The organism is Halobellus inordinatus (assembly GCF_024498335.1).
GTDB lineage: Archaea > Halobacteriota > Halobacteria > Halobacteriales > Haloferacaceae > Haloquadratum > Haloquadratum inordinatus.
In genome coordinates this window covers 337711-448276 of sequence record NZ_CP101825.1, presented here as the reverse complement: position 1 = coordinate 448276, position 110566 = coordinate 337711, and the positions used below count along the sequence as shown (strand labels likewise).

Annotated in this window: 121 protein-coding genes and 2 tRNA genes (1 of these 123 cut by a window edge); 54 read left to right on the top strand and 69 right to left on the bottom strand. The window is 64.4% G+C overall.

Going from position 1 to position 110566, the window contains the following annotated elements; genetic code table 11:
• Positions 1-111: 111 nt before the first annotated feature.
• A complete protein-coding gene (locus NO362_RS02295) occupies positions 112-465 on the bottom strand; it encodes a cell division protein SepF (RefSeq protein WP_121568572.1) in 354 nt (117 codons plus the stop codon).
• Between the two features lie 244 nt (positions 466-709).
• Positions 710-1189 carry an RNA-binding protein gene (locus NO362_RS02290; protein WP_256545975.1) on the bottom strand — a complete coding sequence of 160 codons (480 nt, stop codon included), beginning with the start codon at positions 1187-1189 and terminating at the stop codon, positions 710-712.
• A 177-nt stretch (positions 1190-1366) separates the two neighbouring features.
• On the opposite strand from NO362_RS02290, the gene NO362_RS02285 reads away from it, so the two are divergent.
• Positions 1367-1711: a DUF7562 family protein gene (locus NO362_RS02285; RefSeq protein ID WP_256545974.1), complete on the top strand. Its 345-nt coding sequence runs from the start codon at positions 1367-1369 to the stop codon at positions 1709-1711.
• Between the two features lie 93 nt (positions 1712-1804).
• On the opposite strand, the gene NO362_RS02280 is transcribed toward NO362_RS02285, so the two are convergent.
• The 4 genes from NO362_RS02280 to NO362_RS02265 all read right to left on the bottom strand — a co-directional run bounded on the left by NO362_RS02280 (position 1805) and on the right by NO362_RS02265 (position 3257).
• Positions 1805-2197, bottom strand: a complete 393-nt coding sequence (locus NO362_RS02280; RefSeq protein WP_256545973.1) for a DUF8048 family protein — start codon at positions 2195-2197, stop codon at positions 1805-1807.
• 1 nt (position 2198) lies between these two features.
• Positions 2199-2468, bottom strand: a complete 270-nt coding sequence (locus NO362_RS02275) for a MoaD-like domain-containing protein (protein WP_256545972.1) — start codon at positions 2466-2468, stop codon at positions 2199-2201.
• Positions 2465-2758, bottom strand: a complete 294-nt coding sequence (locus NO362_RS02270; protein WP_256545971.1) for a ubiquitin-like small modifier protein 1 — start codon at positions 2756-2758, stop codon at positions 2465-2467. The genes NO362_RS02275 and NO362_RS02270 overlap by 4 nt, the downstream gene beginning before the upstream one ends.
• 88 nt (positions 2759-2846) lie before the next feature.
• A complete protein-coding gene (locus tag NO362_RS02265; protein ID WP_256545970.1) occupies positions 2847-3257 on the bottom strand; it encodes a DUF7971 family protein in 411 nt (136 codons plus the stop codon).
• Positions 3258-3431: 174 nt separating this feature from the next.
• On the opposite strand from NO362_RS02265, the gene NO362_RS02260 reads away from it, so the two are divergent.
• Positions 3432-3695, top strand: a complete 264-nt coding sequence (locus tag NO362_RS02260) for a hypothetical protein (protein ID WP_256545969.1) — start codon at positions 3432-3434, stop codon at positions 3693-3695.
• A 43-nt stretch (positions 3696-3738) separates the two neighbouring features.
• Here NO362_RS02260 and NO362_RS02255 read toward each other — a convergent pair whose 3' ends face one another.
• The 4 genes from NO362_RS02255 to arcS form a co-directional block, all read right to left on the bottom strand.
• A complete protein-coding gene (locus NO362_RS02255; RefSeq protein ID WP_369335095.1) occupies positions 3739-4089 on the bottom strand; it encodes an ArsR family transcriptional regulator in 351 nt (116 codons plus the stop codon).
• A 189-nt stretch (positions 4090-4278) separates the two neighbouring features.
• Positions 4279-4617: a helix-turn-helix domain-containing protein gene (locus NO362_RS02250; RefSeq protein WP_256545968.1), complete on the bottom strand. Its 339-nt coding sequence runs from the start codon at positions 4615-4617 to the stop codon at positions 4279-4281.
• A gap of 110 nt (positions 4618-4727) precedes the next feature.
• Positions 4728-4997, bottom strand: coding sequence for a DUF8103 family protein (locus tag NO362_RS02245; protein WP_256545967.1), 270 nt, complete (start codon positions 4995-4997; stop codon positions 4728-4730).
• 193 nt (positions 4998-5190) lie between these two features.
• Complete coding sequence (arcS, locus tag NO362_RS02240) at positions 5191-7005, bottom strand: archaeosine synthase subunit alpha (RefSeq protein ID WP_256545966.1); 1815 nt, start codon at positions 7003-7005, stop codon at positions 5191-5193.
• Positions 7006-7130: 125 nt separating this feature from the next.
• Here arcS and NO362_RS02235 point away from each other — a divergent pair, with 125 nt between their 5' ends.
• The gene (locus tag NO362_RS02235) at positions 7131-7727 is read left to right on the top strand and encodes a pyridoxamine 5'-phosphate oxidase family protein (protein ID WP_256545965.1); all 597 of its coding nucleotides are present in this window, start codon (positions 7131-7133) and stop codon (positions 7725-7727) included.
• A gap of 24 nt (positions 7728-7751) precedes the next feature.
• Here NO362_RS02235 and tgtA read toward each other — a convergent pair whose 3' ends face one another.
• Positions 7752-9242: a tRNA guanosine(15) transglycosylase TgtA gene (gene tgtA / locus NO362_RS02230; protein ID WP_256545964.1), complete on the bottom strand. Its 1491-nt coding sequence runs from the start codon at positions 9240-9242 to the stop codon at positions 7752-7754.
• A gap of 201 nt (positions 9243-9443) precedes the next feature.
• Here tgtA and NO362_RS02225 point away from each other — a divergent pair, with 201 nt between their 5' ends.
• Together NO362_RS02225 and NO362_RS02220 are read left to right on the top strand one after the other, a co-directional pair.
• Positions 9444-10268 (top strand): M48 family metallopeptidase, encoded by an 825-nt coding sequence (locus NO362_RS02225; protein ID WP_369335094.1) that lies wholly within the window; start codon positions 9444-9446, stop codon positions 10266-10268.
• Positions 10268-10546 (top strand): hypothetical protein, encoded by a 279-nt coding sequence (locus NO362_RS02220; RefSeq protein ID WP_256545963.1) that lies wholly within the window; start codon positions 10268-10270, stop codon positions 10544-10546. Before NO362_RS02225 ends, NO362_RS02220 begins: the two co-directional genes overlap by 1 nt.
• Before the next feature lie 24 nt (positions 10547-10570).
• On the opposite strand, the gene NO362_RS02215 is transcribed toward NO362_RS02220, so the two are convergent.
• The 4 genes from NO362_RS02215 to NO362_RS02200 all read right to left on the bottom strand — a co-directional run bounded on the left by NO362_RS02215 (position 10571) and on the right by NO362_RS02200 (position 13924).
• On the bottom strand, positions 10571-11395 hold the full coding sequence (locus NO362_RS02215) for a CPBP family intramembrane glutamic endopeptidase (RefSeq protein WP_256545962.1): 825 nt from the start codon (positions 11393-11395) through the stop codon (positions 10571-10573).
• Between the two features lie 89 nt (positions 11396-11484).
• The gene (locus NO362_RS02210; protein ID WP_256545961.1) at positions 11485-12075 is read right to left on the bottom strand and encodes an NUDIX hydrolase; all 591 of its coding nucleotides are present in this window, start codon (positions 12073-12075) and stop codon (positions 11485-11487) included.
• 74 nt (positions 12076-12149) lie between these two features.
• Positions 12150-13445 carry an arylsulfotransferase family protein gene (locus NO362_RS02205; protein WP_256545960.1) on the bottom strand — a complete coding sequence of 432 codons (1296 nt, stop codon included), beginning with the start codon at positions 13443-13445 and terminating at the stop codon, positions 12150-12152.
• Between the two features lie 83 nt (positions 13446-13528).
• Positions 13529-13924: a VOC family protein gene (locus tag NO362_RS02200; RefSeq protein ID WP_256545959.1), complete on the bottom strand. Its 396-nt coding sequence runs from the start codon at positions 13922-13924 to the stop codon at positions 13529-13531.
• Between the two features lie 139 nt (positions 13925-14063).
• Here NO362_RS02200 and NO362_RS02195 point away from each other — a divergent pair, with 139 nt between their 5' ends.
• The 3 genes from NO362_RS02195 to NO362_RS02185 all read left to right on the top strand — a co-directional run bounded on the left by NO362_RS02195 (position 14064) and on the right by NO362_RS02185 (position 16504).
• Positions 14064-15206 carry a metal-dependent hydrolase gene (locus tag NO362_RS02195; RefSeq protein ID WP_256545958.1) on the top strand — a complete coding sequence of 381 codons (1143 nt, stop codon included), beginning with the start codon at positions 14064-14066 and terminating at the stop codon, positions 15204-15206.
• A gap of 295 nt (positions 15207-15501) precedes the next feature.
• Positions 15502-15843: a DUF5658 family protein gene (locus tag NO362_RS02190; RefSeq protein WP_256545957.1), complete on the top strand. Its 342-nt coding sequence runs from the start codon at positions 15502-15504 to the stop codon at positions 15841-15843.
• Positions 15844-15997: 154 nt separating this feature from the next.
• Positions 15998-16504 (top strand): phosphate-starvation-inducible PsiE family protein, encoded by a 507-nt coding sequence (locus NO362_RS02185; RefSeq protein ID WP_256545956.1) that lies wholly within the window; start codon positions 15998-16000, stop codon positions 16502-16504.
• 42 nt (positions 16505-16546) lie between these two features.
• Here NO362_RS02185 and NO362_RS02180 read toward each other — a convergent pair whose 3' ends face one another.
• The 9 genes from NO362_RS02180 to NO362_RS02140 form a co-directional block, all read right to left on the bottom strand.
• On the bottom strand, positions 16547-17254 hold the full coding sequence (locus tag NO362_RS02180) for a DICT sensory domain-containing protein (RefSeq protein WP_256545955.1): 708 nt from the start codon (positions 17252-17254) through the stop codon (positions 16547-16549).
• A gap of 2 nt (positions 17255-17256) precedes the next feature.
• Complete coding sequence (locus tag NO362_RS02175) at positions 17257-17649, bottom strand: DUF7344 domain-containing protein (protein WP_256545954.1); 393 nt, start codon at positions 17647-17649, stop codon at positions 17257-17259.
• A gap of 279 nt (positions 17650-17928) precedes the next feature.
• Positions 17929-18001, bottom strand: a tRNA-Pro gene (locus tag NO362_RS02170).
• Between the two features lie 89 nt (positions 18002-18090).
• Positions 18091-18513: a CHY zinc finger protein gene (locus NO362_RS02165; RefSeq protein ID WP_256545953.1), complete on the bottom strand. Its 423-nt coding sequence runs from the start codon at positions 18511-18513 to the stop codon at positions 18091-18093.
• A gap of 4 nt (positions 18514-18517) precedes the next feature.
• Positions 18518-19114, bottom strand: a complete 597-nt coding sequence (gene trmY / locus NO362_RS02160; RefSeq protein ID WP_256545952.1) for a tRNA (pseudouridine(54)-N(1))-methyltransferase TrmY — start codon at positions 19112-19114, stop codon at positions 18518-18520.
• 65 nt (positions 19115-19179) lie between these two features.
• Positions 19180-20172: a motility-associated ABC transporter substrate-binding family protein gene (locus tag NO362_RS02155; protein ID WP_256545951.1), complete on the bottom strand. Its 993-nt coding sequence runs from the start codon at positions 20170-20172 to the stop codon at positions 19180-19182.
• The gene (locus NO362_RS02150) at positions 20159-21064 is read right to left on the bottom strand and encodes a S49 family peptidase (protein ID WP_256545950.1); all 906 of its coding nucleotides are present in this window, start codon (positions 21062-21064) and stop codon (positions 20159-20161) included. Before NO362_RS02150 ends, NO362_RS02155 begins: the two co-directional genes overlap by 14 nt.
• A gap of 298 nt (positions 21065-21362) precedes the next feature.
• Positions 21363-22130 carry an ABC transporter permease gene (locus NO362_RS02145; RefSeq protein ID WP_121568545.1) on the bottom strand — a complete coding sequence of 256 codons (768 nt, stop codon included), beginning with the start codon at positions 22128-22130 and terminating at the stop codon, positions 21363-21365.
• Positions 22127-23080: an ABC transporter ATP-binding protein gene (locus NO362_RS02140; RefSeq protein WP_256545949.1), complete on the bottom strand. Its 954-nt coding sequence runs from the start codon at positions 23078-23080 to the stop codon at positions 22127-22129. The genes NO362_RS02145 and NO362_RS02140 overlap by 4 nt, the downstream gene beginning before the upstream one ends.
• Before the next feature lie 113 nt (positions 23081-23193).
• Here NO362_RS02140 and NO362_RS02135 point away from each other — a divergent pair, with 113 nt between their 5' ends.
• The 3 genes from NO362_RS02135 to rnhB all read left to right on the top strand — a co-directional run bounded on the left by NO362_RS02135 (position 23194) and on the right by rnhB (position 25920).
• Complete coding sequence (locus tag NO362_RS02135; RefSeq protein WP_256545948.1) at positions 23194-23745, top strand: DUF4112 domain-containing protein; 552 nt, start codon at positions 23194-23196, stop codon at positions 23743-23745.
• A gap of 108 nt (positions 23746-23853) precedes the next feature.
• Positions 23854-25218 carry a tRNA pseudouridine(54/55) synthase Pus10 gene (locus NO362_RS02130; RefSeq protein WP_256545947.1) on the top strand — a complete coding sequence of 455 codons (1365 nt, stop codon included), beginning with the start codon at positions 23854-23856 and terminating at the stop codon, positions 25216-25218.
• A 3-nt stretch (positions 25219-25221) separates the two neighbouring features.
• Complete coding sequence (gene rnhB / locus NO362_RS02125; protein WP_256545946.1) at positions 25222-25920, top strand: ribonuclease HII; 699 nt, start codon at positions 25222-25224, stop codon at positions 25918-25920.
• Positions 25921-25947: 27 nt separating this feature from the next.
• On the opposite strand, the gene NO362_RS02120 is transcribed toward rnhB, so the two are convergent.
• The 5 genes from NO362_RS02120 to NO362_RS02100 form a co-directional block, all read right to left on the bottom strand.
• The gene (locus NO362_RS02120; protein WP_256288764.1) at positions 25948-26184 is read right to left on the bottom strand and encodes a DUF7511 domain-containing protein; all 237 of its coding nucleotides are present in this window, start codon (positions 26182-26184) and stop codon (positions 25948-25950) included.
• 249 nt (positions 26185-26433) lie between these two features.
• Complete coding sequence (locus tag NO362_RS02115) at positions 26434-28044, bottom strand: preprotein translocase subunit SecD (protein ID WP_256545945.1); 1611 nt, start codon at positions 28042-28044, stop codon at positions 26434-26436.
• On the bottom strand, positions 28044-28925 hold the full coding sequence (gene secF, locus NO362_RS02110; protein ID WP_256288766.1) for a protein translocase subunit SecF: 882 nt from the start codon (positions 28923-28925) through the stop codon (positions 28044-28046). Before secF ends, NO362_RS02115 begins: the two co-directional genes overlap by 1 nt.
• An 85-nt stretch (positions 28926-29010) precedes the next feature.
• Positions 29011-29505, bottom strand: coding sequence for a DUF5812 family protein (locus tag NO362_RS02105; RefSeq protein ID WP_256545944.1), 495 nt, complete (start codon positions 29503-29505; stop codon positions 29011-29013).
• Positions 29506-29543: 38 nt separating this feature from the next.
• Positions 29544-30077, bottom strand: a complete 534-nt coding sequence (locus NO362_RS02100; protein ID WP_256545943.1) for a DUF8056 family protein — start codon at positions 30075-30077, stop codon at positions 29544-29546.
• A gap of 128 nt (positions 30078-30205) precedes the next feature.
• Between NO362_RS02100 and NO362_RS02095 the strand changes: the two genes are divergently transcribed.
• The 10 genes from NO362_RS02095 (at position 30206) to NO362_RS02050 (ending at position 42474) form a co-directional block, all read left to right on the top strand.
• Positions 30206-31498, top strand: coding sequence for a phosphoglucose isomerase-related protein (locus NO362_RS02095; RefSeq protein ID WP_256545942.1), 1293 nt, complete (start codon positions 30206-30208; stop codon positions 31496-31498).
• Between the two features lie 450 nt (positions 31499-31948).
• Positions 31949-32176, top strand: coding sequence for a DNA-directed RNA polymerase subunit H (locus tag NO362_RS02090; RefSeq protein WP_121568534.1), 228 nt, complete (start codon positions 31949-31951; stop codon positions 32174-32176).
• On the top strand, positions 32173-33741 hold the full coding sequence (locus NO362_RS02085; protein ID WP_121568533.1) for a DNA-directed RNA polymerase subunit B'': 1569 nt from the start codon (positions 32173-32175) through the stop codon (positions 33739-33741). Before NO362_RS02090 ends, NO362_RS02085 begins: the two co-directional genes overlap by 4 nt.
• A gap of 4 nt (positions 33742-33745) precedes the next feature.
• Complete coding sequence (gene rpoB, locus NO362_RS02080; RefSeq protein ID WP_121568532.1) at positions 33746-35575, top strand: DNA-directed RNA polymerase subunit B; 1830 nt, start codon at positions 33746-33748, stop codon at positions 35573-35575.
• A 12-nt stretch (positions 35576-35587) separates the two neighbouring features.
• Positions 35588-38515 (top strand): DNA-directed RNA polymerase subunit A', encoded by a 2928-nt coding sequence (locus NO362_RS02075; RefSeq protein ID WP_256546657.1) that lies wholly within the window; start codon positions 35588-35590, stop codon positions 38513-38515.
• Positions 38508-39743, top strand: coding sequence for a DNA-directed RNA polymerase subunit A'' (rpoA2, locus tag NO362_RS02070; protein WP_121568530.1), 1236 nt, complete (start codon positions 38508-38510; stop codon positions 39741-39743). Before NO362_RS02075 ends, rpoA2 begins: the two co-directional genes overlap by 8 nt.
• 5 nt (positions 39744-39748) lie before the next feature.
• Positions 39749-40171, top strand: a complete 423-nt coding sequence (locus NO362_RS02065; protein ID WP_256288771.1) for a NusA-like transcription termination signal-binding factor — start codon at positions 39749-39751, stop codon at positions 40169-40171.
• A 72-nt stretch (positions 40172-40243) separates the two neighbouring features.
• Entirely contained in the window at positions 40244-41203 is a 960-nt protein-coding gene (locus NO362_RS02060; protein ID WP_439331158.1) for a mechanosensitive ion channel family protein, read from the top strand.
• Between the two features lie 226 nt (positions 41204-41429).
• Positions 41430-41858 (top strand): 30S ribosomal protein S12, encoded by a 429-nt coding sequence (locus NO362_RS02055; protein WP_089768796.1) that lies wholly within the window; start codon positions 41430-41432, stop codon positions 41856-41858.
• 1 nt (position 41859) lies between these two features.
• Complete coding sequence (locus tag NO362_RS02050) at positions 41860-42474, top strand: 30S ribosomal protein S7 (protein WP_256288772.1); 615 nt, start codon at positions 41860-41862, stop codon at positions 42472-42474.
• 93 nt (positions 42475-42567) lie between these two features.
• Here NO362_RS02050 and NO362_RS02045 read toward each other — a convergent pair whose 3' ends face one another.
• Positions 42568-43341 carry a DUF5781 family protein gene (locus NO362_RS02045; protein ID WP_256545941.1) on the bottom strand — a complete coding sequence of 258 codons (774 nt, stop codon included), beginning with the start codon at positions 43339-43341 and terminating at the stop codon, positions 42568-42570.
• A 330-nt stretch (positions 43342-43671) separates the two neighbouring features.
• Between NO362_RS02045 and NO362_RS02040 the strand changes: the two genes are divergently transcribed.
• The 11 genes from NO362_RS02040 to NO362_RS01990 all read left to right on the top strand — a co-directional run bounded on the left by NO362_RS02040 (position 43672) and on the right by NO362_RS01990 (position 54132).
• Positions 43672-45861, top strand: a complete 2190-nt coding sequence (locus NO362_RS02040) for an elongation factor EF-2 (protein ID WP_121568526.1) — start codon at positions 43672-43674, stop codon at positions 45859-45861.
• A 156-nt stretch (positions 45862-46017) separates the two neighbouring features.
• Positions 46018-47145, top strand: coding sequence for a sensor histidine kinase (locus tag NO362_RS02035; RefSeq protein WP_256545940.1), 1128 nt, complete (start codon positions 46018-46020; stop codon positions 47143-47145).
• A 234-nt stretch (positions 47146-47379) separates the two neighbouring features.
• Positions 47380-48006, top strand: coding sequence for an amino acid-binding protein (locus NO362_RS02030; RefSeq protein WP_256288775.1), 627 nt, complete (start codon positions 47380-47382; stop codon positions 48004-48006).
• A complete protein-coding gene (locus NO362_RS02025) occupies positions 48003-48968 on the top strand; it encodes a homoserine dehydrogenase (protein WP_256288779.1) in 966 nt (321 codons plus the stop codon). Before NO362_RS02030 ends, NO362_RS02025 begins: the two co-directional genes overlap by 4 nt.
• 157 nt (positions 48969-49125) lie before the next feature.
• Entirely contained in the window at positions 49126-50391 is a 1266-nt protein-coding gene (tuf, locus tag NO362_RS02020) for a translation elongation factor EF-1 subunit alpha (protein ID WP_121568523.1), read from the top strand.
• Positions 50392-50700 (top strand): 30S ribosomal protein S10, encoded by a 309-nt coding sequence (gene rpsJ, locus NO362_RS02015; RefSeq protein ID WP_121568522.1) that lies wholly within the window; start codon positions 50392-50394, stop codon positions 50698-50700.
• 189 nt (positions 50701-50889) lie between these two features.
• A tRNA-Ala gene (locus NO362_RS02010) sits at positions 50890-50961 on the top strand.
• A gap of 265 nt (positions 50962-51226) precedes the next feature.
• Entirely contained in the window at positions 51227-51460 is a 234-nt protein-coding gene (locus NO362_RS02005; protein WP_256545939.1) for a DUF7563 family protein, read from the top strand.
• On the top strand, positions 51457-52020 hold the full coding sequence (locus NO362_RS02000) for a DUF488 domain-containing protein (protein WP_256545938.1): 564 nt from the start codon (positions 51457-51459) through the stop codon (positions 52018-52020). Before NO362_RS02005 ends, NO362_RS02000 begins: the two co-directional genes overlap by 4 nt.
• Positions 52017-52322, top strand: coding sequence for a hypothetical protein (locus NO362_RS01995; protein WP_256545937.1), 306 nt, complete (start codon positions 52017-52019; stop codon positions 52320-52322). The genes NO362_RS02000 and NO362_RS01995 overlap by 4 nt, the downstream gene beginning before the upstream one ends.
• Positions 52323-52374: 52 nt before the next feature.
• Entirely contained in the window at positions 52375-54132 is a 1758-nt protein-coding gene (locus NO362_RS01990) for a DUF7845 domain-containing protein (protein ID WP_256545936.1), read from the top strand.
• Positions 54133-54396: 264 nt separating this feature from the next.
• Here the strand turns inward: NO362_RS01990 and NO362_RS01985 are convergent, their stop codons facing one another.
• Positions 54397-54858 (bottom strand): Pycsar system effector family protein, encoded by a 462-nt coding sequence (locus tag NO362_RS01985; protein ID WP_256545935.1) that lies wholly within the window; start codon positions 54856-54858, stop codon positions 54397-54399.
• 64 nt (positions 54859-54922) lie between these two features.
• Between NO362_RS01985 and NO362_RS01980 the strand changes: the two genes are divergently transcribed.
• On the top strand, positions 54923-55906 hold the full coding sequence (locus tag NO362_RS01980) for an adenylate/guanylate cyclase domain-containing protein (RefSeq protein WP_256545934.1): 984 nt from the start codon (positions 54923-54925) through the stop codon (positions 55904-55906).
• A 21-nt stretch (positions 55907-55927) separates the two neighbouring features.
• On the opposite strand, the gene NO362_RS14685 is transcribed toward NO362_RS01980, so the two are convergent.
• The 8 genes from NO362_RS14685 to NO362_RS01945 all read right to left on the bottom strand — a co-directional run bounded on the left by NO362_RS14685 (position 55928) and on the right by NO362_RS01945 (position 61599).
• Positions 55928-56296, bottom strand: a complete 369-nt coding sequence (locus NO362_RS14685; RefSeq protein WP_500683718.1) for a PD-(D/E)XK family putative nuclease — start codon at positions 56294-56296, stop codon at positions 55928-55930.
• Positions 56297-56479: 183 nt separating this feature from the next.
• Positions 56480-57625: an ATP-binding protein gene (locus NO362_RS01975; protein ID WP_256545933.1), complete on the bottom strand. Its 1146-nt coding sequence runs from the start codon at positions 57623-57625 to the stop codon at positions 56480-56482.
• Positions 57622-58419: a DUF8125 domain-containing protein gene (locus NO362_RS01970; RefSeq protein WP_256545932.1), complete on the bottom strand. Its 798-nt coding sequence runs from the start codon at positions 58417-58419 to the stop codon at positions 57622-57624. Before NO362_RS01970 ends, NO362_RS01975 begins: the two co-directional genes overlap by 4 nt.
• Positions 58412-58948, bottom strand: coding sequence for a DUF8063 family protein (locus NO362_RS01965; protein WP_256545931.1), 537 nt, complete (start codon positions 58946-58948; stop codon positions 58412-58414). The genes NO362_RS01970 and NO362_RS01965 overlap by 8 nt, the downstream gene beginning before the upstream one ends.
• A 46-nt stretch (positions 58949-58994) precedes the next feature.
• Positions 58995-60257, bottom strand: coding sequence for an Env/VP5 family phage fusion protein (locus tag NO362_RS01960; protein WP_256545929.1), 1263 nt, complete (start codon positions 60255-60257; stop codon positions 58995-58997).
• Between the two features lie 191 nt (positions 60258-60448).
• Positions 60449-60985 (bottom strand): hypothetical protein, encoded by a 537-nt coding sequence (locus tag NO362_RS01955; RefSeq protein WP_256545928.1) that lies wholly within the window; start codon positions 60983-60985, stop codon positions 60449-60451.
• On the bottom strand, positions 60969-61178 hold the full coding sequence (locus NO362_RS01950; protein ID WP_256545926.1) for a hypothetical protein: 210 nt from the start codon (positions 61176-61178) through the stop codon (positions 60969-60971). The genes NO362_RS01955 and NO362_RS01950 overlap by 17 nt, the downstream gene beginning before the upstream one ends.
• A gap of 13 nt (positions 61179-61191) precedes the next feature.
• Positions 61192-61599: a DUF8023 family protein gene (locus tag NO362_RS01945; RefSeq protein WP_256545925.1), complete on the bottom strand. Its 408-nt coding sequence runs from the start codon at positions 61597-61599 to the stop codon at positions 61192-61194.
• A gap of 131 nt (positions 61600-61730) precedes the next feature.
• Between NO362_RS01945 and NO362_RS01940 the strand changes: the two genes are divergently transcribed.
• Both NO362_RS01940 and NO362_RS01935 read left to right on the top strand, forming a co-directional pair.
• Positions 61731-61934, top strand: a complete 204-nt coding sequence (locus NO362_RS01940; RefSeq protein ID WP_256545924.1) for a DUF8053 family protein — start codon at positions 61731-61733, stop codon at positions 61932-61934.
• A gap of 177 nt (positions 61935-62111) precedes the next feature.
• On the top strand, positions 62112-62729 hold the full coding sequence (locus NO362_RS01935; RefSeq protein WP_256545923.1) for a tyrosine-type recombinase/integrase: 618 nt from the start codon (positions 62112-62114) through the stop codon (positions 62727-62729).
• 74 nt (positions 62730-62803) lie between these two features.
• Here NO362_RS01935 and NO362_RS01930 read toward each other — a convergent pair whose 3' ends face one another.
• Complete coding sequence (locus tag NO362_RS01930) at positions 62804-63715, bottom strand: hypothetical protein (RefSeq protein ID WP_256545922.1); 912 nt, start codon at positions 63713-63715, stop codon at positions 62804-62806.
• Between the two features lie 297 nt (positions 63716-64012).
• Between NO362_RS01930 and NO362_RS01925 the strand changes: the two genes are divergently transcribed.
• Entirely contained in the window at positions 64013-64570 is a 558-nt protein-coding gene (locus NO362_RS01925) for a hypothetical protein (protein WP_256545921.1), read from the top strand.
• Positions 64571-64588: 18 nt separating this feature from the next.
• Here NO362_RS01925 and NO362_RS01920 read toward each other — a convergent pair whose 3' ends face one another.
• On the bottom strand, positions 64589-65413 hold the full coding sequence (locus tag NO362_RS01920; RefSeq protein ID WP_256545920.1) for an IS5 family transposase: 825 nt from the start codon (positions 65411-65413) through the stop codon (positions 64589-64591).
• A 213-nt stretch (positions 65414-65626) separates the two neighbouring features.
• Here NO362_RS01920 and NO362_RS01915 point away from each other — a divergent pair, with 213 nt between their 5' ends.
• Positions 65627-66631 carry a Cdc6/Cdc18 family protein gene (locus tag NO362_RS01915; RefSeq protein ID WP_256545919.1) on the top strand — a complete coding sequence of 335 codons (1005 nt, stop codon included), beginning with the start codon at positions 65627-65629 and terminating at the stop codon, positions 66629-66631.
• Between the two features lie 24 nt (positions 66632-66655).
• Here the strand turns inward: NO362_RS01915 and NO362_RS01910 are convergent, their stop codons facing one another.
• Positions 66656-67567, bottom strand: a complete 912-nt coding sequence (locus NO362_RS01910; protein ID WP_256545918.1) for a hypothetical protein — start codon at positions 67565-67567, stop codon at positions 66656-66658.
• A gap of 281 nt (positions 67568-67848) precedes the next feature.
• Between NO362_RS01910 and NO362_RS01905 the strand changes: the two genes are divergently transcribed.
• Positions 67849-68124 carry a hypothetical protein gene (locus NO362_RS01905; RefSeq protein ID WP_256545917.1) on the top strand — a complete coding sequence of 92 codons (276 nt, stop codon included), beginning with the start codon at positions 67849-67851 and terminating at the stop codon, positions 68122-68124.
• A gap of 5 nt (positions 68125-68129) precedes the next feature.
• Here NO362_RS01905 and NO362_RS01900 read toward each other — a convergent pair whose 3' ends face one another.
• Positions 68130-68534, bottom strand: a complete 405-nt coding sequence (locus NO362_RS01900; RefSeq protein WP_256545916.1) for a winged helix-turn-helix domain-containing protein — start codon at positions 68532-68534, stop codon at positions 68130-68132.
• 246 nt (positions 68535-68780) lie between these two features.
• Between NO362_RS01900 and NO362_RS01895 the strand changes: the two genes are divergently transcribed.
• The 4 genes from NO362_RS01895 to NO362_RS01880 are packed head-to-tail and all read left to right on the top strand — an operon-like array spanning position 68781 to position 70733.
• A complete protein-coding gene (locus NO362_RS01895) occupies positions 68781-68975 on the top strand; it encodes a hypothetical protein (protein WP_256545915.1) in 195 nt (64 codons plus the stop codon).
• Entirely contained in the window at positions 68972-69532 is a 561-nt protein-coding gene (locus tag NO362_RS01890; RefSeq protein ID WP_256545914.1) for a hypothetical protein, read from the top strand. Before NO362_RS01895 ends, NO362_RS01890 begins: the two co-directional genes overlap by 4 nt.
• The gene (locus NO362_RS01885) at positions 69529-69699 is read left to right on the top strand and encodes a hypothetical protein (protein ID WP_256545913.1); all 171 of its coding nucleotides are present in this window, start codon (positions 69529-69531) and stop codon (positions 69697-69699) included. The genes NO362_RS01890 and NO362_RS01885 overlap by 4 nt, the downstream gene beginning before the upstream one ends.
• The gene (locus NO362_RS01880) at positions 69696-70733 is read left to right on the top strand and encodes a tyrosine-type recombinase/integrase (protein WP_256545912.1); all 1038 of its coding nucleotides are present in this window, start codon (positions 69696-69698) and stop codon (positions 70731-70733) included. Before NO362_RS01885 ends, NO362_RS01880 begins: the two co-directional genes overlap by 4 nt.
• 381 nt (positions 70734-71114) lie before the next feature.
• On the opposite strand, the gene ddfA is transcribed toward NO362_RS01880, so the two are convergent.
• Entirely contained in the window at positions 71115-71378 is a 264-nt protein-coding gene (ddfA, locus tag NO362_RS01875) for a DdfA family disk-determining factor (protein WP_256288809.1), read from the bottom strand.
• Between the two features lie 176 nt (positions 71379-71554).
• Positions 71555-72370 (bottom strand): hypothetical protein, encoded by an 816-nt coding sequence (locus NO362_RS01870; RefSeq protein ID WP_343218092.1) that lies wholly within the window; start codon positions 72368-72370, stop codon positions 71555-71557.
• A gap of 152 nt (positions 72371-72522) precedes the next feature.
• Between NO362_RS01870 and NO362_RS01865 the strand changes: the two genes are divergently transcribed.
• Positions 72523-73386, top strand: a complete 864-nt coding sequence (locus NO362_RS01865) for a DUF2250 domain-containing protein (protein WP_256545911.1) — start codon at positions 72523-72525, stop codon at positions 73384-73386.
• Between the two features lie 149 nt (positions 73387-73535).
• On the opposite strand, the gene NO362_RS01860 is transcribed toward NO362_RS01865, so the two are convergent.
• The 14 genes from NO362_RS01860 to arcC form a co-directional block, all read right to left on the bottom strand.
• A complete protein-coding gene (locus NO362_RS01860; protein ID WP_256545910.1) occupies positions 73536-73949 on the bottom strand; it encodes a universal stress protein in 414 nt (137 codons plus the stop codon).
• Position 73950: 1 nt separating this feature from the next.
• The gene (locus NO362_RS01855; RefSeq protein WP_256545909.1) at positions 73951-74700 is read right to left on the bottom strand and encodes an ABC transporter ATP-binding protein; all 750 of its coding nucleotides are present in this window, start codon (positions 74698-74700) and stop codon (positions 73951-73953) included.
• A 2-nt stretch (positions 74701-74702) separates the two neighbouring features.
• Positions 74703-75500 (bottom strand): ABC transporter ATP-binding protein, encoded by a 798-nt coding sequence (locus NO362_RS01850; protein ID WP_256545908.1) that lies wholly within the window; start codon positions 75498-75500, stop codon positions 74703-74705.
• Positions 75493-76560, bottom strand: coding sequence for a branched-chain amino acid ABC transporter permease (locus NO362_RS01845; protein ID WP_256545907.1), 1068 nt, complete (start codon positions 76558-76560; stop codon positions 75493-75495). The genes NO362_RS01850 and NO362_RS01845 overlap by 8 nt, the downstream gene beginning before the upstream one ends.
• Entirely contained in the window at positions 76557-77444 is an 888-nt protein-coding gene (locus NO362_RS01840; protein WP_256545906.1) for a branched-chain amino acid ABC transporter permease, read from the bottom strand. Before NO362_RS01840 ends, NO362_RS01845 begins: the two co-directional genes overlap by 4 nt.
• Before the next feature lie 5 nt (positions 77445-77449).
• Entirely contained in the window at positions 77450-78778 is a 1329-nt protein-coding gene (locus NO362_RS01835; RefSeq protein WP_256545905.1) for an amino acid ABC transporter substrate-binding protein, read from the bottom strand.
• 225 nt (positions 78779-79003) lie between these two features.
• Complete coding sequence (locus NO362_RS01830; RefSeq protein ID WP_256545904.1) at positions 79004-80548, bottom strand: SLC13 family permease; 1545 nt, start codon at positions 80546-80548, stop codon at positions 79004-79006.
• A complete protein-coding gene (locus NO362_RS01825; protein ID WP_115821740.1) occupies positions 80548-80796 on the bottom strand; it encodes a helix-turn-helix domain-containing protein in 249 nt (82 codons plus the stop codon). Before NO362_RS01825 ends, NO362_RS01830 begins: the two co-directional genes overlap by 1 nt.
• 118 nt (positions 80797-80914) lie before the next feature.
• Positions 80915-81763 carry a hypothetical protein gene (locus NO362_RS01820; protein WP_256545903.1) on the bottom strand — a complete coding sequence of 283 codons (849 nt, stop codon included), beginning with the start codon at positions 81761-81763 and terminating at the stop codon, positions 80915-80917.
• 254 nt (positions 81764-82017) lie between these two features.
• A complete protein-coding gene (gene yciH, locus NO362_RS01815) occupies positions 82018-82311 on the bottom strand; it encodes a stress response translation initiation inhibitor YciH (protein WP_049985144.1) in 294 nt (97 codons plus the stop codon).
• A gap of 124 nt (positions 82312-82435) precedes the next feature.
• On the bottom strand, positions 82436-84706 hold the full coding sequence (locus NO362_RS01810; protein ID WP_256545902.1) for a transglutaminase TgpA family protein: 2271 nt from the start codon (positions 84704-84706) through the stop codon (positions 82436-82438).
• Entirely contained in the window at positions 84703-85836 is a 1134-nt protein-coding gene (locus NO362_RS01805) for a DUF58 domain-containing protein (RefSeq protein ID WP_256545901.1), read from the bottom strand. Before NO362_RS01805 ends, NO362_RS01810 begins: the two co-directional genes overlap by 4 nt.
• A 1-nt stretch (position 85837) precedes the next feature.
• The gene (locus tag NO362_RS01800) at positions 85838-86812 is read right to left on the bottom strand and encodes an AAA family ATPase (protein ID WP_256545900.1); all 975 of its coding nucleotides are present in this window, start codon (positions 86810-86812) and stop codon (positions 85838-85840) included.
• 126 nt (positions 86813-86938) lie between these two features.
• Positions 86939-87904 (bottom strand): carbamate kinase, encoded by a 966-nt coding sequence (arcC, locus tag NO362_RS01795; protein ID WP_256545899.1) that lies wholly within the window; start codon positions 87902-87904, stop codon positions 86939-86941.
• 89 nt (positions 87905-87993) lie between these two features.
• On the opposite strand from arcC, the gene NO362_RS01790 reads away from it, so the two are divergent.
• From NO362_RS01790 to NO362_RS01770, 5 genes are all read left to right on the top strand, one after another.
• Positions 87994-89334, top strand: coding sequence for a cyclic 2,3-diphosphoglycerate synthase (locus tag NO362_RS01790; protein WP_256545898.1), 1341 nt, complete (start codon positions 87994-87996; stop codon positions 89332-89334).
• 54 nt (positions 89335-89388) lie between these two features.
• Positions 89389-90096 (top strand): TVP38/TMEM64 family protein, encoded by a 708-nt coding sequence (locus NO362_RS01785; protein ID WP_256545897.1) that lies wholly within the window; start codon positions 89389-89391, stop codon positions 90094-90096.
• A gap of 211 nt (positions 90097-90307) precedes the next feature.
• Positions 90308-93160: a DNA mismatch repair protein MutS gene (gene mutS / locus NO362_RS01780; RefSeq protein ID WP_256546654.1), complete on the top strand. Its 2853-nt coding sequence runs from the start codon at positions 90308-90310 to the stop codon at positions 93158-93160.
• On the top strand, positions 93153-94859 hold the full coding sequence (mutL, locus tag NO362_RS01775) for a DNA mismatch repair endonuclease MutL (protein WP_256545896.1): 1707 nt from the start codon (positions 93153-93155) through the stop codon (positions 94857-94859). Before mutS ends, mutL begins: the two co-directional genes overlap by 8 nt.
• A gap of 334 nt (positions 94860-95193) precedes the next feature.
• Positions 95194-96396, top strand: coding sequence for an MFS transporter (locus NO362_RS01770; protein WP_256545895.1), 1203 nt, complete (start codon positions 95194-95196; stop codon positions 96394-96396).
• Between the two features lie 47 nt (positions 96397-96443).
• Here NO362_RS01770 and NO362_RS01765 read toward each other — a convergent pair whose 3' ends face one another.
• Positions 96444-96755 (bottom strand): DUF7573 domain-containing protein, encoded by a 312-nt coding sequence (locus NO362_RS01765; RefSeq protein ID WP_256545894.1) that lies wholly within the window; start codon positions 96753-96755, stop codon positions 96444-96446.
• 91 nt (positions 96756-96846) lie between these two features.
• Here NO362_RS01765 and NO362_RS01760 point away from each other — a divergent pair, with 91 nt between their 5' ends.
• A complete protein-coding gene (locus NO362_RS01760) occupies positions 96847-97092 on the top strand; it encodes a DUF8024 family protein (protein ID WP_256288831.1) in 246 nt (81 codons plus the stop codon).
• A 44-nt stretch (positions 97093-97136) separates the two neighbouring features.
• Here the strand turns inward: NO362_RS01760 and NO362_RS01755 are convergent, their stop codons facing one another.
• A complete protein-coding gene (locus tag NO362_RS01755) occupies positions 97137-98183 on the bottom strand; it encodes a 5,10-methylenetetrahydromethanopterin reductase (RefSeq protein ID WP_256545893.1) in 1047 nt (348 codons plus the stop codon).
• Positions 98173-98928, bottom strand: coding sequence for a coenzyme F420-0:L-glutamate ligase (locus NO362_RS01750; protein ID WP_256545892.1), 756 nt, complete (start codon positions 98926-98928; stop codon positions 98173-98175). The genes NO362_RS01755 and NO362_RS01750 overlap by 11 nt, the downstream gene beginning before the upstream one ends.
• 162 nt (positions 98929-99090) lie before the next feature.
• On the opposite strand from NO362_RS01750, the gene NO362_RS01745 reads away from it, so the two are divergent.
• Positions 99091-100416, top strand: a complete 1326-nt coding sequence (locus NO362_RS01745) for an eIF2B alpha/beta/delta subunit family protein (RefSeq protein ID WP_256545891.1) — start codon at positions 99091-99093, stop codon at positions 100414-100416.
• Positions 100417-100607: 191 nt separating this feature from the next.
• Here the strand turns inward: NO362_RS01745 and engB are convergent, their stop codons facing one another.
• From engB to NO362_RS01715, 6 genes are all read right to left on the bottom strand, one after another.
• Positions 100608-101228, bottom strand: coding sequence for a GTP-binding protein EngB (gene engB / locus NO362_RS01740; protein ID WP_256545890.1), 621 nt, complete (start codon positions 101226-101228; stop codon positions 100608-100610).
• A gap of 158 nt (positions 101229-101386) precedes the next feature.
• Positions 101387-101950: an NUDIX hydrolase gene (locus NO362_RS01735; protein WP_256288836.1), complete on the bottom strand. Its 564-nt coding sequence runs from the start codon at positions 101948-101950 to the stop codon at positions 101387-101389.
• A 36-nt stretch (positions 101951-101986) separates the two neighbouring features.
• Complete coding sequence (locus NO362_RS01730) at positions 101987-102520, bottom strand: DUF5809 family protein (RefSeq protein WP_256545889.1); 534 nt, start codon at positions 102518-102520, stop codon at positions 101987-101989.
• A gap of 137 nt (positions 102521-102657) precedes the next feature.
• Positions 102658-103170: a DUF5810 domain-containing protein gene (locus NO362_RS01725; protein ID WP_256545888.1), complete on the bottom strand. Its 513-nt coding sequence runs from the start codon at positions 103168-103170 to the stop codon at positions 102658-102660.
• Positions 103171-103238: 68 nt separating this feature from the next.
• Entirely contained in the window at positions 103239-103745 is a 507-nt protein-coding gene (gene rimI, locus NO362_RS01720) for a ribosomal protein S18-alanine N-acetyltransferase (protein ID WP_256546653.1), read from the bottom strand.
• A 238-nt stretch (positions 103746-103983) separates the two neighbouring features.
• Entirely contained in the window at positions 103984-105960 is a 1977-nt protein-coding gene (locus NO362_RS01715; RefSeq protein WP_256545887.1) for an aconitate hydratase, read from the bottom strand.
• 222 nt (positions 105961-106182) lie between these two features.
• On the opposite strand from NO362_RS01715, the gene NO362_RS01710 reads away from it, so the two are divergent.
• From NO362_RS01710 to NO362_RS01695, 4 genes are all read left to right on the top strand, one after another.
• Positions 106183-106653, top strand: a complete 471-nt coding sequence (locus NO362_RS01710) for a deoxyuridine 5'-triphosphate nucleotidohydrolase (protein WP_256545886.1) — start codon at positions 106183-106185, stop codon at positions 106651-106653.
• A gap of 99 nt (positions 106654-106752) precedes the next feature.
• Positions 106753-107982 (top strand): proteasome-activating nucleotidase Pan2, encoded by a 1230-nt coding sequence (pan2, locus tag NO362_RS01705; protein WP_256545885.1) that lies wholly within the window; start codon positions 106753-106755, stop codon positions 107980-107982.
• Between the two features lie 96 nt (positions 107983-108078).
• The gene (locus NO362_RS01700) at positions 108079-108552 is read left to right on the top strand and encodes a pyruvoyl-dependent arginine decarboxylase (protein WP_256545884.1); all 474 of its coding nucleotides are present in this window, start codon (positions 108079-108081) and stop codon (positions 108550-108552) included.
• 102 nt (positions 108553-108654) lie between these two features.
• Positions 108655-109035, top strand: a complete 381-nt coding sequence (locus NO362_RS01695) for a DUF5811 family protein (RefSeq protein WP_121568493.1) — start codon at positions 108655-108657, stop codon at positions 109033-109035.
• A gap of 58 nt (positions 109036-109093) precedes the next feature.
• On the opposite strand, the gene infB is transcribed toward NO362_RS01695, so the two are convergent.
• On the bottom strand, positions 109094-110566 hold the 3' portion of the coding sequence (gene infB, locus NO362_RS01690; RefSeq protein ID WP_256288844.1) for a translation initiation factor IF-2. Its footprint extends 342 nt past the window's final position; only the last 1473 of its 1815 coding nucleotides appear in the window; its start codon lies beyond the right edge, outside the window — the gene reads right to left on this strand; its stop codon occupies positions 109094-109096.

Genomic DNA, 110566 nt, shown 5'->3' with positions numbered 1-110566 from the left:
TCAGAACAGTGTCCGCCGAAGCGGATGTAACAGCGACCGACGGCCAGTCAAAAGGCAGCAGTCAGCGTACAGCAGCGGTGATACGACCCGACGGTTGCCCCGTAGTTGTCGTCAGTTCAGCTTTTCGCGCGCGACGGCGACGCCCGTGGGTGCGATGATGATCTGGTCGTCGCCCTTCTGTGCGATGTCGCCGTCGACCTCGTCTGCGACCTGTCGGAGGTCGTCGATGATGTGCTCCATCGTGCTGTCGGTGGTCGTGTGTCGCGTGATGTCTGCGATGACGAGATCACCGTCGTAGACAGCGTCTTTGATGGCGACGACGTCCTGCTGGCTGCTGATCGTCGCGATCCGGACGTTCATCTCCGCGGCCCCACGCGAAGATTCTACGCCCTCGATGTCGAGGTCGAGGTACTCGTCGGTCGTGTGCTGTCCGCCCCCGCTGATGATCTTGCTCATAATGCCCATACCACCTACAAACGAAAGAACGACGTTAGTTCTTACGTCAGACGAACGTCAGACGAGTGACGATTGCGGGAGGTGACGCGGTGTCGCGCCCCGGATGAGAAATTACACGGGGACGATCGTGAGGACGACAGTCGAGCGGTCATAGGGGTTATCGCACCTGTTCGGAGAGTCTCGCCGTCCCGTCCGGCGAGACATCTATGACGACTTACGATAATCCCTATATGGAGACGTACGATACTCCTTATCAGACGACGAACTCGAAGAGGTCGTCGCCGACGTGGTGGATCGACTCGACGACCTTCCCCGAGTCGCCGGTCATCTCCTCGCCGTCGACGAGCGCGCGACCGATCGCGAGGACCTTTCCGTGAGTCTCCTCGGCGATGGTGACGAGATCGCCCTCCGTCACGTCGTCGTCGGCTTCGACGATGCCGGGGCGCATCACGTCCGCGCCGTCGCTGACGAACGAGATGGCGCCCGCATCGACGGTAACGACGCCCTTCGTCGGCCCGTGTCGGTTCGCTCCCTGCACGGTCAGAAATGCCTCGTCCTCGAACTGGACGATGTCGGTTTTGCCGTCGACGAGGACGATGTCGAACGGTTCGTCCGCGAGCTCGACCATCTCGTAGGTGTCGCCGTCGAGAGCAACGCCCGTCTTCGCCTCGATGCCAGCTTCCAGCTCCTCGATCTCGTCCGCGCGGAGGTGGTGGCGGGATTTGATCTGCATATCCGAGGACACGGCGCGCCAGCCGATAAATCACGCGACACGGGCCCCGCCGGGCCGGCGAGACCCTGCGCACTGGTGCAACACCGTAGCGGCGTCGGTGCGGTGTCGTGGCGGCGTCGATGCCCCGTCTCCCGCCCGCGGAAAAACGCTAAGTGCGGGTGGTGCGTGGTGAGTTTTATGTGGCGCTCCCGGACCAACCGGGATGGATCGACGGTCGTCTGTATCGCATGCGGGACCTCACTCCCGCGCTCGGAGGCGCGCGAGTACGACAAGCACGGAAACCGCTGGGAGAGACACGGAAAGACGTTCGAACACCTCTGTAAGGAGTGCTATCGAGACCTCTGTCACCAACCGCGGGACGAACTCGAAGCGTTGTTGCTCGAACTCGAACGGACGGACGCGGAGCGGGACGGCGAGACCGACGGCGAAGCAGGACAGCCCAACGCGACGTTCCTCTCGCGGTACTTCCGGGCCGTCGAAGAGCGGTACGGCCCCGCTGAAGAGCCTGGACACGAGTCCTGATGCTGTCGGACAGATTATGTGAAAATCATCGGCACCCCGTGGGTGCCAACATAATTCACGAACTGCTGTCCGACAGTATGAGAACAGCCCTTTTCACGCCCGACTGACGACGACCGCATCTCTGATTTCTAGCGCCGTCTCGAACTCCTCGCGCCGGTCGGTCTTCGTTCCGAGACGGCGGAGTTGCTGGCAGTGCGCTCTGCTGACCGCGTCGATCTCTGACTCCGAGAGGCCGATGTCTGCCCCGAGGTCGGTCCAGTAGCCGCTCGGGACGAGGTAGACGTCGCGTTCCTCGTCGGTGACGGGACATTCGTAGGCGCGTCGATAGTCGTCGCGCTTCGATTCGAGGTGGGCCTGCACCTCCCGGAGGAGCGAGCCGAGCCGCTCCGGGGCGATGCTCGCGGTCGCGCCGGTGTACTGGAGCACGTCGCCGTCGAGCGGGACCGGCACACGGTCGGCGTCGTCGGGCCGGTTGTCTGCAGCCATCTCACCCACCGGCCCGCATCGCTTTCTGTGCGAACCGTTCGATGAGCGAATCGAGCACGTCCGGGTCGCCCTCGAAGACCACCGTCACCTCTGTGAGTTCGAGCGTCGGGCCGACGGCGACTTTCTCTGCGGAGAGTGAGACCGTCCACTCCTCGCCCTCGACGTGCTCGTCGTCGACGACCGTCCCGCCGAGCTTTTCGAGGTAGTGACGGGCCAGTCGGACCGAGATACCCCGAAACGACTTCTCGCGGGTCACTCGATCTGTGCTCACGACGACCCCCCGAACGCGCCGCCGGCGACCGGCGGGAAGATGCTCAGCGTGTCGTCCGGTTCGATCGGCGTGTCGGTCCCCGCTTCGTGTTCGACGTCGCGACCGTTCAGGAGGACGTTCACCTGCGGTCGGACCCGTCCGTCTTCGATGATCTGGCCGGCCAACCCCTCGAATTCGGATTCGAGCGCGACGAGGACGTCTCCGACCGTCTCAGCGTCGTATTCGCGGGTGATCGTCTTCGTCCCGACCGCTTCGCGGAAGTTGGCGAAGAACCGCAGTTGAAACGTCATACCCGTGTCTGGGGCGCAGCAGGCAAAAAAGGTGCGCGCCTGTGCGACCGATTGCCGCACCCGGTGACGGACACGACCGTGCCTCGACTTATCGGTCGCCGAATCGGATCCCGTCTTCGACGAGCCGATAGTTGCGCTCGCGGTCAATTTGGGCCGCGAGCCACTCGTGTTCGTAGAGCTGTGCGATCAGTTCCGCATAGAGGTTCCGCCACGCGATCGCGTAGATCGGGGACTGCCCCCACGCGCGGAGTTCGGGGATGAACTCGTCGTAGGTCTCCATTCGGTCTTCGAGGTGCTCGATCGCGTCGACGGCGTAACTCGCGGCTTCCGACTCCGAGTCGGCGGACTCGATGGCCTCGTCGAGACTTCGCTGTAGTCCGCCCACCGCCTCTTTCATATCGGCGGCGGCGTTCGCGCCATCCTCCGGGAGCGATTCGAGGATCTGCTGTGGGACGCCGAGCGAGAGTTCGCGGTCGGTCTCCGACGCGTCGTCTGTCATATCCGCATCGAGGGCTGCCGGGGTGAAAAAGTCGCCGTCGCGGGATCGGTTGTTCGGGGTCGATCTTTCGGGGGCGTTATGCAGGGTCTCTCGACCCCCTATGCGGGTCTTACCGCGGATACTGGATCCTAACGAAGTATGCAGCCCTCATTGTGAGGATACGGCCGCTCGACAATGCTCTCTCGACCTTTCGAATTCGCGACACACGACCGTTTCCGGCGGTTCATCGCGTGGTATACGGCCATCCTCGGTGGCTTCTCTACGCTGCTTGTAGGTACGGTCGTCCTCATCGCATACGTGTTTGAGGGCAACCTCACCATCTACATCGACAAATTTGGCGAAGCGGGACTCGAAGTCGCGCTCTTTGCGGTCGTCTGTGGAACCGTCCCGTTCGGTCTCTACGTGCTCGACGACATTCTCCGCCCCGACGACGAGTGAGCGACGCGACGCTTCGCTATCCGCACGACTCGCCGGTCGTCTCTTACTCTGCAGCGTCGTCCGCATCTGTCTCAGCGTCGCCTGGGTCCGTCCCAGCACCGTCGCCGGCCACGCTCGCCTCGACGAGCGCCTCGAAGTCGGTGTCGGGGTCGTGCCGTGCGTCGCGGTGCTCCAGCGCGGCCTCGCCCATCCCGGTGATCTCGTAGAGCCCGCTGTTCTCGGCCGGTCCGACGCGCCGCACGCAACCGTAGTCCGCGAGCGTGCCCAGACGTGTGTTCATATACCCGCGGTCACGATCCAGCGCGACCGCGACGTTGACGGCGTTGTTCCGGCCCTTCTCGGCCAGATACCCCAGAATCTCGAAATCCGTCGGTTCCACCAGTTCCAGTCCCATCTGTGTACCCCCCGCCGGCACCGTCCACCGGCATCGATACAGTCCGTATCTACTGCCAGTATATAGTATTTCTCCCTTCGTGAGTCGGTGCTCGGGTGGCCGTCAGACGAACGCCGTGCGACGATTCGAGACGCGGGAACGCTACTATAAAAGACAGTGGAGATGCGCTCGGCTCTCGGCCGGCAGGCGCTACGCGCCGGCTGTGTCGTCGGCGCCACCAACATCGCCCGATCCCTCGGTCCGGGCTTTCAGTTCCTCGGCGACGAGTTCGTCGAAGTCGACGCCCTCCGTGCGATACTGGTCACGCTGTTCGACGACGACACGTCCCTTCTCGGTGATCTCGTAGAGTCCGCTGTTCGGTGCCGGCCCGACGCGCTCGACGAGGTCGTAGTCCGCGAGCACGGGGAGTCGCGTGTTGATGTACGATCGATTCTTGTCCAGAATGTGCGAGAGGTTCACAGCCGTGTTCCGACGCCCGTCGGAGAGCGCCTCCAGGATGTCGAAGTCGGTGGGGACTGCGAGTTTCATACCCCGGACTTCACGCCCAAGAACAAATAATCAACTATGTGGCAGCGGTACAACGGCGGTATTTGCGGAGAAAAACGCAGTAACCGGATACTACTGCGAGTATCAGCCTCCTATCGCTCGTCGAGGAGGTCGCGCGCGAACCGCAGATCTTCGATGATCCGTTCGTGTCTGGCGATCGCTCGTTCGACGTACTGTTCCGTTGATTCCGTCTTGGCCCCCTTCGATTCGTCGTAGTACGCTTGCAGCAGATGCGATTCGAGCGCCCGCGACGTCGCTTCGTTCGCTGTGAGAAGCGACCGGACGATCGTCCAATCGACAGCTCGCTCGTCCGGGAGCTCCTCGAGGGGGTGACCAACTCCCTCTTGTTGCTTTGACATCACATTATACTGATGCTAATTGCTACTTAAACTTTGTACTTCACTGATAGTTCATCCGCAACTTCGCTATCGTCGCGTTTGCCAGTCGTTACTCGCTCGGTCACGTTTCGTTGCGGGGATCGGTTGTTCGGGGTCGATCCCTCCGATAGAATACGGTCAGTCGTGGTACACAGCACCTACGGCGCTGCTGCGTGCGTCACACTTCTTCGACATGCCGCACCTGCACCGCCTCGCCGCGCGTCGACTCTACCATCTCGCTGCCGAACATCTGCGCGCGGCCGACGGCGAACGCCTTCGGTCCCTCGACGACGACCTCGTCGCCGACACGGATGTCCTCGTCGGCGTCGACGACGCCCGGCGCGAGGACGCTGCCGTGCGGGACGAAGCCGTCGATCTCGACGCGCTTCGTCGGGGCGTCGGACTCGTCCCAGACGCGCGCGCCGGCGAGCGTGAACGACAGGACGCCGTACTGCGGCACCATCGTCGCGAGCTGTTGGTCGCCCCCGCCGTCGCCGTCGGTGTCGCCGTCGCGAACCTGTAGTTTGGGATACCGACTCGTCGTCTGCATCTCCACGTCCGCGAAGAGTTCGTCGCCCGCTCCGGGCCCGAACTGGTAGTCCGCGAGCGCCTTGATCGTGTTGTGCTGGCGCTCGCGCTTGCTGTACTTCAGTTCGCCGTCCAGCGTCGACATCAGATTCCCGATCGACTCCGTCGTCGTCGGGTGTTCGTCGACGGTGTACTCGAATGGGACGTCCACGTCGGCCGCGACACGCTCGCAGATGTCGCGGTAGCCCTCGTCGGGCACGTGCGCGATCACGCGCGGGTACTCGTTCCGTTCGAGGTAGCGCCGGAGCACGTCCGCGACGAAGGACTTCTCGTCTTCGGACCACCGCCCCGTCACGACCGAATCGTAGTGTTGGGCGGGGTAGGTGAGCTCTAACTCCATCGGGACGACGCCGATCGGCGACGTCATCGAGACCATATGGCCGCGATATTGGACTGCGTCGTGGAACTGCGCGTGGCTCTGTGACTCGCTGTAGGGCTTCGTCGCCGAACACGGAACGAGAACGAGCGGGTTCGAAAAGCGGTTTCGGTACCGGCTCGTCACTCGGTCGGCGAAGCGCTGGATCTCGACGCGGCGGAGCGTATCCTCGGTGGCGGCGGCGAGTTCGCTGTCGCGGACGACCGGCGTCCGCTCCTCGACGTAGCCGTACTGCTGGTCGAACTCGCGGAACGCGGCCGTGAGCCACTGGTCGTGACGCGCCTGTCCTTCGATGTAGTCGCGAAGCCGACCGTCGCGGATCCGCCGGCGGACCGTCGCGAGCTGGGATTCGAGCGCGTACTCGTTGTGGTCGGCGCAGTCCTCGCGGTCGAACACCGCGGGGTTGTCCGGCTCGGATTCGGGGTCGATATCGACGCGCTTGCCCCGACAGGCCGGACACGAGCACGGCAGTTCGTCGAGGTCTTCGAGGAAGTACTCGCCCTCGGCGGTGAGATAGAAGCCCTGGAGGCCGCGGACTCGCGCCCGCTTCGCATCCAGTAGGTCGACGCCGGCGTAGACGAGCGTGGCCGCGTTGCGGGGCGTCGCGACGCCGGAGAGATACAGCGCCGTGTCGGCCGGCAACGCCTCGCGCGCGGCGATGATCTCCTCGCGGAACGCCGAGGCGTGGCCGACGAAACCCTGCGCGTCCGAGAGGATGTACGCGTCGGCGCCGTAGTCGCCGGTCGTCTCCGCGGTCACGACTGCCGCGCTCGGGTAGTCGACGTCGGGGTAGTCGACTGCGAACGTCTCCTGTACGCGCTCGTCGGTGCCGGCCGGGAACGCCCGGTGCGGGAGGACCGTCAGGATCTCCCGGTAGCCTTTGGGCACCTCGCGCTCGCTCGTCCAGAGGCTCCCGGCGTCGTCGACGCTGCCGTCGACGAGCGCGGGCGTCCGAAGCGGGTCCGAGAGGCGGAGTTCGCCCAGGCGAGCGGCCCCGTCTCGCCTGTGAACCTCGAAATAATCGGTCATACACCCGAATGTGCCGCCAGGGGTGAATTATCTGTCTGTTCGCGAGCGGTGTCGGCGGGTCTTCGGCCGACCGCTCCCCCGACTCGGCCCGCGTGCTTTTGCGCTATGCCTTCATAGAAGCGCGTATGCACGTCACCGGCGCGTGGTCGGCGGCCGAGGCGGGCGAGTTCCTCGAAACGACGCGGGTGCCCGTCCGCCTCGCGTGTCACACGCCCAAGGGCCACCTCTGGATGCTCTCGCTGTGGTACCTCTGGACCGGCAGCGACGCGTCCGACGAAGTAGCGGAAGTCAGTGACGCGCCCGACGAAGCAGCCGGCGGTAACGACGCGTCCGACGAGGTGGCGGAGGTCGGCGCCGCGCCAACCGACCTCGCCGGCTGTCGATCTGAGGGACCCGAACTCTGCTGTGCGACGAGCGCGAACGCGGACGTCGTCGAGTATCTCCGTAGCGACGACGCCGTCGCCTTCGAGATTTCGACGAACCACCCGCCGTACCGGGGTGTCCGCGGTCGCGGGACGGCTACGGTCGAACCCGACGAGGAAAAGGCCCTCCTCACGCACCTGCTCGACCGCTATCTCGGCGGGACCGACAACGATCTCGCCGGGCGACTCCTCGCCCCCGAGCGCGAGGAGGTCCGGATCCGAATCACGCCGGAACGACTCCACTCCTGGGATTTCTCGGAACGGATGCGCGACGTGTCGACGGCGACTCGCGAGGAGTGACGCGGCGTCGCCGACACTGCGGGTTCAGTTTTCGGCCCGTGACTCGCCGGTCAGCGACTCCAGTTCGACGCCTTCCGGCACGCGTGCGAGTGCTGACGCCGGCCAGTCGTCGTGCGCCAGCACGAAGGTCGTCTCCGGGTTCGCGGCGACGAGCCGTGAGACGCCCTCCGCTGCCGCTTCGTACGCGCTCCGGTCCGTCCGCTCGGGGACTTCGGCGGTGAACGGGTACGTCTCCGAGAGCGCGCGCGGGAACGGGCCGAACGGCGGCACCACGCGCCAGGCGGCGTCGTAGGTGTCGCCCGAGGGCTTGCCGCCCTGCGTGAGCAGGACCGTCTCGCCGGCGTCGAGTCGTCCGATACGCTCGTGGTGCCGACGTACCTCGGGCCGCCGCGCCGACTCCGCTGAGAGATAGAAGAACGACCCCTTCGAGATGGGGTCTTCGCGTTCGAGTTGCTCGGCGTGATCCAAGAGCGCGCGGTAGCCGTCGAGCATCGCCGGATGTCCGCGTGCGCGCGATTCGACCAGTTCGAGGAGGTTGCCCGAGCGGATGGCCTGCTTGACGCGCCGGATCTCCGAGAAGGACACGTGGAGGTTGTGCTCCGCCAACAGGCGCTCGCGCTCCTCGTCGCCGTACGCGCGGAGTTCGTCGGGGTCGTGCGCCGAACAGACCGCACACGAGCAGGGGAAGTACTCGAGGTCGTCGAGTTGTTCGGTCCCGCGGACCGTCAGATAGCGGTCGTCGCGGGCGTAGATGGCGTAGGCGGCGGAGTCGAAGAGGTCACAGCCCGCGGCGACCGCCAGCGCGAACATCATCGGATGACCTGCGCCGAACAGGTGGACGGGGGCGTCGCGGCCGAGTCCGCGCTTGGCGGCGGCGACGGCGTCGATCATATCGGCGTAGCGGTAGTTGTTCATCAGCGGGACCACCGCGCCGACGGGGAAGACGTCGAGGTCGGTCGCGTAGGCGTGGCGCCCCGCCTCCTCGCGGAGGTCCGGGTACGTGGACCCCTGCACGGGGGCGTTCACGAGCATCTCGCCGGTGTCGACGCCCTCGGCGTCCGCCAGCGCCTCCTCGGTGAGGCGCAGTTCGCGCTCGGCCTGCTCGCGGGAGACGTCCGGTGGCGTCGGGATGTCGACCGGCGTTCCGATGTCAGAGCCGATCTCGCGCTGGAATTCGAGGATCTCGCGGGTCGTCACCTCGATGTCGCCGTACTCTGCGAGCTGGAACGACCCCGAGTCGGTGACGATCGCGCCGTCGAAGCCAAGCAGTTCGTGGAGCCCCACGTCGAGGGCCGTCTCGTGGAGGTCCTCGTTCTTGTGGATGATGTAGGAGTTCGTGATCAGGATCTCCGCACCGAAGTCCGATTCGAGCCGCGCGGGGGAGATAGTTCGAATGTTAGGGTTGACGACCGCCATCAACGCCGGCGTCTCGACTGTCACCCCCGCCCGGGGGACCGATAGCTCGCCGATCCGGCCGGCGGCGTCCCCGTCGCGGAGCTCGAAGTGATCGCGCATAGCGGAACGTCGGCGGCCGGCTGGTAAGTATCGTCGGATTTGCCCTATAGTAGCGTTTGCAACTGATCACACAGATAATCGCACGACTGCGTGCGGTTAGGTGAGTGAAGACATACAAACGCTACTATAGTCTGGGTATCCCTTGCCCAGGACGCGGGCGACCACCGAGTATTTGTGTCCGTGTAGACAACGCATCCCCGTATGCGTCACCTCGGACTGAAAGCGCGAATGGCGATCGTCGGCTCGATCCTGTTCGCATTCTACGCTGTCGCGGCGGTCGTCGTGATGGGCGTGTTCGGATTTCCCCTCTGGCTCGTCCTGCTCGGCAGCGTCGCCTTCGTCGGCGTCCAGTACAAAGTCGGCAAATGGATGGCGCTGCGGACGGTCGGCGCGGAGGATCTCCCCGAAGACCGCTACCCCGAGATCCACCGCCGCGTCGAGTCGCTCTCGCGCTCGATGGGGATCGAGAAGCCCCGGCTGATGATCGCGCGGATGGGCGTCCCGAACGCCTTCGCCGTCGGCCGGAAAGGCGCGGGGACGGTCGTCGTCTCCCAGGAACTCCTCTCCCAACTCGGTCCCGACGAGGTCGAGGGCGTGCTCGCACACGAACTCGCGCACATCCGCAATCGCGACGTCGTGATGATGGTGCTCGGCCAGGGCGTCGCCTCTATCGTCGCCATCGTCGCCCAGTGGGCCGTCCTCCTCACCGGCGACAACGACATCGCGGACTTCTTCCTCGCCATCGTCGTCGGCCAGATTACCCAGATGCTGGTGATGCTCTTCGTCTTCGCCATCTCGCGGTACCGCGAGTACGTCGCCGACAGCGACGCTGCCGAGGCGATCGGCGGCGGCGAACCGCTCGCGCGCGCCTTGGAGAAGATCGACCGTGGAAACCAGCGGCGCAACGAGTCCGCAGTCGACGAGCAGGTGAACGCGCTCTGCATCTTCGGCGAGGAACGCGGGCTCGCTCGCCTGTTCGCGACCCACCCGCCGATCGAGAAGCGCGTCGAGCGACTCCGTAACTGATGGTCGACGTCCGGACGCTCGCCGCGGCCGTCCTCGGCGTCGCGCTCGGTCTCCTGTTCGTCCTCGCGCCCGAGACGATCGTGCGGGTGCAGACCGCCGGACGGCTCCCGCAGGACCGACACGGACGGTACGGCGAAGACGGCCCACGAGACGGCTCTGGCGGCGCTGCGGAATCCGACGCCGACGGCGGCGTTCCGACGCGATGGCGACAGCTCGTTCGCGTCGTCGGCGCCGCGCTGATTCTCGGTGGAGCGTACTTCGGCTGGACGCTCGTGTAGTAGTGTCCGGCCGCGGCCGGCAGCTCACACCAGCGCCAGAACCGGCGCGAGGAGCGTCTGCGGGAGCTGTCCCGGATCTGCGTACTGCAGCGTGAGATAGAGCAACGAGAACAGCGTCGCGTTGTACGCGCCGTGAATCAGTGCCGGCACGACGAGGTTCTTCGTGAGTTCGTACATCGTCCCGAACACGAGCGTCGGCAAGACCAGTACAGAAATGCTGACGAGCCGTGCCTGCGGTGCGCCCGACAGCGAGAAGAAGTGGATCGACGCGAAGATCAGGCTCGCGAGGACGATCGCGGCGGGCGCTGGCAGCGCTTCGCTCAGTCGATTCTGGACGACGCCCCGGTAGAGCAGTTCCTCGCCCGGGCCGATCAGGAGAAACGACGCGGGGACGAGAAGCAGGAGGATCTCGGGATTCTCCATTCCGACTTCGGCGGCGGTGTTCGGCGCTGCTTCGGCCCCGATCGCCGAGATGATCACCGACGCGACGACCAACAGCGCGAGCGAGCCGACGTAGCCGCCGACGACGAGCGCAACGTCGCGCAGCGACGGGACGGTGAGGCCGACGTATTCGAGTCCGCGACCGCGATACCGGAGGTAGCCGAGCGCGACGCCGCCGAAGCCCACGCCGGTCGCGAGCGCTAGCGAGAGAACGATGCTCAAGAGCGGCGTCACGGCGACGCCGGCGAGGCCGAGGACGACCGCCGCGGCGATGACGAGGAGCGCACCGGCGGCGATGCCGACGACCGCGAGGAGGATCGCGACGGCGAGCGCGCGGAGCGCGTCGCGGGCGGCGTCGGTCGACGTCGGATCGTCCGCACCGTCGACGGTGTTCAGTTCGGAGGACACACGTCTACTACGTGCTGCGGCGTCAAAATCCTTCGTCTCACGGATGCGGGTCGCCCGCGGCGTCGATCACTGCCAGCGGTCCGTGACGCTCACTGCCAGCGGTCTGCGAGTTCGTAGCGCGTGATCCCGGTGACGGTGCGACCGTCGCGTATCTCCCCATCGAGCACGTCCGACAGGAGGTCGTCGTACTCCGCGAGCGAAACGCGGATGCTCTCGTTGAAATCGAGGTCCTGCTCGGCCGTCGGCTCGCAATCACGGGCGAGATAGAAGTGGTGAACGCTGTTCAACAGCCCGTTCGCGGGCTCGATCGTGAACAACTGCCGGAGCGATCCTGCCTCGTAGCCGGTCTCTTCTGCGAGTTCGCGCCGCGCGACCGCGTCGAGGTCGTCGTCGTCGGGTTCGGCGCTCCCAGCCGGGAGCCCGCGGTTGACCCGCCCGACGGCCTGCCGCCACTCCTCGATCAGGACGACCTCGCCGTCGGGCGTGAACGGGAGGATCACGACCGCCTGCGGTTCCTCGACGTAGTGGAAGTCGGTCTCGGTGCCGTTCGGCAAGACGACGTCGTCGCGGCGGACGTCGAACCCCGGACAGGTGTAGTCGATCTCGGTCCCGGTCGTCTCCCAGGCCAGCTCTTCGGCGTCATCTCCAGGGTCGTCGGAGTCGGCGTCGCGCTCGCTCATACCCAATCCTCCAGTCCGCACCGCCAAGAATTGGCCGGGTCGGCGTGACCGGATCGTCTCCGTACGCTCGCTCGTCAGCCGCGGAGCCGGTCTCGAAGCACGAGTCCGCCACCGCCGAGGACGCAGCCGAGCGAGACGAGCGTGATCGCGACGTGAATCTCGGTGAACCAGAAGGGCGTCTGAAGCCCGGTCTGGAAGATCATCAGGAGGAACGACAGCACCGGGACGTTGCGGCCGTCTCCGATCGTCGTCGGCTCGTCCCCGTCTGCATCGGAGTAGGACGTCGCCCCGACCGTCTCGCCCGCTGGCAGCCGTTCGGCCTCGTAGGGCACCTGCGGCGTCTCGTAACTCCAGACGGTCGCGCCCGTCCGGTTCACTTCGACGACGCGCTGATTCAGTGAGTCCGTGATCAGCGTGTTGCCGTTGGGGAGCCGATCGGCGTCCCGCGGCCAGTTGAAGTTGACGCCCTCCGCGGCGTAGATGGCCCACGCGGCCGTCCACTCGCCGTCCTCACCGCGCGTGAGTTCGACGATGCGGTCGTTGTGGCTGTCGGCGACGAGGACGCTCCCGTTGCCGAGCCACTGCGGATTGTGCTGCTGGCGGAGGAGCGTCGGATCGCCCTGCGTGGGGTCGCCGTCGCCCTCGTTGATCACTTCGACGACGCCCTCGCCGCGTTCGACGATCACCAGTTGGTGGGCGTTGCGGACGGAGACGAGATACCGGTCTTCGGAGATGACATCGACGTCGTTGATGTGGAGCCAGTCGGTCTTCGTGGGATCGGCGGGCGCGTCGTACCGCGAACTCGCGTTCCACTGCCAGGTGATCTCGCCGTCTTTCACCGTGAAGATCCGCTCGTACTCCATATCGGTGACGAGGAACTCGCCCGAGTCGAGGCGCTCGACGTCGTGGACCTCGCTGTTCGCCCGGCTCCGGACCGGGAAGGAGTACTCGTACTGGATTTCGGGGTCGGCCCCGCTGTCGGCGTTCGGCTCGATGATCCGGAAGCCGGTGTGGGTGCACGGCGACTCGTAGGGGCCGCAGTCGTCGTAGCCGCTGTCCATAAACCCGGCCATCACGCTGCCGTTCGCCAGCATCGTGACGTCGAAGTAGCTGTCAGTCTCGCCGGCCCGCCAGACGGTCTGGCGGCCGTCGAGCAGGTAGACCGAACCCTTCTCGTGGAGTCCCGGGCCGCCGCCCTGCGAGCCGACGAGCGTCTGCCGCGCCTCGCCGTCACCGGCGGCACCGACGTTAGGCGCGAGCGCGGCACCGACGACGAGCGAGGAGACGAAGAGGACGACGCCGACGACCGCGAGCGCGGCACCGGCGCGCTGTCCCGTGAGAGAGCTATCGGAGGGGGCCTTGGGAGGCATCGACTGCGTGTGGCAAGCACGAGCGGCGAGAAAAACCGTTCGGTGTGAAACCGCTCGGTGTGGAGACTACGCTCCCGCGTCGGCTACTCCCGCTCGGCTTTCAACTCGATCCGATACCCGAACGGGTCCGTGACGTAGACGGCCGGGGCGACGCCGGTCGCGCCCAGGGGGTCCAGCCGTCGGTCGATCTCGATTCCGGCGTCGTCGAGCGTCGCTTCGATCCCGTCGATCGTCTCGTCGACGCGGATCGCGACGTGATCGTACGCGGCCTTCGTCGGTTCCTCGAACCCGTCGCTGGGCTGGAGGTGGATCACCGCGCCGGGTGCGAGCCGTACCGAGAAGAACGGCTTTGCCCCCGATTCGTACAGGTCCATCCCGTCGATACCGAAGCCGAGCGCGTCCCGGTAGAACCCGAGCGCGGTCTCGATTCCGTCTTCGGGAATGTGGAGTTTGACGTGGTCGATCGCAGTCGCGTTCACACTCTGTGTTCGGTCCTCGACGACAAAAGTCCGTGTGGCCGTGGGGACCCCTCGTTCCCCCACTTATGGTCGATGTACCTGGCCGATATCGATACATCCGAAGACCTATTCCGTCCCGCGGGTAGGGCGAACCTACACGATGTTCGTCGGCCACGAGTTCCTGGCGTTCGCACTCGCTGGCTTGGGTGCCCACCGTCTCGGCGGCGACGAGCGCGCGTCGTTATGGCTCGGAGCCGTCGCCGCACTCGCGGCGCTGCTGCCGGACCTCGACGTCGTCTACGCGGTCGCGACCTACGCGGCCGCCGTCGCAGGCGGTACGCCGCTCGGCTGGGAGGCGTTCTGGGGCGTCGCCAACGGCGTCCACCGCGTCGTCACCCACCCGCTCCCTGTCGGCGTCGTCGGGACGCTGGTCTTCGGCGCGACTGTCGTTGCTGTTCGACGCGGACGCGGGACGAACTCGAATCTCGCACAGCCGACCGATTCGACCGGACCCAACGATGTCGAGCCCCCGTCTCCGATCGCTCGCCGACATAGCTCCATTCCCGCTGTCGCGGGCGTCGCCGTCGCTGTCGTCGCCGCTATCACGCTTCTCGCGACGTTTTACACCACTGACGGGGGGGCTGCGACACTCGTCGCTGCCGCCTTCCTCCTCGTCGTCGGCGTCGTCGGCGCCCTCGCGGGCCGTCGAACCACCGCTGCGTTCGCTGGCGACCGGACGTCGCTATCGCCGACGGCACTGACAGCCGCTGCCGGCGTCGGCTTCCTCACGCATCCGTTCGGCGACGTCTTCCTGGCCGCGCCGCCGCCGCTGCTCTCCCCGTTCGGACCGCCGCTTCTCACCGAGCGGATCGTCCTCGCGACCGATCCGACGCTGAATCTCCTCGGCATTCTGTTCGCGGAGGTCGCGACCGTCTGGGCGGGCGTCGCGGTGTTTTCGCGCGTGACCGCCGATCGGCTCGGGGGCGTCCGGCTTCGGGGCGCGGTCGACGCCCGTGCCGCACTCGGCGTCGGATACGCCCCGGCTGCGTTCCTCCTCCCGCGTCCGACGATCGCGGACGCACACGTCCTCGGATTCACGATCGTCCCGCTGGCTATCGTCGTCGCGCTCTGGGCCGGCCGGTCGGCCCGCGCTCGACTGCAACGCGCCGACGCCGAGGCGACTGGGACGGCGGACCGATCAGCGCCCGCTCGCGTCGATGCGGCGTACGTCAGCGTCGTCGTCGGCCTGACGACGCTCACGCTGGCGGGTGTCGCGTACGGTGCTGTGTATCTGCTCCTCTGAGTGACGCTCCGAGCCCCGCTCCAGCGCCCACTCGGGCGGCAGTCAGGCCTAATTATGTTAGTGGTACAAACATTTAGCAGTACTCAGCATAACCTTACGAACGTCTGTCACATCTCGTCGCCCTCGACTCACCGCTCGCCACCCGCCCCGCGATTCCGCCGCTACCTCCGCTTTCCCCATCTCTCCTCCGCCGCGACCAGTCAGACGGGCGCCGTCGACGCCCGGATACGAATCTGCCGAGTGCGCGGGCGCTAGGTATTGCACCGAACGATCACGATAGCCCACGGGAGCAACGATGGGAACTGACGCCGACACCCCGATCGAACTGCTGGAGTCGCTCACGCCGCTGTGGTGGCAGGGAGCGATCGTGTTCTTCCTCCTCGGTGACTCGCTGACGACGTTCGTCGGGTACCAGATGCACACGGTCGTCGAAGCGAGCCCCGTGGCCGCCTGGTTCATCAGTTCCCACGGAATGTTGCTCCTGGTCCCGGTCAAGGTGGCGGTCGTCTGTGGATTCTACGGGCTGTATCGCGCCACTCCGCGGCCACACAACATCGGCGTACCGCTGGGCCTGTGCGCGCTGGGATTCGTCGTCACGGTGTGGAACAGTGCGGTGATCGTCGCGGCCCTGCTGTAACGTGCGGGACACAGCGACTCCTCCTGCAGCGTGCTCTCCCACCGAAATAACAGTTACTTGACCGCTATCATATCCTGAAAATTATAGGGCAGTAAGGGACACTCCCGGACGTGAAGCGAGTTGCGCCTATGATTAACGGGGGCCGCCAGCGACGATGAGCAGCGACGATGACTCCGAGACCACCCGGACCGACACCGAGGGCTCTCGGTTCTCGGCTGAGCGCTACTCCGTCGCACTCAACCGCTTCGTCCACGGCGTCGAGATGGTTGCCGCGACGGTGTTCGCCATCCTCTTTGCGACCGGCGTGGTCGATCTGATGCTCCAGATCGCCGACGCGGTCCGGAACGGCAATATCACGGACCCGCTCGTCGTTATCGGCTTCATCGACACGGGGCTCCTGCTCTTGATCATCGTCGAGGTGTATCAGACGGTCCTGGCGTACGTCGAAGAGAACCAGACGCGTCGGATCGTGCAACTGGTCATCTACACCGGCGTCATCGCGATGGTCCGGAAGGCCATCATCTTCCGGACCGGCGAGTACGCGACGGTGCAGGACGCCTTGATCGCCGCGGGTGCGTACGCCCTCCTCATCTTCGCGCTGGTCAGCCTGCTCTTTGCGGAGCGCGTCTACGGCGACGACACGCCGTTGATGGCAGGCTGAACCTCTGTCTCGGGGGCTTCTCATCACTGCACGCTGCCGTGTTCACGTGCCGCGCGCTCTGAGCGCCGAAAGGATCTCCTGAACCCGTTCTGGATCGTTCGTCCAACAGCCTCGGTATCCGTCTGACTCCTCCCGTGCGAGGAGCGCGCAGGCTTGTGTGTCGTCACCACCGCCGTCGAACGCGAGCGTCCAGTACTGGTCGAGTTCGGAATCGCCGTCGCCGTGATAGGTCACGCCGTCGATCGCCGGCGGCGTCCAGTCTTCGACCCCGTGGACGTGAATGTCGAGGGCCGTCTCCCGCGCGAGGTACCGATAGGTCGCCGCCTGTGGTTCGAACGCGGACCACTGCTGAAAGCTCACGCGGAGCGTCCCGCGCCCGACGCGGAGGGCGCGATCCTCGATCTCTCGTGAGACGGCCAGGAGTTCGCTGCGCTCCATCGTCGCGAACGTCGTCTCGTCGAGTACCTCGAACAGCGCGCGATACCCCGCCGAGACGTCGCTTCGATCCCCCGGCCGGACGATCGGCGGCTCGAGCAGTCCCTCCACGCTCTCGACCGGGAGAACGCCGGTAAATTTGCCGTCCTCTCTGATGGCGAGAAAGGGGGCTGGCCCACCGGGCGGGAGCACTCGATGCGTCACGTCGACGCTGTGGCGCGCGAACCAGGATTCGAGGTCCGTCTCGTCGGCGCCCCGGTAGACGACGAACTGCTTTCGTGGGTGTGCTGTCGCTTCGAGGATCGCATCGAGCATCGCTAGGACTGCGACGTCTCGGCCTCGATGCTCCTCGTGATCAGGTCCTCGACGGCGGCATCGACGTCCTCGGCGCGCACGACTCCGGTATCGGCGTCGTATTCTACGAGACCCAGATCTTCGAGCAGCGGGAGGTGACTGTGCACCAGTTCGAGGGCGACTCGATCGTGGTCCTCGACGGTCGCCATCGCGCCTGTCTCCGTCGTCTCCCACCCGGCGAGCACGGTCGCGAGTTCGTCGACGGTACTGTCTGAGTGCTCGATCACGAACGACAACAGGCGGCGCCGCCGCGTGGAGGCGAGCGCGCGGTAGAACTGATCGTCCGCGAGCCACGGAGTCTCGTCTGCGTCCGCTGTCTCTCCGCTTTTCGATTGCCCCTCCTGGTCGTCGGCCATAAGATTACTTTATTGTGTATTGGTGCCAATAAACATTCTCACTAGCCACTTGGTAGGTGTCCTCTGCAGCGCTCGACAGCGTGCTATCGAATCGTGATCGCTACGCGTCGCTCGCCGGGAAAGATGCGGGAGAAGGTGGGCCGGCGCAGATATCGAACACGGGAAGACGGTCGCTCACTGTGTTCGCGCTGCGACTTCCCTGCTCGAATCTGCTTGACGACTTCCGCCCGCGTTTCAGACTGCTCGCTTCGCTCGCAGTAGTGTGAAATGCGGGAGAAGTGGGCCGGCGCAGATTCGAACTGCGGTTACGGCCACCCGAAGGCCGAAGGATACCAAGCTACCCCACCGGCCCGCACACGAATAGTTGCCGTTCGTTCTTTTAACGCTTCCGAACCGAACGCGAATTCCCCTGTGACACCCCACCTGCACCCACCCGGGCGGTCACTGTTCGAAGTACTGGTCGTGGTGACGACGACACCCGGGATTGAACGCCGCTCCGCAGCGTGGGCACGCATCGTCGCCGTCGAGGTACGTCCGCGCCGACAGCGTCGCCCCGCAGACGCCACACAGGACGGCCGGTTCGTCGAAGCGCCCCCGAGGCCACGGCTCGGGGTCGTGATCGGCAGTTTCGGCGTGACACGTGTAACACGGTGAGAACGTCTCGCAGCACCCGAACCGGAGGGCGACGACGTCGACGGCGCTGTCCCAGTGAGCACACCGCGTCTCGGCGTCGACAGCGACGCCACGGAGCGGCACGCGAAAACGCTCGTCGACTGCGGGTGCTGTAGTCGTCCGTCGACCCTGCTTCTCGTCGCCTTGGCCGCGTTCCGGCCGATTTCCGTTCTCCCCGTACTCTCCGTCCATCCCGTCAGTACGTGGTGTAGCCGTCGGTGTCGAGATAGTTGTGCGCGACGGTGATCGCGTGGTCGGCGTGGAGCACCTCGGGACCGAGGCGGACGCGCTCGTCGGCCGCATCGGCCAGTAGCGACGCCTCGCGCTCGGTGAAATCGTGGTGATCCGAGAGTACGAACAGCGGATTGGTCGGCGGTTCGACGTCGGCGACGGGGTCGCCGTCCTCGTGGAGCTCGACGACCGTTGCGTCGCCGGCGACGTCTTCGAGCGTCGCCTCGAAGCCCATCCGCCGGATCGAGACGCCCGGCGTGCTCTCGGCGGGTATATGCCCGATCGCGTCCTCGCGGTGCTCCAGTGCCGTGCGAATCAGCGCCGCGGTGCTCCGCTCGTCGGGATTGAGGCGGTGCAGGTCGCTCCCCTCGAACCGCACGGTGAACTCGTCGCCGAGTACCAGGTGCACTCGCACGTCGTCGCGGATCGAGTGTGAGAGGAAGAACGCGCTGTTGACGCAGCGACAGAGGACGTCGAGCCGTCCCGCGCCGCCGGCGAGGTCGTCGAGCGAGAACTCGGGCGTCGTCGGCGCGTCGTGTCCGACGATCAGAAACTGTCGCATAGGCGTTCTCCCCGCTCGAACACCAAGAGTCGTCCGTTCTGAAAAACCGGGTCCGCGGGCCCGCCTCAGAGTGTCGGCATCGGCAGCGTCGGTCCTGTGCCGTTCTCCGACCCCGTCGACGGCGGTGCCGGCGCGTTGCCCGTCTTCTGTCCGCTCACGAGGAAGTCGGCCAGGTTGCCGATGAACGCTTCGTTGTCGGCGGTGTACGCGTCGGTCGGTGCGAGAAAGTCGGTGTCCCCGACCATTGCCACGTCACCGGACTGCACCGCGACGGCGTACGTGTCGGCGCGGCGGGTCGTCGAGAGCTTCGTCTGCTCGATCGCCGTCAGCGCGCGCTCTCCGCCGTCAGTCGAGACGGCGACCGACCCGCGGAACACGACGCGATCGACGTCCTGCGAGAGCGATCCGCTTCCGGCGGTCGCGTAGATGCTCTTGAAGTTGTGCTGGTACTCGTGCATATTGAACAGGTACCCCGAGTGTCCGGCGACGCCGAACGTCGAACTCAGGCCGGGACCGCCGCTCGATGGTTGCTGGGGCCCGACTCCGAGTCCGAGGATGCTGAGTATGGACCCGGACGAAGACGCGGGGTCCGAGAGCAACAGGACGCGGCCGCCCGCGTCGTTGAACGCGCGGACGCCGGCGAGCTGTTCGGGTGTGTACGCCTGCGTCGGGTTCGCGACCAGCAGTGCGTCCGCGCTCCGGAGCGATTCGTTCCACGCGGAGCCGCGGGCCTGCTCTTGAGTCACGAACCGGACTTCGTGGCCGTTCTCGACGAGCGTGTTCACGAGCGTCGAGAGCTTTTCGTCGGAGAACTCGTTTCCGTGTGCCTTGTCGACGAGAACCGTCTTTCCGGTGGCGTCGCTGTCCATCGTGATCTCACCGGTCTCGTCGGCGGCGGCCACGCGGACCGCGTCGAGGTCGGCCTGCTGTTGCGCGAGGTTCGACACTTCCGGGGTGTCGCCGCCCGAGAAGATCGGAAGCACCGCTGCGCCACCGACAATGAGCGCGACGACGACGACGAACGCGACTGCGGGTCCGGTGAGGTCACGCGCTTCCATTGGCGTTCACCTCCGGATTGTAGGGGGCGATTTCGTCCACCATCAACGGCCGCGTGACGGGGACGAGTCCGTTCGTCTGCGCACTCCGTTTGTAGATCATCGTTCCGTTGTCCGTTTGTGAGGTCAGCAGGACCAGCCCCAGCGACTGCGGAGGCTCCTGTCTCGTCACGTCGTAGTTCTCTAGCCCGGCCATCTCGGCCGCGTGGTCGATCGCCGTCGGCAACGCGCCGATCTGGTCGGCGTAGCCGTTCTCTACGGCTCTCGGTCCGAGGTAGGTCTTCGCGTAGGCGACCTCCTCGCGGGAGAGCGTGATGTTGTCGCCGCGGTGTTGCATCACGCGCCCGACAAACTGTCGTTTGAGCGATTCGACGGTCTGTCGACGCTCGTCGGCCGTCGGCTGCGCCTTGTCGGGGCCGGTCCGGATGACCGACTCGGGGAGGGGGACGCTGCCGCCGGAACTGACCACACCGACACTACCGACCTCTGTCGAGGAGAGGACGAAGATCTCGTCGGCCGGGAGCATCCCGTAGTACGCGCCGGATGCGCCGACGCCCTGCACCGAGGCGACCACGGGCATCTGTTCTGCTGTTCGTAACACTTCGAGGTACAGTCGCTCGCTGGGAGCGACATAGCCGCCACCGCTATCCACCTTGAGAACGACCGCTTCGATGGAATCGTTCGTCCGTGCATTTCGGAGGTCTTCAGAAATGCCGTCCACCGTCGAGGCGGAGATGGTGCCGGAGACCGTAATCACCGACACCGTTCCCTCAGACTGCGTGGACGTCGTATAATCGTAGGCAACGGGGGCGAGTACCGAACTCACCAGGACGGCCGCGACGACGGCGACGACGAATAACGCCTTCGCCGACGCCGCGGATGAATCTCTATTCATACTGCGTGGGAACCATATCCGAGGCTCCGTAAAGCGATTCTTGAAACGAAAAGTCAGATTTCACCCACGTGAAACGGGCGACTACCGGTAATCGACTGTCGTCGCTAGCATACCCATACTGTGGGCTGCCCTCGACGACAAAGGGGCTCTGATCCGTGGCGAACAGCGAGACCCGAGCCGAGGCCACAACGACCGTCGCATTTGCACGTCTTCACGCACGTGATCGCGACTGCGTTCGGTCGGGTGCGCAATCAGTTGCAAATGCTGCGATATCTCACACCAGTCACAGCTGGCAGTATCAGTCGGTCAGGCCGTAGCCGCGCCGGAAGAGCGCGATGTCGGCCACGATGACGCCGAGGGTGAGCGTGCCGAGCACGGCGAGCGACGCGTTCGGGTCGACTTCGCTGACGCCGAGGAAGCCGAACCGCACGCCGTTGACCATATAGATCATCGGATTCAGAAGCGACACCTGCTGGACCGTCGCCGGCAACTCGTTCAGCGAGTAGAAGACACCGCCGAAGAAGACGAGCGGCCGCAGAATGAACTGATTCAGCATCGTCAGGTCGTCGAAGTCGTCGGCCCAGAGGCCGCCGGCGACGCCGAACCCGGCGAAAAGCAGTGTAATGACGACCGCGAACGCGACGAGATACAGCGGACGTGCCACCCCGACGGAGGTGAAGAACGCACCGATGAGGGCGATGAGCACGCCGACGATCGCACCCCGGATCGCCGCGGCCAGCACGTACGCGCTGACCATCGTCCGATACGAGAGCGGCGAGGTCAACACCTCCTCGATGTAGCGGTTCCAGCGGCCGTGGAAGATCGTGAACGAGGCGTTCTCGAAGGCGTTCGAGATCGCACCGAGGACGACCAGGCCGGGGAGAATAAAGAGAATGTACGGGACACCGGCGATCTGATCGATGCGTTCGCCGAGGATGACGCCGAACACCGAGAAGTACAGCACGTTGGTGATGAACGGGGGGACGAAGGTGTTCCGCGGGCGGCGGACGAACCGGAGGACTTCGCGGCGCAGCAGCGAGACGAACCCCGTCGTGTCGATGCTCATTGCGACACCTCCGCGGTCGCGCGGCCCTCGCCTTGTCTGGTCATCTCGACGAAGACCTCTTCGAGCGACGTCCGCTGGATCTCTAAGTCGACGATCTCGTGGCCCTGCTCGTCGAGACACCGGACGACCTCCGGTGCGACGAGCCCGCCTTGGTGTGCGGTGACGACGAGTCGCGTGCCGTCGAGGTCGACGCTCTCGACCCGCTCGTCGACTGCCGTGAAGTCGGGAACGGCAGTCGGTGCGTGCCGCAGTTCCACGGCGATGTCGTCGGTCCCGTGGTCCATCAGTTCCTCGGGGCTGGCGACGTCGACGACGCGTCCGGAATCGAGGATGGCGACCTCGTCACAGAGCCGTTCGGCCTCCTCGATGTAGTGCGTCGTGAGCAGGATCGTCGTCCCCTGCTGGTTCAGGTCGACGATCGTCTCCCAGAGCTCGTGGCGGAGCTGGACGTCGACGCCGGCGGTCGGCTCGTCGAGGATGAGCAGATCGGGATCGGTGATGAGCGCTCGCGCGAGCATAAACCGACGCTTCATCCCGCCCGAGAGCCAATCGAAGCGCGTGTCGCGTTTGTCGTAGATGCCGACGCGCTTCAGGACTTCGTCGGCGCGGTCGCCGGCTTCCCCGGCCGGCACGCCGTGATAGCCGGCTTTGTGTTCGAGCACTTCCCGGATCGGGAAGAAGCGATCGACGTTGAACTCCTGAGGCGCGAGCCCGATGTGATCGCGCGCCTCGCGGTAGTCGTCTTCGACGCCGTGGCCGAACACGCGCGCCTCGCCGCCCGTCTTGCGGACGAGGCCGACGAGGATGTTGATGAACGTCGTCTTGCCCGCGCCGTTCGGTCCGAGCAGCCCGAAGAACGACCCCTCTGGGACGGTGAGGTCGACGCCGTCGAGCGCCTGTACGTCGCCGTAGGATTTTCGCAGGTCGCGTATCTCGATCGCGGCTTCCATTCACTTTCCCTCTCTTCTGAGCGGTCCTAAGGACAGCGGATTCGGCCTACGTTTCCCGTTCTGTAACCCTCGACGCCGAAACAACGATGCCCGTCGCCGGTCATCGTCTCGTTGTGGAATCGTCGAACCGCTCATCCGCCGCTGACGCCGAGATCGTCAGTCCCGCGGCCGGCATCGAGAGCGATGTCGACCCTGCAACCGCCGACCGACTCGCGCGGCTGCGCCGACTCAGCCGTCTGCTCGACAGCGCGATCGAAATCCCCGGCACGAACCTCAAGGTCGGTCTCGACCCGCTCTTGGGGCTGCTTCCGGTCGTCGGCGACGCACCGGCGACGGCCGCTTCGGCGTACGTGGTTGCGGAGGCGGCGGCGCTCGGTGCTCCCCGAGCGACGCTCGCGCGGATGTGTCTGTACCTCCTCGTCGACGCCGTTTTCGGCTCGGTTCCGCTCGTCGGCGACGCCTTCGACGTGCTCTGGCGGGCGAACGACCGGAACGTCCGCCTGCTCGAAGCGCGACTGGTCGATCCCCGCGGCGAGACGCGCGACCGACGAGTCGTGGTCGCGCTCGGGACCGCCGTCTTCGTCGCTGTGCTCGCGGTGGGGGCGGGCGCGGCTGTCACCGTCTGGTGGCTGTTACGCGTCGCGGGCGTTGCAGGCGTCGTCTGAGGAGTCCGAATGCTGTCTGACGAGCCCGAAACTGTCGGGGCGTCATCGGGAACACCGTCCCAGCGCCGAAAGGACAAGACAGAAGCGATAGCCGCCTTTTCTACGTCTATGAGCATTCTCGCCGACGCCCGCGCGCTCGATGCGCAGGAACCGGTCTGTGACGCCTGCCTGGGCCGGGTCTTCGCCGATCGGAGCCACGGGCTGACGAACGACGAACGGGGGTCGAGCCTCCGTATCGCCGCCGCGCTCGACGACGACGAACCCTACGAATCGGTCGACACCGCCGACTGCTGGGTGTGTGAAGGCCTGTGTGACGAGTTCGACGAGTGGGCCGAGCGCTGTGCGGCCGCCGTCGAGGACGTCGAGTTCGACACCTATCAGGTCGGCACGCGCACGCCGCCGCTCGTCGAGGAGAACGAACTGCTCTTCCGCGAGGGCGCCGGCCTCGACGAGGATGCTGGGGAACTGTTCAAATCGGAGTTCAACCGCGAAGTGGGCAAGCGCGTGGGCCGACTCACCGACACGGCGGTCGACTTCGGGCGGCCGGACGTGCAGTTCACGCTGGATCTGGAAGCCGACCGCGTCGAGGTCGACGTCCACTCGGCGTTCGTCTACGGCCGCTACCGAAAACTCGAACGCGACATCCCCCAGACCGAGTGGCCGTGTAACGCCTGCGACGGTTCCGGCTACGTCGGCAAACAGCCCTGCGAGAAGTGCGACGGCACGGGCTACCTCTATCAGGACAGCGTCGAGGGCCTCACGGCGCCAGTCGTCCGCGACGTGATGGACGGCACCGACGCGAAGTTCCACGGCGCTGGCCGCGAGGACGTCGACGCGCGGATGCTCGGCACCGGCCGGCCGTTCGTCATCGAGGTGATGGAACCCCGTCGTCGCCACGTCGACACCGACCGACTGGAGGGCGACATCAACGCCTTCGCAGAGGGTCGCGTCGAGGTCGAGGGCCTCCGACTGGCCGACTACGAGATGGTCGAGCGGGTCAAGGGCCTGGACGCGTCCAAGCGCTACCGCGCCGAGGTCGAATTCGGCGATGCGGTCGACGCCGACGACCTGGCGGCCGCACTCGAGGAACTCGAAGGTGCGACGATCGAGCAGTACACGCCCCACCGCGTGGACCACCGCCGGGCGAGCCTGACCCGGACGCGCGAGGTCTACGAGACGAGTGGCGAACTCGACGACGACACCCACGCGACGGTCGAGATCCACGGCGCGGGCGGCCTCTACATCAAGGAACTCGTCTCCGGCGACGAGGGCCGGACGAATCCCAGCCTCGCGGGTCTGCTCGGCGTCGACGCCGAGGTGACCGCGCTCGACGTCGTCGGCGTCTACGGCGAGGATGAGGAGTTCGAGGACGAGGCGTACTTCCGCGAGGAGACCGCGGGCGACGAGGAGGTCGACACCGACGAACCGGAGGCCGAGGCGTCCGGCGACGGTGACGACGCCGCGGACGACTGAGCGATGCCGCCCGCAGGTCAGACTCCCGGCGGCGACGCGGTCGCGATCGGCAGCGACGAGGCCGGCAAAGGCCCCGTGCTCGGTCCGATGGTCGCCGCGGCGGTTCGCGCGCTGCCCGACGCGATCCCCGACGATGTCGACGACTCGAAACGACTCTCGCCGGCGACGAGAGAGGAGATCGCCGAGACGCTTCGCGCCCGCAAGGACGTCGCTGTCGGCGTCGCCACCGTCTCGACCGACCGCATCGACGACCCCGAGACTGATATGAACTCGCTGACGGTCGACGCACACGCCGAAGCGATCGCTGCCGTCGCTCGCGACGGCGACGCCGTCACCACCGACGCCGGCGACGTCAGCGAGTCGCGGTTCGCGCGTCGGGTCCGTCAGGGCGTCGCGGCCGAACCGGCTGGACCGACTGTCGACGTACAGGCAGAACACGGTGCCGACGCCGAGTACCCGATCGTCGCGGCCGCTTCCGTCGTCGCGAAAGTCCGTCGCGACGCGGCGATCGAGGCCCTCGACGCAGCGTACGCCGACTACGGGCCGATCGGAAGCGGCTATCCGAGCGACCAGACGACGCGGGCTTTCTTGCGCGACTTCGTCGCGGAAACGGGCGAACTGCCCGACTGCGCACGGGCGTCGTGGTCGACGTCCGCCGACGTGCTTGCCGCTGCGGAGCAGTCGGGACTCTCGGAGTTCTGACCGGCGGCGGGCGTATTTGATCCAGAGCTACCGCATCGCTTCGAGTGAGACGTACGACCCCGATTCGGCGGAGACCCAGGTCGTCGGCAGTTCGTCGGCGTCGGCGTCCTCAGGATAGATCGTACACTCGTCAGGCGCGTCGTCGTAGGCCTCGACGCGAGCGACGTACGCTCGGATTCGCCAGGCCGTCTCGGCGTCGTCAGCGGGGTCGTCGTGCTCAGCGTCCGCGGCGTCGACGTCAGGGAGGTGTGAGTCGGTTGCCATCGTGGAGGTTTCGTCGTGGTCGTTGATCCGATGTACGCGGCGTCGGTCGTCGCCTGCTGCAGTCTTCGGTTGTCCCGGTTTCGTATTTAAACAGTCGCCTATTCTTGTAGGGTGAGACTCCGCTGCCTCACGAACGAGGGTGCGACAGGGTGAAGCGGTTTCGAAACGCGGACGGCGCGTGCGACTGACGACGCGTGAAACAGTGGATCGAAACTGCGAGAAGGTGGCTTCGTCGCCGGCCGATAGCGTTCAGCGATCGATCGTCGTCAGCGACCGCAGGATGTCGCCGTACGCCGGGCGGGTGATGAGAACCCCGACGAGGACGCCGAGGATGGTGAAGATGGCGAAGCCCTGGAGGTCGCCGAGCGAGAGGATCGCCAGCGGCGACATCGCGATGATCGTCGTCGCCGCCGCCGCGCCGATCACCCAGAACGCCTTGCGGAAGCGCGACTGGAAGACGCGGCGGGAGTTGATCTCGCCTTCGGCCATCACCTCGTCGGCGATGATGATGAGGTCGTCGACCCCGGTCCCGATGACGGCGATGAACCCGGCGATGACCGAGAGATCGAGCGGGTAGCCGATCCCTGCGGCGAACCCGAGCAGGATCACGACCTCCGAGAGCGCGGTCACGACCATCGGCGCGGCGACGCGCACGTCGCTGTAGCGGACGAAGACCACGCCGCTGACGGCGAGCACCGCGATGATTCCGGTAATGAGCGAGTTGATGCGGAAGTCAGCCCCCTGGCTCGGTGAGATGTACGAGACCGTCCCACCGCTGTCCTGGGAGAAGTCCAGCTGTGCCGGGAGCGCACCGGCGCGGAGGTTGATCGCGACGTCCTGCGCCTCCGAGACGTTCGTCGTCTGCAGTTGGAAGACAGGGTCCTGTTCCCACGCGCCACTACGGAGGCTGTCTGCGAGCCCCGGACTCATCCCGAAGGCGTTCGTCACCTCACCGTTGACGACGAGGAGGAGACACGGTTCGGTGTTGTTCCGGTCCTGCTGGTAGACACACCGCGTCCCGCCCTGCTGGGCGAGGCCGGTGTCGACCATCGACTGCTGGAACTCTGGGGCGACCGACTCGGAGACCGTCACGGGGACGTACGCGCCGCCGGTCCGACCCTCCTGTGCGGTACCGATGCTCTGGAAGTCCTCTTGCTGCAGCACGACGTCGCGGGCGTAGCTCCCGTTTCCGGTGGGGTAGTACGCTTCGATCACGACTGTCCCGCGCTCGCTGACGAGTTCGCGGACCGACGAGGCGTCCTGGTTCGGAACCTCGACGAGCACGTAGTTCTCGCCCTGGGCGGTCGTGACCTGCTGGACGGTCCCGCCCGAGAGCCCCGCCTCGTTGATCTTGTTCTGGAGGATGCGGACGACTTCCTGCCGGGTCGCGTCGGTGACACCGCCGCGAACCTCCATCTCTTCGGTCGCGTAGCCGGTCGCATCGAGTGCAGCTGTCAGTTCGTCGGTAGTGACGTTCTCGGCAGTCACCTCGACGGTCGTCGTCGTCTCCGACTGCGCCTGCGCACTCGACTGCTGTCCGGCCGGCACGCCCGTGCGGGCGATGACGTCGGCGGGCCCGGCGTTTTCGAGTTCGTCGGCCACGGCCTGCTCGACCGCCCGTGTGCTGTCTGCGCCGAACGAGACGTCCTCGGCGGTGACGCCGACGAGCGGCGCCCGCACACGCGTCCCGCCGGAGAGCTCGAGGCCGTACTGAAGATTCGTCACGCTACTCGTGGCCGCGACGTCGGAGCCGGCTGTCCCGTCGTCCGCTGCGAGCGTCGGCGAGAGGAGCGCGAATCCGGCGATCAGGATGAACACGACGAGGAGGGCGACGCGCCAGTTCTCGCGTACGTCGACCATCAGCGGGCCACCCCCCTGAACTTGTACCAGCGAAGGAGACTCAGATTCAGCAGGTACGTGTTCATCAGGTCCGCGGCGAGTCCGAAGACGAGCACCGTCCCGATGGCTGCTAGCAGCTGAATGCCGAACAGCGTCGCCGTGATCGTCATCACGATCATCGCCGTGATCGACGTCAGCGTCATCGTTACACCGGTCCGCATCGCCCGGTAGGTCGACTCGTAGAAGTCACCCGAACGGCGGAGGATGTGGTTGTTCAGCAGGATGTCGGAGTCGACGGAGTACCCGATGAGCATCAGGAGCGCCGCGACGGTTCCGAGCGAGAGTTCGATCCCGAGGACGTTCATCAGCGCCAGTGGAATGACGATGTCCGAGAACGCGGAGATGACGACTGCGATAGAGGGCACGAACACGCGGAACATCGCGAAGACGAGCACGCTCATTCCGAGGAAAGCGACGCCGAGTCCGCCGAGCGCGAGGACCTGCGTATTAGAGCCGAAGCTCGCAGACACCGACGAGACGGACCGGACGTCCAGCCCCGCATCTTGCGCCTGGCGTTCTAACTCGGCTGCGCCTACCGAGCCCGCCTCCGATTGGAAGGTGATGACGTAGACGTTCTGCGCCGGGACCGAACGGATGGTCTCGGGCTCGGCCGAGAACGCCTGTCTGATCTGTTCTTCGGCCGCCGACTGCGGCCCGTCGATAGCGACTTGGACTTCGGTACCCCCTGTGAACGCGATACCCTGGTTCACCGGCGAACCAGTCATCACGTACCAGCCCGCGATGATGAGGAGTGCGACCACCAGGACGGCGAGCGGGATCGCCGCCAACTGGCGGTTCGTGTACCGGGTGTAGTCGACCTCCGGTACCGTAAACTCGACCATAGATGCCGGTGGAGAGCCCCGCCGAATAAGCCTTCTTATGATCGCCTACGGGGGACGACGCACGCACAGGCCCGCAACACCGTCGCTACGGCATATACCGCACCGAGAGCACGCCGGGCGACGACCGAACTTCCACCCGATTGACGTCGAGGCGCGCCGCCCGCGAGAGCAACTGCTCTTCGTCTTCGAGGACGTCGTCGGCGGCTGTTCCGGTGTCATCCTCGGGAACAGTTATCACGTGGATCTCGCCCTTGCCGGCCCGCGGCTCCCGCGTGAGCTCGCCGACGTCCTGCGACGCAGCGAGCTCTTTCGAGTGTGTGGTCGGCGGTTCGTCGCTCCGCTCGACCGATAGCGACCGCCTCGACGTCGTTTCGATGAGCTGATAGGAGACGTTCATCGGCGGATCGGGGGCGACGACGCCCTCGACGACGTCGTCGCACTCGACGCCCGGATTCGACGAGAGCGTGTGTACCTGCCCGGTTTCGACGTTCTTGAGCACGGCCGAAGCGTCTTCGGCCGCAGTCACGAGGAACGTTCCCTCGGTTCGGTCCGGCTCCCCGGCCTGATCGGCGTCTGTCATTGCCACTGGGTAGACGCCCGGCGCACTTGCGGGTTTCGTCACCCGAAGAGCCGGTGCGCGGCGGCGACGAGCCCTGCACCCGCGAGCGGCACGACCCACGAGAGCGCGGCCGGAATCGCGTACAGGCCCACGATCACCGGCGCGAAAAGACCGCTCGGCGCTGGCCGCGTCACCGTCTCGCCGTCGATGACGAACGTCTCCGGCATCGACGCGACGAGGCCGAGATACAGCGAGAGCAGGAAGCAGAAGCCGGCCACCGCAAGCGCAGCCTCGTGGCGACTGGACGAATCGACGTTCTTGCGCCGTCGTCGGGCGACGAGCAGGACCGGCGCGACAGCCGGGAGGATGACCAGCAGGCCGATGACGGCGTAGAACGACCGCGAGAGCGTGAGCGATCCACCCTGAACAGCGGCGGTTTCACCGATCAGCACGACGAGAGCGATGCCCACGAGCAACGCGATGAGGCCGACGGCGAGTGCGCTCGCGACGACGTAGAGTTTGAACAGACGCGACTCGCTCGAACGGAACGCGTAGGGGAACGCCCCGAAGACGCCGTCGTAACCGGATGCCATCGGCTCTCGATTGGACTCGGAGCGGTTTGAACGAACCGGTCCCGCCGAGCCGCCTCGCCGACTGCACCGAGTGACCGCCGCTTCGAGGGATCGACCGCTTTTTCGTCGGGGGCGGTCGTTGGAGACGTATGCACGTCGACCTCGGCAGTACTCTCGACGCGACGCCCGGCGTCTCCCGGGCGTCGCTGGAGCGACTCGACGAACAGGTGGCGACGGCTCACGAGCGGATCGAAGCCGGTCGCGACGACCACGAGCACGGCTACGAAGCGTTGAATCTTCCATCGACGGTCGATCTCGACGCCATCAGAACAGCGGTCGATCCCTTCGACGACACCGAGGCGGTGCTCACGGTCGGGATCGGCGGGAGTGCACTCGGCGCAGCGACGTTCGCGGACGCCCTCGCCCGTCCCGAGGATCCCGACGCGTACTTCTTGGACAACGTCGACCCCGAGCACGTCTCGCGGCTGCTCGACTCGCTTTCCCTCGATCGGACGGTCGTGAACGTCGTTTCGCGCTCGGGGACGACGGCCGAGACGCTCGCGAACTTCCTCGTCGTCCGCGAGGCGATGACCGACGCCGGTGTCGACTGGACCGAGCGCACGTTCGTTACGACGGGCGAGTCGGGGAACCTCCGCTCGCTCGCGGACCAACACGATCTCCCGTCGCTCGCGGTTCCGGACGGTGTCCCCGGCCGCTTCTCGGCGCTCTCGACGGTCGGGCTCGCCGTCGCGGCGATCCAGGGCCACGATCTCGACGCGATCCGCGCTGGTGCGGCCGACGCCGCGGACGGGCTCTCGGGATCGCTTTTCGACACGCCCGCGTACGCCTACGGCGCGACGACGTACGCGCTCGCACAGCGCGGCGCGGTGACGAACGCGATGATGCCGTACGCCGAGCGCTTAGAGACGTTCGCCGAGTGGTTCGCACAGCTCTGGGCCGAGAGTCTCGGCAAGGACGGGCTGGGTCAGACTCCGGCCCGCGCGCTCGGCGCGACCGACCAGCACTCACAGCTCCAACTGTACCGCGCCGGCCCGCGAGACAAACTCGTGACGCTCGTTCGCCCGCGCGAGCGGCCCGACCGCGACATCCCGAAGACGGATCTCGACGGGCTCTCGTACCTCGGCGGATCCTCGCTCGGCGACCTCCTCGACGCCGAGTTCGAAGCGACCGAGGCGAGCCTCGCGGCGTCGGGCGTCCCGGCAGTCCGTGTCGAGATCGACGCCGTCGACGAGCGATCGCTCGGTGCGCTGCTCTACGAGATGGAAGCGGCGTGCGTGCTCTACGGTGAACTCGCGGCGGTCTCGACGTTCACCCAGCCCGCCGTCGAGTGGGGAAAACGCGCCGCTCGCGGCCTCCTCGGTGGCGGCGACTTCGAAGAGGCTGACGCCGTCGACGAACGGACGAGTCTCGTCGTCGAATAGCGGCGCGCTCGCGGCCACAGATATACTGTCGGACAGAAGTTCGTGAATCATGTTGGCACCCACGGGGTGCCGATGGTTTTCACATCGTTCTATCCGACAGTATACCACTCCTGCACTGGTACGTGAGGGCGAACAGTCGGCACTGCTGCGGTCCCGCGTCGACGTGCCGAACGACCGCTGCCCGACGCGGGGCTGACGCTACGTCATACGGGCGCTGGCCGCGGCATCCGGTATAAACTCGCGGCCGGATCCGACGGGCGGTACCGATCGCCGGAACACATTTATTTGACACCCTCGTGTGTCAATGCAACACGGGTGCTGAGGGTACTCGTGGCGGTGAGCCGTGCTTCTCTGATCCGGAGTTGGCAAGGGTTAAATGGTTCCCAGACGAACCGGGCTGTAGTATCCCGTGAGAACTTCTTCCCCAACCACCACCCATCACACCCAGACATGGTAGACGTAAGCCAACACGAACTCGTCCCAGAGCACACGCTCATCGATGAGGAGGAGATCGAGTCGATGTTGACGCAGTACGACGTCGAACGCGCCGATCTTCCGAAGATCAAACGGAAGGACCCGGCGCTCCCGGATGACGCCGAGATCGGCGACGTCGTCAAGATCGTCCGCGACTCTCGAACTACAGACAAAGCGGTCTCCTACCGACTGGTGATCGAATGAATCGACAGGACCGACGCGTCGTCTCGCGTGAGTACTTCTCGGAGGAACGGCTCGCAGAACACCACTTCCGCTCGTTCAACAACTTCCTCGAGCGGGGGATGCAGGACGTCGTCACGGAGAAGGAACGAATCGAAACCGACATCGGCGACAAGGAGGGCGAAGAGCCCGTCTTCGTCGAACTCGGTGACGTCCGCGTCGAGACCCCGCGTGTCCGCGAGGCCGACGGCTCCGAGGAACTGCTCTTCCCGCAGGAGGCCCGCCTCCGGAACATCACCTACGCCGCGCCGGTGTTTATGGAGATGTCCATCGTCCGCGGCGGCGAAGAAGAAGAGGAAGTCGTCGTCGACACCACCGAGACCAAGGTGGGCCGGATGCCCATCATGGTCGGCTCGACGAAGTGTAACATCGCCGGCCTCTCTGAGGAAGAACTGATCGAGATCGGCGAGGACCCCGTCGATCCCGGCGGCTACTTCATCGTCAACGGCTCCGAGCGCGTTCTGATGACCTCCGAGGACCTCGCGCCGAACAAGATCCTCGCGGAGTACGACAGCAAGTACGGCGACGAGATCCAGGTCGCAAAGACGTTCTCCCAGCGCCGTGGCTACCGCGCGCTCGTCCTCTGTGAGCGCAACCGCGAAGGGCTGCTCGAAGTCTCCTTCCCGTCTGTCTCCGGCAGCGTGAACTTCGTGACGCTCGTCCGCGCGCTCGGGCTCGAATCCGACGAGGAGATCGTCCACCGCGTCTCCGACGACCCCGAGATCGTGAAGTTCATGCTCGAAAATCTGGAGGAAGCGGAAGTCCAGACCGAGCAGGAAGCGATCGAGAAACTCGGCAAGCGCGTCGCCGGCGGCCAGGGCAAGAACTACCAGCTGAAGCGGGCCAACTACGTCATCGACCGCTACCTCCTGCCGCACCTGCACGAGGACGGCGTCGACGACGAAGACGTCCGCATCAACAAGGCGTACTACCTCTGTCGGATGGCCGAGGCGTGCTTCGAGCTCGCGCTCAACCGCCGCGAATCCGACGACAAGGACCACTACGCCAACAAGCGCCTGAAAGTCTCCGGCGACCTGATGAAGGACCTCTTCCGGACGGCGCTGAACAAGCTCGCACGCGACGTGAAGTACCAGCTCGAACGGGCCAATATGCGGAACCGCGAACTCACGGTCAACACCGTGGTTCGCTCGGACGTGCTCACAGAGCGGCTCGAACACCCGATCGCGACGGGGAACTGGGTCGGCGGCCGCTCGGGCGTCTCCCAGCTCGTCGACCGGACGGACTATATGGGCGTCCTGTCGCACCTGCGTCGCCTCCGGAGCCCGCTCTCGCGGAGTCAGCCGCACTTCGAGGCGCGTGACCTGCACGCGACCCAGTGGGGTCGCATCTGTCCCTCCGAGACCCCCGAGGGACCGAACTGCGGTCTGGTGAAGAACTTCGCGCAGGCGATGGAGCTCTCACAGAACATCGAGGACGAACAGTCGCTCAAGCGCGAACTGGCGTCGATGGGCGTCGAAGGAATCCCCGGCATCGAGGGTCCGGGCGCCGGCACACCCGCGGACGATTAAAACGATGGCTCAGTCACAACGAGAGGCGAAAGTCTACGTCAACGGTAGTCTGGTCGGGACGCATCCCGATCCCGAACAGCTCGCAGAACAGATTCGAGAGGCGCGCCGCCGCGGCGACGTCAGCGAGATGGTGAACGTCTCGGTCAAAGACCGGACGCGCGAAGTCATCGTCAACGCCGACGCCGGTCGCGCACGCCGACCGCTGATCGTCGTCGAAGACGGCGAACCGCTCCTCGGTGACGAGGAGATCGAAGCGGTCGAGTCCGGCGCACTGGAGTTCGAGGACCTCGTCGAGCGCGGCTACGTCGAGTTCATCGACGCCGAGGAGGAAGAAGACATCTACGTCGCAGTCGACGAAGACGAGATCAACGAGGACCACACCCACCTCGAGATCGACCCGCAGCTCATCTTCGGGATCGGTGCGGGGATGATCCCCTACCCCGAGCACAACGCCTCGCCGCGTATTACGATGGGTGCCGGGATGATGAAGCAGTCGCTGGGGCTGCCCGCGGCGAACTACCGCATCCGCCCCGACACGCGACAGCACCTGCTGCACTACCCACAGCTCTCGATGGTCAAAACGCAGACCACAGAGCAGATCGGGTTCGACGAGCGGCCGGCGGCGCAGAACTTCGTCGTCGCCGTGATGAGCTACGAGGGGTTCAACATCGAGGACGCACTCGTGATGAACCAGGGCTCGGTCGACCGCGCGATGGCCCGCTCGCACTTCTTCCGGACCTACGAGGGCGAGGAACGCCGCTACCCCGGCGGTCAGGAAGACCGATTCGAGGTGCCGAGCCAGGACGTACGCGGCGCACGCGGTGAAGACGCCTACACGCACCTCGACGAGGACGGCCTCGTCAACCCCGAGACGCGGGTCGACGAGAACTCCGTGCTCCTCGGGAAAACGTCGCCGCCGCGGTTCCTCGAAGAGCCCGACGATATGGGCGGGCTCTCGCCGCAGAAGCGACGCGAGACCTCGGTGACGATGCGCTCGGGCGAATCCGGCGTCGTCGACACCGTCACGCTGATGGAAGGCGAAGACGGCTCCAAACTGGCGAAGGTCTCCGTCCGCGACCAGCGGATCCCGGAACTCGGCGACAAGTTCGCGTCCCGGCACGGTCAGAAGGGCGTCGTGGGCCACCTCGCGCCCCAGGAAGACATGCCGTTCACGGAACAGGGCGTCGTGCCCGACCTCGTGTTGAATCCGCACGCGCTGCCGTCGCGGATGACGGTCGGCCACGTGCTGGAGATGCTCGGCGGCAAGGTCGGCGCGCTCGAAGGCCGCCGCGTCGACGGGACCGCCTTCCAGGGCGAGTCCGAGGACGAACTCCGCGGAGCCTTAGAGGACCACGGCTTCAAGTCCTCCGGCAAGGAGGTAATGTACTCCGGCGTCACCGGCGAGAAGATCGAGGCCGAGATCTTCGTCGGGACGATTTTCTACCACAAACTCTACCACATGGTGAGCAACAAGCTGCACGCCCGTTCGCGCGGGCCGGTGCAGGTGCTCACCCGCCAGCCCACTGAGGGGCGCGCCCGCGAGGGTGGTCTCCGGCTGGGCGAGATGGAGCGTGACACCGTCATCGGCCACGGGGCCGCGATGGTGCTCCAAGAGCGCCTGCTCGACTCCTCGGACAAAGAGACGGTGTACATCTCCGCCGACACCGGGATGGTCGCCGTCGAGGACCGCGGCCAGCGCCGCATCTACGACCCCGTCACCGGCGACGAGGACGACATCCACGAGATCGAGATCAGTTACGCGTTCAAGCTCCTCCTCGACGAGATGATCGCACTGGGAATCCGACCGCGACTCGACCTCGAAGACGCAGTCTAACCAACAATGTCAATGCAGACACCCAAAGAGATCGGTGCCATCCAGTTCGGGCTGATGGACCCGGAGACGTACCGAGATATGTCCGCGACGAAGATCATCACCGCGGACACGTACGACGACGACGGTTACCCAATCGATATGGGGCTGATGGACCCCCGTCTCGGGGTCATCGACCCGGGGCTCGAGTGCCGCACCTGCGGTTCGCACTCGGGATCGTGTAACGGCCACTTCGGCCACATCGAACTGGCCGCGCCCGTCATCCACGTCGGCTTCACGAAGCTCATCCGCCGCCTGCTCCGCTCGACCTGCCGCGAGTGCGGTCGCCTCTCGCTGACGGCCGACGAGCAAGAGGAGTTCACCGACGCGCTGCAGCGCAACGAGGAACTCGGCGAGGACTGGACGGACGTCCTCAAATCGGGCGTCCGACAGGCGCGGAAGGCCAGCCGCTGTCCGCACTGCGGCGCGCCCCAGCACGACATCAAACACGAGAAGCCGACCACCTACTACGAGGTGCAGGACGTACTCGCCGGCGACTACTCTGAGCGCATCGCCTCGGCGATGCAGCCCGACCCCGACGAGGACGACAGCGGGATGTCACCCGCCGAACTGGCTGAGAAGTCCGGCCTCGACGTCAGCCGCGTCAACGACATCCTCTCGGGCGAGTTCCGCCCCGTCGGTGACGACCGCAAGAAGATCGAGAAGGCGCTCGACGTCGACCTCACCGAGGAGGACATGAACAAGCTGATGCCCTCGGACATCCGCGACTGGTTCGAGGACATCCCCGACGAGGACATCGAGACGCTCGGGATCGACCCCAGTCGGTCGCGGCCCGAGTGGATGATCCTCACCGTGCTTCCGGTCCCGCCGGTCACCGCTCGCCCGTCGATCACGCTGGATAACGGGCAGCGCTCCGAGGACGACCTGACGCACAAGCTCGTCGACATCATCCGCATCAATCAGCGGTTCATGGAGAACCGCGAGGCGGGTGCGCCACAGCTGATTATCGAGGACCTCTGGGAACTGCTGCAGTACCACGTCACGACCTTCATCGACAACGAGATCAGCGGGACGCCGCCGGCGCGACACCGCTCCGGCCGCCCGCTGAAGACGCTGAGTCAGCGCCTGAAGGGCAAGGAAGGTCGCTTCCGTGGCTCCCTGTCCGGGAAGCGCGTCAACTTCTCTGCGCGGACCGTGATCTCGCCGGACCCGACGCTCTCGCTGAACGAGGTCGGCGTCCCCGAGCGCGTCGCTCGCGAGATGACGCAGACGATGAACGTCTCCGAGCGGAACCTCGATCGGGCCAAGCAGTACGTCCGCAACGGCCCCGAGGGCCACCCGGGCGCCAACTACGTCAAACGGCCCGACGGCCGCCGCCTGAAGGTCACAGAGAAGAACTGCGAGGAGCTCGCAGAGAAGATCGACGCCGGCTGGGAGGTCAACCGACACCTCATCGACGGCGACATCGTGATCTTCAACCGCCAGCCGTCGCTGCACCGGATGTCGATTATGGCACACGAGGTCGTCGTGATGCCGTACAAGACGTTCCGGCTCAACACCGTCGTCTGTCCGCCGTACAACGCCGACTTCGACGGCGACGAGATGAATATGCACGCGCTCCAGACCGAGGAGTCGCGTGCGGAGGCGCGCGTCCTGATGCGCGTGCAGGAACAACTCCTCAGCCCGCGCTTCGGTGAGAACATCATCGGCGCGATCCAGGACCACATCTCCGGGACCTACCTCCTGACGAACGGCAATCCGGAGTTCACCGAGACGCAGGCGCTCGACCTGCTCCGGGCGACGAGCATCGACACGCTTCCCGAGCCCGCCGGCGAGGACGAGACCGGCCAGCCCTACTGGACCGGCCGCCAGCTCTTCAGCGAACTCCTGCCCGACGATCTGAACCTCGAGTTCACGTCGTCTGCGGGCGACGAGGTCGTGATCGAGGACGGCCAGCTCCTCTCCGGGACGATCGACGAGGACGCCGTCGGCGCGTTCGGCGGCGAGGTCGTCGACACGCTGGCGAAGCTCCACTCGAAGACGCGCGCTCGCGTGTTCGTCAACGAGGTCGCGTCGCTGGCGATGCGCGCGATTATGCACTTCGGCTTCTCGATCGGGATCGACGACGAGTCCATCCCCGGCGAGGCCAACGCGCAGGTCGACGAGGCCATCCAGAACGCCTACGACCGCGTCCAGGAACTCATCGAGATCTACGAGGCCGGCGAGCTCGAATCGCTGCCGGGTCGGACGGTCGACGAGACCCTCGAGATGAAGATTATGCAGCAGCTCGGGAAGGCCCGTGACTCCGCCGGTGAGATCGCGGAAGACCACTTCCGCGACGACAACCCGGCGGTCGTGATGGCCCGCTCTGGGGCGCGTGGCTCGATGCTGAACCTCACGCAGATGGCCGGCTGTGTCGGACAGCAGGCCGTTCGGGGCGAGCGCATCAACCGCGGGTACGAGGGCCGGACCCTCAGCCACTACCAGAAGGACGACCTCTCGGCGGAGGCACACGGCTTCGTCGAGAACAGCTACCGTGGCGGGCTGACGCCGCGGGAGTTCTTCTTCCACGCGATGGGTGGCCGCGAGGGCCTGGTCGACACCGCAGTCCGGACGTCGAAGTCCGGGTACCTGCAGCGCCGCCTGATCAACGCCCTCTCCGAACTGGAAGCGCAGTACGACGGTACCGTCCGCGACACCTCCGGCACGGTCGTCCAGTTCGAGTTCGGCGAGGACGGCACCTCGCCCGTGAAGGTCTCCTCCTCCGAGGAGAACCCGATCGACGTCGAGAACGTCGCCGACCGCATCCTCGACGCGGAGTTCAGCTCCGATGAGGAGAAAGAACGCTTCCTCGGCCGCGAGGAGCGGCCGACCAACATCTCCGAGTACGCCGGGCCGGGACTCGACAAGGCCCAGGGTATGGGGGTCGAATCCGATGACTGAGGAGTACGAACACGTCACCGACGACATCGAGGCCATCGTGCAGGACTACAACCTGCCCGAGAGCCTCCAGCACCGCATTTACGAAACGATCGAGGACCGCGAGGGCGTCACGCTCGAACAGGCCGACGACATCGCACAGGCCATCTCCTCGCGCTACGAGGACTCCCGCGTCGACGCGCACGACCCCGTCGGGACCGTCTCCGCGCAGTCCATCGGTGAGCCCGGAACGCAGATGACGATGAACACGTTCCACTACGCGGGCGTCGCCGAGATCGACGTCACACAGGGCCTGCCGCGCCTCATCGAGTTGGTGGACGCGCGGAAGACGCCCGACACGCCGATGATGACGGTCCACCTCGAAGACGAGTACGCCGAGAACCGCGAGCGCGCCCACGAGGTCGTCTGGCAGATGGAGGCGACGAAGATCCTCGCGCTCGGCGACATCTCGACGAACGTCGCCGATATGATCGTCCAGGTCGACCTCAACGAGGACACGCTGGCCGAGCGGTGGCCGACCGTCGACAGCGTCGACACCGTCGCCCAGGAGATCGCCGAGACGATCGAGGACGCCCTCGGCGTCAACACGCGCCGCTCGGAGACGCTCATCGAGTTCGGCCCCGACGAGCCGAGCTACCGACGGCTCCTCCAGCTCGTCGAGGAGCTCCGCGACATCGTCTTCAAGGGCCTCGAAGACATCTCCCGCGTCGTCATCCGCAAGGAAGACAACGAACGCACGGAGGGCGAGGAGTTCGTCCTCTACACCGAGGGGTCGGCCTTCGGCGACGTCCTCTCGATCGAGGGCGTCGACGCCTCGCGGACGACGAGTAACAACATCCACGAGGTCTACCGCAATCTCGGCGTCGAGGCCGCCCGCGAAGCCATCATCAACGAGACGATGGAGACGCTGCGCGAGCAGGGTCTCGACGACGTGAACGTCCGGCACCTGATGCTCGTCGCAGACATCATGACGAACCGCGGCGAGATCGAGTCGATCGGTCGGCACGGCATCTCCGGGTCGAAGGACTCCGTCCTCGCCCGCGCCGCATTCGAGGTCACGGTCAATCACCTGCTCGACGCGGCGGTCCACGGCGAGGAGGACGACCTCGACGGCGTCATCGAGAACGTCATCGTCGGCAAGCCCGTCGCGATCGGCACGGGCGACGTCGACCTCCGGATGGGCTCGATCGAGGCCGACGGCGGCACCGAAGCCGAACTCTCGGACGACTGACCCCGATGCGAGTCACGCTGTCGGACGACGCGCGCCAATTCATCGCCCGCTTCGAGGACGAGACGGGCGCTGCGGCCCGCGACTGCCTGCTGTTCGAGGACCGGGTTGTCATCCTCGTCGCCGCCGGCGATATGGGGGCCGCGATCGGTCCCGGCGGCGCGCACGTCCAGGCGGTCGAGGAGGCGATCGGTCGTGACGTCGAACTCGTCGAAAACGCCGACACGCCGGCCGCGTTCGTCGAGAACGCGCTCGCGCCCGCGGCGGTCCGACACGTGACGCTGTCCGAGCAGGGCGGCGAGCGGGTCGCATACGTCGAAGTCCCCGAGGGCGACCGCGGCGTCGCCATCGGAAGCGAGGGCAAACACATCCAGACCGCACGCAAACTCGCGCGCCGACACTACGACATCGACGACATTCAGCTGACGTGACGCTGTCGCGGGCCGCGACAGACGTGCAAACCGTCCTATAACTTTTTGTGTCGCTGTCGCGCTCTCGGAGACGTGCACGACGGACTGCTCCAGTTCGGCGCGCTCGCTCCGGGGCAACTCGTCCCGCCCGGTACGTTCGACGCTATCGCGGGCGAATCGTACAGTGATACCGTCCGTATCGGCGTGGGGTTCACGCTCGGGACGCTCGTGACCTACGCGTTCGGACGGCTCTTCGTCCTCCCCGCCATCGCCCGCGTCGTCGCCGCGCGGAACCGAAACAACCCGACGATCGAAACAGCCGCGCAAACGTATCTGCACGCGCTGATCGTCCTTGTCGCGATCGTCGCGGGCATCGTCGGCGCGGGCTTCGGAGGGATATTGACCGACATCTCGATCATCGCCGCCGCGCTGACGCTCGTCGTCGGCGCGTCCAGCCAGAAACTCGTCGGATCCCTCGTCAGCGGGATCTTTCTGGTCGCGGATCCGGACTTCAACGTCGGCGACTGGATCGGCTGGCCGGGCGGCGAGGGCGTCGTCGAGGCGGTCGACTTCCGGGTGACGCGAATTCGGACCCCGAACGACGAGACGATCATCGTCCCGAACACGGAGTTGACCGCGAACGCGCTCACGCGGCCGTACGGGCGCGAGCAGTACCGCGTCACCGAGCCGGTAGAGGTGGCCTACGGCGACGACATCGAACTGGCGCTCCGAGAACTCGTGGAAGTCGCTCGGGCGGACGACCGCGTGCTCGAAGACCCCGATCCGACGTCGAAACTCGTCTCCTTCGAGGGGAGTTCGGTGCGGATCCGGGCGGACTTCTGGGTCGGAGACCCGATGGACGCCGACCTCGTGACGCTCAAATCCGACTTCCGCCGGCGCGTGAAAGCACGGTTCGACGAGGTCGGCCTGACGCTCGGACCGCCGTCGGGACAGGAACTCAGCGGTTCGGTGTCGGTCGACGTCGAGGATGGGCTGGCACCGGGTGCCGGACGCGACGGCGGCAGCGACGGCCGGTACGGCGACGGGAGTTGACGCGCGGCCTCGATCCGCACTGCACGCGGGTTCGCCTCCGGTGCCCTCACACCGAAACGACACGTTCTCCGCGCCGTTCAGCCCCTCTCCCCTCGCGAGCGACTGTATCCCGAATCGAAACGACGGCCTCAGAATCCTTCTTAGGGGTCGCTAACCCGACCTGCGCCCGTTTCGTCGGATCGGAAAAGGGAGGCTTAAGTAGCTCCGACGGGAAATCCGGGTCACTATGGCGAACGGCAAGTACGCCGCGCGGAAACTCAAGCAGGACCGGCAGAAGCGACGCTGGTCCGACTCCGAGTACGCGCGACGCGAGCGCGGTCTTGGCGCGAAGTCCGATCCCCTCGAGGGAGCCCCGCAGGGTCGCGGGATCGTCCTCGAAAAGGTCGGGATCGAAGCGAAGCAGCCCAACTCGGCGATCCGAAAGTGCGTCCGAGTACAGCTGATCAAGAACGGCAAGCAGGTCACCGCCTTCTGTCCCGGTGACGGTGCGATCTCGTTCATCGACGAGCACGACGAAGTCACGATCGCCGGGATCGGCGGCGCGAAGGGTCGCGCGATGGGTGACCTTTCCGGCGTGAACTACAAGGTCGAGAAGGTCAACGGCGTCTCGATGATCGAACTGGTCCGCGGTAACGCAGAGAAACCGGTGCGCTAAGATGTCTGAGAGCGAAGCCCCCGAACCCGACGCCCCCGCAGACAGCGAGGAAGCCGAGACGAACGCACAGCTGTTCGGCGTCTGGGACGTCACCGAGATCGAGTACGCGGACCCCTCGACGGAGCGCTACATCAACGTGACGCCGATCGCCCACACGATGGGCCGTCACGCCTCGAAACAGTTCAAGAAGTCCGAGATCAGCATCGTCGAGCGCCTCGTCAACCGCCTGATGCAGACCGAGGAGAACACGGGCCACAAGCAGAAGACGATGAAAATCGTCAAGAACGCCTTCGAGATCGTCAACGACCGGACCGAGGAGAACCCGATCCAGGTCCTCGTCCGCGCGGTCGAGAACGCCGCACCCCGTGAGGAGACCGTCCGACTCAAGTACGGTGGCATCTCCGTTCCGCAGGCCGTCGACGTCGCGCCCCAGCGCCGCGTCGACCAGGCGCTGAAGTTCATCGCCGAAGGGACCCAGCGCGGCTCCTACAAGACGCCGCAGGGCGCCGACGAAGCGCTCGCACAGGTGCTCATCGGCGCGGCCGACTACGACGTTCAGTCCTACGCCATCAGCCAGAAAGAAGAGTCCGAGCGCGTCGCCGAAGCGGCCCGGTAGACCGTTCGCAGTCGCGACTCCTCGAACACGTCGTTTTCTCTCTGCTCTCTCTGTCCTCTCCGGTCTGTCTCCTCGTACTTCTGTCCGACAGTATCAGTCGGCAGCGACGTCGCCGCGAGCGTCACCCGGTTCACCGACCACGTACGCGCGGGTGGCGTCGACCAGCGTCTTCCGATAGTCGCTGTCGGAGGGGTCCTCGCCGAGTGAGCGGAAGCGCCGCTTGAACGCGTCGAGATCGACGGTCGGGGCGTCGTCGGCGGCAGCGTGCGCTAAGTCGTAGAGCCGGTGTTCGGGGTCGATCACGTCGTGGCGCTCGACGAGGCCGAGCGCGAACGCCGCGTTGACAGCCGTGATCTCGGGGTCCGAGCCGGCGGTGACGCGGCGGGAGTCGGGCCACGGTGCGGGGTCCGAGCGGGTCGCGACCGCGCGCGCGAGTTCGGATTCGAGAAAGGAGATCAGTTTCTCCGGCGGCATCACCGAGAGTGTGATGTCGTCGGCGTAGATGTCCTTCATATGATTCGCGATCTGATAGCAGTGTGCGACCTTCCGCCGCTCGACTGACTCGCCCGACAGCGCGAGAAAGAGCGCTTCTTCCGTTTTGAGGTGATGAGAGGCGTGGCCCTCCTCGTTGCGGGCCATATGCGCGAGTTCGTGGACGACCAACTCGCGGGCCATCGCGCTCGTCGCCGCCTGTCGGGAGATGTTCAGGACGTGGTGGTCGTCGTAGTGCGCCGCCCAGGTTCGCTCGTCGGGGTCCGTCCGAACGTCGACGTACACCGGCAGTTCGAGGTCGTACTCGGTCTCGAAGAGTTCGCCAGCGCCGAGAAACGGGTCGGCTGGGACGTCCCCGCGTACTCGCAGGTCCATGCGTATCTCTCTCACGGGGTGGCCGAACAAGACTCTTACTCTGCTGTGGATCCGCTGTCGGGTGTCTGCGGACGTAGTGGACGGCTCGGCCGCGACCCACAGGTCTGGGTTGTCGCGGCCGGCGCCGACCTCGCCTAATGATTACTCTCACTGTGTACCGCCGAGCGCCACTCCCGGTGGCGATGGTCGGCGGTAAGAGACGAGAGTAATCATTAGCCACCCTACTGTGTCAAAACGAGGCATACCCTGGGTAGCGACCGCCGTATCCGGCGATTTCGCCACCGGCAAAACACTACCCTTTTGACCCTCCTACCGGTACAGGCTCGTATAATGGGCCGACGAAAAAAGATCGTACAAGAGTGTGAGCAATTGATGGACAAACCGGAGCAGATCCGGAACATCGCCATCGCCGCTCACGTCGACCACGGGAAGACCACGCTGACGGACAACCTCCTCGCCGGGGCGGGAATGATCGCCGACGAGGGCGAGGCGACCCGTCTGATGATGGACACAGAGGAAGACGAACAGGAACGTGGGATCACCATCGACGCGGCAAACGTTTCGATGACCCACGAGTACGGTGAGGACAACCACCTGATCAACCTCATCGACACGCCCGGCCACGTCGACTTCGGTGGCGACGTGACGCGTGCGATGCGCGCCGTCGACGGTGCGCTCGTCGTCGTCGACGCCGTCGAGGGCGCGATGCCGCAGACCGAGACGGTCGTCCGGCAGGCGCTGCGAGAGGGCGTCAAGCCCGCGCTGTTCATCAACAAGGTCGACCGCCTCATCTCCGAACTGCAGGAAGGACCCCAGGAGATGCAGGAGCGGCTGATGGACGTCATCGGCGACGTCAACGAACTCATCCGCGGGATGACCGAGGATATGGACGACGTCGACGACTGGACGGTCTCCGTCGAAGACGGCACCGTCGCGTTCGGATCGGCGCTCTACAAGTGGGGCGTCTCCGCGCCGTCGATGGCCGAGACCGGCATCGGCTTCCCCGAGATCATCGAGATGGAGCGCAACGACCAGCGTCGTGAACTCCACGAGCAGACGCCGCTCTCGGACGTCGTCCTCGACATGGTCGCCGAGCACTTCCCGGACCCGCTCGACGCCCAGCCCCGTCGTATCCCGCGCGTCTGGCGTGGCGACGACGAATCCGAGATCTCCCGGCAGATGCAGGAAGTCGACGACGACGGCGAGGTCGTCTTTATGGTGACCGACATCTCGATGGACCCGCACGCTGGCGAAATCGCCACCGGGCGGCTGTTCAGCGGGACGATCAAGCAGGGCCAGGAGCTCTACGTCTCCGGGACCGCGGGCAAGAACCGCGTCCAGTCGGTCGGTATCTTCATGGGTGGCGAGCGCGAGGAGCTCGACCGCGGCGTTCCCGCCGGGAACATCGCGGCCGTGACTGGCCTCCGTGACGCTATCGCTGGTTCTACCGTCTCGTCCATCGAGATGACGCCGTTCGAGTCGATCGAGCACATCTCCGAGCCGGTCATCACGAAGAGCGTCGAGGCGAAGAACATGGACGACCTGCCGAAGCTCATCGAGACGCTCCAGCAGGTCGCGAAGGAAGACCCGACCATCCGCGTCGAGATTAACGAGGACACCGGCGAGCACCTCATCAGCGGGCAGGGCGAGCTTCACCTCGAAGTCATCACCCAGCGTATCCAGAAGAACCAGGGCATCCCGGTCCAGACCGGTGAGCCGATCGTCGTCTACCGCGAGGCTCCCCAGCAGGAGTCCCGCGAGGTCGAGGGCGTCTCCCCGAACCGCCACAACAAGTTCTACATCACCGTCGAACCCCTCTCGGACGACGTCGTCGAGACGATCAAGCTCGGCGAGGCCTCGATGGATATGCCGGAACTGGAGCGCCGCGAAGCGCTGCAGGAAGCCGGAATGGACAAAGACACCTCCCAGAACGTCGAGCACATCCACGGGACGAACATCCTCATCGACGACACGAAGGGTATCCAGCACCTCAACGAGACGATGGAACTCGTCATCGAGGGCCTCGAAGAGGCCCTCAATGACGGCCCGCTGGCTAACGAGCCTGTCGAGGGTGCGCTCCTGCGACTGCACGACGCGAAGCTCCACGAGGACACCATCCACCGCGGTCCGGCACAGGTCATCCCCGCCGTCCGCGACGCCGTCCACCGCTCGCTGATCGACGCCGACATCAAGCTGCTCGAACCCATCCAGAACGTCCGCATCGACGTTCCCTCCGAACACATGGGTTCGGCGTCCGGCGAGATCCAGGGCCGTCGTGGCCGCGTCGACGATATGTACCAGGAAGGTGACCTGATGGTCATCGAGGGCATCGCGCCCGTCGAAGAGATGATCGGCTTCTCCTCGGACATCCGCTCTGCGACCGAAGGTCGCGCGTCGTGGAACACCGAGAACGCCGGCTTCCGCGTGCTCTCGGACAATCTCCAGCGCGAGAAGATTATGGAGATCCGCGAGCGCAAGGGGATGAAGCTCGAACTCCCCAGCTCCGTCGACCAGTTCTAAGCGACGACGAGCCGATTTCGGCTCACCCTCTCGTCGGCCCGCCGGTTCGCTTTCGCGTTCGGTCGCCGACCGTTTGATCGCGTTCTGCTCCGATTCTCCCGCCCGATAGCCGGGCCAGTACTTTCAAACAGCCGTTGGTCTTCCTTCGAACGATCTATGCGAACGCGACTTCTCACCCTGATCGATCAACTCGGGTTCGGATCACCACCCGAGGCGGCCGCGCCGACCGGACCGTCGGCGGTGCGCGTCGCCGCCAGCGCTGTCGTCTCGCTCACTGGGCTCGGGTTGCTCGTGCCGAATCTGTTCCCGCTTTTGGACGGCGGCGGCCCGCTGGCGGTCGTGCTCGGCGTCGTCGGAACGCTCGTCTCGATCGGCCTGATCGCCATCGGCGGCCTCCTGTACGTCAGCGGGTTCAGCGACCGCAACGCGGCCCGCATCGCGGTCTGGAACCTCCTCGGCGTCGTCGTCCTCGGGAGCGTGATGATCGCACACGCGTACGCGCAGAACCGACTGTCCGGCGGAATCGCGCCGTCGATGTTCACCGTCGGCAATCTGCTGGCGATCGGCGCGGCGGCACACGTCATCATCGGCGTCTACGACGCCCGCCGGGTGCGTGCGGAACAACTCGCCCGCGAGCGGCGGCGGACGGCGGTGCTGAACCGCGTGCTTCGACACAACCTCCGCAACGAGGCGCAGGTGCTCACGGGGCACGCCGATATCGTCGCCACCGTCCCGGACGACGACCAGATCCGGCAGTCTGCGGCCGTCTTAAAGCGCAGCGCCGACACCGTCGGGAGCCTCGCCGACGGCGCGAAGACGATCACGCGGGAGCGCGACCGCGGTCCCGAGGAGTACGACGCGACCGATCCGACGGCCGTGTTCGAAGACGCCGTCGCACACGCCCGGGACCGATTCACCGAGACCGACTTCGCGTTCGACGCGCCCGACGACCTCGACGGGACTGTGCGCGCCAGTGACGGGCTCCGGACGGCGCTCGACGAACTGCTCGAAAACGCCGCCGAACACGGCGGCTCACCGGTCGAAGGGTCGGTTCGCATCCTTCCCGACGTGGTCGAGCTTTCGGTCACCGATCACGGATCGGGCATCCCCGAACACGAGCGAAAAGTCGTCGCGGGGGACGTGGACATCACCCAGTTGACGCACGGCAGCGGGCTCGGACTCTGGGTCGCGAAGACGGTCGCAGACACCCACGGCGGGTCGCTGTCGTTCACCGAGACCGACGACGCGACGACGGTGACGCTGTCGCTGCCGCGAGCGGCCTGATATTCTCTTCGGGGCTCCCGTCTGCTCCCCCGCCTCGCGTATCGTGCGCCGGGTTGGGACGCCGGCAATGCGTGCCATCGACGAAGGCTTATATCGGTCCGGGGGTTGACCTTGGAGTATGCGTACGGGAACGACCTCACGATCCCGAGCCGTCGATGCGAGACCGGACCGTTGTGCCGTCTCTCACCGCACATCGGCTCGTGAGGAACTGAACCTCTCGGGAGTGATCTGTCTATGACGTCTGCGCTGAACTCCGAGTCCGAAACCGACGCCGAATCCGACGACCGGACCCGGTCGCAGTCGTGTGGTTCGCGCGGCGATTCGGACGTCGACACCGGCGCCGACGGACAGCCACAGCCGCACACGATCCGGCTCGAACTCCCCGACCAGCCGGGACAGCTTCTCGCCGCGCTGGAGCCCATCTCCGACAACGGCGGGAACCTCCTGTCGATCTTCCACGAGCGCGGGAACGTCACGCCGCGCGGCCGCATCCCGGTCGAAGTCGACGTCGAGGCCACGCCGGACCGCTTCGACGCCATCGTCTCGGCGCTCCGCGACGGGGGCGTCAACGTGGTGCAGGCGGGCGCCGAACACTACGCCGAGGAGGTCGTCGTGCTGCTCGTCGGCCACTTGGTCGATACGGACCTCTCGGATACGCTCCGCCGGATCGAACAGTGCCCCGCGGCCTCGATCGCGGACTTCTCGCTGAACGCACCCGAGGGCCGGACCGATACGTCGAGCGCGCGCCTCCGGATAGCGACGCGCGCCGGCGCGACCGCCGAGGCATTGGAGATGGTCTCCGACATCGCCGAGGAGAAAGAACTGCACGTCGTCGAACCCCTCACGGGAGGTGCGGCATGAGCGACGGAAAGCGACTCGCCGTCGTTGGCGCGGGCGCGGTCGGCGGTTCCGTCGTCGACCTCGCCGCGGAGTACGGCCACACCGTCGTCGCCTTCGCAGACTCCTCGTCGGCGGCCGTCGCCGGCGACGATTCCGGGATCGACGCGGCTGCGGCCCTCGACCGCAAGGCCGACGAGGGAACCGTCGGCGACGCCGACCCCGACGACGCGTTGCACGCCGACTACGACGTCCTCGTCGAGGCGACGCCGACGACGCTCGGCGACGCCGAACCGGGCTTCTCGCACCTGCAGACCGCACTGGAGCGCGACCGTCACGTCGTGCTCGCGAACAAAGGTCCGGTCGCCGAACGCTACGGCGACGTCCGCGACCTGGAGCGAAACAGCGCGGGACAGGTCCGATTCGAGGCGACCGTCGGCGGCGCGATTCCGATCGTCTCGACGGTCGAGGACCTCTCGCCATCGCACGTCACCGCCGCGCGCGGCATCCTCAACGGGACGGCGAACTTCATCCTCTCGCGGATGGCCGCCGAGGGCATCGACTACGAGCACGTCCTCGCGGAGGCCCAGGACCTCGGCGTCGCCGAGGCGGACCCGACGTTCGACGTCGAGGGGACCGACGCCGCGCTGAAGTGCGTCATCCTCGCGAACGTCCTCTCGGAGGGCGAACGGGAGTTCACGCTCTCGGACGCCGACGTCGAGGGTATCACGAACGTACCGGGCAGCGCGCTCGAACTCGCCGCCGAGGACGGACGGACGATCCGCCTCGTCGGTGAGGCGACGCGCGATGGCATCCGCGTGGGCCCGCGCCTGGTCCCGCAGAACGCCGCGCTCGCGGTGACGGGCACGCGGAACATCGTGCAACTGGAGACGACGCACGCCGGGCAACTGAACCTCAGCGGCCGCGGTGCGGGCGGTCCCGAGACCGCTTCGGCGGTGCTCGGCGACGTCGGACGACTCGAATAACGGGGGGTCGGACCACCTCGGGGTCGCTCGAAATGCCGTGGTAGATGCTCCCACAAACCGCGATACTCCGGCGTTTCGGCCGTCTACGTATCGAAATGGTTTTAGGGCTTTCTGGCCAAAGTCGTCGGTACAGAGCGCCTTAGCGCGTGACCCACCTATGAGTGACAAACCGCACCAGAACCTGGCCATCATTGGCCACGTCGACCACGGTAAGAGTACGCTGGTCGGGCGACTCCTGTTCGAGACAGGATCCGTCCCCGAGCACGTAATCGAGCAGCACCGAGAGGAAGCCGAAGAGAAGGGTAAAGGCGGATTCGAGTTCGCCTACGTGATGGACAACCTCGCCGAAGAGCGCGAGCGTGGTGTCACCATCGACATCGCCCACCAGGAATTCGACACCGACGAGTACTACTTCACCATCGTCGACTGTCCGGGCCACCGCGACTTCGTGAAGAACATGATCACGGGCGCGTCCCAGGCAGACAACGCGGTCCTCGTCGTCGCCGCAGACGACGGCGTCGCGCCGCAGACCCGTGAGCACGTCTTCCTCGCCCGCACCCTGGGCATCAACGAGCTCATCATCGGCGTCAACAAGATGGACCTCGTCGACTACAGCGAGGACTCCTACAAGGAGGTCCAAGAGGAGGTCAACCAGCTCCTCAAGCAGGTCCAGTTCAACTCCGACGACGCGCTGTACATCCCGATCTCCGCGTTCGAGGGCGACAACGTCGCCGAGGCGTCGGAGAACACGTCGTGGTACGACGGCCCCACCCTGCTGGAAGCGCTGAACAACCTGCCGGAGCCGCAGCCGCCGACAGACGCGCCGCTGCGCCTGCCGATCCAGGACGTCTACACGATTTCGGGCATCGGTACGGTCCCGGTCGGACGTGTCGAGACGGGTACCATCAGCCCCGGCGACAACGTCTCCTTCCAGCCGTCGGACGTCGGCGGCGAAGTCAAGACCGTCGAGATGCACCACGAAGAAGTGCCGCAGGCCGGCCCCGGTGACAACGTCGGGTTCAACGTCCGCGGCATCGGCAAGGACGACATCCGTCGCGGTGACGTCTGTGGTCCCGCAGACGACCCGCCGTCGGTCGCCGAGACCTTCAAGGCCCAGATCGTCGTGATGCAGCACCCCTCGGTCATCACCGCGGGTTACACGCCGGTCTTCCACGCCCACACGGCACAGGTCGCGTGTACGATCGAATCGATCGATCAGAAGCTCGACCCCGCCTCGGGCGAGGTCGCAGAAGAGAACCCCGACTTCATCCAGTCCGGCGACGCTGCTGTCGTGACCGTGCGACCGCAGAAGCCGCTCAGCATCGAGCCGTCGGGCGAGATCCCGGAACTCGGGTCCTTCGCAGTCCGTGACATGGGTCAGACCATCGCGGCTGGCAAGGTCCTCGAGGTCAACGAGCGATAGATGCAGCAGGCACGCGTCCGCCTCGCCGGGACCAGCCCGGACGACCTCGACGACATCTGCGACGACGTTCGCGAGATCGCGAGCAAGACGGGGGTCAACCTCAGCGGACCGATCCCGCTGCCGACGAAGACGCTCGAAGTGCCCGCACGGAAGTCCCCGGACGGTGAGGGGACCGCTACCTGGGAGCACTGGGAGATGCGCGTCCACAAGCGTCTCATCGACATCGACGCCGACGAACGCGCGCTCCGGCAGCTGATGCGGATTCAGGTGCCCAACGACGTCAGCATCGAGATCGTCCTCGAAGACTGAGGACGGTCGGACTGCGTCCGACTGCACGACGCCCCCCTTCCGGCCCGCGCGGTCTCACGACTGCACCGGGTGACGGCGCTAAGGCGTCGGCGTCACCGCCGTGACGTCTCTTTCGGTGGTGTGATAGCGCGTCTCGCGCGGCGAGCGAAACAGAAGGTACAAATGATCCGCTGTCTTCGAACGTAATGCGGGCTCGTAGATCAGGGGTAGATCGCTTCCTTCGCAAGGAAGAGGCCCGGGGTTCAAATCCCCGCGAGTCCACTCACTTCTGGCCTTCTCACGAAGGCTTCGATTCCTCGCTGGAGAGCACCTCGCTCGGCATTCTTCACTGAGCGACTGGTGTAACAAAACCACGAAGGACACGAAGTTCGCCAGGATCTGGCGCGATCCCCGCGCCGTCCCCGAAGGAGGTGGTCGTTTTGAGCCTTGAAGCTCGCGGCCAGCTCATCTGTGAGTTCTGCGGTTGCCTGATCGAGGAAGAGGAACAGCGCTGTCCCGCTCTCGATGACGGGAGGTGTCGCCCTTGATGAACCTCTCCCGGGAGTCCGACGACAACCGGTGCCGCCATTGCGGCGCCCACGTCACCCACGACTTCCGCCGTGTCTACGGCGACCAAGACGGGAACGTTCACCGATGCCGAGAGTGTGATACCGCAGTTCGGATTCAGCAAGGGTCCGCCGCCGGGCGCGACGTCCGAACGCCCGACCCGCAAGAGTCCCCCGGACGTCACGGGAATATCGCCGGGAGGTGGTCCGAGTGAGCGTCGAGACCACGTACTTCTCGGCGCTCACTCACGAGAAGGTCAAGGTCACACAGAACGCTCGAATCTTCGGGATCGTCCGGCGTCCCGCCGAGTGGATCGACGACGTCGTTGATCGGAACGTCTCGGCGCTCGCGCCGCCCGAAGAACTTCTCGAAGCGTACAAGACGGTCGAAGCGGCTGCCCGCGACGCCGGCGAGGCCAACCCGGAAGCGATCGCGTGGCGTTCCGTCGACTTCGAGGCTCAGTTTCACGAGTACCTCTCGAAGCCCGGTCCGCGTCGGGTCCTTCGCCAACTCGTCGACGACGCTCGCGAAGGCCCAGTATGGCTTGTCTGCTACGAAGCCGACGACGAATACTGCCACCGCCGTCTCGTCGCCGAGCGGATCCGTCGCCTCGCCCGCGGTGATCTACCCGACCGGCCGCACCTCGACGACGCTTGTCCCGACGACGAACACGAGTTCGTTCCTGACGGCCGGGCTCCGCATACCCGTTCGTGTCTCTGGTGCGGGCTCTCCTCTCAGACAATCACCGACTCCCTCGGTGGTGAGCGGCCGTGACGTCTGCCGCCCGCTTCGAGACCCGCAGCGACGGCTACGAACGCTGGCGCGCGTGGGACCCCGCCGATCGGAAAGAGCGGTACGTCTACGTTCACCAACTGCTCTGTATTTCAGACGGCGCGGACCCGTATCTCGTCTTTTCCGACGGGGAGTACCACGTCCATCACGGGAACCGGATTCGGTGGGATAACCGTCCGTCGAACGTCTCGCTGCTGGACTCCGAAAAGCACGAGGAACATCATCGGACGCATCGATCCGCCGGCCGTCAGCGCACCGCTCGCGCGGATGGAGGGAATCGATGAACCGGCCGGCATTCGCGATTGTCGGCGATTACGGCGTCGGGGTGGTGCTGCTATGACCGCGGGGAAGTTCGTCGACCCGCAGTCCCACGAGGCAGATATTCACTTTATTTTCGACGAGGACGGGTTAGACCCGTACTACGCACTCAACTCGGTAATCCGGGTGCAATATGACGACTGGCAGACGGAAGGGAAGCCGAAAGAGACGATGAACTTCCTCGGACAGAGCTGGGCGCTCGCCGCCGACTACGATCAACAACCCGTCGATCCGTGGAACCACGAGAGTTACCGGATGGAATCCGTCCCCCTGTTCAGACTGTATTTCGTCGCGAAGGACGGTCTATACGATGGTGAACCCGCGGATCAATCGAGCCGGATCCGCGGAGGAACGATGACGATACGCCCTCGGTGGCCCGAGATGACGATGGACGGCAAGAAGATTCAGGGCGTTCCCGACCTCGGAAAGCCGTACATCGACGTGCAGGTGCAAGCGTCGAATATCGAGCACTCCCGATACCTTGACCTCGTGAAAACGGCGATGGCGGCGTTTGGCGTCTCGTATCGGTATTTCGAGGATCCGCACGAGATGAGTAACGTCGTCGACGTCGCGCGCTACGTCCGCGTACGTCGCTCGCGATCAAGCCCGCTGTACGCTGCAGATGGCCCGATCGCCCGCACCCACGCAGTTCTCGAAGCCGGCCAGCAAGGATACCGAAAGCACGTCGAGGATCACACGAAGATTCCCGGCTACTACGTGACCACGACCGTCGACGACGAAAGAGCCCGGGATATCATTCCCGGACAGACGCTCGGGAAGGAAATCAAGCACTACTACCCGCAAGATCCGTCGTTCTACGAACCCGGAGACGCTCTGTACCACCCGAAACTCGAAGTCGCCTACCAGACGAAGCAGACCGACGAGACGCTTCGATGGAGTGACCTTGACCAAGCGGTACGGGAGCTGGATGCGACGCTCTACAACTATCTCGACTGGGCGGACCTTCCCATCCGAGCGGACGGCAAGACGTTCAAGTCCGACGAGTATTTCGACGCCGGTTCGGAGTCGTACCGGTCGGTGAAGCTCGTCGACTGTCCGCTTCCCGACGTCGAGGACGAACAGGAGCACGTCGTAATGAAGCTCTGGGGGAACACTCTCGAATCCGACCGCGACTTGATTGATTCACTCGTCTCCGATGGCGGGACACCGACGCGCGAGGAACTCGCCGATCGAACCGGCTACTCGTACCGAACCGTGCGCCGGTTCGTGAATCGGTGTGAAGACGTCGTTCGCGACGCCTACGACGGGCTCAGTATCGACTCCAAGCACAAGGAGCAAATGCTGATCGAACGCGTTCGGGCCGCGGAATCGCAGTTCCGCGAGAGCGTCGAGCACGCGGTGATGAACGCCGCCGACGTCGTCGAAGACCGGACGCGATCGAAGTGGTCGCAGGTCAAGCAGCGATACAACGTCAGCATCTCGGAGGGGAAATTCAAGCAGACGCTCGAAGTCGGGTATCGGCCGGAGGATCGCGAGGATTTGGCGGACGTGATTCGATCGATCAAGTTGGCCGCCCGGGAACGCTACCGATCGATCCGCCGCTTCGCCCTGGAGGTGACGACGATCGACGGGGAACACCGTCGCATTCCGAACCTCGAATCGTGGAGACCTGGAGCAGCGAAGACGACGCACGAACCGAGTAAGCCGGACTGGTACGAGGATGCGGACCAGCTCGCTCGTGATCGGTACGGCCGGCGGCTCGACGACCTCGCAGACGCGCGACGTCAGAAGGTGATCAACGAAGTCACCGAGTAATGCGGTCGGTCGATAGAGGCATCACTGTTCTATACCTCTGTTTTCGGCGCTCGAACGACAGATTCCCCGGTTCGGGACTGATTTTCGTGTGACCTTGACCGCGATCGCGACGACTCGACGAGATCGACGGCGAGGACGATCGGCCGGGGGGAGGCCGATCGTTCCTTAGCAGGTGTGGCTAAGGCCACAAGTCCAAAAGACTCCGCCCACCCTCGCAATATGGACCACGATCTCAACCCAGATGTGAATGATCGTGCAAGCGGACTAGACCAGGGAGAGACAAGCAATTAGAATTGTTCCACCCGAAGCAACTAGCGACACTCTCAGCCACCGATATTTCCTTCTTAGTACACTTGCCAGTGCTTCGTTACTTGCTGCCAAGCTCTCGACACCTCTCTCAATGTCTTCATCAAGTACTGATTCCGCATAATCCCCTTGTGAAGCGACCCGCCAATTCAAATTTCCAAGGTTTGCATTCTCTCGATTATGATCCACAAACCGGGGAAAGACCGTGTATATCCCACTCCCGATACTTAGCAGGCTTAATCCAATAACACCATAGAGGATACAAACTCGTTCGCTCCAGAGAGTAGAGTTTATCAGAAGACCAATGAATGCAAGGTGTCCAGAAATAACAATTGCAGCCTTCTTATCCGCTTGGAGAATGTATCGGTTGAAGTGATTCGTGGTTTGACTGAGCAATTCTATTCTATTGTCACTAGCCATTAGTCAACTGTTAGGAAGGGGGAAATAATAAAGTTCGATTGGTACCTCGTGTTTGTCACTTGAGATGGATAAGGACGAAAAGAGACCAACGTCTGATATAAAAGAAGATATTCAGTTTCGAATGGATCTTGTAGTTGAGGATTCCGAAGTTCTTGAAGAGGATGAGGATGGGGTCCGTGTCGGTCAGGTGATGAAACCGAATCCGGAACGCTATGACCGGGTAGACGATGGTGAACAAAAGGGTTGGATTGACACTTTTGAGAACACATTCATCCCTGAAGATGTGCTAGCTGAAATGTGGGAAGAACAAGCAGAGGGCCTTCCAATCTACTATTCTCCTGACCAAATTGATGACTGGCAGGAATACTGCACCGAAATATATAATAGTTTATATACAATATTTGATAAAAATGGACTCATAGCACCTTCATCAACGGATACGGGCTTTCTCAAACAATATGCAGAAAGTCAAGATGAAATCCATCCATTTGTAATACTGAAAGCCGATCTAGTTGGCTCAACGAAAATGGCTGCCAGATACGATAGTGATCTATATTATCGTATCCTTGCCGCATTTGAATACCTAGTAGTGGATGTAGTCCGGAAGCATAACGGGTACTATCTAAAAAAAGAGGGTGACGGAATCTATGCCTTCTTTCCTTCTCCAAATACTACGGGAAAGCACGATAACGCTGCGTTGTGTGCCCTTCGAATCAAGAATCTTGTATCTGACCTATTGAGTGGGGCATTATCTGATAACGGATATTCCGAAGTCGAGGTTACTATCGGATTAGATTCCGGTAATCCTGAAATAGTCCCCGACGGGAACGACAATTTTGAGCTGATTGGCCTAACAATGAATTTGGCCTCAAAAATTGCTGACGCGGCTGAACCGAACGAGGTTTTACTCGGCCAATTCACAGAACGGAACTTGCATACCAAGTACCGAAAAATGACACAAGAAGTTACTCAAGATCGAGAGTGGGGGTTCTCAGAAGGAGACACCTTGTATCCAATCTATCTGTTGAAAGATGTAATTCAACCTTGAATCAGGTCGTTGTATGATAATTCAGAATATGTCTGATGGTTTTATTTTTACTTGCTTCCCTTTCTGGTGCGCTCCTGCTCCATAGAATGACACCGACAGCTCCCGCGCTCGAATGGTCCGCGAGCGACGAACCCGTATTCCTCGCCCGTTAAGCACGTAGCCGACGAACACGTATCCACCATCTTCTCGGCGAAGTCGCCGGTGCTGCTCTTCCCACAGTCGAAAGCGTGCAGCTCGTCGCGACAGTAAGCAAGCTTTCACATCCCACGGTCTCCTGTCGCCGTCGCGGGCGTCGTTCCAGCTCGTGTGATCGACGTCGAGCCCATACCGCTCAAAGGCCCATTGTTCGGCAAGCGCACCGTACCGCGCTGCTTTCTGGCTTCTATTCATCGTTGACCTTTGACCCAGCTGGTCTTTTCCAGGGGTTGTCGTTCGATTTTCCCCCTTCGAGCGAACTACCCCGGTCTCGACCCCTCGCAATCCGCCGAAAGAATCCGATATCGAACCATAGTAAAGAAATGTAGGCCCGTCCGGGGGGGCTATGGCGGACGGAACGAACGGACATCGATCCCGTCATCCAGTTTGGCTCTCTCCAGGTTCCGGGACGTCGTCGAGATCGTTCCACTCTCCACGCTCCCATTCCTTCTTTCGATCCGTCGCCCAGGAACTCCCGTATCCAGCCTTCTCAGCCGCGTCGCGCTGCGATATGCCGGCATCATCGTCCCACGGTTGACAGTCGAGTAGGTACGATCGAACGCGTTCGCGACGAACGATGTCCTCCGGATCCACCTCCGCCGCGGAATCCTCGTCATCCTGTTCTTCGAGGACGTCGAACTCCGAGGCTTCGTGTTGAGAGTAGGACTCTCGGGTATCCGTGAGTCCTGTGTACTCGCCGATTTGTTCTAACTCGTCGTCGCCGCCCTCTGATTCGTAGAGAACGACCTTCCCCGGATCCGCTCTCGATGGCTTCTGGATGATCAACGTCGCCATTCGCCGCAGAATCGGTGCCAGTCGCTTTTTCGTGTGCGCGACGCCGAGTATGGAGCCCCGCTTCGCGTGCTCGCCGTGTTCGTCCTGCTGCTTCCTGACGAGTGTGAGCGCGCCACCGAACTTCTCGGCCTTCTGCTGGTTCGCTCCTCGCGCAGTCAACTCTTGGGACAACTCGTCGAGCGCGGCGAGCGTCGGTCCTTTCACCTGGGCCATCTCTCGAAACATCGCCTCGTCGTTGTTGATGAACCCGTCCGCGCCGCCCCACTGCAGATTCGAGAAGATGTAGCCGCCCGTGCGAGCGCCCCAGGCACGCGAGCAGTCCATCATCAACGCGGTCTTTCCCGATCCAGGCGGTCCAACGATGAACGCAATCGTTCCCTCCTGGGCGAGACGTCGCGCAATCTCCGCGAGCGCGTCGCCCGCGTCGCCGTGTGAGGATGTGAGCCCGACCGCGCCTTTCAGCTGCGAGACGTTCCCTTCGCGGTATGCTCGGTCAGTCATCACTGTCGCTGCCCGGATCAACACCTCGCTACCAACGGGAGTCTCTAAGAAGTTCTTCCCCCGCTGCCGGTAGACCATACAATAGTAGTTCAGGAATTGAAGGACGTCCGGGTCATCAACTAATCCCGCGTGTTCGAGGATGTAGCGGTTATCCTTCCCTTCGAGCGCTCCACGGAGGAATTCTCGACCTTCGGCCGCCGCATAGGTAATCGACTTGCTTCCACTCATACCGTTCCTCCATCATTCAAGGGCTCGCCGACGGGTTCGAGCGCTTCGCCGCCCGAGTCATCGATCAGCAAGTCCACTGCATCGGCTTCCCAAGGCTCTTCTTGATTGTTTTCTGCATCGAGAAGGGTCGACAGATCTGCGTTCTTGATCGAACCTGGCTGTAGCTCTTCGGGAAGCTCTTCGCGCATCACTTGTTCGAGGCTCAGTGTTTCAGAGGGCATCGCTTCATTCGGGTCCAGAGCAGCATTTTGCATCTCCATCCGCTCGAAGTCGATTCGACGAACGATGTTCGGGAGCTGCGTCTTCAGCTCTCGCCCTTCGCGAGCCATCACTTCGAGCCGCCCTCGGGTATCTTCGAGCACGTTGAGAACGTCCTCGACGTCGTGTTGCCCCACGATTTCTGAACTCGGAATCGACCGCCGCCACGTTCCCACCGCGACGTTTCTCTCTGGATCGTACGCGTAGGCTTCGAGAACGTCGTACTTCGAGCCCGTGTCGTGAGGATACAGTGGCCCCCATTCAATTTGCGTCTCAGCGAGCTTGTCCGCCGAGAGCTTCCACGCCGCGAGTTCTTCTCCGTTCGCGTTCACCTGAACAATACGCTTCGAGCGCGGATCATCGAGCAAGTCGTTGATCTTCCCCGACGCGATCGCGCCGACGACTACCGCCGCGCCGAGACCCGTACCGGCGAGCAGCCACCAATCCGGGATTTCCGCACCGGACCACAGATAGAACGCCGCTGCTATCGCACCTAGCTTATACAGATCGTTTGAGTCTGATCCGTCGTCAGACAACGCGCTCCACCTCCATTCGCTTCTCTTCGAGTTTCTTCTTCATCCGGCGATAGCTCCAATAGCCTGCACCTGTCGCCGCTGCGACTATCAGTATCCCCGCGCTTCCCCATTCGATCGCGTCTCGCTGCGTCCCGATCGCGTCCGATCGGAGGACTGCTAACCCGTCGCCATTCGAGGACGCTAGCGTGATCGCGCCCGCGCCTTCGACCTTCTCCGCCCGAAACTGGATGGTCGTTTCACCTGGGGTCACGGTCAAGGTTCTTTGCCGGACCTTCGCGCTCGCCGCGCCGCCGCCCTCCGCTAGCGCTTTCGAGAGTTTCCCCGCGTCCGTGATTACCACCTGCGTCGGGATCTTCGCGTCGATCGTCACGAAGAACGTTCCGTTGCGATACTCCCATTCGGTTATCTGAGTCGTTGGAGAGAGCGATACTGTCGCTGTCTCTCCTGTCGGTTCCTCCGTCGTCGGGCTCGCCGTCGTCTCCTGTGCGGCCACGCCGCCTGCTGTCACGGTCAATATCAAGAGCCCCACAACTAACGCCGTCTTGATTCTCAAAAAATTGGGTTTCATAATTTCCCTAGCTTCGTTGTAGGAATAGGACGACCGCCACTGCTGCCGCCACAACGATCACGTTCTGATCTATCGCTCCGAGTCCAGAGGAGCCATCTACACCTCCGCCTCCTGTATCGCTTGTCGCTAACTCCTCGTATTCCTCACGGAGAGTTCGTAGGCGGTCTAATTCCTCTTGTAGTGCTGTCGCGTTCGTCGACTCATACACGTACTGCTGTGTCTCCGTTGTTTGGACTGATTCTCCCGTTTTCGTGTTCGTCGCGCTCTTTATCGTAATATTCTGCCCGTATTTGCGCAGATTCACGACCTTCGATCCGTCGGACTGCTGTACTGCCATATAGAAGGTTCCATTAGCAGCATCCATATCGTACGTCGAGCCCGTCTCGAAGCTCGTGATATCGTCTGCCGTGTAGTAGAGAGTCCCGTTGAGGGTGGTACTTCCAACACTTACGGTATGGGACGTGTTCAAGTCCCCACCCGCGCCGATCGCTGCGAGATTGATAGCCGCGTAAGAGTAGTACCCTGTCGAATTGTACTCAGTCGCCGCCTCTGACGCGATCGTTGTCGGATCAATCCGGGCTAGATCTTCACTCGTCAGATCCCCCTCCTGATACTCGTCATAGTACCCGGAGGTGATATTAGCCATATTTGAGGTAACTTGGTCCGACTGACTGCCAAAACCATTCACAACGTCGGTCCATCGCTGGGAATCAGATATCGTATCCCAATTACCTGTATCAGGATCTTGCACTGCAATACTTTTAGATGTGCCAATTCTGAAGGCGTACGAATAATCACCATTAGTCGATGCTACACCGTAAGCCGTTATGTCGGTTCCATTGGCTAACGTGACCGTTGTATTATCCCAACCAAAATAGTCAGTATTGCCATTTACCTTGATTGAGGTAGGTGTCTGAGTCCAGAGATATTGAAGTTGTAATACTTTTGAATTGAAGTCTTGGATAACATTATACTGAATCTGCGAATAGTATTCTTCAACCTCCGCGTGCGCGTTGGCCTCCGCAAGAGATTCCGAAGACCCGTTATTCAGATCATTCACTAACTGAATTTTGGCCTTCGTAAATGCGACTTTGCGAGTGTCTTGCTGGAAATTCTCTTGAGTAGTGAGGTATGAGTCTGCGGAGTCTTTCACCGCAAGTGCTTGCGCATAGCCGTCTGTCGCAGAAATATTCTCAGAGTCTTCCTTAGTCCACGTACAGCTATCATATCCAGAGAGGTTCTGAGCGTCCGTAGTGTTGAACCCAAGCATTTGGTACAGGCCATTCTGTAACGCAGAGGTAGAACACGACAACGACGACGCTTCCGCTGTGTCCACGCTCGAAGCGGGACCGAGAGCCCCACCCAACGACGCTGTAATGAGGAATAAGGCAAAGACAGGCGCTATGAGTCTCTCACGCATCTATACACCCTCCTTTTGAAAAATGAAGTCGCGTCATTATCCTAGTCCTTCAGGAACAGGTAGCCAACCACCACGATCGCGGCGATCCCTCCCGCCCCGAGCGAACTTGATGAACCTCCGAGCAGTCCGCCGCCGCCCGAGACTTTCTCAATCGTGCCGATGTCCACGGCCGCCGATTCAATATCCGAAGCGTTGCCAGTGACCGTGACCCGATACTCCGACACGTTCTGCGTATCAAGAGATGCGAACTCGTACGTCTCGATCGAGCCCGACGCCGCGGAGATCTGGACCGTATCAACTTGCGTTTCCGATCCATTCACCACCTCATAGACCGTTACATTCGCGGGCTCCGTCGCGTTCGCGGTATCATTGTCGAGCGAGACATAGAGCGACTGCGTACCGGAGTCCACACCAAGCGTCTGGTTCGCTAGCTCATCGGAGCCCACGGCCGAGAAATTCGCTGTATCGGTCGTCACCGTCGCCGCTCCGAGCCCGACCGCGAGCCATCCACCGATTGCTGCGAATGTCACCAACGCCGCGAGGACTGCATTTCGCCTCATTCTAATCCTCCAACACATCGGTTAGCTCGAATAGCTCCGAGAGGGAGAGAATACCCGCTGCGCCGACAGCGAGGTATCCTACCTCCGGCGAGGATCCAAGAAGTTCTGTAACGAGGTTGAGATCGAACTGGCTTTGCAGGAACCAATTCGAGGCCCCGAGTCCCGATACCGTGTAGACCGTGTTCTTCGCGTTGATTTCTGGTATTTCCATTGTGACCGTGACCTCAGAGCATATACCCGATTGCCATCTGTGCCGTCATCGAGAGGCCGATGTAGGCGACTCCCCACAGGTCCTGAGACTGAACGAACGCGGAGACGTCTCCGACGAGGACCCACCCGACTAGAAGGCCGAGACTTCCGACGACCGAATAGTAGTAGTAGTCCTCGAGGTTCTGTGCTTGGTCGTGCAACTGCGAGAGCTCGGCGTTGTCGTTGGTAGCGATAGTAACGCCGAGTGCGGCGACTGTGAGCAACGTCGCAAGGGTAATATCGTTGCCAGCGAGGGTGTAGGCGACGTCTGAGAGGGAGACGTCGAACAGTGACCACGATGCGATGCCCGCCATAGCGGATGTACCGATGAACGTGGCGACAGTAGCCGCCGCATCCACGGGATCGAATTCCATTACCGACATAATGCGGCTCTCTCGGCCACGCGTTGCATCTTGTAATCCGGGAAAAGTCACCCGATAGGAACCAGATAGTATCTTAGTCCTCACCTGTCCCTAACGCTTATATCAAATCGGGTGGCCCGCCTCCTCGCACGATGTTTAGAAAACTCCGTGATCACGACGGGACACCGCTCGTAGCACTCGATAAAGACGAGTTAGAGATGGATGGCGTCATCGACGAGGACGGCGAAATTCCGGCGGACAAGCAAATCCACGTTCAAAGACTCGACGAGGGAACGTACATCGTCCGCGACGTCACGGACGAGGGTATTTCGGAATTGAACGAGGTGTTTCTGTAGCCCTATGCAGGCCCCTTCTAGAGTATCGACATAGATGGTTCCATTTAAAAATGGACCACTAGATATTTTCGACCCCAAATTACACGCAGAGAGTGTATTCTCTGCTCAATGTTCGATTCTACTACATAGACCCGTACATTCAAGCCCTCACGGGCTCCCGGCGCTTATATACTACCTATGCCCCAACCCCATCAAGACACGAAATCGAACATTCGATTCCTGAAGCCCGACCAGGTCGAAGCGATGCGCGATGCCGCCCACGAAGGTCGCCAAGGCGCGCGTGATGACGTGCTGATCACCGTGCTCTACGACACTGGGCTTCGTCGAGCCGAACTCGCTGGCGTCGATCGAGATATGCTCGATCTCGTCGACGGAGTGATCCGACTCCCGAGCCACGTGCAGAAGGACTACCCGAACGCCGGCTCACCTGATCCCGCGACGCTCCGTCTCGACCCCGAAGGCGATCTTAAGACTGTTCGGACGCTTCGTGTCTTCCTTGATCGACGAGATCGCGACAGTCCCGCGCTGCTTCCGAGCCGGAAGTCCGACCGGATCACCGGGAAGGGGATCAACGACGCGGTGAAGCGCGCCGCTCGACGAGCTGACGTTCGTCCATTTACTCACGTCGGTCGTGGCGAAACCGACGACGTTACTGCCCACACACTACGCCACAGCGTCGCCTATCGAATGCTCCACGCCTATGACGGATACACACTCTACGACGTAAGGAACCGGCTTCGGCACTCCCGGCTCGCGACGACAGAACAGCGGTACGATCACTTCGAGACCGTTTGACCTGACTAAGAGCTTATAATCCGGATAAAAAGTCAAGAGTAAGAGCCAGCAGAACGGTTTGCTAGAACAAGCCCTTATACGCCGAGGAACTTTTCGATCATCTGCCGGATCCATCGTGACTCTACCGTTTCTTCACCCAGCTCTTCATTCACGAGTTTATCAAATGCTTCCTCTAATTCTAGTTCCCCGGTTAGCACTTCCTCAATGAGTTGTTCCCCCCGTTCGTACCCAAGAACGAACTCACCCATAGTGAATGACAGGAGGATGAGCTTGTGAATGACCGCCTCATTTGTAAGGAGCATCCGATTCCAACCCTGCATAAATCCGAGTGTCGCCGGCTGTGGGGGATACTGGACAGATTCGCTTTCGACATCAACCATTTCCGCTGAAAAAGCGAGTGTATCAACAACCACGCTTCGCAGAGCCATTGACAGGGGAAATATCAACATATAGATGGACAGCATTAGACCCACGCCTGCAAGGAAAGAAACTTGACCGACAAGTAGCGCAATTATCCCAACACCCACTCCGACAAGAATCTCTCCGACAGCGTGTCGCCGCTGAATCTGAGAGTGTGTACGCTTGATATCAGCTAATAGTTCTCCTTTGTCAAGCGTTCCTTCTGCGATCTCGGTGTTAGTAACATACATCTTACGCAGGTCTCTTCGGAAACGTACCATCTCCTCTCCGATGTTGGAATTGAATGCGTGCCTAATCCGCCAGACTCCGTATTCTCGGGAGAGAATATATTTGCCGACACGAGGAGAAACAGTTGATATAACAATAGCTCCAGAGACAAGTTTACTCTGCACGTCAACCTTCAGCAGATCGAAAAATGGTTTCAGAAACTGTCCGACGATGAACAGGGCTGCAACCCCGTAAGCGACAAGGATAACGAAACCCACCTCGCATATTTTTCGACGCGGGTATGGAATGAGGAAGAGAAAAAGTACAGGCAGTAAAAGGTGGATGACTTTGCTGGCCACGCTTCTCAACGGAGCCTCACAATCTGTCTACATGAATTTGGTGGTGTCAGTTTTAACTGCCACTCCAATGTGACAGATATTGTCTGTTTGATTTTCAGCAGAAGCACGTATGCAGAAAGCAATCAAGGCGGAATTCGGTACCGTTGGCGGCCCGGTCACGCTTTAGAGATCGTTGAAATAATCAGCGCATAGTCAAATCTGAGACCAATGTACGGACACGTAGATGAAAGAATTCGACTTCGCCATCTTTGACATATCATTTAGTGACTCTCTCTCATTGTTCAAAGTGGCCAAAGAATGGTTACTGAATACGTACTCGGTTCTCTTGTCACTGGTAGTGTCGGGCTGGCCAGTGCTTGGCTAACCGGTCGCTACAACCTACAATCAGCACTAGTTCAAGAAAAAGAAGCCCACAAACGGGAAAAGGCACTACCCTATCTGGAGAAAAAAGTGAATATATATACGGAGTTGGCTCAAAACATCGAGCAAACATACAAAAAGTACTGGAGATGGTCTTTCAGAGCAGGTGAAAACAGAATTGACTCAGAGACCTTTGAGGAGGAAATAGACGAATTCTACACTAACTACACAGAGACCTTCGATAAAGCTCGTGTTTTTATGAATGACGGTGAATTGGAGAAATCACTAGAAATACTGGCGAATGAATTGATTAGCTCAAATACATTTATAATGGTGAAGTCTGAGGAAAGCGGAGAACCGATTAAAACAGGTTCAACCTTCGATTCGGACACACTGATCAATAACACAGCAGCCGCCAAGGAAGCGGAATTTAACTTCGATGATTTCGAAGACATCTACCAGCGAGCCAGAGACAACTTGAGAGTGCCGTGTTGAATAGATGCTGAGTCACGGTTAGAGTGGCTCACAGAGCGGTTCTATGTTGGAGATGGCGAACATCAGGACGATTTCACGGAACTGTCGATACCAGCCGAGCGCTCGCACGGCATCGCCGAGCGAGCGCTTCGTTGTCGAATACGAAGTTTCGGCCATCCAGCGCTGAGAGTAGCCTTTTGCCCGGATGAGTGCGTTGTGTCCTAGCGTCAACGGCCTCGACCCACGCTGGAGGATGAGTGGTTCGACGCCAAGTGCGTAGAACTCGTATTTCGTGATCCAGTTGTGGAACGCTTTATCGGCGGCGACAGATAGCAGGTCGTCCGCGTTCCGGCGGACGACCTGCGGCCCAGTCTTTGTATCGTGTTTCCACCGGGCAGAAATATGTACGTCAAGGACGGCAAGAGACTCTCTATCGGTTAGCGTCGTCACTTTCAGTGTTTGAACGTTACTTCCCGACCGCTGGCGGTAGTACGACGAGGCCGAGCGACGGTCGAAAAACGTGCTATCGAGTGCCGCGTGTCCTGACTGCGGGTGCTGCTGCGCTGAAACGCGCAGCAGCGCCCGCCACACCCACATTTTCAGCCGGTCGAACGATTTGTAGATCGTGCTGTAGTCCGGCAGATCGTCTCGATCTAAGCCGAGGACGTCACGAATCTCAGCCATGTACTTCAGCCGATTCGGCGTTTCTCGGTAGCTATGGCCGTCTTCGAGGCGAAGACAGTGTAGCACGACGTGCTTCCAGCGGGCGAACCCGCCGCTGGCGGGCTCGCCCGCGTGCTTTCCCAACGCTTGTTTGACTAGGTGCCGACACTGCTCAACGAAGTCGAGGAGATCGACTTCCATGGACAGAATCGATTTCCTCGGCTTCGTCCTTCTACTCCGTGATATTAGCCGATCAGACCGCTATTCAACACGGCACTTGAGAGAGGAACTGAAACACCCGATCGACAGGTTAAATGATTCTGATCGATCCAAGCGTCTTGATAAATAGCATTAGATAACCACTTCCACTCCGCACGGCTCGCCTACAAGTACACGACCCTAGTATCCTAAGCCGTGATCCAGAATGCCCGCGTTCTGAAGGAAGACTGGGTCCCCCAGGAACTCCGCCACAGAGAGGGCCACCTCCAGCACCTCTCGGCGCAACTGAAGCCGATTGCCCACGGTCTCGGCGCAGAGACCGTGATGATCACCGGTCCGAGTGGCACCGGGAAAACGACGATCGCGAAGTACATCGTCCGCCAGCTGGAGCAAGAAGTGCTCGGGATCCGCTGGGGGTACGTGAACTGTATCTCGGAGACCTCGATGACGTCGCTGATCTACTCGCTCGTTCGCGACGCCGGCCGTGCGAACGATCTCCGGAAGAAGGGCACGCCGAAATCCGTGATGCTTGATCGCCTCCGAGATCTCGACGAGCACTTCGTCGGGATCGTCGACGAGGTCGACGTCCTCGAAGACGAGAAAACGATCCAGGTTCTCTGGGAGATCCCCAACGTAACGCTCGTGCTGATCTGCGTTGACGACGACGACTTCTTCGCCGATCTAGACTCCCGCGTCGCTTCACGAATCCGTGGCGCGGCGAAGGTTTCTCTGGAGCGCTATCATCACGAAGGGCTCGTGGATATTCTCTGGAGTCGAATCGACGCCGGGCTCGCCTCCGGCGTCGTCGAGGAGGAAGCCGTCGAGACAATCGCCGATATCGCGGCTGGCGACGCTCGCCACGCGATCACGCTGCTTCGCCGTGCGGTCCGCGACGCCATCGAAAGCGGTGATCAGAAGTTGACCATCGGGAACGTCCAACCGGTCCGCGAGGAAGCACGTGAAGAGATTCACGATCGTCATGTCGACACACTCGGAACGCACCAGCGGCACCTCTACGAGATTATCAAAGAGGCTGAAGAGATCTCAGCACGGAAGTTATACGCGAAGTACGAAGAACGTGTTTCAGAGCCTCGGGTCAAATCAACCCGGCGAAAGTATCTCCAGTCGTTACAGCACTACGAATTGATTGGATCTACAGGAGATGGTCGAGGACGGTGGTACCGATTTAGTGGGCCTTGATATACTACGTTATTTTTGTGGTCGTTAGGTGGTGTCCTGATGCCGCCCTTCAGCCTTGTACGCAGCCCTCATAAAGTATTCGCGCAACTGGTATGGAACTCCGATTGTTGTCTTGGAAGGTTTTCTGGATCGGTTGCCTGTATTCTTTCTAGCAGGAGAATATCGGCGCATTACTGCACCCTGCTTGAGAAGGTCAGATATGTCCTGTTTCTCCTGATCCGGTTCTTCTTTGCTCCAGTAAAGAGTTCCTCGGCTGTTTGTCCGATATGAAAGCTGTCGAACTTTCTCCCGGTACTCTTCAGAACCCGCTTTGCTAGTCGCAGGGATTTTTCCAGGTCGGAAGTGTTGCAGGACAGCTCGGGCAACTGGTAACGTAATTCGGTATTTGGGTGTGTTCGGATATGCGTTTGAGTCAAGCCGGGACCAGATCACACCCGATTCAGCCAAACTCTGTTTGATGTCAGTGTCTTCAGGGGGATCTTCAAAAGCAGACTGGAGATTAAGTGAAATTGTCTTTCGGTGGACGGCTGCGTACGATCCGGGCTCAATATCAAATTGAATCGTCCCACCTATATCTTGTTCATCTAAGAACCGCTGAGTGGCCCACCAAAGCGCCCACTTTTCGGCTTTGCTGGCCGATTCTAGAAAGTCAGAAGCCCTCTCCTCGATGTGTGAAAAATAACCGCGCGACTGGAATTCAGACGTTAGCGTATCCTGATTTGCCTGTCTTACCTGAATATCTTCAATCTCCGATTCGATTCCAGTTACGAGGTCCGGAGAGAGATCAGGATGAGCAGTTGAGTATATTTCCACTTGCTTTGAGAACCACTCAGAGGGTCTTCCGCCCCAAAGATGGAAGTACACCGGTATTGCAGCACTGAATCCATATTTATTCAACAGGCCGATACACTTGCGTGTAGGACTTGTATTAACCATTGTTTGGCTGTAGTCGAGATTTAATGTTTGTTTGTACGAACCTACACTAAATCCGAGTTAATATTATCTCTCTAATATAATATATCTTTGATATTTGATTGGACTTTCGTGGTGCTTCCGATATACCGCTAATCGCCATACAGCGGCGCTTCCGATATTTCCGATATTTCACCGTTCACTAACGTCTCAGGTGTCTCAAGACCCCAAAATAGACGTTTCCATTCCGTTTCCGATATGACGCCCGGTTCTGCTTTTTCCATACCGTATGTCAGGACTCCTGTATGCAGCGAGCACCACCGAACCCACGGAAGGCCAATCACGTCACAGAGATCGAACCCGACGACGTAGAAGAGGCAGACGTCGGCTCGATCGCGGTATTCGTCTTCGACGACCCAGACAGCCGCGTCGTCGTTGACGCCGACCAAACGTGGGAGTTCGTGATCAACGACGAGGTCGCGTATTCTCGCTGGAAGATCAGCCAGCTCCCCGAGTGGATTGAGCCGGTTCTCTCCCGGATCGGAATTCGAGCCGTTCGTACTGGAAAGGAGGATGTGTGATCCGACTACGGTTCAGGGAGATCATCTTCGTCGATGTCGCCTGCGAGGAACTCTCGACCGCGATCGGTCAGCTCATAGATCCCGTCAGTGTTGTCGAAGAGACTAGCATTTTCCAGTGTCCGCAGCCGACGGTTTACATAATCCGAGTCGTAGCCGATATTGTATCCGACTACTTTGGCGGTTGCTCCGATGTCGTGGTCTTCGAAAAAGAGGAATATCTCGTAGTCTACGGGCGCGAACCACGACACTCGTTCAACCATTTCCCTAATCCTTTCTCTCAACTCATCGGAAAAATCTCCTCGGTTGCTATCTTTCCCGTAAGCTATAGTTGCTTCTATAGAACAGTCATAGCTGTTAAGATTTATATAACGCCGGTTTATTGGTGGGTAGTGACGGCGCTCACCGGACACTCTGGGTCTGGAAAATCTCCGGACCGCTGCTTACGACAGCGGTCCGGTGAGTGGTCGTCAGATCCTATGACAACCGATTACGGCAATGTCGGGGTAGCGGATAAAACCCCCGACACAGCGGCTGAAGCGACAACTAACTGCCCGGTTTGTGGTGTTGCTATCGAGGGGATAGCGGCGCGCGCACCGGGTCGACGCACGCTCGAACCGTGCGGTCACGAGACCGGCTTTCTGACGGCGAAACAGCGTATGCAACGAGATCCATCCACGACGAGCGGGACGTACAGCTTTCGGACGGACGGCCGCGGGACGCCGCTGACTCGCGAGAAGCCCCAGCGACGAAGCGACCGCGCGAACTCCCACTGGTGCGAGGCGATCGGCGCGCGGCGTTACTGCCTGAAGGAGAACTGCGGGTACTGCGGCGACAAGGAGGGCCGGCGATGAGCGGGTGTGTGAACTGCGGCGCGCCGACGCCGAAACGGAAGTGCCGCGAGTGCGCGCTGATCGATCGCGCCGAGGAGATGGCGGAGATCGCCCAAGAGGGATTCGAGGAGGACGATGTCGACCGCGGTGACGGCATCGAGACCGATGGAAGCGGGAATCCGCTCGATCGGCTATTCGTCGAGGACGCCGACGACCGCCCGGACGAGATCGTCGTTGACGAGTTGACGACGATGAACGCCGAGGAGTTCGTCGATCGTCTCGAATCGCTCGCAGAAGCCGCGGAAGCCGTGACGGAGATGGCTCACGACCTAGATCGACTTCGACAGACTGGCCTCTCGGACGACGACGCCCGGGATCTGATCTACGGTCGGAACTCCGGGCTTGCGAAGCGCGACATCGAGGCGATGTTCGATGCGATCGACAAGGTCGGTGAACACCGCGCGGACCGTCCCGTCCAGCGCCTTCTCGCGGATGTTTCCGGCCTGAATCTCTCCGAGACGTCGGAATTGATGGAAGAACTGGATCGGCTGCACCAGCGCTACGGAGGGCGGCGGTGACTGACCGACCCACGGACACCGTCTATCACGTCGTCTGTCACGGGTGCCCCTTCGAGCAGATTGTCGAGGGCGATCGCGTCCTCGCTGCGGCGAACAAGATCGTCCACCGGAAGCGCACGGATCACGCCGTCGAGTACGCGCCGGTTGAGGACTCAACGTCACGATGAGGGACGAGCCGAGCCACGGTCGGCTTCGGGAGCACCTTGAGCCGCTCTCGCCTCAGGAGGGTGTCGAGCGGTTCTTGGAGCATCGAGAGCCGAACGTCGCGGAGTCGACCTTTCAGAACAACCAGACGACGCTCGAGCAGTTCCTCGCGTGGTGCCACGACGAGGAGATCGAGAACTTGAACGAGCTCTCGGGCCGGAAGCTCGCGGACTTCGTCCATCACCGCCGCCAAGAGGTGAAGCCGATCTCGCTCCAGAAGGAGCTCTCGGCGATCCGAGTGGCGCTGGAGTTCTGGGCGGACATCGACGCGGTCGAGCCTGGGCTGCGTGAGCGCGTTCACGCGCCTGATGTCCCGGATGGGGCTGAGGCTCGTGACGTGAAGGTGGACTCTGCGGTCGCGGAGTCGATCCTCGAGTATCTCGATCGGTACCGCTTCGCGACTCGCGAGCACGTCGTGCTGTCGCTGTGGTGGAAGACGGGGATCCGACTGGGGGCGATGCGTGGCCTCGATGTCGACGATCTCCGCGAGGAGGATCACGCGATCGCGGTCCATCATCGTCCGGAGTCTGGCACGCCGTTGAAGAATGGCTCGCAGGGCGAGCGGTGGGTTTGGGTCGGCGAGCGGCTCTTCGAGCTGATCGAGGAGTATGTCGATGTCCATCGGATCGACGTTCGCGATGATCAGGGCCGCGAGCCGCTGTTCACGACTCGCCAAGGGCGCGTCAGCGATTCGACGCTCCGCGATATTTCGTATCGGTGGACTCAGCCGTGCCGGTGGGGCGAGTGCCCCCACGATCGCGAGCCGGAGAACTGCGAGGCGGTCGGGACTCCGAACACGCCGAGTAAGTGTCCGTCCGCGCGGTCGCCGCACGGGTGGCGTCGCGGTTCGATCACTGATCACCTTGCTCGAGGCGTGTCTCCGGAGATCGTCTCGGAGCGGATGAACGTGTCCCTCGAAGTGTTGTATCGACACTACGACGCCCGACGGCAGGACGAGAAGATGGCCGTGCGTCGTGAGCACCTCCAGGACAAATAAAACTATGAGAGAAATCGCCAATTCGACTCACTCATTCAGTCAACGCGACGGTTCCCAGTTGGTGCTCTCCCCGCGAGTCCACTCGACTCACTTCGTTCGTCTCGTTCCCTCGCTTGGTCCCGTTCGCTATCGCTCACGGGACCCCCGCGAGTCCACTCACTCCGTTCGTTCTCTCGCTTCCCCCCCTTCGCTCGCGGGGACCCCGCAAGTCCACTCCAACTCTTTCGACGCAACCCAAGGAGTTGTAACTCCGTCAGTCGTCCGACGAGCCGCTCATATTGCGTGATGTAGTGCCTATCCGAACGGATTTCCGAAGCCGCAATCGGGCCTCTCCGAACGAAAAATAGCCTTTGTGGGGAGTGAAGCGCGGCGGCGTCGCCGTCAGTCGTCGCCAACGACCGCTTCAGTGGGGGACCCGCGCGTGAAGGACCCGGTCAGATGCACGCCGCCGTCGCTGTCGACTGTGATTTCACAGTCCGCGTGCTCGAACGAGATCTCGCCGTCGGACATCGAATCTACGAGCTCGTTCAGCGCGTCCGGGTCGACGGACTCGTACAGCGGCGGCAACGTCGCAGGATCGGTATCGGTCGCCTCGGCCACGGCTCGGATTACCCGCTCGGAGACGGTCCGCATCGTTTCAACCATATGCTAACTAAAGACAACTAAAACATAAACATTCGTCAGACAAGTATAATATTATCTATGTGTACGAGCGACCGACGCCGCACACAGTGTGTCATAGTCGGGGAAATCCCGCGGGAGATCTGCGGGACCACCTGCGCTACCGATCCGCGCCGGGCTGTCGTCCGCGCGCGGGGAGGTCACATCTCCACTTTCGCGCTCTGGAGATACCGCCGCGCCGTGCGCTTTGCCTCGCTCCCTTCGCGGACCAGCGTCGGTTCCGTGACCGCCTCGGAGAACCGGTCGGGGTCCGGCGTAACTCGCGCTAACATCTCGGAGAACTCCGATTCGTGTCGCCCGCCGGCGGAGACGATGCCGCCGTATTTACGCTCCGAGAAGGGAGCTTCGTCGGGACTAGGGAACTCATCGCGGATGATCTGTGCGGTCTTGCGGAGATATTCGGCGGCCTGCTTCTGTTCGTACTGGCTCTCGTTGAAGTACTGCTGGGAGTACGTTTCGTCGGCGTCGACGGTCGTGTGCTCCGGCGACTCGAAGGGAATCGACTCCGTCGTCGTGTAGTCGTCGGTGAATCGGAGATTGACCGTGAAACTATCCGGATAGCGCAGGATGAGTGGGAAAAACAGCATCTCCGAGATGGTCGAACGCTGTTGGATCCGCCACAGACCTTCGGTGTAGTACGCGGTGAGGCGCCCGATTCGGTCGTTGCGCTCGCCTCTGAGGTACTCGCGGGCGACCGACTCGTAGTTCTCGCCAGCGAGATGGCGGAGTCGTCCCTCGAACGTTTTGGCGACGCGCTGTACCTCCTCCTCGTACGCGTCCGCCACCGAGACGGCAGGGTCGGCGAGCAACTCCGCCTTCCGCTCGCGACCCTCGGCGATGGTCTGCATATTGCCGTGGAACATCCTCTCGGCGTCCTCGTCCGGGAGCGGCGTTCTCACTGCGTAACCTCGCAACACCCCTGCCCCTCCATCGGCCCGAGGTTCCAGCTTCCCCATACGGCCAACGATATGCGTCAAATACATAATAAATCTGGGATTGCGAGTATCTGTGGTCGCCACGGCGCGTCGGACACACGCTGGTTCGTGTCTCGCCCGACTGGTGGCTCCGTACATACTTACGTCTCACACGCCTACGGCCGCGCGACAGGATGGTCTCGGAGGCAGAGATCGAACGGTTACGGCGAGAAGCCGACACGATTCTCACGCGAATCCAGGCGGTCGAGGAGACACTCGCACGGGCGCGTGAGAACCCGGGCGACCACTGGGACGACGGTGAACTCACGACGACGCTTGCGACGCCTCAGGGAGAGCCCATCGACGTCAGTTTAGACTTCGATGCCGACGCGGCGGAGAACGCCCAGCTCCGCTACGAGAGAGCCGCTGAACTGGAAGCTGAACTCGAACGCCAGCGCGCCGTCGTGGGGCAACTCGCACCGCTGCCGGCCGATCCGGTCGCGTACCTCGTCTGCTATCATCTCGACACCGTCGAAGGCAACTATCCGCGGTCGATGGCGGGACACCTCGACGCCGAACGGAACCACGTCGAAGACCTCTGTTCGGAGATGGAAACGGCTGGCCTCCTCGAACGCGTGGAGTCGGGCACGGTCAAACAGCGACGTGTGAAGGCGAAGCAGGCCGACGAAGTCCGCCAGCATCACACCTACTACCGGCTTTCACGCGAGGGCGATCACCTCCTCCGATTCCTCTCGGAGCGCGAGGGGAAACTGAACGTGCTCCGGCACCTCCAGGACGGCCAGCGCATCGCGAAGCGACTCGCACGCGGCGGCCCCGACTACCCCCGAATGACGGCAGAAGAACTCGAGATGGACTTCGAGTACGTCCGTCACCTCTATCGGGCGCTGCAGCGCGTCGGCCTCGTGACGACCTACGAGGGCAGCACGATCAAAGGGAGCGAACGGAAACTGAAACCGAAATCAGAGACGCACCGCAAACACACCTACTACGTGACGACGCCCGTCGCAGAGCAGTTGCTCCGAGACCTCGACGACTGATAGCGATTACTCTCACTGTGTACCGCCGAGCGCCACTCCCAGTGGCGATGGTCGGCGGTAAGAGACGAGAGTAATCATTATGAATCGCGGCGATGTGTCCCGGCGTTCCGAGGAGAACAGGACGACGAGCGTCTGCGCCGGCGCCGCTCTCAGTCAGGCGTGGGACCGACTACCGTGACTGGCACGTCGGCCTCGAGGATCACCTGCTGGGCGACGCTGCCGAAGATCGCTTTTCCGGCGGGCGAGCGCTGTCGCGATCCCATCGCGACGTGGTCGACCTCGAACTCCGCGACGATGTCGAGGATACCCTCAGCGGGTGGGTGACGCGCCTCTGCGAGTTCGACCGCGATCCCACGCTCTTCGAGAGTGTCGCGGACGAGTTTCACCGTATCCACGCGCTCGACGTTCCGGAGTTCCTCCGGTGCGTCGGTCTCCGCGCTAGTCAGCGTGTGCGTTACGACGACGCTGATGTCGCTATCGGCTGCCGGGAGTCCAGCGACGAACGCGGCCTGTGCACGGGCACGGTCTTCGTCGTCGTCGACGGGAAGGAGTATGCGGTACATCTTAGCCTCCGAGATAGAGCCGGCCGACCTCCTCGTCGTTGAGGAGTTCGGTGCCGGTGCCGGTGAACTTGATCTCGCCGCTCGCGAGCACGAACCCGCGGTCGGCGACCGAGAGGCCCTTCTCGGCGTTCTGTTCGACCAGGAGAATCGTCGTCCCGAGGTCGTTGAGCTGTTGGATCCGCTCGAAGACGTCGTCGATGAAGCGCGGTTCGAGCCCGATCGAGGGCTCGTCGAGCATCATCACTTCGGGGTCGACCATCAGCGCACGTGCCAACTCGAGCAGGCGGCGCTGCCCGCCCGAGAGCGTGCCGGCCTTCTGTCCGCGGATGTCGCCCAGGACGGGGAACTCGTCGTACAACTCCTCGGCGCGCTTTTCGGCGCGCTCGTCGTCGTTGAAGATGTACCCGCCCATCAGCATATTCTCGTGGACGCTCATTCCGGGGAAGACGCTCGCCTCTTGAAGGACGTAGCTCATCCCGTTGGCGAGGTTCTCCTGGGGCGAGCGCCCGGTGATGTCCTCGTCGCGGAGCGTGATGGTCCCGTCTTTCACGTCGGCGAAGCCGTAGATGCTCTTCATCAGCGTCGACTTCCCCGAGCCGTTCGGCCCGATGAGACAGGCGATCTGTCCGTCTTCGACGGCGATGTTCACGTCGTGCAGGACGGTCGTGTTGCCGTAGCCCGCGACGACGTGGTTCATCTCCAAGAGCGGATCGGACGTGGACTGTGAGTCCGCGTCGGACGTCGTTGCCACGATCACTCCCTCCCGAGATACGCGTCGAGGACGCGCTGATCGTTCTGAATCTCTTCGGGCGTGCCCTCGGCGATGCGCTCGCCGTGGGCGAGGACGTAGATGCGGTCGGCGATTTCCATGACGAAGTCCATATTGTGTTCGATGAGGAAGATCGTCGCCTCCTCGTCTTCGTTGGCCGTTCGGATGTACTCGATGAGGTTCTCCAGCATCGAGGGGTTGATTCCCCCGGCCGGCTCGTCCATCAACAGCAGATCCGGTTCGGCCATCAACTCCATCGCGAACTCGATGAGTTTCTGCTGGCCGAAGCTCAGCCGGCCCGCGCGGGTCTCCGCGAGGCCGCCGAGGTCGACGTAGTCCAGCAGTTCTTCCGTTCGTTCGATGAGCGTGTCGTCGGGCCGGCGCAGGAGACTCCCGACGTTGGCACCGCCCTCCTGGGCGGCCAACAGCAGGTTCTTCCGGACGGTCATATCGCCGAAGATCCGGGTTTCCTGGAACATCCGGCCGAGCCCGGCCCGGGCGATCTTGTACTCGGGCCAGTCGGTGACGTCCTGCCCCTGGAGGTAGACGCGACCCTCGTCGGCGCTGAGCGTCCCCGTGATACAGTTGAACAGCGTGGACTTGCCAGCGCCGTTCGGGCCGATGAGGCCGACGATTTCGCCTTTCTGTACTTCGACGTCGACGTCGTCGACGGCGGTGAGGCCGCCGAAGCGCTTCGTGACGCCGTCGGTTCGGAGCACCGCGCGGTCGCTGTCGGTCGCGGCCGCGGCAGTGCGCGCGTCGGGCTCTGTCGTCTCACTCATCGGCCGTCACCTCCGTATCCTCGCCGCTGTCGACGGCGGCCATCCCGCCGCGCTCGTAGTACGCCATCTCGCTGGCGTACTCCCGGAGCGTGCCGACCACGCCCTCGGGGAAGCCGATCACCGTCACGATGACCGCGCCGCCGAGCAACACGAGCTGCCAGCCGACGAACGCCGTCTCGACGAACTCGATGAGCGTGTGGAGGCCGAAGGCGCCGATGACCGGTCCGGCGACGGTGCCGGAACCGCCCAGAAGCGCCATCGCGATGAGTTCGACGTTCCACGCGCCGTTGTAGGCCGTCTGCGGGTCGATGAAGGTGTTGAACAGGCTGTAGGTGCCGCCCGCGACGCCGGTGAAAAGCGCCGCCAGCATCCACGCGGCGGTCTTGTAGTAGGTCGTGTTGAACCCCATCGCGGTCGCCTTCTCCTCGTCGTCGCGGATGGCGTTCAGGATGAAGCCGAACCGCGTGTTCGAGAGGTAGTAGATGAGCGCCATCTCGGCGATGAGCACGCCGAAGAACAGGTAGTAAAACACTGTTCCCGAGGGGACCTGCAGCAGGATCTTCCCGCTGGCCCCGCCCGTGATGTCGAGGTTCCGCGAAATCTGCTGGGCCGCGAGGAGAACGCCGAGCGTCGCGATGGCGAAGTAGTGCCCGCGAAGCCTGAGGACGGCGGCGCCGATGAGCGCCGCGAACATAACGGCCAACAGTCCGGCGGCGATCAACGCGACCGGGAACGCGACGGCGAAGTCCTTGACGAGGATCGCCGTCACGTACGCGCCGATCCCGAAGAAGGCCATATTCCCGAAACTCGGGTAGCCGGTCTGGCCGCCGACGAGGTCCCACGAGAGCGCCAGGATCGCGAACAGGTACATCTCGGAGACGACCGTCATATAGTAGCCCTGTTCGAGGCCGAGCAGGGGCGGAAGCGCCCCGACGACGGCCCCGAGAGCCAGCAGTTTCCAGCCGTTTTCGCCACAGAAGTCGAAGACGCGGTCGACCTGATTGGGGGGGAGCACCGTCCGGAGCAGTCCGGTACTGTCCTCGGATTCGCTCGTGCTCATTGTTCAGCCCCCTCGCCGAACAGGCCGTTCGGCTTGACCACCAGGAGGACGATGAGCAGCGTGAAACTCACTGCGAGCGTCCACTGCGAGGAGACGAACCCCGCGGTCAGTTCCTCGACCGAGCCGAGTAGCAGTCCGCCGACGAGCGCGCCGGGGATGGAGCCGACGCCGCCGAACACGACGATGACGAAGCTCTTGAGCGTGTAGATGAGGCCCATCTGTGGCTGAATGTTGAGGATCGTCGCGATGAACGCGCCGACGCCGCCTGCGATGGCCGACGACACCCCGAACGTGACCGCACGGGTGTGTTCGACGTCGATGCCGACCAGCGCGGCGGCCTCGGGGTTCTGTGAGACGGCCCGAATCGCCCGGCCCGTCCGCGTCCGCTGCAAGAACACGTAGAGCGCGACGGTCAGGAGGATCGCGCCGACGAACGCGATCAGTTTCATCTTCGGGATGACGAGACCGGCGGCGACGAGCGACGGATCGGCGAACGAAACCTGGATCGAACGGGGGTTCGCCGACCACGCCTGGATCGCCAACTGCTGGATCGCGATGCTGATGCCGAAGGTGACCAGAAGCGTCAGGAAGATGTCGGTCCCGATGACGCGCGAGACGAGCGTCCGCTGGAGCGCGTACCCGACGACGTACAGCACGCCGATCGCGGCCGGAATCGTCACCAAGAACAACGCTGGCGACCCTTCGGCGTTTCCGGTGATGAGGCTCAGCACCCAATACGAGGTGTAGCCGCCGAGCATCACCATCTCGCCGTGCGCGAGGTTGATGATGTCGACGACCCCCCAGATGAGCGCGAAGCCGACGGCTACCGCCGCGAATAGCGCGCCGACGAGCAGGCCGTTGACGACGAACTGCGTTACTGCCATCGGTCTCAGCGCTCACTCCAGTCGGGCATCGGGTAGATGGGGTCCGATTGGGCGACGTTCTCGGGGTAGGTGATCTGGAGGCCCGGATCGGGCTGCCACTGGTAGACGAGCATATTCTTGTTGATGACGCCGGTGTCGTCGAAGGACACCGTGCCGTACACCGTCGAGAACTCCGCCTGCCGGATGTGGTCGCGGACCGCTGTCGGCGTGACTTCGCTAACGTTCTCGAACGCGTCGACGAACGTCATAATGACTGCCTCGCCGGCCGCGCTGTGGTAGTCCGGCGTGTAGTCGTAGTTCTCCTCGATGGCGGAGACGAAGTCGCCGGTCGCTCCGTACACCGGGTCCTCGAAGTCGGCGTTGACCGCCCACGAGGAGGGGCCGTACATGTAGTCGCCGTTCGCACCGACCTCGTTTTTGAACGACTCGTTGAGGCTGCCGACCGTCCCCATCGCGGCGTCGACGTTGACGCCCTGGCTCTCCATCTGGTTCGCCAGGATGATGTTGTGCTTCTGGTGGGCACAGAGGAGTAGCACGTCCGCGCCGGCGTCGCGCACCCGACCGAGGTTCGTCGAGAGGTCCGACGTCCCCGAGGGGAACGTCTGGTCGACGACCAGTTCGAGGTCGGTCTGTTCGATCTTGTTCCGCGCGCCCTCGGCGGTGGACTGGCTGAACGTGCCGTCCTCGGCGAGGATGGCGATTGACTCCGGCGTCTCGTCCTGCGCGAGGCACATATCGATGTAGCTCTTCGCGTACTTGTTGGCCGTCGGCAGGAGGCCGAAGATCCACTCGTTGCCCTGCGCGAAGATCTCGGGGCTCGCACCGCCGCCCTCGACCATCGGCTTCTGATTCTGCGCGGCGACTGCGCTCGCCGGGAGCGTCACCGTACTGGAGTACGGGCCGAGCAGGTAATCGACGTTCTCGCGGTCGATGAGCTCCTGATAGATGCTTTTCGAGGTGGAGGCGTCGGTCCCGTCGTCCCGGAGGATCATCTCCAGTTCGTAGGTGTTGCCGTCGCCCGCCTCGACGCCGCCGTTGTCGTTGATGCGCTGAATCGTCAGTTCGTAAGCGTCCTTGTACAGTTGGCCCAGGTCGGCGTTGTCGCCGGTGAGACTCATCGAACCGCCGAGCGTGATGGTGTCCATCCCGCTGTCGGCGCTCCCGGTCGTGCCGCCGTCGGTCGACTCGCCCCCATCGGTCGATCCGCCGCTGTCGGTCGACTCGCCGTCGCCGTTGCCGCCGCCGCCGGAACAGCCCGCGAGGCCGGCGAGCCCGACTGCACCTGTGCTTCCCGCAACTCGTAGGAACGTCCGTCGATTCTGTTTGTCTGCCATAGTTACTCTGGCAAGCGCGTATCAACGATACACGCTCTGTACTGGCCATAGTCTATCACGGTAATAAATGTTAATGGTTGATCCGGAGGACTACGTATGCCACTCTATGCGACTATAGGTCACTGGTAGGCTGTCTCTCGTCCGCCGGTGCGGGCCGTCGCTCGTCCGTCGGTACGTATCGAGCGCCCCGGGGACCGCCTCCGCGTCGGTCTCACTCGGAGGCGATCACCAGAGGACGATCGGCCAGACGAAAGTGAAGAGTACGACGACGAGCACCGTGAGCACGAGCGTCATCAGCGTGTTCAGGATCACGCCGGCGCGGATCATATCGCGCTGTTCGAGGTGCCCGCTCCCGAAGACGATCGCGTTGGGCGGCGTCGCCACGGGGAGCGCGAACGCGAAACTCGCAGCGATCGCGCCGGTGACGGTGAGGAAGATGGCGGCCGGCACGGGATCGACCCCCAGCGTCCCCGCGAGCACGCTCCCGAGTCCGATGAGGATCGGCGCCAGGATCGTCGTCGTCGCCGTGTTCGAGGTGAGTTCGGTCGCCAGCACCGCGAAGACGATCACGACGACGATCACGAGCACGAGCGGTGCGCCCACGACGGTCTCGAAAAGCGACTGTGCGAGCCACGCGGTGGCGTCGGTGTCGGCCAACGCGTCGGCCAGCGAGATCCCACCGCCGAACAGGACGATCGTTCCCCAGTCGATGTCGACGAGGTTCTCCCAGTCGTCCGCGTCGCTCACCACGAGTGCGGGGATCGCCAAGAGCCCGACGACGACGAAGTAGAGGATCCCGCGGTGGCCCTCCAGGCCGAACAGGTTCGGTCCCGCACCGCCGAACAGCGTCACCTGCCACGCTGGGGGGAGAATCCCCTCGAAGAGGAAGCCGAGCCCACCGAGGATCCACAGCGCCGCCGTCGCGGCGAAGATGTACGTCGCCCGCCGGGCCCGCGGCGAGAGTGGCCCCTCCTCTGCGAGGAAGTCGCCAGCCTGCGCCTGCGCTTCGGTCACGTCGTCGATCTCCGGCGGATACAGCCAGAACGTCAACACGTACCAGGTCAGTGGCAGCGTCACGACGACGATCGGGAGCCCCACGACCAGCCACTGTACGAACGAGATCTCGACGCCGACGAGGCGATCCAAGAACGCGACCGCGACGACGTTCGGCGGCGTGCCGATGAGCGTGCCGACCCCGCCGACGCTGGCGGCGTAAGCCGTCCCCAGCAGGGTCGCGACCCGCATATTCGACACCCCCCCGTCGGCTTCACGGCCGACGACCCGCGCGAGGACGCCGAGCGCGACCGGCGTCATCATCGCCGTCGTCGCGGTGTTCGAGACCCACATCGACAGGAACGCCGTCGAGAGCATGATCGTCAGGATGAGCAGTCGCGGGGAGCGTCCCATCCAGTTGATCAGATACAGCGCCAGCCGTCGGTCGATGTTGTGCGTCTGCAACGCTTTCGCCAGCATAAAGCCCGCAATGAACAGGAAGATGAGCGGATCGGCGAAGCCCGACAGCGCCGTCTCCATCTGGTCGTAGATCCCGAAGATCGTCAACACGACCGGGATGAGCAGTGCCGTCACTGCGAGCGGGAGCGCCTTCGTCACCCACAGAATCGCCGCGAGCGCCATCGTCGCGAGCGCCAGTTGCGCGGCCTTGTCGAGTCCCGCGGGTGTCGGTGCCGTGGCGATGAGCGCGGTCGCGACGACCGCGACGAGAATCGCGATGGCGCGCCGTCGTCCCGACGCCTGTGCGCTCCACAGCATCAGAAGTTCACCACCAACACCTCGATCTGCTGGTCGGTCAGGTTCGCGCGGTAGGTGTCGAACAACTGTTCGAGGCGGTCATCGGAGAGACTCCGCGTATCGCTTTCCAGCATCGAAATGTGTGCCTGCATAATGTCGTCGACCTCGGTTTCGACGTCCCGCTGGCTATATCCTGCCGCAACCCGGAGGAGGCGCCACGCCATCGGCGAAATCTCGCGAACGTCTACGTCGTCTCCACCGGCTCCCATCTGTCGATACTGGTAGCCTCTCACGAACTTACATAATTGTTCGTTTTAACTTCGGGCGGTGCGCGGGGCCGTCCTCCGCGTACGGGGCTTCTCCGTCGCAGCCATCTCCGACGGGCCCCTACGGCCGTCCGACCTGCTGACGACGTAGCCAGAGGTAATACCCGCCCGCCGGAACCGAGAGCAGCCAGACAAGCGGCACGAGCACGTTGCAGAGGTGGACGACGGCCACGGCTCCCCACACGCGCCGGTCGGGTGCCCACGCGACGTCGCTCTCGCGGATCCGTCGCGTGTCGAGGAACAGCGAGAGGCTGAACACCGGGATGAGTACCGCGGACGCGACCAGCGAGAATACGACGGCGAACGGGAGGAACACGCCCACTGTTGGGATCGTCTCGTAGACGAACCGTGCGTTCTCCGGCATCCCCATCACTGCGACCAAGACCGGTGTTGCCACGACGACGACGAGGAATGCCGCGACCGTGAGCGCGACGCCGTAGTACCACCGCGAGATTCGTTCAGGCGCTTCGCGTGCGTCGTCTGATCCTGCCTCGTCGCGAACGCGGTTGTCTTCGTACCACCCATCGCCGCTGTAGACGTCCCGTGCGGCGCCGCTCCCGGCGTCGCTGGAGCGGAACCGGCGAAGGAGGTACGCGCTCGCGACGAACACCAGAAGCGGCGAGTCTGCGAGCACCAGCCCGACGATCGGGACCGCGATCCCGAGTCCGCCCCAGATTCGAGGCCGCGGAACCCACGTTTCGGCACTCCGTGCGACCGCTCGCGCATCGAAGTACAGCGCGATCGCGAATACGGGAATCGACAGCTGACTCACGACGACGAGGACACCGGCGAGGAGTCCGAGGGTCGTCGCCGAGCCACTCGACTCGGGCGTCAAGACGAGACTGAGCCATCCGACGACTTCGAGTACTGGAGGGAGGGCGACGCCGACCCACCAATCTGAGTCGACCATACTCCGCGTGGCGTCGCCGCTGGTAGAATCCTTTCGGTCGCACAGTGATCGAATCGCGAGGGCTACGGCTCATACTGTCGGACAGAACGATGTGAAAAGTATCGGCACCTCGTGGGTGCCAAAATGATTCACGAGCTCCTGTCCGACAGTATCAGTGTCTGTTCTCGGGCGCGAGCGCTGTGTAACTACAGCGCCGCCGCTATTTGCGTGGCATCGCACGAAAAACCGCTCGACGTGGGACGGTTAGGTGACGGTCACGCGACGTTGAAGCCCTTGTCGCGGAGGAAATCCTCGACGCGACCGGTGTGGTTCCCCTGGAGTTCGATGGAACCGTCCTCGACTGTGCCACCGCAGGCGAACTTCGACTTCAGATCCGAGGACAGACTGTCCATATCTACGTCCTTGGGGTCGAACCCTTCGATGACCGTTACCTCTTTTCCGTAGCGGCGCTCGTCGATGCGGATGGTGATCTCCTGGGACTCTTTTGCGACGTCTTCGCAGACGCAAAGCTCCTCAGGGAGTCCGCACGTCGAGCAGACTTCCGACATTACAAATCGAACCTACAGGATGGGGATATTAAACAGTATCGGGAATCCGTCCCGAGTGCACAGCCACCGAGTTCCGAGGAGGTGCGACTCTGCTCCGCTGCCGACATCAGCACGCACGACACGTTCACTGGAACCACCGGAGGAGCGGCGTCGACGAACGGACCAGTCGGTCGACAGTCGAGACCGCTTCGTCGGCCTCGGCCGCACTGACACCGTCGCCGTAGCGTGCGCGCTCGTAGTACTCGCCGACGCGCCGTGCGTCTTCGAACTGCTCCGTCAACGGCACCGACTGCAGGTACGACCGCGGCGTCTCGCCCCGGCGACGCGGGCGGTACTCGCGTTCGAGCACGCCTTCGAGACGACGGTACGCCCGAGCGACGTCGGCCTCTGGGTCGCGCCGCCGCTGGTACTGGATCGCGAGCAACCGCACGGTCCGATCCGCTGCACCGGTTCGGTGCGCGCCGGCTGTGAGGCCGACGAGCGCGACGGCTCCGACGAGGAGCGTCCGTCCCGACGGTAGGTTCGGCACCGGGATCCCGCCGCCGATCGGCGCCGACGACGTGTCGGTCGCGTCCGCAGTGGCCGCCGACGTCGCGCTCGCGGGCGTCGTCGCCGTCACCCCCGCCGGCGTCGATCCGCCGGGGGCGCCAGACACGGCGGGCGTCTGGTTCTCGATGCCCGCCCCCGGCGGCGGCGTCACCGTCTCGTTCGGGCCCGGTAGGTCGATGTTCTCCTCTTCGTTCTGTCGTGCCTCGGTGAGGCGCGTGTTCTCCGCCGTCTCGCGCGGCCCCGACGGCGTGGGGTCGAACCGGACCCAGCCGACGTCGGGGAAGTACACCTCGACCCAGGCGTGGGAGTTGAGCCCGCGGACGACGTAGCTGTCGTTCCCGACGTTCTCTCCCGGCGTGTAGCCGGTGACGAACCGTGCGGGGACGCCCTGGGAACGCAGCATCACGACCATCGTCGTCGCGTAGTAGGTGCAGTAGCCGGCGTCCATCTCGAACAGGAACGTGTCCGCCGCATCGCCCGACGGCGCGGGGACGCTGAGGGAGTACTCCTTGCTGGATTCGAGGTGCGCTTCGATCGCGACGGCCTTCGCGTAGGGCGTCTCCGCGTCGCCGGCGACGGATTCGGCCCGCTCACGGACTCGCTGGGTCGTGCTCTCGGGCAACTGGAGGTACGCTTCGGTCACCCTGTCGGGATAGTCCGTCCCCGCTCGCCGGAGTCGCTCGCTCGTCGCGTTCGGGACTCTGCTCGTGACCGTGAACGTCTCGCCGGCCTGGAGCGTCCCGCCCGGCCGCACGTTCCCCTGTGGCGTCACGAGCGCGCTCGACCTCACCGGGCCGTCGAGATCGACCGGTCGCCACGCCGCCGGCAGGATCGAGATCGGATCCTCGGCCGTGACGGTCTGTTCGAGTCGACGGGACGGTCCCGGCGGTCCCCGGAGGCGACCGTCGTACGGCCGTTCGTTCCCGGTTCGGACCCACCCGCTGCCGGTGTAGCGGTCGTATGCGGCCGTCTGCCAGTACTCCGCGCGCGGGCTATCGACGGTGAACCGGACCGACGGCGAGAGCCGGATACTCCCGACGATTTCGACGCTGTCGTCGGCGTCGACGAGGCTCGCTTCGACCGTCGGCGCGCCGCGGTCCGGGAGGATCGGCGATCCCGCTGCGCCGGGGACGACCGACAGCGTCGAGGCGGCGACGATCATCGCCGCGAGAAGGACCGTCAGCACGTCCGCCTGCCCGACGGCGGTCCCGTGGCGGTCGAACGTGGACGCCGCGAGCAGTCCCGTCGCGCCCACGACGCCGACGAGCGTCGCAACGCCCTCCGCGTCGCCGGTGAGAACGACCAATCCGAGCGCGACGCCGCCGGCGACCGCCGCGGAGACGTAGCGCTTCCGGACCGTGAGGTACCACGAGAGAAAGACGGGGCCGGGCACGACGGCCATCGCCCACACGCCTGCGCCGACGAGTCGCAGGACCGAGAGCCCGGTCAAAAGCGCGACCGTGTCGCTGAGGGCGCGCTCGGGCGTCAACAACTGGATCTGGCTCTGTGGGAGCGTGAACAGATACACCGCTAGACCGAGGCCGAGCAAGAGCGAGGTGACGACGAACGCGACGCGCACACCGACGAAGCGACCGACGAGGACGGCGAACGCGATCGCCCCAGCCACGACGACGGCGAATTCGGTGCTCCCGCCGACGACGTCGGTGACGCGCCAGAGGACGCCCGCGTACGACCACGTCAGCGCCAGGAGGCTCACGACGGCGAGCGCACGGCTGCCGTCGATATCGCTTACGAATCCCGCGGTCTCGCTCCCGTCGGACCTGTCGCTCCGGCCTGACTGCGACCCACCAAGCGACGGCGCGTCGCGGCCGACGCCCGAACTCATCCGGTGACCTCCTGTGCGGTGGGGGCCGCTGTGTCTCCGGCCCCGGTCGTCAACTCCTCGAAGCGGTGTTCACGCCCGTCGAATCTGATCGACGCCGACTCCCCGTCGGCGACGACGACGACGTCGGCCTCCCGCGTCGGTACCGGGCCCGCTCCGGCGACAGCGAGGTGATCGAGCAGCGGTCTGGTCGTTCCGGGTGTCGCCTCGACACGTCCCGACGGCGTCGTGAGTGCCACCGACGCCCCGACACGGAGCAGCGACAGACAGACGGTCGCCGCCGCCTCGGCCATCGTGTCGGCCGCGTCGTCCGCTGCGTCTGCCGCCTCACCCGCAGCAGTCGTCGATTTGCTCGCCGCCGTGCGTTCTGTGTCGGCTCCACCGCCGGACTCGATGCCGGCGACGACGCGCACCTGATCGGGGTCCGCCTCGGCAGTGAACTCCCGAACCATCAGATTGCCGCGCTTCGCCGAGGACTTCCAGTGGACGTCGCGGAGCGCGTCGCCGCGTACGTACTCGCGCAGGTCGTCGAACTCCTCGCGACGGTTCGCGCGCGGCGATTGCGTCAGCGTCCGCAGGTCGGCCTGCACCCCCTCAGAGAGGACGCCGACGGCGGGAAAGACGACGAGTCCGTCCCGCTCGTCGACCGTCGTCGTGCGTTTGAGCAGTCCCAGGACGTCGGTTACGACGACGCTCACCGGGCCGAGTTCGTGCTCGCCGCGCCGCTGTGGCGTGATCTCGTAGGTGACGTCCGCGTCGGTCGCTCCGGCGACGACAGCCTCGTGTGTCGCGGTCGACGCACCGCCGGCGTCGCCGCTCGATACCGCTTGCGCCCCTCCGCTCGCGCCGCTATCGATGCTAGGGGGGAGTCGATCCCGGACCGTCGCCGGGTACGACGAGGGAGCGTCGAGCGTCACCTCGACCGTTCCGGTCACGCCCGGAACGTCGGCGGGCGGGAGCGTCCGCTCGACCTCCGGCGTCGGCGCGCGCCAGACCTGGACGGCGGCGGCGACGAGCGCGAGTGCGCCGGGGATCACGACCGCGTCGAGCGCGCGCGCCCCGAAGAGCGCCCCGAGCGCGAGCGCGCCGAGCACCACGATGCCGACCGTGTAGCCGCGTCGTGTCGGCCGCATACTACTCGACGGCGACGTCTTCGAGCGCGCGTTCGACCACCGTCGCGCCGTCGACGTCCGTGTCCGTCCGGACGCGATGGCTCAACACGGTCGGCGCTTCCAGCTGGACGTCGTCGGGCGTGACGTAGCCGCGGCCCTCGAAGACCGCGCGGGCCTGTGACGCGCGGACGAGCGCGAGCGCCCCGCGTGGGCTCGCACCGAGGCGAGCGTGCTCCCGCGTGTAGCCCGCCAGCCGAGAGACGTACGCGCGCACGGGCTCGCGGACCGTCGCCTTCGAGACGGTCTCACGCGCGCGCCGGACGTCTTCGACGGTCGCGACCGGCGCCAGGGACTCGATCGGATGCTCGCCCGTCAGGCGGCCGAGTAACTCGGTCTCCTCGGCTTCGGTGGGGTACCCGAGTCGGATCTTCTTCGTGAAGCGGTCGATCTCGGCGACCGGGAGTTCGTAGGTCCGTCCGGGTTCGACGTCGTTCTGCGTCGCGATGACGGTGAACGGGTCCGGGACGGGGTAGGTCTCCCCGTCGACGGTCACCTGCTGTTCCGCCATCACTTCCAAGAGCGCCGCCTGCGTCTTCGGCGGCGCGCGGTTGATCTCGTCGCCGAGGACGACGTTCGCGAACACCGGTCCCGGCTGAAACTCGAACTCGCGCGTCTTCTCGTTGAACACGCTCACACCGGTCACGTCGGAGGGCAGGAGATCGGGCGTGAACTGCACGCGCTTGAACGAGCAGTCGAGCGAGGTCGCCACCGCGCGCGCCAGCATCGTCTTGCCGACGCCCGGCACGTCTTCCAAGAGGAGGTTGCCGCGGGCGAACAGCGCGACGAGGATGTGTTCGATCGCGTCGCGGTGGCCGACGATGACGCGCTCGACGTTGTCGACGATACGTGTGGTCAGTTCGGCCGCCTCGTCGACGGCGAGCGGGGTAACCGAATCTGCGTCCGGAGTCGACTCGGGAAGGGCGTCTACGTCGGTCATTGTGTGGGGGCAGAGAGCGCTGAACGAGGGCGTCCTGACCGTCACGCGCCCTGTTCACGCTATCACCGGTTCATTGCTTCCCGGTCCACGTAACTTTGCTGGCATAGAGTGATACTAACTATCACACTATGGTTCGTCCTCTGCGGGGGCGTCCGCGTACACCTGTGTCCCGGCGTCGCCCGCCAGCGCGTCCGTCAACTGCTCCGGCGTCGTGATGATGGCTCGCTCGCCGCCGCCTTCCACGAACTGGAGACAGGCCTCGACTTTCGGCCGCATACTCCCCGCGCCGAACTCGCCCGAGTCGAGGTGCGAGCGAAGTTCGTCGGCGCCGACTCGCCGAAGCGGTCGCTCGCCGTCCTCGCCGTAGTTCACGTAGGCGTGCGCGACGTCGGTCAGGATGACGAGCGTCTCGGAGCCCAGTTTCTCCGCGAGCAACCGCGACGTGCTGTCTTTGTCGACGACGGCCTCGACGCCGCGCAGGCCGGACTCGCCGCGGACGACCGGGACGCCGCCGCCGCCCGCACACACCACGGAGTTCCCACGCTCGACGAGTTGTCCGATCTCGTCGGCTTCGACGATTTCGACGGGATCGGGCGACGGGACGACCCGCCGGAAGGGGCGCTCGCCGTCTGACACGCGCCGCGTCTCGAAGGGCTTCTCCGCCGCTTCAGACTCAGTGTAAAACGGGCCGACGGGCTTCGTCGGCTCTGCGAACGCGGGGTCGTCGCGATCGACGACCACCTGCGTCACGATAGTCATCGAGTCTGTCCGTGCCTCGCGCTCGTTGTCGAGCGCCTGCTGCAGGAGGTAGCCGATCTGCGCCTGCGTCTCGGCAACGAGTACGTCCAGCGGGAGCTGTGGCGTCTCGCTCGCGTGTTCCTGCTGGAGGAGCAGATTGCCGACCTGCGGGCCGTTGCCGTGCGTGAGCACGACGTCGTAGCCGGCGTCGACGGCCGCCGCGATTCGCGCGGCCGTCTGCTCTACGACCGCCAACTGCTGGTCGAGCGTCCACGGGCCGTGCTCGCCGAGCAGGGTGTTCCCGCCCAGTGCGACGACGACGGGGGCGTCGCTCGCGGAAGATTCGGCTGCCATACGACATCCTCTACCGGCCGCGACCGAAAGCGTTCGCCCGGTCGATAACTGGCCGGGATTCTATGTACGATCCCGGCGAAGTGTACCGTATGGCCCCCACGCGAGTCCTCATTATGGGTGCGGCCGGACGCGACTTCCACGACTTCAACACCGTCTTCCGCGACGACCCGGCGCACGAAGTCGCCGCGTTCACCCAGACGAGCACCCAGAACGTCGGCGAACTCGACGAACTCCCCGAGCGACGCTATCCACCGGAACTGGCTGGCGACCGCTATCCCGACGGAATCCCGATCCATCCCGAATCGGACTTAGAGCGCCTCGTCGACGAAGCGGACGTCGACACGGTCGTCTTCTCGTACTCGGACGTCTCTCACGAGCACGTGATGCACCAGGCGTCGCGAGCGCTCGCGGCCGGTGCGGACTTCCGACTGATCGGCCCCGATCGGATGATGCTCGAATCCGCTGTCCCGGTCGTCGCCGTCGACGCGGTGCGAACCGGCTGTGGCAAGTCACAGACAGCCCGGAAGTTCGCCGACCTGCTGACCGAGCGGGGGAGAGACGTCGTCGTCGTCCGAGAGCCGATGCCGTACGGCGACCTCGCGGCCCAGCGCGTCCAGCGCTTCGAGACGCTCGCGGACTTAGACGAGAGCGACGTCACGATCGAAGAGCGCGAGGAGCACGAGAGCCACATCGAACGCGGCCACGTCGTCTACGCCGGCGTCGACTACGCGGCGATCCTCGAACGGGCCGAAGCCGAGGCCGACGTGATCGTCTGGGACGGCGGCAACAACGAACTCCCGTTCTACGTCCCGGACGTCCACGTCGTCGTGGCCGACCCACACCGCCCCGGCGCAGAACTGCGATACCACCCGGGCGAGACCAACCTCCGCCTCGCGGACTACGTCCTCATCAACAAGGAGAACACCGCGGACGTCGCGGGCATCCAGGAAGTCGAAGCCAACGTTCGCGAGACGAATCCCGACGCCGAGATCGTCCACGCGAACTCGACGATCACCGCCGACGGGGACGCCATCGCGGGCAAGCGCGCACTCGTCGTCGAGGACGGGCCGACGCTCACCCACGGCGACGCCTCCCACGGGGCCGGACTGATCGCCGCCCGCAAGTACGGCGCGGCGGAGATCATCGACCCAAAACCGGCGGCCGTCGGATCGCTCGAACGCGTCTTCGCCGCCTACGACCACCTCGACGCCGTCCTCCCGGCGATGGGGTACAACGACGCACAGATCCGAGATCTGGAGGCGACGATCAGAAACGCCGACCCGGAGGTCGTCGTCTCGGGAACACCCCACGACCTCGGACGGGTTCTCGACGTCGACGTGCCGATCGTGCGCGTTCGCTACGAACTCGAAGAGAAGAACGTCACGCTGGCGTCGATACTCGACCGACACGCCGAGAGGCTCGGGCTCTAAGTATCGCGGCGTCCTCACCACGACTAACGCGTGAGTGACACATTCATAGACCGGATGCGAACACGGCTCGAAGGGGTGCAGATCTTCGCCTCGGAACGAACCCGACGGCGCTTTCTGCTCCACTTCGCCGTCGCCATCGTCGTGCTCGTCGCGCTCGCTCTCCTCGCCCGTCCCCATCTCGCGCTTCTGACCGACGCGCCCGCCCTCCGCGCGTTCATCTCCCAGTACGGCATCTGGGCCCCGCTCGTGCTCGTCGTGCTGCAAGCCGTGCAAGTCGTCGCCGCTCCGGTCCCGGGGCAGATCCTCGCAGTCGTCGCCGGCTACCTCTTCGGCGCGTGGTGGGGGACGCTCTACAATATGATTGGCATCACGATTGGGAGTACGATCGCGTTCTGGCTCTCCCGGCGGTTCGGCCGAGCCTACGTCGAACGTATGGTCCACGAAGACGCGCTCGCGTCCTTCGATTCGATCAGCGACGACTACGCCCGCCTCGGGTTGTTCGTCCTCTTTTTCATCCCCGGACTCCCCGACGACGTTATTTGCTTCGCCGGCGGCCTGACCAGACTACCCCTGTGGCAGCTCGTCGCGCTCGCGATCGTCGGCCGGACGCCAGCGTTCTTCCTCGCGAACGTCGTCGGCGATTTCCTCGGGGGCGATCAGTTCGTGGCCGCCGCCGCGCTCACTGCCGTCATCCTCGCTCTGTCGGCGCTCGGCTACGCGAACCGCGATCGGATCGTCGGCCTCTTCGACGACCGCTCCTGACGGTGCCGTCCGCGAGGCCACCGGACGCGTCGCGGGAGCGCCGTCTTCCCGTCCGCTTTTGGTCTTCGACCGCCGTCCGGTAGGTATGGAAGGCGCGGAGTCCGACGCGAGCGACGGGGCCGGAGAGCACGCCGAGGAGACGGCTGCGGCCGGCAGGCCGTCGCGGTCCGACGACGAGTCCGAGCGGCGCCCGGAGGGGCCACCACAGAAGATGCTCGACCGTCGGGAGGAACTCACGCCGATGCTCTCGCAGTATCTCGAACTCTGCGAGGCGCACCCCGACGCGCTCGTGCTCTTTCAGGTCGGCGACTTCTACGAGGCGTTCTGCGAGGCGGCCGAGACGGTCGCCCGCGTCTGCGAGGTGACGCTGACCAAGCGCGAGGACTCGACGGGGACCTATCCGATGGCGGGCATCCCGATCGACAACGCTGCGTCGTATCTCGAATCACTCCTCGACGCCGAGTACCGGGTCGCTATCGCCGATCAGGTCGAAGACGCCGAGGAGGCCTCGGGGCTGGTCGACCGCGCCGTGACGAACGTCGTCAGTCCGGGCACGGTCGTCGACGACGAACTGCTCGACCGCGCGAGCGCGACGTATCTCGGCGCGGTCGTCGGTCTCGGGCGAGATGGGGGGCGCGACGGGGGACGAGCGGGCGAGTCGACCGACGCGACCGACGCCGAGGCCGCACTCGCGACGCTCGACGTCTCGACGGGCGAGTGTCAGGTGACGAGCGCCTCCGCCGCGCGGATCGACGACGAACTCGAACGCCTCGCACCCGCTGAACTGCTCGTCGCCCCCGACGCGGGCGTCGAGCCGTCGATGCTCGGCTTCGAGACGATGCTCACCGAACACGACCCCGAGGCGTTCGCTCTCGATCGAGCAGACGAGACGCTCGCGGCGTACGTCGCGGAACCAACCGCCGTCCTCGACTCACCCACCGAACGGCGCGCTGTGGGGGCGCTCCTCGACTACGCCGAGTACACGCAGGGCGACGACGGCGCGCTCTCGTACGTTTCGCGCGTCCGCCGGTACGACCTCCGACGCTCGCTCAGACTCGACGCGACGGCGATGCGGAGTCTCGAACTGTTCGACTCGCGGCACCCCGGACGCGGGGAGACGTTGCTCGACGCGCTCGATCGGACCGCGTGCGCGCCCGGCCGCCGCAAACTGGAGTCGTGGCTGCGGCGCCCGCTGCTCGACCGGGAGCGAATCGAGCGCCGACACGACGCCGTCGCGGAACTGCTCGACCGGCCGATGGCCAGAGAGACGGTCCGAGACCACCTCGAACAGGTGTACGACCTCGAACGTCTGGCCGCTCGCGTCTCCCGAGAGCGTGCGAACGCCCGCGACCTGCGCTCGCTGCAGACGACCCTCGACGTCGTCCCGGACGTCAGAGCCGCCCTCGAAGACGCCGAATCGGACGCCCTCTGTGACCTTCGGGCGTCGCTCGACGAACTGGCCGACGTCCGCGACCTGATCGAGCAGGCGATCGAACCCGACCCGCCGCAGGAGATCACGGAGGGGGGCGTCGTTCGCGAGGGATTCGACGACGAACTCGACGAGATCCGCGCGACCGAGCGGGAAGGCCGCGAGTGGGTCGCCTCGCTCGAAGCGCGCGAGCGCGAGCGGACCGGCATCGACTCCCTGGAGGTCGGCTACAACCAGGTCCACGGCTACTACATCGAGGTGACGAACCCGAACCTCGACCGCGTCCCCGACGACTACACCCGGCGGCAGACGCTGAAGAACGCCGAGCGATTCTACACGCCGGAGTTGAAGCGTCGCGAGGACGAGATTCTCTCGGCCGCCGACCGCGCCGATTCCTTAGAGTACGAGGTGTTCTGCGAGGTGCGCTCGCGCGTCGCCGACGAGACCGAGCGGATCCAGGCGCTCGCGGACGCGCTCGCCCGCCTCGACGTGCTGACGTCGTTCGCCGCCGTCGCCGCCGGCGAGAACTACGTCCGCCCCGAGATGGGTGCGGAGACGCTCCGTATCGAGGCCGGGCGGCATCCCGTCGTCGAGCGGACCCAAGCGGAGTTCGTCCCGAACGGCGTCGACTTCACGGACGGCCACGTCGCCGTCATCACCGGCCCGAATATGAGCGGCAAGTCGACGTATATGCGGCAGACGGCACTCATCGCGCTGCTCGCGCAGGCGGGGAGTTTCGTCCCGGCGGACGCGGCGAGATTGCCCGTCATCGATCGAATCTTCACCCGGGTCGGTGCCTCCGACGATATCGCTGGCGGGCAGTCGACGTTTATGCGCGAGATGGCCGAACTCACCGACATCCTCCACGATGCCACCGACGACTCGCTCGTGCTCCTCGACGAGGTCGGGCGCGGTACCTCTACCGCCGACGGCCTCGCGATCGCCCGCGCGACGACGGAGTTCATCCACGACGAGATCGGCGCGACGACGCTTTTTGCGACTCACTATCACGATCTGACCGCGCTCGCCGACGACCTGCCGGACGCGTTCAACCTCCACTTCACGGTGAGCAAAAGCGAGGACGGCGACTCCCCGTCGGACGACGGGAGCGAGTCTCCCTCCGGGCCCGACGTGACGTTTCTCCACCGCGTCGCGCGCGGCGCGTCCTCGTCGTCGTACGGCGTCGAGGTGGCGAAACTGGCCGGCGTGCCGGACCGCGTCGTCGCCCGCGCCAGAGAGCACCTCCGGGCGCCGGCCGGCGACGACACGGATTCGGAGCCGGCGCACGCACGTCTCCCGCGCGAGGGTGCGTCGCCCGCGGAGGATGCGTCGCCCGCGGAGGATGCGTCACACCCGCCGACACGGGCGACGAACGGCGAATTCGACGATCCTGCAGCCGACCGAAACGACACGCTCGCGGCGTACGTCGACGGTCTCGACGCGACGGACGACCCCGATCGACCGGATGCCCCCGGCCGACCGGACGACTCGCACGATGCCGTGCCGACGGACGCCGCGCCGACAGACGCCGAGCGCGCCGTCCTCGACGAACTCCGGGATCTCGACGTCGCCCGAACCACCCCGCTCGAAGCGCTCAACACGCTGGAAGCCCTACGACGGCAACTAGATGAGTGAGGAGCGCCCGGAGTCGCGCGGCGACCCCGACTCGGTCCGTCGGCTGGACGACGCGACGGTCGCGAGCGTCGCGGCCGGCGAGGTGATCACCCGCCCGGCGGACGTCGTCGTCGAACTGCTCGAAAACGCGCTCGACGCCGGAGCCTCGCGGATCGACGTCGCGGTCGACGGCGATGGGACAGCGCGGATCCGCGTCCGCGACGACGGCGGTGGAATGAGCCGCCGGGACGCCGAGCTCGCGGTCGAGCGGCACACGACGAGCAAACTCGCCTCCGGGGAGTCGCTCTCGGCGGTCGAGACGCTCGGCTTCCGCGGCGAAGCGCTCGCTAGTATCGCGACGGTCGCCGAACTCGAAGTCGTGACGAACGACGGCGGGCCGCGCGGAACGCGCGTCGTCGCGTCGGGCGGTCCCGGCCCGGACCGCGTCGAACCCGCCGGGCGCGGCCGGGGAACGACAGTCACCGTCCGCGAACTGTTCGCGGAGACGCCCGCGCGCCGCGAGTCGCTCGCGGCCTCTCAGACGGAGTTCGCCCGCATCAGCGACGCGGTCTCCCGGTACGCGCTCGTCCGTCCGGACGTCGCGATCACGCTCGGACACGACGGCTCGGAGGTGTTCTCGACGCCCGGGACCGGCGAGTTCGCCGACGCGCTACTGGGCGTGTACGACCGCCAGGTCGCCTCGCGAGCGACGGCGTTCGATGCCGTGCGGCGCGTCGGTTCCGGCCCAGAAGGCGAAGGCGCGGGGCTCACACTCGACGGGGCGCTCGTCCAGCCGTCGATCAGCCGCGCGCGTCGCGATCACGTGTACGTCGCTGTCGACGGGCGCCCCGTCCGCAACGCGCAGTTGCAGCGAGCCGTCGTCGATGGCTACGGGGATCTGCTCGCCGACGGCCGCGCGCCCATCGCGGTCGTGTCGCTGTCGCTGCCGACGTCGTGGGCGGACCACAACGTCCACCCGCGCAAGCGGCGGGTCCGTCTCCGGTCGTCCGACGAGGTCGCGGACGCAGTCGCGGGCGCCGTCCGTGACGCGCTCTCGACTGCCGATCAGCGGCGCGCGGCGGACCTCTCGATGGCTCTCGACGACACGCTGGAACCGCTGTCGGACACTGAATCGGCCTTCGAGGACGTGCGCGTGCTCGGACAGTTCCGCGATCTCTATCTCCTCTGTGCGTTCGAGGACGAACTGCTCGTCGTCGACCAGCACGCGGCCCACGAGCGGGTGAACTACGAGCGTCTCCGGGCCGCGGTCTCGGGTGAGACCCCGACTGCCCCGGTCGAACCGCCCGAGAGCGTCTCACTGACGCCGGGACAGTACGCGGCCGTCGAGTCACACCGTGATGAGTTGTCCAAACTCGGATACGACCTCGACTGCTTCGGCGAGACGACGGTTCGCGTCCGTTCGGTACCGGCACCGATGGGCCGAGCGGCCGCCCCCGAGAGCGTCCGCGACGCAGTCGACGCGCTTCGGCACGGCGAGACACCTGAAGACGGCCGCGACGCGCTGTTGAAAGACCTCGCGTGCCACCCCTCGCTGAAGGCCGGCGACGAACTGAGCGACGCGGAGGCGACGGCGCTCGTCGACCGGCTCGGTTCCTGTGAGAACCCCTACGCCTGCCCGCACGGCCGCCCGACGGTGCTCACGATCGGGGAGGACGCGCTCGTTCGGGGATTCGGACGACGCGGCACCCGGATGGATTGAGATACCGCGACCGTCGCCGGGGCAGCCGCATCGCCGGAGTAGTCGCGTCGCTGGGGCGTCGGCGCTATAGTAGCGTTTGCAACTGATAGGGACTATCGTAAGTCCGCATAGATTTCTCGCCGGACGGTACGGCGAGAATCTCCGAACAGTGACGATAATCCCTATGATTACACAGCCAATCGCACGACTGCGTGCGATTAGGCGCGTGAAGACTTGCAAACGCTACTATAGTGCGGGATGTCGAAATTCTTTACAACCGCCCTCACGAGGCTTCGGCAGTGCACGTCCGTCCGACCGATCACCCTGAACAGCCTCGCCGGGAGCCGATACGTCGATGACGATTCTCGGCTCGATCGGTCGGGAAGCCAGGGCGCTCTGGGGCGACGGCGAGGGCCGTTCGCTGGCCGTCATCGCCGGCGGTTGGGGCCTCCTCTTGGGCACGCGGATGATCTACCCGGTTCTTCTCCCGTACTTCCGCGAGACCTTCGGCCTCAGTCTCTCGGTCGCGGGGTTGCTCGTGACGATCCTGTGGCTCGGGTCGGCGATCGGACAGCTTCCGGGTGGAATCTTGGCCGACCGATACAGCGAACGCCTCGTGATGACGGCCGGTGCCGCTGTCGTCGCCGTCGCCGTCGCGGCGGTCGTCGCCGCACCCACGGCGCTGGCGCTGTTCGCGGCGACCGCGTTCGTCGGCCTGGGCCAGTCGCTGTACCCGATCGCGCGGATCACGATCCTCGCGACCATCTACCCCGATCGAATCGGGAGCGCGCTCGGCGTGACGATGGCGACAGGAGACCTCGGACAGACCGTCCTCCCGCCGGTCGCGGGGGCGCTGGCCGTCGCCGTCGTCTGGCAGGCGGGGCTCGCGTTTATGATTCCACTGCTCGCCGCCGCGGCGATCGCGCTCTGGGTGTTGCTGCCGCGACAGACTGACTCCGAGAGCGGTATCGACGAACTCTCCGCCGACACGGCGCGGCACGTACTCGCCGAAATCCGCGCGAGCAACGTGGTCTTTCTCGCGTTCATCCTCTTTCTCTACATCCTCGTCTGGCAGGCGTTCACGGGGCTGTATCCGACGTATCTCGTCGAGGAGAAGGGGTTATCCTCCTCGACGGCGGCGCTTCTTTTCAGCCTCTTTTTCGCCATCGGCGTCCTCGTCAAGCCCGTCGCCGGAGCGGCCTACGACCGGATCGGGCTCCGTCGGTCGCTCGTGATCGTGCTCTCGGGCCCCGTCGTCGGCTTTGCGCTGCTTCCGGTCGTCGACAGCCTCGTCGGACTCGTCGGGATCACGGCGCTCGTGAGCACGATGCTCGGCTCCGGCGCGATCACGCAGTCGTACTTCTCGGATGCGTTCTCAGAAGAGATCCGCGGGACCGGCCTGGGTGTGGTCCGTACCACGACCGCGACGCTTGGGGCTGCCGGTCCGGTCCTGTTCGGCGCGATCGCCGACCGCGGCTACTTCGACGAGGGGTACTGGATCGTCGCCGTCGTTCTCGCGGTCGTGATCCTCCTCACTCTCCGCGTCTCAGAATCGTAGGCAGTGACCGGCCGGGAGCGATGCAGGATCGGCCTGCGGCTGTCGGCTCACCAGTCTTTGCAGTCCACACAGACGTGTCGGCCGTCCTGCGACCAGAGCCGGTCGGCGACGTTGCCACAGGCAGGGCACTCGACGCCGTCTGGGTCCCAGCGGTACGTGGCCGTCGCCGCCTCGACGTCGTCAATGGGGGCTTTGCCGTCGTCGACGTCGCCGCTGCGAGTTCCGGTGTGGGAATCGCCCTCGCCGTCGCCTGATTCCGTCTCGGCGCCGCCGTTTTCTGACTCCGTCTCGGGCTCGCCCGCTCCCGATTCCTCTGCGGCGTCGCCGACGAATTCCTCGAGGGACCGGTCCCGCTCCATACGAGTCTCCAGTGGCGGCGTCGGCTTAGCGGTGGCGACTCGCCACGCGGAGTTCCGCACACACATATACGATGAGGACGAACCCCCGGCTATGGTCTCGGTCATCGACTTCATCGTGCAGTTGGTCACGAGCATCGTCACTCTCGTCAGGACGTTCCTCTTCGAGGTGTTCCTCGGCGTCGATCCGCTCACTGCGGTGCTGTTCCTGTTCGGCGGCGGGCTGACGACCGCAGCGGTGCTGTACTTCACCTACCTCACGCTCGGTGCGCTCGTGAACCAGCTCACCGGCCTGGGATCGAGCGCCCGCGAATCGTCGCCCAACCGGCCGGTCCAATAAGCCGCACCGCGCTTTTCTTCCGCTGTACGAAGACCGCCGCCGAGCTACTGCGCCTGCTCGAACGCGCCGGCCGCGAGTTCGATCGCCGTCTCGGGATCGGGCCCGAGCGGCGATCCCACGACGATACCGTCCGCGTGATCGAGGAGTGCGCTCATTCGCTGGACGGCGTCCGCGGGTGTGCCGGCGATCGAGAACGCGTCGATCATCGCCGGCGTGACGCGCTCGAAGGCCTCGCCGAACGCGCCCGCACTGATCTGCTCGCCGATCTCTTCGGCCAGCGACGCGTCGATGCCGTGTCTGTCGAGCACCGGTGGAGCCGCTCCGGCGACGATGAACGCGACCGGGGGGCGGGCCGCTTCGCGCGCCGCCTCGGCGTCGTCGTCGACGCTGACGCTGGCGTACGCCAGCAACTCGAAGTCGCCGCGGTGGTCGGGGCGGTCTTCGCTGCCCTCTTCGACCCGGTCGCGCGCCCACGCGAGATCGTCCGGGTGTGAGCCGTTGTACAGCAGTCCGTCGGCGTGTTTGCCCGCCATCCGGCACATATGCGGTCCCTCGCCGCCGACGTAGACGGGGATCTCGCCGGGCACCTCGAAGTTGAGTCCGGCGTCGTGCGCCTCGAACGTGCCGTCGTGGATGACGCGCTCGCCCGCCCAGAGGTCCTGTGCGACTTTGAACGCCTCCAGCACCGACCGCAGGCCGCGCTCGTCCTCGAGGCCGAGGTTCCGGAGCGTCGAGGGGTCGCCCGGGCCGATCCCGAACGCCGCCCGGCCGTCCGACAGCTCCGCGACGGTGGCGGTCTTCGAGGCGAGCGTCACGGGATGCAGTTCGTAGGGGTTCGCGATGCCCGGACCGATCCGCATCGTCTCGGTCTCGCTCGCGAGTCGCGTCAGGGTCGCGAAGGGGTCGCGGTTGTTGTAGTGACACGTCACGAACGCGACGTCGTAGCCGACGGATTCGGCGGTGACGCCCTCGTCGACGACCGCCGAAATCCGGTCGTCGGGCACCAGTTCGATGCCGAGCGTGGGTCCGTCGTCTGCTCCGCTCTCGTCGAGAGGCTCGCTTCCGGCACCGGTCGCGTCGTCACTGTGCATACGACCACCCCCGGACCGCCTGGCGAACGAAGTCGGTCTCGATCTCTCGGAAGTGCGCGTCGCTGCCGCCGTGGTCGCCCCACTCGAAGTCGCGGACGACGACCGCGGGGGTGCCGTCGTCGCCCTCGCCGGCCACGAGGTTCGCGGCGGCGGCGAGTTCGTCGACGACGTTTTCGACGGTGACGCCGAGTTCGCGCCCGTCGCGGTCGGTCTCGCCGCGCCAGTCACGGGACGCCGAGAGTCCGGCCCAGCCGATGGCGACGCCGCGCTGGCCGTGCCGGAACGGTCTCCCGCAGGTGTCGGTGACCACCACGCGATCGGCGGGAAGGCCCTCTCGGATCCGTTTTGCACTCTCTGTGGGGCGCTCCGGGAGCAACAGCAGGTCGCCGTCGGGGACGTTCGAGCGGTCGATGCCGGCGTTGACGCCGACGTGGCCGAACCGCGTCTCCGTCAGGAGAAACGGCGCGTCCATCAGAATCTCGACGCTCTCTTCGAGGACGGCCTGTGTGAAGCGCGGGTCCTTCTCCTCGCCGGTGTGCTCGGCGAGCGAGTCTGCGATCTCGCGGGCTCGCGGTCCGGCCGGAAAGTCAGACAGATCGGCGCTACGCCCCTCCGCCTTCGAGACGATGGTCGAGGCGACGCAGACGACGTCGTCGGGGCGGAGATCGACGCGCTCGCGGATCAGCGCCGCGACGTCGTCGCCTGCCCGTACCTCTGGCAGATCGGGGACAGCGAACAGTTCCATACAGAGTGAGCGTGCGCGGCGGTAAAAAGCGAACAGGTGATGGCTAGCGTCTCCGGTATACGGCCGAGTACCACAGTTTTGCGACGCGTGTGAGTTGGACGACCGACGGTATCTCGGTGACCCACCGAAAAGACGTTTCGCCCGGCGCGCGAACCACTGGCAATGGCACACGTAGTCACTAGCTTCCTCAGAAACCGCGGGCAGATCCTGCTCACTCGCCGCAGCGACGCTGTCGGGACCTACCGGGGCCGCTGGGCCGGCGTCTCGGGGTACGTCGAGGGCGACCCGGCCGACGCCGAGCGCGACGCGTATCGGGAACTCCGCGAGGAGGTCGGCCTGACGGACACCGACCTCGCATTCGTCCGCGCCGGCGACGCACTCGCGGTCGACGACGAGCAGGGCTCGTTCACCGTCCACCCGTTCCTGTTCGAGACCGGGACGCGCGAACTCACGACCAACGAGGAACTCGCCGCCGTCGAGTGGGTCGACCCGACCGCGATCAGAGACAGAGCGACGGTCCCGCGCCTCTGGGAGACCTGGCTGCGAGTCGCCCCCACGGTCGCGGACGTGCGAGACGATCGGACTCACGGCTCGGCGTGGATCGCCGCACGCGCGCTCGAAGTGCTCCGCGACGCGGCTATCGAGGCCGACGACTGGGCGGCGGTCGCGGAGGTCGCGCGCAGTCTCGGCGACGCGCGACCGGAGATGGCTGCCGTCCCGAACCGCGTGAATCGCGTCGTCGCCGAGGTGTGGCAGGCCACAGACGACGGCACGGCGCCCGACCCACACGCGGTCGCAGAGCGCGCAATCGACGCGATCCACGACGCGTTCGAGGCTGACTCCGGCGCGGCGACGACGGCCGCGACCCGCCTTCGGGACGCCGATGCGACGGCGGTGGCGACGCTCTCGCGCTCCGGGACCGTCCGCGAGGCACTCGCGGCCCTGAACCCCTCGACGGTCGTCGTGGCGGAATCGCGCCCCGAATGCGAGGGCGTCGGCGTCGCGGAGTGGACCGCCGCCGAGACGGACGCCTGGGTGACGCTGACGACGGAGGCCGCGCTCCCGACGGCGCTCGACGACCGCGACGTCGACGCCGTCCTCGTCGGCGCCGACGCGGTGTTCCCGAACGGGGACGTGGTGAACAAGACGGGGACCCGCGTGCTCGCGCTCGCCGCGCGCGACGTGGGCGTTCCCGTCTACGCCGTGGCCGCGCGGGATAAGATCCGGCCGGCCGCGATCGATGAGTCGGCCGCGACCGGTGGTGAGCACGGCGACGCTGAGCGCGCCCCCGCAGCGACCTCGCCCGCAAGCGCCGTCTACGACGGCGACGCCGACGTCGACGTCCACGCGCCGACGTTCGAGATTGTCCCCGGAACGCTCGTCGACGGCGTCGCCACCGAGGCGGGGCTGCTCGGCGGGCGCGACGTACAGGCGGTGGCCGAAGCCCACGCGGCGAACGCGGCGTGGGACGCGGAGCGCACGGACTGAGGGGCGCAGCGAGCGCGGCGAGGAACAAGCGCGGCGGTCGGACGGAAGTACGAGAAGCGAGAGGTTCTTCACTCGCGCGCGCCGATCGTCTACTGGTGGCGATGACGAGGGTTACCCCCACTCAGCCCCTTGTGATGACGCCTCTTTACTGAGCCACCGTTTCCGAGCCACGCACCCGAGTAGCAACGCCGCTAGCTGACGAACTTCAGCAGATCGTCGCGCTTCTGTTCGTGGAACTGCGTCCGGAGCGCCTCGTTCAGCGCGTCGACATCGCCACGCTTCGCGCTGATCGGGGCGATCGTCTCGCGCCACTGCTTCCACGGCGGGTGCAGGCCGAGCCGGTCACAGAGCGCGTCGAGCCGCTCGTCGCGGTCGCTGACCTTGTCCATCTTGTTGACGGCGACGATCGTCGGCACGTCGAGTTCCCACAGGAAGTGGAACAGTTCGACGTCGTGGGGGATCTCGTCGGGACCGGAGTGCCGGTCGATGATGTCGATGACGCTCTTGCCGTCGACGACGAGTACGGCCGCGAGAATGTCGTCGGCGTTGGACTCGACGTACCGGACGACGTCGGTCTTGATCTGCTCGCGCCGCTCCTCGTCGACGCCGGACATAAAGCCGAACCCGGGGAGGTCGGTGAACATGAAGTTCTCCGAGACCCAATCGAAGTGATTCGGCGACCGCGTCACGCCGGGCTTCTGTCCGGTCGTGATCTTCGAGTGCCCGGTCAACTCCCGCATCAGCGTCGACTTCCCGACGTTCGACCGGCCGACGAGCACGACCTCCTCGCGGTCCGGACGATCTTCGAACATACGCGAGCGGAGGCCGTCGCCGCGGTTAACGCTGACGCTCACACCTCGAATCGTGGTCCCCATACTGTCGGACAGCAGTTCGTGAATCATTTTGACACCCACGGGGTGCCGATGATTTTCACATCGTTCTGTCCGACAGTATCGACCTAGACGCGGCGCTACAGCAGTCCTTCCTCGCGAGCCAGCAGCACGCCTTCCAGCGTCGCGTCGTTCGTCGGTTCGGCACGGGCGACGTCGATGGCTTCCTCGACCGGCACCGAGTGAACCGAGAGGAACTCGTTGTCGTCCAGGTCGCGCTCGACCGGCGTGAGATCGGTCGCGAAGACGAAGCCGCGGCGGTGCCGCAGCACACCCGTCGAACACCAGAAGTCCTGCAGGAGCGCCGTGCTTCCGGCCTCGAAGCCCGTCTCCTCGCGGAGTTCGCGTGCCGCGGCGGTCGTGAACGACTCGCCCGCCTCGACTATCCCCGCGGGCAGTTCCAACTGCGTCTCTCGGATCGTCGGCCGGTACTGTTCGACGAACACTACCGAGTCGTCCTCGACGGCGACGACGACGACGGCCGTGGCGAGTTCGGCCCAGTAGTACTGCTTCGTCGTCCCGTTCGGCTGTTCGACGAGGTCGTAGCCGCCGGTGTACCAGCCCGTCTCGTACTCGGTTTCGGACTCGCGGACGGGCCACTCGGGATCCGGTAACGGTTCGTGTCTGCGTCCGTCGTCAGTCATCACCTGACAGTCCGGCGGGACGCGGCTTAATCGTGGTTACTCGGGGCCGCTCGTCTCGGTACTGCCATCTGCTTCGTTGCCACTGTCACTCGTCTCGCTGTCCGTGTCGCTGGTCTGACTATCGTCGTCTGCCGATGAGCCGTCGCTGTCGACCTCGAACTTCGGGCGATACAGGCGACTGAACGCCTGTTTGCGGAGCGTCCCGACCGCAGCCTCGCGCTCGTTCTGGAACGTCGCCGCGACGGCCGTCTCGGCGAACGGCGCGGCGTGCCAGGCGACGCGGTCGACGTCGTCGCTGCCGAGCGTGATCACCTCGTAGTCGGGATGTCCCTCGACCCACGCGTCGAACTCCGCGCGTGACCCGATTGTAACAGCCAGCTGATCGGCGAATAGGACGTTTCGCGCTCGTTCGACGACCTCGCCCGTCACGCGCTCGCGATACTCCTCGCGATCGAACGCCATCGCCTTGGCCGCCTCCCGAACGACCTGCTTCGCGGTCGGGCCGGCCGACTCGAACGCCGCACGCGCCGTCGCCAGCGACTCCGGCGAGAGGGTTCCCTCGGTCTCCATACGCGTCCGTCGGCCACTCGCGAACAAACGTTTTCGGTCTCGTCATAGAGATTATCGTAACTGTTCGGAGATTCTCGCCGTACCGTCCGGCGAGAAATCTATGCGGACTTACGATAATCCCTATCAGTTCTCCGGCGCTACTCGTCTGTGTCTTCGCCCGCCGCACCCGTGTTCGGACCAGGTTCGGGTTCTGACTCCTCATCTGCCTCTCCGTCGGTCTCCGCGTCCGCCTCGGCCTCCGCGTCCGAGTCGATCATCTCGGCGGTCATCTCCCGCGCCTCCGCGAGAATCGAGCGGGCCTCCTCGTCGAGCGACCCTTGCCCGGCCGCGGCGGCCGCTTCGGGATCGACCGCGCCCGGACCGGACTGGTCGTGCTGGTGCCCGTGCTGATGGCCGTGCTGGTGGGTGTACCCGTCGTGTCCGTTCGCGTGGGCGGTGTCTTCGAATACCTGTTCGTAGTCAGCTTCCGATGCAAGTTCGGCCACTTTGGGAGCGAGTTCCGCCTCGCCGTGCTCGGACCACTCGGGGACGTGCTCGTCGAGCCACGTCTCGTGGTCGTCGTTGTTGACCATCGCGGTGAACGCGAGATGGTTCGCGAGGTGGGTCGCATCTTGCTGCGGAACCTCACAGACCGGACAGGAAAAGCCCATACCCGCGGGTACGGCGTCGGAGTACAAGGGCGTGTGGGTCCCGAGCGGCCGTATGTTGCAGCCGTGGGCTATCCGTCGCTGTCCCGGCTCTGGAGGTCGACGACGAGCAAAAGGGCGTCCTCGCCATCGGAGTAGTACTGCGGAATCCGCCGGGTCGGTTCGAAGCCCTCGTTGCGGTACAGCGACCGGGCGACGTCGTTGCTCTCACGAACTTCGAGCTTCACGATCGCCGCGCCCGCGAGCGAGAGCCCGAACAGTGCTTCGCGGAGCAGTCGGCGACCGACGCCCTCCCCGCGCGCGTCGGGACGGACGGCGAGGTCTTTGATGTGGCCGATGTCGTGGCCGTGATTCGGCATCACGTCGCCGACGACGTAGCCGAGAATCTCCTCGTTGCTTCCGACGGTCTCTGTGGTCCGAACCGCCACCAGAAACGCCGGCGCGTCGAGTACCGACTCGAACGCCGCGTAGGGCCACGGCTCCGAGAAGGACGCGCGCTCGATGCCGAGAACGTCGAGCAGGTCGGCGCGGTCGACCGGACGGACCCGGACGTCGGGTGCGATGTTCGATCCGTCCACACCGGATTCCGTCTCGTCCGTCCGGTTTCCGCGGTCACTCTCGGAGTCGCTCACGCGAGTGGGTTCGACAGTGAGAGGCAAAAATCCGCTGGCTCGGGGCAGTTCGACTGGCGATGAGACAGGGGTGTCGCGATCGTAGCTCCGCACCCCAGCGACGCGACGCTGCGGCTGCTGTGGCTCCGAGTCGATCGCAACGAAAAAAACCGCGCTGTCGTGAGTGCCGACGGAGCTGGCCCGATCAGTCGTCGGCGGGGGCTGCGCCGCTGCCGCCCTCTTTGTACTGCTCCTTCGTGAGTCGGAGCTTGCCGCCGGCTTCGAGGATGCCGCGCTCGCGCTCGGAGGCGTCGAGTTCCGCGGTGGCCTCCCAGTCGTCGTTCACGCGGATGGTGAACTCGGTTTCGCCGGACGCGACGGCCTCGGCGACGTCGGTGACGATCTCGACGTCGTCGCCCTGCTCGATGTCCGCGTAGGTCTCCTCGTCGATCGAGAGCGGGACGATGCCGAAGTTGAACAGGTTCGCCTTGTGGATGCGGGCGAACGACTCGGCGAGAACGGCCTCGATGCCGAGGTACTGCGGACACATCGCCGCGTGCTCGCGCGAGGAGCCCTGGCCGTAGTTCTCGCCCGCGACGAGGACGCCGCCGTCCGCGTCGAGTGCGCGCTGTGCGAACGTGTCGTCGACGCGCGAGAGCGTGAACTCCGAGAGCTTCTCGATGTTCGAGCGGTACTTGAGGATGTCCGACGTGGCCGGGATGATGTGGTCCGTCGTGATGTTGTCCTCCATCTTCAGGAGCACTTCACCCTCGATGTCGGCCTCGAGCGGCTCGCCGATCGGCGCGGAGCCGATGTTGGGGCCCTTGACGAGTTCGTCGTCGACGGCTTCCTCGGGCTCGATGATGTCGGTCTTCGAGCCGTCGTACGCGTCGGGGAGCTCGACGCCGGGCGCTTCGAGGTCGCCGAGTTCGTCGGCGAGGTCACGCGGGTCGACGAGTTCGCCTTTGATCGCCGCGGCGGCGGCGACCTCCGGTGAGGCGAGGAAGACGGAGTCGTCTTCGATGCCCGAGCGGCCCTCGAAGTTGCGGTTGAACGTCCGCACGGAGACGGAGTCCGAGGCGGGGACGTGGCCGATGCCGATACAGGCACCACACGTCGCCTCCGAGAAGTTGACGCCGGCCGCCATCATCTCGGCGGTCCAGCCTTCGCGGGCGAGGATCTCCGACGCCTGCTTGGAACCGGGCGCGACGATCATTTCGGTCTTCATGTCGACCTCGCGGCCTTCGAGCATCTTCGCGGCCGGGAGGATGTCCTCGTAGCCACCGTTCGTACAGGAGCCGACGATGACCTGCTCGACGGACTCGCCTTCGACTTCGCGGACGGGAACGACCTTGTCCGGCATCGACGGCTTCGCGACGAGCGGCTCGATCTCCGAGAGGTCGATGACGACCTCGTCGGCGTACTCGGCGTCCTCGTCGGGCGAGAGCTCGACGTGCTCGTCTTCACGACCCTGTCGCGCGAGGTAGTCTTCGGTCTTCTCGTCGGTCGGGAAGATCGAGGAGGTCGCGCCGAGTTCGGTACCCATATTCGTGATCGTCGTCCGCTCCGGAACCGAGAGCGTCTCGACGCCGGGACCGGTGTACTCGAAGACCTTGCCGACGCCGCCCTTCACGGAGAGCCGACGGAGCATCTCGAGGATGACGTCCTTCGCGCTCGCCCACTCGGGGAGCTCGCCTTCGAGGCGGACGTTGACGACTTCCGGCATCTCGACGTAGTACGCGCCGCCGCCCATCGCGACGGAGATGTCGAGGCCACCCGCGCCGATCGCGAGCTGACCGAGGCCGCCGGGCGTCGGGGTGTGCGAGTCCGAGCCGAGCAGCGTCTTACCGGGTGCGGCGAAGTTCTCTTTGTGGACGTTGTGGCAGATGCCGTTGCCCGGGCGAGAGAAGTACGCGCCGTAGGTGCCGGCCGCAGAGCGGAGGAAGCGGTGGTCGTCGGTGTTCTTGAAGTCGAACTGGTAGGTCTGGTGGTCACAGTACTGGGCTGCGAGCTCGGTCTGGACTTCGTCGAGCTCGAGCGCCTCGAACTGCAGCCATACCATCGTACCTGTCGTGTCCTGTGCGAGGACCTGGTCGATCTCGATCCCGATCTCCTCTCCGGGTTCGAGTTCGCCCTCGACGAGGTGGTCGTCGAGAATCTTTTCTGTGAGCGTCTGTCCCATAACATCCGTGGGTCGACCGTCTACGACTATAAATCCCGCATGTTTGAGGCCGGAAGTATGTCCATAATACACATAGTTTGTCCTAATTCAATAGGAACAGGCTCTCTCGCTGCCGATTAGTTTACCCCCAGTATAATAAATATCTCGCGCGACTGGTCCGTTCACCCCTCCCTCGACCCGGAAGAACGACACGGTTTTGCGCCCGGCCCGTAGCCTCCCGATATGTTCCGTTCCGGATCGTTCGTCGCCTCGCACATCGACGCTATCGACGACGAGCAAGTGCAGCCGAACGGCGTCGACCTGACCCTCGGCGACGTTCTCGAACAGGCCGAACCCGGATTCGTCGGCACGGACGGGAAAACCGTCGGCGAGCGCGAGTCCGTCGGCACCGACGCGGACGATATCTTCCAGCTCGACACCGGCGGCTACATTCTCCAGTACGCGGAGACGATCGCGATCCCCGAGGGCCACGTCGGATTCCTCTACCCGCGGTCGACGCTGATGCGTAACTCCTGTATGCTCAACACGGCCGTTTGGGACGCCGGCTACGAAGGGAAAGGCGAAGGGTTGCTCCAGGTGCACCATCCCGTCCGGCTCGAACGCGGCGCGCGCGTCGCCCAGCTCGTCCTCGCCGAGGCGTCGCACGAGGACGTCTACGACGGCTCCTACCAGCGCGAGCGCCTCGACGAGTGACGGCGATGTGAGGTCCGCCGAGTCCCGCCGCCGGATACCCACAGGGGATCGGGACTACCCAAAAGCACATTTACGCCCACCTCCAAGTGCGGCTAACTGATGTCCCGGAGTCCCTCTCTACCAGACCGGCCGCGTCTGGACCTCGACCCAGAGATGTCGGATGCGGAGCGCTTAGCGGCGATCCGCCAACACTACGAACGACTCGTCTCCGTCAACGACGAACTCGACGAACGCCTCTCGGAGGCGACCGACCGCCAGGAGGAACTACACGAGGAGGTCGAACAGCTCAAGCGTCGCAACGAGACGCTGAAGACCTCCTCGCTGTACCTCGCGACGGTCGAGGAACTCACCGACGACGGCGTCGTGATCAAACAGCACGGGAACAACCAGGAGGTCCTCACCGAAGCGTCGCCACACCTCGATAGCGAACTCGAAGCTGGCGACCGCGTCGCGATCAACGACTCCTTCGCCATTCAGCAGTTGCTCGACGACGAAACCGACTCGCGGGCGCAGGCGATGGAGATCGACGCCTCCCCGACGGTCTCCTACGAGGACATCGGCGGTATCGACGACCAGATCCGCGAGGTCCGCGAGGCCGTCGAAGACCCGCTCACGAGCCCCGAGATGTTCGAGGAAGTCGGCGTCGACCCGCCCTCGGGCGTCCTGCTGTACGGCCCGCCGGGCACCGGCAAGACGATGCTCGCGAAGGCCGTCGCCAACGAGACCGACGCGACGTTCATCAAGATGGCCGGCTCCGAACTCGTCCGGAAGTTCATCGGCGAGGGCTCCCGGCTCGTCCGGGACCTCTTCGACCTCGCCGCCGAGCGCGAACCCGCCGTCATCTTCATCGACGAGATCGACGCCGTCGCCTCCAAGCGGACGGACTCGAAGACCTCCGGCGACGCCGAGGTCCAGCGCACGATGATGCAACTGCTCTCGGAGATGGACGGCTTCGACGACCGCGGCGACGTCCGGATTATGGCGGCGACGAACCGCTTCGATATGCTCGACGAGGCGATCCTCCGCCCCGGCCGCTTCGACCGCCTCATCGAAGTCCCCAAGCCCGGCCAGGAAGGTCGCGAACACATCCTCGAGATTCACACGCGCGATATGAACGTCGCCGACGACGTCGACTTCGGCGACCTCGCCAAGTTGCTCGACGACTACTCCGGCGCCGAGATCGCCGCTCTCTCGACCGAAGCCGGGATGTTCGCCATCCGCGACGGTCGCACCGAAGTCCGCCGCCGGGACTTCGACGACGCCTACGCGAAGATCGAAGACGCCGACGAGCAGACGACGATTCCGGGTCCGACGACCTACCAGTACTGAGGCGGCCACCTGGGCTCTTTTCTGCGGACTCCGCGTCCGACTGTCGTTTCGCGGTCGATTCGTAACCGCTTATTCTCCGCGCCGTCGTTGTCCGGTATGAGCACCATCCGGATCGTTCACGGCGTGGGCGACGCCCCCACGAAGATGGCGTCGTACGACGCCGCCCTCGCCGACGCGAACGTCCACAACTACAATCTGGTCGCCGTCTCCTCGGTGATCCCCGCCGACGCGACTGTCGAGGAAGTCGGCACTGCACCCGACCTGGGGCCGGCGGGTAACCGACTCACGGTCGTCGAAGCGCGGGCCACGACCGGTGGCGTCGGGAGCGTCTCCGCAGGGCTCGGCTGGGCGACGGGCCCCGGCCCGGGACTGTTCTACGAAGCGTCCGGCGAGGATCCGACCGCGGTTCGCCGGAGCGTCGTGGTCGGACTCGACGCCGGCCGCGACCTCCGCGACGACTGGGAGTTCACCGACGAGCAGGTCACGGTCACGACCGCCGAGGCCGACGGCGAAGGCTACACGACGGCGGTCACGCTCGCGGTCTACGGCGACAGCGGGTCGATCTTCTAGCGTATCGACGCCGTCGGCGACCGGCGGCGCTGTGAGGCCGAACGTTTTGATGCTGCCGACGGCTTTATACGACGCGTAACCCTATTCACGGTGACTCACTGTATGAACGGAAACAACCCTTACGCAGGCGCTCCTGGTGTCGTCGACGCGGGCCGTCCCGAGGACGTCGAGCTTTCGGTGGCGCAGGTACGGCAGCTTCGGACCGCTGTCGCCGGCATCGTTTCCCGGACGCAGGCGTATCTTCCCGACGGCTACGCCGTCGGCTCGGAACTCTCCTACGGCGCGAACGGGCCGCAGGCGACGGTGGCGGTCCGTCCGCCCGCCGGTCGCCCGGTCAGCGCGGGCTTCACGCCCGACGAGGAGGACCTCGAATCGGGCCTCACCGACGAGGACCGCGACGAGGTCGCCCGCGGCCTCGCCGCCTCCGCCGCGCTCCAGGTGATGAACACCGTCGGCGACGGCCTCACGCCGACGGCGCGATAGTCGCGACTCGTTTCGTTCGGACTGCGTACTGGAACAGAACTCGTCGCCGCCAGCGTCGCTATTTGCCCCAGAAGGGGTCGCGCTTGCGGTGCTTGTCGAGGTAGCTCGTCAGTGCCTCCAGTTCGTCGGCCGGGATGTCGTCGGAGAGCTCCTGTTCGAGGATCTTCGCGTGCTTTTCGGGCAGTTCGATCCACAGTTCGTCACCCTCGTCGATCTGCCGACCCACGGTCGGTCCGTCGATGGCGACGGAGACGCGCGTGCCCGAACGGGCCTCCGAGACGTCTTCGCCCTGCTCTTGGATCCCCGAGAGCTGGCCGACGCGGGTGGGTTCGTTACCCTCCCACTTCACGACGTTCTGGTTGTTCTTCAGCGTCCCCGAGAGGACCTCGACGCCGACGACGGCCGGATCCGACTGCCGGAAGACGTGGTCTTCGAGGATGCGGAAGCGACACGGCCGGACGATCTTGTCCAGGACGGTCTCCTGCTGGGCGCGTTCGAGGTCCTCGACGAAGCCCTCGTAGTCTTCGATGAGCTGATAGATGACGTCGTCGTCGAACAGTTTGACCTCGCTCTCGTCGAGCTCGGTCTCGGCGTTCGAGAGCACGTCGACGTTGAATCCGAGGATGACGCGGTGTTTCTCCTCGTTCGCGGTCGACGCGACGGCGACGTCCCGCGGCGCGATGTCGCCGACCTCGGCACGGAGGATCGGCACTTCGGCCTCTCGCAGGGCGTTCGCCATCGCTTCGAGGCTGCCGAGCGTGTCCGCTTTGACGACGACGCCCTCCTCCTCGGTGGAGACCTGAATCTCGGCGAGTTCGGCCTCGACTTCGTCGATGACGTCGTCGAGGTCGCGGTCGCGGACGACGCGGATCGGCGCGCCAGCCATCGCGTCGTCGAGTTCCGGGGCGGCGACTTTGATCCCCGCTGCGGCCCGTACTTCCTCGACCTTGTCGAAGCGCTTCTCGACTCGGATCTCGGCGTTCGGGCGCGGCTGGAGGAGCGCGCGGACGTCGGTCACGATCGGCCCGTCGATGCCGCCGACGACGATCTGATCGTCCGCGCGGATGCTCCCGTCGTAGAGGACGACGTCGACGGTCGCCCCGAAACCGCGCTCGTCTTTGACTTCCAGGACCGTCCCCGCGCCGGGGCCGGTGACGTCGACGGCCATCTGCTCTTTCATATAGCGCTGGGAGAGGCCCATCAGGACGGCCAGGAGGTCCGGGATTCCCTCGCTGGTGATCGCAGAGATCGGGACGACGCCGACGTTCTTCGTAAAGTTCTGGACGCGCCAGTAGAGGTCGGCCGAGAAGCCCTCATCGGAGAGGTCGCCGATGATCTCGTAGAGATTCTCGTCGAGGCGGCTTCGCGCGTTGCCCGACTGCTGTTCGTAGGTCGCCTGGATCGGCATCCCCTCGTTGGGGTTCCAGCCGGGCGTCGTGTCGATCTTGTTGGCGGCGACGACGAACGGCGTGCCCGTCCGCTGGAGGATTTCGAGCGCCTCGATCGTCTGTGGCTGGAAGCCGTCGTTGAC

Excerpts from the sequence above, each read along its gene's own strand:
- NO362_RS02295 (WP_121568572.1), bottom strand. The coding sequence starts at position 465 with ATGGGCATTATGAGCAAGATCATCAGCGGGGGCGGACAGCACACGACC.
- NO362_RS02290 (WP_256545975.1), bottom strand. The coding sequence starts at position 1,189 with ATGCAGATCAAATCCCGCCACCACCTCCGCGCGGACGAGATCGAGGAG.
- NO362_RS02285 (WP_256545974.1), top strand. The coding sequence starts at position 1,367 with ATGTGGCGCTCCCGGACCAACCGGGATGGATCGACGGTCGTCTGTATC.
- NO362_RS02280 (WP_256545973.1), bottom strand. The coding sequence starts at position 2,197 with ATGGCTGCAGACAACCGGCCCGACGACGCCGACCGTGTGCCGGTCCCG.
- NO362_RS02270 (WP_256545971.1), bottom strand. The coding sequence starts at position 2,758 with ATGACGTTTCAACTGCGGTTCTTCGCCAACTTCCGCGAAGCGGTCGGG.
- NO362_RS02265 (WP_256545970.1), bottom strand. The coding sequence starts at position 3,257 with ATGACAGACGACGCGTCGGAGACCGACCGCGAACTCTCGCTCGGCGTC.
- NO362_RS02260 (WP_256545969.1), top strand. The coding sequence starts at position 3,432 with ATGCTCTCTCGACCTTTCGAATTCGCGACACACGACCGTTTCCGGCGG.
- NO362_RS02255 (WP_369335095.1), bottom strand. The coding sequence starts at position 4,089 with ATGGGACTGGAACTGGTGGAACCGACGGATTTCGAGATTCTGGGGTAT.
- NO362_RS02250 (WP_256545968.1), bottom strand. The coding sequence starts at position 4,617 with ATGAAACTCGCAGTCCCCACCGACTTCGACATCCTGGAGGCGCTCTCC.
- arcS (WP_256545966.1), bottom strand. The coding sequence starts at position 7,005 with ATGACCGATTATTTCGAGGTTCACAGGCGAGACGGGGCCGCTCGCCTG.
- NO362_RS02235 (WP_256545965.1), top strand. The coding sequence starts at position 7,131 with ATGCACGTCACCGGCGCGTGGTCGGCGGCCGAGGCGGGCGAGTTCCTC.
- tgtA (WP_256545964.1), bottom strand. The coding sequence starts at position 9,242 with ATGCGCGATCACTTCGAGCTCCGCGACGGGGACGCCGCCGGCCGGATC.
- NO362_RS02225 (WP_369335094.1), top strand. The coding sequence starts at position 9,444 with ATGCGTCACCTCGGACTGAAAGCGCGAATGGCGATCGTCGGCTCGATC.
- NO362_RS02220 (WP_256545963.1), top strand. The coding sequence starts at position 10,268 with ATGGTCGACGTCCGGACGCTCGCCGCGGCCGTCCTCGGCGTCGCGCTC.
- NO362_RS02210 (WP_256545961.1), bottom strand. The coding sequence starts at position 12,075 with ATGAGCGAGCGCGACGCCGACTCCGACGACCCTGGAGATGACGCCGAA.
- NO362_RS02205 (WP_256545960.1), bottom strand. The coding sequence starts at position 13,445 with ATGCCTCCCAAGGCCCCCTCCGATAGCTCTCTCACGGGACAGCGCGCC.
- NO362_RS02195 (WP_256545958.1), top strand. The coding sequence starts at position 14,064 with ATGTTCGTCGGCCACGAGTTCCTGGCGTTCGCACTCGCTGGCTTGGGT.
- NO362_RS02190 (WP_256545957.1), top strand. The coding sequence starts at position 15,502 with ATGGGAACTGACGCCGACACCCCGATCGAACTGCTGGAGTCGCTCACG.
- NO362_RS02185 (WP_256545956.1), top strand. The coding sequence starts at position 15,998 with ATGAGCAGCGACGATGACTCCGAGACCACCCGGACCGACACCGAGGGC.
- NO362_RS02180 (WP_256545955.1), bottom strand. The coding sequence starts at position 17,254 with ATGCTCGATGCGATCCTCGAAGCGACAGCACACCCACGAAAGCAGTTC.
- NO362_RS02175 (WP_256545954.1), bottom strand. The coding sequence starts at position 17,649 with ATGGCCGACGACCAGGAGGGGCAATCGAAAAGCGGAGAGACAGCGGAC.
- NO362_RS02165 (WP_256545953.1), bottom strand. The coding sequence starts at position 18,513 with ATGGACGGAGAGTACGGGGAGAACGGAAATCGGCCGGAACGCGGCCAA.
- trmY (WP_256545952.1), bottom strand. The coding sequence starts at position 19,114 with ATGCGACAGTTTCTGATCGTCGGACACGACGCGCCGACGACGCCCGAG.
- NO362_RS02155 (WP_256545951.1), bottom strand. The coding sequence starts at position 20,172 with ATGGAAGCGCGTGACCTCACCGGACCCGCAGTCGCGTTCGTCGTCGTC.
- NO362_RS02150 (WP_256545950.1), bottom strand. The coding sequence starts at position 21,064 with ATGAATAGAGATTCATCCGCGGCGTCGGCGAAGGCGTTATTCGTCGTC.
- NO362_RS02145 (WP_121568545.1), bottom strand. The coding sequence starts at position 22,130 with ATGAGCATCGACACGACGGGGTTCGTCTCGCTGCTGCGCCGCGAAGTC.
- NO362_RS02140 (WP_256545949.1), bottom strand. The coding sequence starts at position 23,080 with ATGGAAGCCGCGATCGAGATACGCGACCTGCGAAAATCCTACGGCGAC.
- NO362_RS02130 (WP_256545947.1), top strand. The coding sequence starts at position 23,854 with ATGAGCATTCTCGCCGACGCCCGCGCGCTCGATGCGCAGGAACCGGTC.
- rnhB (WP_256545946.1), top strand. The coding sequence starts at position 25,222 with ATGCCGCCCGCAGGTCAGACTCCCGGCGGCGACGCGGTCGCGATCGGC.
- NO362_RS02120 (WP_256288764.1), bottom strand. The coding sequence starts at position 26,184 with ATGGCAACCGACTCACACCTCCCTGACGTCGACGCCGCGGACGCTGAG.
- NO362_RS02115 (WP_256545945.1), bottom strand. The coding sequence starts at position 28,044 with ATGGTCGACGTACGCGAGAACTGGCGCGTCGCCCTCCTCGTCGTGTTC.
- secF (WP_256288766.1), bottom strand. The coding sequence starts at position 28,925 with ATGGTCGAGTTTACGGTACCGGAGGTCGACTACACCCGGTACACGAAC.
- NO362_RS02105 (WP_256545944.1), bottom strand. The coding sequence starts at position 29,505 with ATGACAGACGCCGATCAGGCCGGGGAGCCGGACCGAACCGAGGGAACG.
- NO362_RS02100 (WP_256545943.1), bottom strand. The coding sequence starts at position 30,077 with ATGGCATCCGGTTACGACGGCGTCTTCGGGGCGTTCCCCTACGCGTTC.
- NO362_RS02095 (WP_256545942.1), top strand. The coding sequence starts at position 30,206 with ATGCACGTCGACCTCGGCAGTACTCTCGACGCGACGCCCGGCGTCTCC.
- NO362_RS02090 (WP_121568534.1), top strand. The coding sequence starts at position 31,949 with ATGGTAGACGTAAGCCAACACGAACTCGTCCCAGAGCACACGCTCATC.
- NO362_RS02085 (WP_121568533.1), top strand. The coding sequence starts at position 32,173 with ATGAATCGACAGGACCGACGCGTCGTCTCGCGTGAGTACTTCTCGGAG.
- rpoB (WP_121568532.1), top strand. The coding sequence starts at position 33,746 with ATGGCTCAGTCACAACGAGAGGCGAAAGTCTACGTCAACGGTAGTCTG.
- NO362_RS02075 (WP_256546657.1), top strand. The coding sequence starts at position 35,588 with ATGCAGACACCCAAAGAGATCGGTGCCATCCAGTTCGGGCTGATGGAC.
- rpoA2 (WP_121568530.1), top strand. The coding sequence starts at position 38,508 with ATGACTGAGGAGTACGAACACGTCACCGACGACATCGAGGCCATCGTG.
- NO362_RS02065 (WP_256288771.1), top strand. The coding sequence starts at position 39,749 with ATGCGAGTCACGCTGTCGGACGACGCGCGCCAATTCATCGCCCGCTTC.
- NO362_RS02055 (WP_089768796.1), top strand. The coding sequence starts at position 41,430 with ATGGCGAACGGCAAGTACGCCGCGCGGAAACTCAAGCAGGACCGGCAG.
- NO362_RS02050 (WP_256288772.1), top strand. The coding sequence starts at position 41,860 with ATGTCTGAGAGCGAAGCCCCCGAACCCGACGCCCCCGCAGACAGCGAG.
- NO362_RS02045 (WP_256545941.1), bottom strand. The coding sequence starts at position 43,341 with ATGGACCTGCGAGTACGCGGGGACGTCCCAGCCGACCCGTTTCTCGGC.
- NO362_RS02040 (WP_121568526.1), top strand. The coding sequence starts at position 43,672 with ATGGGCCGACGAAAAAAGATCGTACAAGAGTGTGAGCAATTGATGGAC.
- NO362_RS02035 (WP_256545940.1), top strand. The coding sequence starts at position 46,018 with ATGCGAACGCGACTTCTCACCCTGATCGATCAACTCGGGTTCGGATCA.
- NO362_RS02030 (WP_256288775.1), top strand. The coding sequence starts at position 47,380 with ATGACGTCTGCGCTGAACTCCGAGTCCGAAACCGACGCCGAATCCGAC.
- NO362_RS02025 (WP_256288779.1), top strand. The coding sequence starts at position 48,003 with ATGAGCGACGGAAAGCGACTCGCCGTCGTTGGCGCGGGCGCGGTCGGC.
- tuf (WP_121568523.1), top strand. The coding sequence starts at position 49,126 with ATGAGTGACAAACCGCACCAGAACCTGGCCATCATTGGCCACGTCGAC.
- rpsJ (WP_121568522.1), top strand. The coding sequence starts at position 50,392 with ATGCAGCAGGCACGCGTCCGCCTCGCCGGGACCAGCCCGGACGACCTC.
- NO362_RS02005 (WP_256545939.1), top strand. The coding sequence starts at position 51,227 with ATGAACCTCTCCCGGGAGTCCGACGACAACCGGTGCCGCCATTGCGGC.
- NO362_RS01990 (WP_256545936.1), top strand. The coding sequence starts at position 52,375 with ATGACCGCGGGGAAGTTCGTCGACCCGCAGTCCCACGAGGCAGATATT.
- NO362_RS01985 (WP_256545935.1), bottom strand. The coding sequence starts at position 54,858 with ATGGCTAGTGACAATAGAATAGAATTGCTCAGTCAAACCACGAATCAC.
- NO362_RS01980 (WP_256545934.1), top strand. The coding sequence starts at position 54,923 with ATGGATAAGGACGAAAAGAGACCAACGTCTGATATAAAAGAAGATATT.
- NO362_RS14685 (WP_500683718.1), bottom strand. The coding sequence starts at position 56,296 with ATGAATAGAAGCCAGAAAGCAGCGCGGTACGGTGCGCTTGCCGAACAA.
- NO362_RS01975 (WP_256545933.1), bottom strand. The coding sequence starts at position 57,625 with ATGAGTGGAAGCAAGTCGATTACCTATGCGGCGGCCGAAGGTCGAGAA.
- NO362_RS01960 (WP_256545929.1), bottom strand. The coding sequence starts at position 60,257 with ATGCTTGGGTTCAACACTACGGACGCTCAGAACCTCTCTGGATATGAT.
- NO362_RS01955 (WP_256545928.1), bottom strand. The coding sequence starts at position 60,985 with ATGTGTTGGAGGATTAGAATGAGGCGAAATGCAGTCCTCGCGGCGTTG.
- NO362_RS01950 (WP_256545926.1), bottom strand. The coding sequence starts at position 61,178 with ATGGAAATACCAGAAATCAACGCGAAGAACACGGTCTACACGGTATCG.
- NO362_RS01945 (WP_256545925.1), bottom strand. The coding sequence starts at position 61,599 with ATGTCGGTAATGGAATTCGATCCCGTGGATGCGGCGGCTACTGTCGCC.
- NO362_RS01940 (WP_256545924.1), top strand. The coding sequence starts at position 61,731 with ATGTTTAGAAAACTCCGTGATCACGACGGGACACCGCTCGTAGCACTC.
- NO362_RS01935 (WP_256545923.1), top strand. The coding sequence starts at position 62,112 with ATGCCCCAACCCCATCAAGACACGAAATCGAACATTCGATTCCTGAAG.
- NO362_RS01925 (WP_256545921.1), top strand. The coding sequence starts at position 64,013 with ATGGTTACTGAATACGTACTCGGTTCTCTTGTCACTGGTAGTGTCGGG.
- NO362_RS01920 (WP_256545920.1), bottom strand. The coding sequence starts at position 65,413 with ATGGAAGTCGATCTCCTCGACTTCGTTGAGCAGTGTCGGCACCTAGTC.
- NO362_RS01910 (WP_256545918.1), bottom strand. The coding sequence starts at position 67,567 with ATGGTTAATACAAGTCCTACACGCAAGTGTATCGGCCTGTTGAATAAA.
- NO362_RS01905 (WP_256545917.1), top strand. The coding sequence starts at position 67,849 with ATGCAGCGAGCACCACCGAACCCACGGAAGGCCAATCACGTCACAGAG.
- NO362_RS01895 (WP_256545915.1), top strand. The coding sequence starts at position 68,781 with ATGCAACGAGATCCATCCACGACGAGCGGGACGTACAGCTTTCGGACG.
- NO362_RS01890 (WP_256545914.1), top strand. The coding sequence starts at position 68,972 with ATGAGCGGGTGTGTGAACTGCGGCGCGCCGACGCCGAAACGGAAGTGC.
- NO362_RS01880 (WP_256545912.1), top strand. The coding sequence starts at position 69,696 with ATGAGGGACGAGCCGAGCCACGGTCGGCTTCGGGAGCACCTTGAGCCG.
- ddfA (WP_256288809.1), bottom strand. The coding sequence starts at position 71,378 with ATGGTTGAAACGATGCGGACCGTCTCCGAGCGGGTAATCCGAGCCGTG.
- NO362_RS01870 (WP_343218092.1), bottom strand. The coding sequence starts at position 72,370 with ATGGGGAAGCTGGAACCTCGGGCCGATGGAGGGGCAGGGGTGTTGCGA.
- NO362_RS01865 (WP_256545911.1), top strand. The coding sequence starts at position 72,523 with ATGGTCTCGGAGGCAGAGATCGAACGGTTACGGCGAGAAGCCGACACG.
- NO362_RS01860 (WP_256545910.1), bottom strand. The coding sequence starts at position 73,949 with ATGTACCGCATACTCCTTCCCGTCGACGACGACGAAGACCGTGCCCGT.
- NO362_RS01850 (WP_256545908.1), bottom strand. The coding sequence starts at position 75,500 with ATGAGTGAGACGACAGAGCCCGACGCGCGCACTGCCGCGGCCGCGACC.
- NO362_RS01845 (WP_256545907.1), bottom strand. The coding sequence starts at position 76,560 with ATGAGCACGAGCGAATCCGAGGACAGTACCGGACTGCTCCGGACGGTG.
- NO362_RS01840 (WP_256545906.1), bottom strand. The coding sequence starts at position 77,444 with ATGGCAGTAACGCAGTTCGTCGTCAACGGCCTGCTCGTCGGCGCGCTA.
- NO362_RS01835 (WP_256545905.1), bottom strand. The coding sequence starts at position 78,778 with ATGGCAGACAAACAGAATCGACGGACGTTCCTACGAGTTGCGGGAAGC.
- NO362_RS01830 (WP_256545904.1), bottom strand. The coding sequence starts at position 80,548 with ATGCTGTGGAGCGCACAGGCGTCGGGACGACGGCGCGCCATCGCGATT.
- NO362_RS01825 (WP_115821740.1), bottom strand. The coding sequence starts at position 80,796 with ATGGGAGCCGGTGGAGACGACGTAGACGTTCGCGAGATTTCGCCGATG.
- NO362_RS01820 (WP_256545903.1), bottom strand. The coding sequence starts at position 81,763 with ATGGTCGACTCAGATTGGTGGGTCGGCGTCGCCCTCCCTCCAGTACTC.
- yciH (WP_049985144.1), bottom strand. The coding sequence starts at position 82,311 with ATGTCGGAAGTCTGCTCGACGTGCGGACTCCCTGAGGAGCTTTGCGTC.
- NO362_RS01810 (WP_256545902.1), bottom strand. The coding sequence starts at position 84,706 with ATGAGTTCGGGCGTCGGCCGCGACGCGCCGTCGCTTGGTGGGTCGCAG.
- NO362_RS01805 (WP_256545901.1), bottom strand. The coding sequence starts at position 85,836 with ATGCGGCCGACACGACGCGGCTACACGGTCGGCATCGTGGTGCTCGGC.
- NO362_RS01800 (WP_256545900.1), bottom strand. The coding sequence starts at position 86,812 with ATGACCGACGTAGACGCCCTTCCCGAGTCGACTCCGGACGCAGATTCG.
- arcC (WP_256545899.1), bottom strand. The coding sequence starts at position 87,904 with ATGGCAGCCGAATCTTCCGCGAGCGACGCCCCCGTCGTCGTCGCACTG.
- NO362_RS01790 (WP_256545898.1), top strand. The coding sequence starts at position 87,994 with ATGGCCCCCACGCGAGTCCTCATTATGGGTGCGGCCGGACGCGACTTC.
- NO362_RS01785 (WP_256545897.1), top strand. The coding sequence starts at position 89,389 with ATGCGAACACGGCTCGAAGGGGTGCAGATCTTCGCCTCGGAACGAACC.
- mutS (WP_256546654.1), top strand. The coding sequence starts at position 90,308 with ATGCTCGACCGTCGGGAGGAACTCACGCCGATGCTCTCGCAGTATCTC.
- mutL (WP_256545896.1), top strand. The coding sequence starts at position 93,153 with ATGAGTGAGGAGCGCCCGGAGTCGCGCGGCGACCCCGACTCGGTCCGT.
- NO362_RS01770 (WP_256545895.1), top strand. The coding sequence starts at position 95,194 with ATGACGATTCTCGGCTCGATCGGTCGGGAAGCCAGGGCGCTCTGGGGC.
- NO362_RS01765 (WP_256545894.1), bottom strand. The coding sequence starts at position 96,755 with ATGGAGCGGGACCGGTCCCTCGAGGAATTCGTCGGCGACGCCGCAGAG.
- NO362_RS01760 (WP_256288831.1), top strand. The coding sequence starts at position 96,847 with ATGGTCTCGGTCATCGACTTCATCGTGCAGTTGGTCACGAGCATCGTC.
- NO362_RS01755 (WP_256545893.1), bottom strand. The coding sequence starts at position 98,183 with ATGCACAGTGACGACGCGACCGGTGCCGGAAGCGAGCCTCTCGACGAG.
- NO362_RS01750 (WP_256545892.1), bottom strand. The coding sequence starts at position 98,928 with ATGGAACTGTTCGCTGTCCCCGATCTGCCAGAGGTACGGGCAGGCGAC.
- NO362_RS01745 (WP_256545891.1), top strand. The coding sequence starts at position 99,091 with ATGGCACACGTAGTCACTAGCTTCCTCAGAAACCGCGGGCAGATCCTG.
- engB (WP_256545890.1), bottom strand. The coding sequence starts at position 101,228 with ATGTTCGAAGATCGTCCGGACCGCGAGGAGGTCGTGCTCGTCGGCCGG.
- NO362_RS01735 (WP_256288836.1), bottom strand. The coding sequence starts at position 101,950 with ATGACTGACGACGGACGCAGACACGAACCGTTACCGGATCCCGAGTGG.
- NO362_RS01730 (WP_256545889.1), bottom strand. The coding sequence starts at position 102,520 with ATGGAGACCGAGGGAACCCTCTCGCCGGAGTCGCTGGCGACGGCGCGT.
- NO362_RS01725 (WP_256545888.1), bottom strand. The coding sequence starts at position 103,170 with ATGGGCTTTTCCTGTCCGGTCTGTGAGGTTCCGCAGCAAGATGCGACC.
- NO362_RS01715 (WP_256545887.1), bottom strand. The coding sequence starts at position 105,960 with ATGGGACAGACGCTCACAGAAAAGATTCTCGACGACCACCTCGTCGAG.
- NO362_RS01710 (WP_256545886.1), top strand. The coding sequence starts at position 106,183 with ATGTTCCGTTCCGGATCGTTCGTCGCCTCGCACATCGACGCTATCGAC.
- pan2 (WP_256545885.1), top strand. The coding sequence starts at position 106,753 with ATGTCCCGGAGTCCCTCTCTACCAGACCGGCCGCGTCTGGACCTCGAC.
- NO362_RS01700 (WP_256545884.1), top strand. The coding sequence starts at position 108,079 with ATGAGCACCATCCGGATCGTTCACGGCGTGGGCGACGCCCCCACGAAG.
- NO362_RS01695 (WP_121568493.1), top strand. The coding sequence starts at position 108,655 with ATGAACGGAAACAACCCTTACGCAGGCGCTCCTGGTGTCGTCGACGCG.